This is a genomic window from Streptomyces sp. NPDC019531 (genome assembly GCF_044903305.1).
GTDB lineage: Bacteria > Actinomycetota > Actinomycetes > Streptomycetales > Streptomycetaceae > Streptomyces.
Map to the genome: position 1 here is coordinate 1 of NZ_JBJDQL010000031.1, position 112871 is coordinate 112871.

General features: G+C 70.6%; 103 protein-coding genes and 7 pseudogenes (1 of these 110 running past the window's edge). 58 read left to right on the plus strand and 52 right to left on the minus strand.

Annotated elements, in window-relative coordinates; all coding sequences use genetic code 11:
- Positions 1 to 566: 566 nt before the first annotated feature.
- Positions 567 to 761: a helix-turn-helix domain-containing protein gene (locus ACI2L1_RS29800; protein ID WP_404742489.1), complete on the plus strand. Its 195-nt coding sequence runs from the start codon at positions 567 to 569 to the stop codon at positions 759 to 761.
- Here the strand turns inward: ACI2L1_RS29800 and ACI2L1_RS29805 are convergent.
- Positions 668 to 1501 (minus strand): hemerythrin domain-containing protein, encoded by an 834-nt coding sequence (locus ACI2L1_RS29805; protein WP_404742490.1) that lies wholly within the window; start codon positions 1499 to 1501, stop codon positions 668 to 670. The genes ACI2L1_RS29800 and ACI2L1_RS29805 overlap by 94 nt on opposite strands.
- A gap of 404 nt (positions 1502 to 1905) precedes the next feature.
- On the opposite strand from ACI2L1_RS29805, the gene ACI2L1_RS29810 reads away from it, so the two are divergent.
- The 10 genes from ACI2L1_RS29810 to ACI2L1_RS29855 all read left to right on the plus strand — a co-directional run bounded on the left by ACI2L1_RS29810 (position 1906) and on the right by ACI2L1_RS29855 (position 10992).
- A complete protein-coding gene (locus tag ACI2L1_RS29810) occupies positions 1906 to 5604 on the plus strand; it encodes a nitrate reductase subunit alpha (protein WP_404742491.1) in 3699 nt (1232 codons plus the stop codon).
- A gap of 1 nt (position 5605) precedes the next feature.
- Positions 5606 to 7129, plus strand: coding sequence for a nitrate reductase subunit beta (gene narH, locus ACI2L1_RS29815; RefSeq protein ID WP_404742492.1), 1524 nt, complete (start codon positions 5606 to 5608; stop codon positions 7127 to 7129).
- Positions 7126 to 7917, plus strand: a complete 792-nt coding sequence (gene narJ / locus ACI2L1_RS29820) for a nitrate reductase molybdenum cofactor assembly chaperone (RefSeq protein WP_404742493.1) — start codon at positions 7126 to 7128, stop codon at positions 7915 to 7917. Before narH ends, narJ begins: the two co-directional genes overlap by 4 nt.
- Complete coding sequence (gene narI, locus ACI2L1_RS29825; RefSeq protein ID WP_404742494.1) at positions 7914 to 8684, plus strand: respiratory nitrate reductase subunit gamma; 771 nt, start codon at positions 7914 to 7916, stop codon at positions 8682 to 8684. Before narJ ends, narI begins: the two co-directional genes overlap by 4 nt.
- On the plus strand, positions 8681 to 9316 hold the full coding sequence (locus ACI2L1_RS29830) for a vitamin K epoxide reductase family protein (protein ID WP_404742495.1): 636 nt from the start codon (positions 8681 to 8683) through the stop codon (positions 9314 to 9316). Before narI ends, ACI2L1_RS29830 begins: the two co-directional genes overlap by 4 nt.
- Before the next feature lie 280 nt (positions 9317 to 9596).
- Positions 9597 to 9785 (plus strand): hypothetical protein, encoded by a 189-nt coding sequence (locus ACI2L1_RS29835; RefSeq protein ID WP_404742496.1) that lies wholly within the window; start codon positions 9597 to 9599, stop codon positions 9783 to 9785.
- A 5-nt stretch (positions 9786 to 9790) separates the two neighbouring features.
- The gene (locus tag ACI2L1_RS29840) at positions 9791 to 10129 is read left to right on the plus strand and encodes an ArsR/SmtB family transcription factor (protein ID WP_404742497.1); all 339 of its coding nucleotides are present in this window, start codon (positions 9791 to 9793) and stop codon (positions 10127 to 10129) included.
- Positions 10126 to 10605 carry an ATP-binding protein gene (locus ACI2L1_RS29845; protein ID WP_404742498.1) on the plus strand — a complete coding sequence of 160 codons (480 nt, stop codon included), beginning with the start codon at positions 10126 to 10128 and terminating at the stop codon, positions 10603 to 10605. The genes ACI2L1_RS29840 and ACI2L1_RS29845 overlap by 4 nt, the downstream gene beginning before the upstream one ends.
- A 40-nt stretch (positions 10606 to 10645) precedes the next feature.
- The gene (locus ACI2L1_RS29850; protein ID WP_404742499.1) at positions 10646 to 10792 is read left to right on the plus strand and encodes a DUF6126 family protein; all 147 of its coding nucleotides are present in this window, start codon (positions 10646 to 10648) and stop codon (positions 10790 to 10792) included.
- A 38-nt stretch (positions 10793 to 10830) separates the two neighbouring features.
- Positions 10831 to 10992, plus strand: a complete 162-nt coding sequence (locus ACI2L1_RS29855; protein WP_404742500.1) for a GNAT family N-acetyltransferase — start codon at positions 10831 to 10833, stop codon at positions 10990 to 10992.
- Positions 10993 to 11019: 27 nt separating this feature from the next.
- Here ACI2L1_RS29855 and ACI2L1_RS29860 read toward each other — a convergent pair whose 3' ends face one another.
- The 8 genes from ACI2L1_RS29860 to ACI2L1_RS29895 form a co-directional block, all read right to left on the minus strand.
- Positions 11020 to 12501: an NADH-quinone oxidoreductase subunit C gene (locus tag ACI2L1_RS29860; RefSeq protein ID WP_404742501.1), complete on the minus strand. Its 1482-nt coding sequence runs from the start codon at positions 12499 to 12501 to the stop codon at positions 11020 to 11022.
- Positions 12502 to 12505: 4 nt separating this feature from the next.
- A complete protein-coding gene (locus tag ACI2L1_RS29865; RefSeq protein ID WP_404742502.1) occupies positions 12506 to 13651 on the minus strand; it encodes a proton-conducting transporter membrane subunit in 1146 nt (381 codons plus the stop codon).
- On the minus strand, positions 13612 to 14112 hold the full coding sequence (locus ACI2L1_RS29870) for a hypothetical protein (RefSeq protein ID WP_404742503.1): 501 nt from the start codon (positions 14110 to 14112) through the stop codon (positions 13612 to 13614). The genes ACI2L1_RS29865 and ACI2L1_RS29870 overlap by 40 nt, the downstream gene beginning before the upstream one ends.
- Positions 14112 to 14804: a hypothetical protein gene (locus ACI2L1_RS29875; protein ID WP_404742504.1), complete on the minus strand. Its 693-nt coding sequence runs from the start codon at positions 14802 to 14804 to the stop codon at positions 14112 to 14114. Before ACI2L1_RS29875 ends, ACI2L1_RS29870 begins: the two co-directional genes overlap by 1 nt.
- On the minus strand, positions 14801 to 15757 hold the full coding sequence (locus ACI2L1_RS29880; protein WP_404742505.1) for a respiratory chain complex I subunit 1 family protein: 957 nt from the start codon (positions 15755 to 15757) through the stop codon (positions 14801 to 14803). The genes ACI2L1_RS29875 and ACI2L1_RS29880 overlap by 4 nt, the downstream gene beginning before the upstream one ends.
- 10 nt (positions 15758 to 15767) lie before the next feature.
- Positions 15768 to 17372, minus strand: a complete 1605-nt coding sequence (locus tag ACI2L1_RS29885; RefSeq protein WP_404742506.1) for a proton-conducting transporter membrane subunit — start codon at positions 17370 to 17372, stop codon at positions 15768 to 15770.
- A 405-nt stretch (positions 17373 to 17777) separates the two neighbouring features.
- Positions 17778 to 18260, minus strand: coding sequence for an NADH-quinone oxidoreductase subunit B family protein (locus ACI2L1_RS29890; RefSeq protein WP_404742507.1), 483 nt, complete (start codon positions 18258 to 18260; stop codon positions 17778 to 17780).
- A gap of 187 nt (positions 18261 to 18447) precedes the next feature.
- Positions 18448 to 18798 carry an ArsR/SmtB family transcription factor gene (locus tag ACI2L1_RS29895; RefSeq protein WP_404742508.1) on the minus strand — a complete coding sequence of 117 codons (351 nt, stop codon included), beginning with the start codon at positions 18796 to 18798 and terminating at the stop codon, positions 18448 to 18450.
- Between the two features lie 239 nt (positions 18799 to 19037).
- Between ACI2L1_RS29895 and ACI2L1_RS29900 the strand changes: the two genes are divergently transcribed.
- The gene (locus ACI2L1_RS29900; RefSeq protein ID WP_404742509.1) at positions 19038 to 19223 is read left to right on the plus strand and encodes a hypothetical protein; all 186 of its coding nucleotides are present in this window, start codon (positions 19038 to 19040) and stop codon (positions 19221 to 19223) included.
- A gap of 101 nt (positions 19224 to 19324) precedes the next feature.
- Positions 19325 to 19681, plus strand: a complete 357-nt coding sequence (locus ACI2L1_RS29905) for a hypothetical protein (protein ID WP_404742510.1) — start codon at positions 19325 to 19327, stop codon at positions 19679 to 19681.
- A gap of 199 nt (positions 19682 to 19880) precedes the next feature.
- Here ACI2L1_RS29905 and ACI2L1_RS29910 read toward each other — a convergent pair whose 3' ends face one another.
- The 6 genes from ACI2L1_RS29910 to ACI2L1_RS29935 form a co-directional block, all read right to left on the minus strand.
- On the minus strand, positions 19881 to 20249 hold the full coding sequence (locus ACI2L1_RS29910) for an anti-sigma factor antagonist (RefSeq protein WP_404742511.1): 369 nt from the start codon (positions 20247 to 20249) through the stop codon (positions 19881 to 19883).
- A 38-nt stretch (positions 20250 to 20287) separates the two neighbouring features.
- Positions 20288 to 20713 carry an ATP-binding protein gene (locus ACI2L1_RS29915; RefSeq protein WP_404742512.1) on the minus strand — a complete coding sequence of 142 codons (426 nt, stop codon included), beginning with the start codon at positions 20711 to 20713 and terminating at the stop codon, positions 20288 to 20290.
- Complete coding sequence (locus tag ACI2L1_RS29920; protein WP_404742513.1) at positions 20713 to 21120, minus strand: pyridoxamine 5'-phosphate oxidase family protein; 408 nt, start codon at positions 21118 to 21120, stop codon at positions 20713 to 20715. Before ACI2L1_RS29920 ends, ACI2L1_RS29915 begins: the two co-directional genes overlap by 1 nt.
- Positions 21117 to 22841, minus strand: a complete 1725-nt coding sequence (locus tag ACI2L1_RS29925) for a SulP family inorganic anion transporter (RefSeq protein WP_404742514.1) — start codon at positions 22839 to 22841, stop codon at positions 21117 to 21119. The genes ACI2L1_RS29920 and ACI2L1_RS29925 overlap by 4 nt, the downstream gene beginning before the upstream one ends.
- Positions 22838 to 23179, minus strand: a complete 342-nt coding sequence (locus ACI2L1_RS29930) for an ArsR/SmtB family transcription factor (RefSeq protein WP_404742515.1) — start codon at positions 23177 to 23179, stop codon at positions 22838 to 22840. The genes ACI2L1_RS29925 and ACI2L1_RS29930 overlap by 4 nt, the downstream gene beginning before the upstream one ends.
- A gap of 161 nt (positions 23180 to 23340) precedes the next feature.
- Positions 23341 to 23700 (minus strand): zinc ribbon domain-containing protein YjdM, encoded by a 360-nt coding sequence (locus ACI2L1_RS29935; protein ID WP_404742516.1) that lies wholly within the window; start codon positions 23698 to 23700, stop codon positions 23341 to 23343.
- Positions 23701 to 23922: 222 nt separating this feature from the next.
- Between ACI2L1_RS29935 and ACI2L1_RS29940 the strand changes: the two genes are divergently transcribed.
- The 4 genes from ACI2L1_RS29940 (at position 23923) to ACI2L1_RS29955 (ending at position 25847) form a co-directional block, all read left to right on the plus strand.
- The gene (locus ACI2L1_RS29940) at positions 23923 to 24225 is read left to right on the plus strand and encodes a hypothetical protein (RefSeq protein ID WP_404742517.1); all 303 of its coding nucleotides are present in this window, start codon (positions 23923 to 23925) and stop codon (positions 24223 to 24225) included.
- A gap of 5 nt (positions 24226 to 24230) precedes the next feature.
- On the plus strand, positions 24231 to 24476 hold the full coding sequence (locus ACI2L1_RS29945) for a hypothetical protein (protein WP_404742518.1): 246 nt from the start codon (positions 24231 to 24233) through the stop codon (positions 24474 to 24476).
- A gap of 161 nt (positions 24477 to 24637) precedes the next feature.
- Positions 24638 to 25483 (plus strand): class I SAM-dependent methyltransferase, encoded by an 846-nt coding sequence (locus ACI2L1_RS29950; protein WP_404742519.1) that lies wholly within the window; start codon positions 24638 to 24640, stop codon positions 25481 to 25483.
- A 13-nt stretch (positions 25484 to 25496) separates the two neighbouring features.
- Entirely contained in the window at positions 25497 to 25847 is a 351-nt protein-coding gene (locus ACI2L1_RS29955; protein WP_404742520.1) for a cupin domain-containing protein, read from the plus strand.
- 70 nt (positions 25848 to 25917) lie between these two features.
- Here ACI2L1_RS29955 and ACI2L1_RS29960 read toward each other — a convergent pair whose 3' ends face one another.
- From ACI2L1_RS29960 to ACI2L1_RS29975, 4 genes are all read right to left on the minus strand, one after another.
- Positions 25918 to 26427 (minus strand): hypothetical protein, encoded by a 510-nt coding sequence (locus ACI2L1_RS29960; protein WP_404742521.1) that lies wholly within the window; start codon positions 26425 to 26427, stop codon positions 25918 to 25920.
- A gap of 257 nt (positions 26428 to 26684) precedes the next feature.
- Positions 26685 to 27674 carry an Acg family FMN-binding oxidoreductase gene (locus ACI2L1_RS29965; protein ID WP_404742522.1) on the minus strand — a complete coding sequence of 330 codons (990 nt, stop codon included), beginning with the start codon at positions 27672 to 27674 and terminating at the stop codon, positions 26685 to 26687.
- Between the two features lie 292 nt (positions 27675 to 27966).
- Entirely contained in the window at positions 27967 to 28995 is a 1029-nt protein-coding gene (gene gap / locus ACI2L1_RS29970; RefSeq protein WP_404742523.1) for a type I glyceraldehyde-3-phosphate dehydrogenase, read from the minus strand.
- Positions 28996 to 29122: 127 nt separating this feature from the next.
- The gene (locus ACI2L1_RS29975) at positions 29123 to 29815 is read right to left on the minus strand and encodes a response regulator (RefSeq protein ID WP_404742524.1); all 693 of its coding nucleotides are present in this window, start codon (positions 29813 to 29815) and stop codon (positions 29123 to 29125) included.
- Positions 29816 to 30168: 353 nt separating this feature from the next.
- Between ACI2L1_RS29975 and ACI2L1_RS29980 the strand changes: the two genes are divergently transcribed.
- The 4 genes and pseudogenes from ACI2L1_RS29980 (at position 30169) to ACI2L1_RS29995 (ending at position 36702) form a co-directional block, all read left to right on the plus strand.
- Positions 30169 to 31041 (plus strand): universal stress protein, encoded by an 873-nt coding sequence (locus tag ACI2L1_RS29980; RefSeq protein WP_404742525.1) that lies wholly within the window; start codon positions 30169 to 30171, stop codon positions 31039 to 31041.
- A 125-nt stretch (positions 31042 to 31166) separates the two neighbouring features.
- Entirely contained in the window at positions 31167 to 32177 is a 1011-nt protein-coding gene (gene adhP, locus ACI2L1_RS29985; protein WP_404742526.1) for an alcohol dehydrogenase AdhP, read from the plus strand.
- A gap of 105 nt (positions 32178 to 32282) precedes the next feature.
- Positions 32283 to 34967, plus strand: coding sequence for a pyruvate, phosphate dikinase (ppdK, locus tag ACI2L1_RS29990; RefSeq protein ID WP_404742527.1), 2685 nt, complete (start codon positions 32283 to 32285; stop codon positions 34965 to 34967).
- 114 nt (positions 34968 to 35081) lie between these two features.
- A pseudogene (locus tag ACI2L1_RS29995) lies at positions 35082 to 36702 on the plus strand (phosphoenolpyruvate--protein phosphotransferase).
- A gap of 206 nt (positions 36703 to 36908) precedes the next feature.
- On the opposite strand, the gene ACI2L1_RS30000 reads toward ACI2L1_RS29995, so the two are convergent.
- Entirely contained in the window at positions 36909 to 37607 is a 699-nt protein-coding gene (locus ACI2L1_RS30000) for an NADPH-dependent F420 reductase (RefSeq protein WP_404742528.1), read from the minus strand.
- Positions 37608 to 38309: 702 nt separating this feature from the next.
- On the opposite strand from ACI2L1_RS30000, the gene ACI2L1_RS30005 reads away from it, so the two are divergent.
- The gene (locus ACI2L1_RS30005) at positions 38310 to 38975 is read left to right on the plus strand and encodes a DUF4389 domain-containing protein (RefSeq protein ID WP_404742529.1); all 666 of its coding nucleotides are present in this window, start codon (positions 38310 to 38312) and stop codon (positions 38973 to 38975) included.
- Complete coding sequence (locus ACI2L1_RS30010; protein ID WP_404742530.1) at positions 38972 to 39352, plus strand: hypothetical protein; 381 nt, start codon at positions 38972 to 38974, stop codon at positions 39350 to 39352. The genes ACI2L1_RS30005 and ACI2L1_RS30010 overlap by 4 nt, the downstream gene beginning before the upstream one ends.
- Positions 39353 to 39539: 187 nt before the next feature.
- Here ACI2L1_RS30010 and pflA read toward each other — a convergent pair whose 3' ends face one another.
- The 6 genes from pflA to ACI2L1_RS30040 form a co-directional block, all read right to left on the minus strand.
- Positions 39540 to 40286: a pyruvate formate-lyase-activating protein gene (gene pflA / locus ACI2L1_RS30015; RefSeq protein WP_404742531.1), complete on the minus strand. Its 747-nt coding sequence runs from the start codon at positions 40284 to 40286 to the stop codon at positions 39540 to 39542.
- On the minus strand, positions 40283 to 42544 hold the full coding sequence (gene pflB / locus ACI2L1_RS30020) for a formate C-acetyltransferase (protein WP_404742532.1): 2262 nt from the start codon (positions 42542 to 42544) through the stop codon (positions 40283 to 40285). The genes pflA and pflB overlap by 4 nt, the downstream gene beginning before the upstream one ends.
- Positions 42545 to 42778: 234 nt before the next feature.
- Positions 42779 to 43402 carry a hypothetical protein gene (locus ACI2L1_RS30025; protein WP_404742533.1) on the minus strand — a complete coding sequence of 208 codons (624 nt, stop codon included), beginning with the start codon at positions 43400 to 43402 and terminating at the stop codon, positions 42779 to 42781.
- 152 nt (positions 43403 to 43554) lie between these two features.
- On the minus strand, positions 43555 to 45978 hold the full coding sequence (locus tag ACI2L1_RS30030) for a phosphoketolase (protein ID WP_404742534.1): 2424 nt from the start codon (positions 45976 to 45978) through the stop codon (positions 43555 to 43557).
- Positions 45979 to 46105: 127 nt separating this feature from the next.
- Entirely contained in the window at positions 46106 to 46936 is an 831-nt protein-coding gene (locus ACI2L1_RS30035) for a universal stress protein (protein ID WP_404742535.1), read from the minus strand.
- Positions 46937 to 47183: 247 nt separating this feature from the next.
- On the minus strand, positions 47184 to 47624 hold the full coding sequence (locus ACI2L1_RS30040) for a pyridoxamine 5'-phosphate oxidase family protein (RefSeq protein WP_404742536.1): 441 nt from the start codon (positions 47622 to 47624) through the stop codon (positions 47184 to 47186).
- A 290-nt stretch (positions 47625 to 47914) separates the two neighbouring features.
- Here ACI2L1_RS30040 and ACI2L1_RS30045 point away from each other — a divergent pair, with 290 nt between their 5' ends.
- The gene (locus ACI2L1_RS30045) at positions 47915 to 48307 is read left to right on the plus strand and encodes an STAS domain-containing protein (RefSeq protein ID WP_404742537.1); all 393 of its coding nucleotides are present in this window, start codon (positions 47915 to 47917) and stop codon (positions 48305 to 48307) included.
- A 16-nt stretch (positions 48308 to 48323) separates the two neighbouring features.
- Here ACI2L1_RS30045 and ACI2L1_RS30050 read toward each other — a convergent pair whose 3' ends face one another.
- Positions 48324 to 49325, minus strand: a complete 1002-nt coding sequence (locus ACI2L1_RS30050) for an Acg family FMN-binding oxidoreductase (RefSeq protein ID WP_404742538.1) — start codon at positions 49323 to 49325, stop codon at positions 48324 to 48326.
- Between the two features lie 315 nt (positions 49326 to 49640).
- Between ACI2L1_RS30050 and ACI2L1_RS30055 the strand changes: the two genes are divergently transcribed.
- Complete coding sequence (locus tag ACI2L1_RS30055; protein ID WP_404742594.1) at positions 49641 to 50222, plus strand: hypothetical protein; 582 nt, start codon at positions 49641 to 49643, stop codon at positions 50220 to 50222.
- A gap of 98 nt (positions 50223 to 50320) precedes the next feature.
- Here the strand turns inward: ACI2L1_RS30055 and ACI2L1_RS30060 are convergent.
- A pseudogene (locus ACI2L1_RS30060) lies at positions 50321 to 51273 on the minus strand (RNA-guided endonuclease InsQ/TnpB family protein).
- 270 nt (positions 51274 to 51543) lie between these two features.
- Positions 51544 to 51744: a hypothetical protein gene (locus tag ACI2L1_RS30065; RefSeq protein WP_404742539.1), complete on the minus strand. Its 201-nt coding sequence runs from the start codon at positions 51742 to 51744 to the stop codon at positions 51544 to 51546.
- Between the two features lie 193 nt (positions 51745 to 51937).
- On the opposite strand from ACI2L1_RS30065, the gene ACI2L1_RS30070 reads away from it, so the two are divergent.
- The 3 genes from ACI2L1_RS30070 to ACI2L1_RS30080 all read left to right on the plus strand — a co-directional run bounded on the left by ACI2L1_RS30070 (position 51938) and on the right by ACI2L1_RS30080 (position 54152).
- The gene (locus ACI2L1_RS30070; RefSeq protein ID WP_404742540.1) at positions 51938 to 52402 is read left to right on the plus strand and encodes a cyclic nucleotide-binding domain-containing protein; all 465 of its coding nucleotides are present in this window, start codon (positions 51938 to 51940) and stop codon (positions 52400 to 52402) included.
- Between the two features lie 41 nt (positions 52403 to 52443).
- Complete coding sequence (locus ACI2L1_RS30075) at positions 52444 to 53148, plus strand: CBS domain-containing protein (protein WP_404742541.1); 705 nt, start codon at positions 52444 to 52446, stop codon at positions 53146 to 53148.
- 323 nt (positions 53149 to 53471) lie between these two features.
- The gene (locus tag ACI2L1_RS30080) at positions 53472 to 54152 is read left to right on the plus strand and encodes a universal stress protein (protein WP_404742542.1); all 681 of its coding nucleotides are present in this window, start codon (positions 53472 to 53474) and stop codon (positions 54150 to 54152) included.
- Positions 54153 to 54224: 72 nt separating this feature from the next.
- Here the strand turns inward: ACI2L1_RS30080 and ACI2L1_RS30085 are convergent, their stop codons facing one another.
- Genes ACI2L1_RS30085 through ACI2L1_RS30095 form a run of 3 tightly spaced genes read right to left on the minus strand, consistent with a single transcriptional unit; the run spans position 54225 to position 58180 of the window.
- The gene (locus ACI2L1_RS30085; RefSeq protein WP_404742543.1) at positions 54225 to 54722 is read right to left on the minus strand and encodes a flavodoxin domain-containing protein; all 498 of its coding nucleotides are present in this window, start codon (positions 54720 to 54722) and stop codon (positions 54225 to 54227) included.
- Positions 54723 to 54738: 16 nt separating this feature from the next.
- The gene (locus ACI2L1_RS30090) at positions 54739 to 55473 is read right to left on the minus strand and encodes a CBS domain-containing protein (protein ID WP_404742544.1); all 735 of its coding nucleotides are present in this window, start codon (positions 55471 to 55473) and stop codon (positions 54739 to 54741) included.
- A 13-nt stretch (positions 55474 to 55486) separates the two neighbouring features.
- The gene (locus ACI2L1_RS30095) at positions 55487 to 58180 is read right to left on the minus strand and encodes a GNAT family N-acetyltransferase (protein ID WP_404742545.1); all 2694 of its coding nucleotides are present in this window, start codon (positions 58178 to 58180) and stop codon (positions 55487 to 55489) included.
- A 276-nt stretch (positions 58181 to 58456) separates the two neighbouring features.
- Between ACI2L1_RS30095 and ppk2 the strand changes: the two genes are divergently transcribed.
- The gene (ppk2, locus tag ACI2L1_RS30100) at positions 58457 to 59260 is read left to right on the plus strand and encodes a polyphosphate kinase 2 (protein WP_404742546.1); all 804 of its coding nucleotides are present in this window, start codon (positions 58457 to 58459) and stop codon (positions 59258 to 59260) included.
- A 16-nt stretch (positions 59261 to 59276) separates the two neighbouring features.
- Here ppk2 and ACI2L1_RS30105 read toward each other — a convergent pair whose 3' ends face one another.
- Positions 59277 to 60173, minus strand: a complete 897-nt coding sequence (locus ACI2L1_RS30105) for a universal stress protein (RefSeq protein ID WP_404742547.1) — start codon at positions 60171 to 60173, stop codon at positions 59277 to 59279.
- A 26-nt stretch (positions 60174 to 60199) separates the two neighbouring features.
- Positions 60200 to 61104: pseudogene (locus ACI2L1_RS30110) on the minus strand (universal stress protein).
- Between the two features lie 365 nt (positions 61105 to 61469).
- On the opposite strand from ACI2L1_RS30110, the gene ACI2L1_RS30115 reads away from it, so the two are divergent.
- From ACI2L1_RS30115 to ACI2L1_RS30130, 4 genes are all read left to right on the plus strand, one after another.
- Complete coding sequence (locus tag ACI2L1_RS30115; protein ID WP_404742548.1) at positions 61470 to 63182, plus strand: SulP family inorganic anion transporter; 1713 nt, start codon at positions 61470 to 61472, stop codon at positions 63180 to 63182.
- Between the two features lie 306 nt (positions 63183 to 63488).
- Positions 63489 to 64694, plus strand: a complete 1206-nt coding sequence (locus ACI2L1_RS30120) for a globin domain-containing protein (RefSeq protein WP_404742549.1) — start codon at positions 63489 to 63491, stop codon at positions 64692 to 64694.
- Between the two features lie 44 nt (positions 64695 to 64738).
- Complete coding sequence (locus ACI2L1_RS30125; protein ID WP_404742550.1) at positions 64739 to 65161, plus strand: hypothetical protein; 423 nt, start codon at positions 64739 to 64741, stop codon at positions 65159 to 65161.
- 111 nt (positions 65162 to 65272) lie between these two features.
- Positions 65273 to 66865 (plus strand): oleate hydratase, encoded by a 1593-nt coding sequence (locus tag ACI2L1_RS30130; protein ID WP_404742551.1) that lies wholly within the window; start codon positions 65273 to 65275, stop codon positions 66863 to 66865.
- A 245-nt stretch (positions 66866 to 67110) separates the two neighbouring features.
- Here ACI2L1_RS30130 and ACI2L1_RS30135 read toward each other — a convergent pair whose 3' ends face one another.
- The 6 genes from ACI2L1_RS30135 to ACI2L1_RS30160 all read right to left on the minus strand — a co-directional run bounded on the left by ACI2L1_RS30135 (position 67111) and on the right by ACI2L1_RS30160 (position 73318).
- The gene (locus ACI2L1_RS30135; protein ID WP_404742552.1) at positions 67111 to 67866 is read right to left on the minus strand and encodes a major capsid protein; all 756 of its coding nucleotides are present in this window, start codon (positions 67864 to 67866) and stop codon (positions 67111 to 67113) included.
- A 12-nt stretch (positions 67867 to 67878) separates the two neighbouring features.
- Entirely contained in the window at positions 67879 to 68292 is a 414-nt protein-coding gene (locus tag ACI2L1_RS30140) for a head decoration protein (RefSeq protein WP_404742553.1), read from the minus strand.
- A 355-nt stretch (positions 68293 to 68647) separates the two neighbouring features.
- Complete coding sequence (locus ACI2L1_RS30145) at positions 68648 to 69259, minus strand: DUF3375 family protein (RefSeq protein WP_404742554.1); 612 nt, start codon at positions 69257 to 69259, stop codon at positions 68648 to 68650.
- A gap of 681 nt (positions 69260 to 69940) precedes the next feature.
- Positions 69941 to 70642 carry a CBS domain-containing protein gene (locus ACI2L1_RS30150; protein ID WP_404742555.1) on the minus strand — a complete coding sequence of 234 codons (702 nt, stop codon included), beginning with the start codon at positions 70640 to 70642 and terminating at the stop codon, positions 69941 to 69943.
- A 133-nt stretch (positions 70643 to 70775) separates the two neighbouring features.
- Positions 70776 to 72398 (minus strand): ABC transporter permease, encoded by a 1623-nt coding sequence (locus ACI2L1_RS30155; RefSeq protein WP_404742556.1) that lies wholly within the window; start codon positions 72396 to 72398, stop codon positions 70776 to 70778.
- Positions 72395 to 73318, minus strand: coding sequence for an ATP-binding cassette domain-containing protein (locus ACI2L1_RS30160; protein WP_404742557.1), 924 nt, complete (start codon positions 73316 to 73318; stop codon positions 72395 to 72397). The genes ACI2L1_RS30155 and ACI2L1_RS30160 overlap by 4 nt, the downstream gene beginning before the upstream one ends.
- 271 nt (positions 73319 to 73589) lie before the next feature.
- On the opposite strand from ACI2L1_RS30160, the gene ACI2L1_RS30165 reads away from it, so the two are divergent.
- The 9 genes and pseudogenes from ACI2L1_RS30165 (at position 73590) to ACI2L1_RS30205 (ending at position 83429) form a co-directional block, all read left to right on the plus strand.
- A complete protein-coding gene (locus ACI2L1_RS30165) occupies positions 73590 to 75380 on the plus strand; it encodes a GAF domain-containing protein (RefSeq protein ID WP_404742558.1) in 1791 nt (596 codons plus the stop codon).
- Positions 75381 to 75456: 76 nt separating this feature from the next.
- Positions 75457 to 75858 (plus strand): universal stress protein, encoded by a 402-nt coding sequence (locus tag ACI2L1_RS30170; protein WP_404742559.1) that lies wholly within the window; start codon positions 75457 to 75459, stop codon positions 75856 to 75858.
- A gap of 300 nt (positions 75859 to 76158) precedes the next feature.
- Positions 76159 to 77499 carry a transcriptional regulator gene (locus ACI2L1_RS30175; RefSeq protein WP_404742560.1) on the plus strand — a complete coding sequence of 447 codons (1341 nt, stop codon included), beginning with the start codon at positions 76159 to 76161 and terminating at the stop codon, positions 77497 to 77499.
- A gap of 38 nt (positions 77500 to 77537) precedes the next feature.
- The gene (locus ACI2L1_RS30180) at positions 77538 to 79061 is read left to right on the plus strand and encodes an aldehyde dehydrogenase family protein (protein WP_404742595.1); all 1524 of its coding nucleotides are present in this window, start codon (positions 77538 to 77540) and stop codon (positions 79059 to 79061) included.
- 41 nt (positions 79062 to 79102) lie between these two features.
- A pseudogene (locus ACI2L1_RS30185) lies at positions 79103 to 79432 on the plus strand (DUF779 domain-containing protein); the annotation flags it as partial.
- Positions 79433 to 79498: 66 nt separating this feature from the next.
- The gene (locus ACI2L1_RS30190) at positions 79499 to 80512 is read left to right on the plus strand and encodes a zinc-dependent alcohol dehydrogenase (protein WP_404742596.1); all 1014 of its coding nucleotides are present in this window, start codon (positions 79499 to 79501) and stop codon (positions 80510 to 80512) included.
- 48 nt (positions 80513 to 80560) lie between these two features.
- Complete coding sequence (locus tag ACI2L1_RS30195; RefSeq protein WP_404742561.1) at positions 80561 to 81676, plus strand: NAD(P) transhydrogenase subunit alpha; 1116 nt, start codon at positions 80561 to 80563, stop codon at positions 81674 to 81676.
- A complete protein-coding gene (locus tag ACI2L1_RS30200; protein WP_404742562.1) occupies positions 81673 to 82005 on the plus strand; it encodes an NAD(P) transhydrogenase subunit alpha in 333 nt (110 codons plus the stop codon). Before ACI2L1_RS30195 ends, ACI2L1_RS30200 begins: the two co-directional genes overlap by 4 nt.
- Before the next feature lie 5 nt (positions 82006 to 82010).
- Complete coding sequence (locus ACI2L1_RS30205) at positions 82011 to 83429, plus strand: NAD(P)(+) transhydrogenase (Re/Si-specific) subunit beta (RefSeq protein WP_404742563.1); 1419 nt, start codon at positions 82011 to 82013, stop codon at positions 83427 to 83429.
- Positions 83430 to 83736: 307 nt separating this feature from the next.
- Here the strand turns inward: ACI2L1_RS30205 and ACI2L1_RS30210 are convergent, their stop codons facing one another.
- On the minus strand, positions 83737 to 84855 hold the full coding sequence (locus ACI2L1_RS30210; protein WP_404742564.1) for an ABC transporter ATP-binding protein: 1119 nt from the start codon (positions 84853 to 84855) through the stop codon (positions 83737 to 83739).
- Positions 84856 to 85271: 416 nt separating this feature from the next.
- Between ACI2L1_RS30210 and ACI2L1_RS30215 the strand changes: the two genes are divergently transcribed.
- The 4 genes from ACI2L1_RS30215 (at position 85272) to ACI2L1_RS30230 (ending at position 88482) form a co-directional block, all read left to right on the plus strand.
- Complete coding sequence (locus ACI2L1_RS30215; RefSeq protein ID WP_404742597.1) at positions 85272 to 86549, plus strand: MBL fold metallo-hydrolase; 1278 nt, start codon at positions 85272 to 85274, stop codon at positions 86547 to 86549.
- Entirely contained in the window at positions 86539 to 86646 is a 108-nt protein-coding gene (locus tag ACI2L1_RS30220; RefSeq protein ID WP_404742565.1) for an MBL fold metallo-hydrolase RNA specificity domain-containing protein, read from the plus strand. The genes ACI2L1_RS30215 and ACI2L1_RS30220 overlap by 11 nt, the downstream gene beginning before the upstream one ends.
- A gap of 225 nt (positions 86647 to 86871) precedes the next feature.
- Positions 86872 to 87069, plus strand: coding sequence for a hypothetical protein (locus ACI2L1_RS30225; protein ID WP_404742566.1), 198 nt, complete (start codon positions 86872 to 86874; stop codon positions 87067 to 87069).
- A gap of 504 nt (positions 87070 to 87573) precedes the next feature.
- Positions 87574 to 88482 carry a 2-oxo acid dehydrogenase subunit E2 gene (locus tag ACI2L1_RS30230; protein ID WP_404742567.1) on the plus strand — a complete coding sequence of 303 codons (909 nt, stop codon included), beginning with the start codon at positions 87574 to 87576 and terminating at the stop codon, positions 88480 to 88482.
- Positions 88483 to 88504: 22 nt separating this feature from the next.
- Here the strand turns inward: ACI2L1_RS30230 and ACI2L1_RS30235 are convergent, their stop codons facing one another.
- The 3 genes and pseudogenes from ACI2L1_RS30235 to ACI2L1_RS30245 form a co-directional block, all read right to left on the minus strand.
- Positions 88505 to 89014, minus strand: coding sequence for a flavodoxin domain-containing protein (locus tag ACI2L1_RS30235; RefSeq protein WP_404742568.1), 510 nt, complete (start codon positions 89012 to 89014; stop codon positions 88505 to 88507).
- An 84-nt stretch (positions 89015 to 89098) separates the two neighbouring features.
- Entirely contained in the window at positions 89099 to 89467 is a 369-nt protein-coding gene (locus ACI2L1_RS30240; protein WP_404742569.1) for a universal stress protein, read from the minus strand.
- A 41-nt stretch (positions 89468 to 89508) separates the two neighbouring features.
- Positions 89509 to 89682 (minus strand): annotated as a pseudogene (locus tag ACI2L1_RS30245) (universal stress protein); the annotation flags it as partial.
- A 520-nt stretch (positions 89683 to 90202) separates the two neighbouring features.
- Between ACI2L1_RS30245 and ACI2L1_RS30250 the strand changes: the two are divergent.
- From ACI2L1_RS30250 to ACI2L1_RS30275, 6 genes are all read left to right on the plus strand, one after another.
- Positions 90203 to 91078, plus strand: coding sequence for a universal stress protein (locus ACI2L1_RS30250; RefSeq protein ID WP_404742570.1), 876 nt, complete (start codon positions 90203 to 90205; stop codon positions 91076 to 91078).
- A gap of 205 nt (positions 91079 to 91283) precedes the next feature.
- Positions 91284 to 92009 carry an HAD family hydrolase gene (locus tag ACI2L1_RS30255; protein WP_404742571.1) on the plus strand — a complete coding sequence of 242 codons (726 nt, stop codon included), beginning with the start codon at positions 91284 to 91286 and terminating at the stop codon, positions 92007 to 92009.
- Positions 92006 to 94375, plus strand: coding sequence for a glycoside hydrolase family 65 protein (locus tag ACI2L1_RS30260; RefSeq protein WP_404742572.1), 2370 nt, complete (start codon positions 92006 to 92008; stop codon positions 94373 to 94375). Before ACI2L1_RS30255 ends, ACI2L1_RS30260 begins: the two co-directional genes overlap by 4 nt.
- A gap of 217 nt (positions 94376 to 94592) precedes the next feature.
- Positions 94593 to 95528, plus strand: coding sequence for a universal stress protein (locus ACI2L1_RS30265; protein WP_404742573.1), 936 nt, complete (start codon positions 94593 to 94595; stop codon positions 95526 to 95528).
- 20 nt (positions 95529 to 95548) lie between these two features.
- Positions 95549 to 96445: a universal stress protein gene (locus ACI2L1_RS30270; RefSeq protein WP_404742574.1), complete on the plus strand. Its 897-nt coding sequence runs from the start codon at positions 95549 to 95551 to the stop codon at positions 96443 to 96445.
- A 292-nt stretch (positions 96446 to 96737) separates the two neighbouring features.
- Positions 96738 to 97619 carry a universal stress protein gene (locus tag ACI2L1_RS30275; protein ID WP_404742575.1) on the plus strand — a complete coding sequence of 294 codons (882 nt, stop codon included), beginning with the start codon at positions 96738 to 96740 and terminating at the stop codon, positions 97617 to 97619.
- Between the two features lie 195 nt (positions 97620 to 97814).
- Here ACI2L1_RS30275 and ACI2L1_RS30280 read toward each other — a convergent pair whose 3' ends face one another.
- Complete coding sequence (locus ACI2L1_RS30280; protein ID WP_404742576.1) at positions 97815 to 98723, minus strand: universal stress protein; 909 nt, start codon at positions 98721 to 98723, stop codon at positions 97815 to 97817.
- Positions 98724 to 99321: 598 nt separating this feature from the next.
- On the opposite strand from ACI2L1_RS30280, the gene ACI2L1_RS30285 reads away from it, so the two are divergent.
- The 3 genes from ACI2L1_RS30285 to ACI2L1_RS30295 all read left to right on the plus strand — a co-directional run bounded on the left by ACI2L1_RS30285 (position 99322) and on the right by ACI2L1_RS30295 (position 103736).
- On the plus strand, positions 99322 to 100047 hold the full coding sequence (locus ACI2L1_RS30285) for a CBS domain-containing protein (RefSeq protein WP_404742577.1): 726 nt from the start codon (positions 99322 to 99324) through the stop codon (positions 100045 to 100047).
- Between the two features lie 275 nt (positions 100048 to 100322).
- Positions 100323 to 102992 (plus strand): bifunctional acetaldehyde-CoA/alcohol dehydrogenase, encoded by a 2670-nt coding sequence (gene adhE / locus ACI2L1_RS30290; protein WP_404742578.1) that lies wholly within the window; start codon positions 100323 to 100325, stop codon positions 102990 to 102992.
- 570 nt (positions 102993 to 103562) lie between these two features.
- Positions 103563 to 103736: a universal stress protein gene (locus tag ACI2L1_RS30295; protein WP_404742579.1), complete on the plus strand. Its 174-nt coding sequence runs from the start codon at positions 103563 to 103565 to the stop codon at positions 103734 to 103736.
- A 235-nt stretch (positions 103737 to 103971) separates the two neighbouring features.
- Here ACI2L1_RS30295 and ACI2L1_RS30300 read toward each other — a convergent pair whose 3' ends face one another.
- Positions 103972 to 104469: a DsrE/DsrF/DrsH-like family protein gene (locus tag ACI2L1_RS30300; protein ID WP_404742580.1), complete on the minus strand. Its 498-nt coding sequence runs from the start codon at positions 104467 to 104469 to the stop codon at positions 103972 to 103974.
- A gap of 129 nt (positions 104470 to 104598) precedes the next feature.
- A complete protein-coding gene (locus ACI2L1_RS30305) occupies positions 104599 to 105021 on the minus strand; it encodes an Hsp20/alpha crystallin family protein (RefSeq protein WP_404742581.1) in 423 nt (140 codons plus the stop codon).
- Positions 105022 to 105680: 659 nt separating this feature from the next.
- Between ACI2L1_RS30305 and ACI2L1_RS30310 the strand changes: the two genes are divergently transcribed.
- Complete coding sequence (locus ACI2L1_RS30310) at positions 105681 to 105902, plus strand: hypothetical protein (RefSeq protein ID WP_404742582.1); 222 nt, start codon at positions 105681 to 105683, stop codon at positions 105900 to 105902.
- A gap of 432 nt (positions 105903 to 106334) precedes the next feature.
- Here ACI2L1_RS30310 and ACI2L1_RS30315 read toward each other — a convergent pair whose 3' ends face one another.
- Both ACI2L1_RS30315 and ACI2L1_RS30320 read right to left on the minus strand, forming a co-directional pair.
- Positions 106335 to 106925: a hypothetical protein gene (locus ACI2L1_RS30315; RefSeq protein ID WP_404742583.1), complete on the minus strand. Its 591-nt coding sequence runs from the start codon at positions 106923 to 106925 to the stop codon at positions 106335 to 106337.
- 152 nt (positions 106926 to 107077) lie between these two features.
- Positions 107078 to 108109: an Acg family FMN-binding oxidoreductase gene (locus ACI2L1_RS30320; protein WP_404742584.1), complete on the minus strand. Its 1032-nt coding sequence runs from the start codon at positions 108107 to 108109 to the stop codon at positions 107078 to 107080.
- Positions 108110 to 108282: 173 nt separating this feature from the next.
- Here ACI2L1_RS30320 and ACI2L1_RS30325 point away from each other — a divergent pair.
- Positions 108283 to 110568: pseudogene (locus ACI2L1_RS30325) on the plus strand (heavy metal translocating P-type ATPase).
- A 341-nt stretch (positions 110569 to 110909) separates the two neighbouring features.
- Here the strand turns inward: ACI2L1_RS30325 and ACI2L1_RS30330 are convergent.
- The 3 genes from ACI2L1_RS30330 to ACI2L1_RS30340 form a co-directional block, all read right to left on the minus strand.
- The gene (locus ACI2L1_RS30330) at positions 110910 to 111173 is read right to left on the minus strand and encodes a hypothetical protein (protein ID WP_404742585.1); all 264 of its coding nucleotides are present in this window, start codon (positions 111171 to 111173) and stop codon (positions 110910 to 110912) included.
- 36 nt (positions 111174 to 111209) lie between these two features.
- Complete coding sequence (locus tag ACI2L1_RS30335) at positions 111210 to 111455, minus strand: hypothetical protein (protein ID WP_404742586.1); 246 nt, start codon at positions 111453 to 111455, stop codon at positions 111210 to 111212.
- Positions 111456 to 111562: 107 nt separating this feature from the next.
- Positions 111563 to 112492, minus strand: a complete 930-nt coding sequence (locus tag ACI2L1_RS30340; protein WP_404742587.1) for a pyridoxamine 5'-phosphate oxidase family protein — start codon at positions 112490 to 112492, stop codon at positions 111563 to 111565.
- A gap of 198 nt (positions 112493 to 112690) precedes the next feature.
- Between ACI2L1_RS30340 and ACI2L1_RS30345 the strand changes: the two are divergent.
- Positions 112691 to 112871, plus strand: a pseudogene (locus ACI2L1_RS30345) (universal stress protein); its annotated part runs 457 nt beyond the window's last position; the annotation flags it as partial.

Consider the following 112871-nt stretch of genomic DNA (forward strand, 5'->3'; position numbering starts at 1 on the left):
GCGGCCGGTCTGGAGGGCCGGCACCGCAGACGACGGCACTTGACCACGATTCCTGATCCACGAGCCGCCCTCCGGCCCGACCTCGTGGTCCGCAAAACTGACTGTTTTCGGTTTGCCGATTCCTCCTGCTTCTGGTGTGAGCGCAGCCATATGGTGCATGGCCATGCCCCAGGTAGCGAATGAGCTCTGTCCTTTTCCGGAGTTCGCGAGGTAACGAGCCTGCCAGCGGATTCCTCGTCCCCGGTCAGCGGTCAGATATAGAGGTCGGAAGCTCGTACCGCAGGGGCGCGGGAGGTCACCTCGCTCGGTTTCAGATATCTCTTGTGCCAGCGGTCGAAAGGGACGAGTCCGTCGGGCACATATTTCCTCACGCTTCATCGGGGGGCTGTTGTCGGTCTGTCCTGGTGGCTTCATGGGTACCGCGTGCAGGGCTTCCACGGGCAACTCTTTCCACCGCGGAATGTGATTATGCACAGCTGTTCATGGCGCTTTGATCGGACAGCAAGTGGTCTCACACTGTGCAAGACCGTGACACGACACCTGACCCCCGCCTCCTGTCTCTCGGCATGCAGATCCGCAGAATCAGAGAAGAACGCGGCTACAGCCTCGAACAGCTCGCCGAAAGAAGCGACCTGAGCTTTCGCGGTCTCATCTACATCGAGCACGGTCAGCGAAACCCCAGCATCCTCACCGTGGTTGACATTGCGAAGGCCCTCGATGTCACGCCGAGCGAACTCGCTGACCACCTGGCGGCCGAATAGGCAGGCAGCCCGCAGGCCGCGCTGATGGCCTGACGGCCTCGTCGACTGCCGCGGCTGCGACCATGAGGGCCGGCCGACGATTGCGGTGATGCCGCGTCTGACTCTTCATCCCGTGTGCGGTGAGCCAAGGAAGGCTTTCGGCCGTCGACAGTGGTGCTGTGCAGAGCGCTTAAGTCACTTTGCCGCAGCAGTTCGTCCTGCACGTCCTGTCCTTCCTCGTTGTCCTGGGGTCCGTCGACGGCCCTGGTAGGTGTGATGTTGGCGAGCCGGTGATGCATGTCCGCCTGCAACTCCGCGAGGGAGATCTCGGGTGTCATGGCGAGCAGGGGCAGCACGAGGCCGTTCTCCTTGGCCAGGTGCTCCTCAAAGAGCACCTGCAGGGCCCGGGCATCGGCCGCTGCATCCGCTGAGGTGGGCTCGACGCGCAGGGCGTCGATGAGCGCGGTGAGGCAGCGGTGTTCGCCGATCAGGCTCTCGATGAGCAGGCGGGCCTCGTGCATGCCGTGCGCGGCGGGGTAGAGCGCGGCCTCCTTGGCGGCGGCCTGCGGCAGAAGCGAACGGTCGCAGAAGCCCACGAGACCGGCGCGGATCTTCTCCGCGGCGCTCGGGTCAGTGCGCGCGGCGGTGACCAGCATCGTCACCCGTCCGGCCAGCTCCCCTGCCAGGCGGGCATGGTGCGCCTCGACGACTTCAAGGGCCGCAGCGTCCTCGGGGTCCGAGGCGAGGGTGAGCACGCTCATGACGGTGTCTCCAGCAGATCGGGCCGACTCGGTCGGCCGATGCGGGTGTGTATGCCATTCCGGGGCGTTGGCACCGGGGAGGAGGATGCTGCGTCCGGCCGCTCTGGGCGGCCGGACGCCTGACCGAACCGGGCGCCACGCACCGTACGCGCTACACCTGCGGCAGCCAGGGACGGGGGAATTGGCCGCCTGGCAGGAACGGAATGCGGTCGTACAGATGGGCATCTGCGGTTCGATCAATGCCCAGCATGCAACGCTGGCCACACCCGCCTCCCCGGCCGACCGGGCCCGACCACCGGGACCATTGGGCCCTATTGCGAGCAGCCATATTGGGCCGGAAGGCCAGCCCCCAGGGACCGCCAGCCCCAGGTGGGGACACGGTGCGCCGCCTAGCGTTCCGGGCCATGGAGAACGATCAGAAAGCACGGCGTGAGGCGCCGAGCGCCGGTGAAGGCTGGCCGCTGGCGGCCCGTCGACTGCTCACGCGCAGCGAGGTGTCGGCCGACGGACGCGCCGTGTTCGGCACGGGCGATCCGAAGTGGGAGGGCTTCTACCGGGACCGCTGGGCACACGACAAGGTGGTGCGCTCCACGCACGGCGTGAACTGCACCGGTTCCTGCTCCTGGATGGTGTACGTCAAGGACGGCATCATCACCTGGGAGCACCAGGCCACCGACTACCCGTCGATCGGCGCGGACTGCCCCGAGTACGAGCCGCGAGGGTGCCCGCGTGGGGCATCGTTCTCCTGGTACACGTACTCGCCCAGCCGGGTCCGCTACCCGTATGTGCGGGGTGCGCTGCTGAAGCTGTGGCGCGAGGCCCGTAAGCGGCTCGGCGATCCGGTGGCGGCCTGGGCCGAGATCACCGGCGACCCGGCGAAGGCCCGCGCGTACAAGCGGGCCCGCGGCAAGGGCGGCCTGGTGCGCGCCGACTGGGACGAGGTGAGCGAGCTGATCGCCGCCGCCCAGGTCCACACCGTCAAGGCGTACGGTCCCGACCGCGTCGCGGGCTTCTCGCCCATCCCGGCGATGTCGATGGCGTCCTTCGCGGCCGGTGCCCGGTTCCACTCGCTGATCGGCGGCACGCTGCTGTCGTTCTACGACTGGTACGCGGACCTTCCGATCGCCTCGCCGCAGGTCTTCGGCGACCAGACGGACGTGCCGGAGGCGGCGGACTGGTGGAACGCCGGCTATCTGATCATGTGGGGTTCCAACATCCCGGTGACCCGCACACCCGACGCGCACTTCCTGACCGAGACCCGTTACAACGGCACCAAGGTCGTCGCGGTCAGCCCCGACTACGCCGACAACGTCAAGCACGCCGACGAGTGGCTCGCCCCGCACCCCGGCACCGACGGGGCGCTGGCGATGGCCATGGGGCACGTGATCCTGCGCGAGTTCCTGATCGACCGTGAAGTGCCGTACTTCCAGGACTACCTTCGCAAGTTCACCGACGCGCCGTTCCTGGTGACCCTGCGCGAGCACGACCACGGACTCGTCCCCGACGGGTTCCTGACCGCCGCCGATCTCGGCCATGAGGACGAGCATGCCGAGTTCAAGACGGTCCTCCTGGACGGGGCCACCGGCGAACCGGTGGTCCCCGGCGGCTCGCTCGGCTTCCGGTGGGGGGAGGCCGGGCGAGGCCGCTGGAATCTCGAACTGGGCGATGTGGTACCGGAGTTGAGCCTGCTGGAGAGGGCCGAGGACGCCGTCGAGATCGCGCTGCCCCGGTTCGACGAGGGCGGCACCGAGGGCGGTTCGTTCATGGTCCGGGGCGTTCCGGTCCGCAGGATCAGCGGACGGCTCGTCACCACGGTCTTCGATCTGATGCTCGCCCAGTACGGGGTGAAGCGGCCGGGTCTGCCGGGCAACTGGCCGTCGTCGTACGAGGACGCGTCCGAGCCCTACACCCCGGCCTGGCAGGAGACGATCACCTCCGTGCCTGCCGAGCAGGCGGCCCGGATCGCCCGGGAGTTCGCGCGCAACGCCGAGCGCACCAACGGCCGGTCCATGATCGCACTTGGTGCCGGCACCAACCACTGGTTCCACTCCGACACCATCTACCGGGCCTTCCTGGCCCTCACCACCATGACCGGCTGCCAGGGCGTCAACGGCGGCGGCTGGGCACACTACGTCGGCCAGGAGAAGGTCCGCCCGGTCACCGGGCAGCAGCACCTGTCGTTCGCCTTCGACTGGCAGCGGCCCACCCGGCACATGGCGGGCACCTCGTACTGGTACCTGAACTCCGACCAGTGGCGCTACGAGGCGTTCGGCCCGCAGGAGTTGGCTTCCCCGCTCGGGGATGGGCGATTCGCGGGCAAGGGGTTCGCGGACTGCCTGGCGCAGGCGGTGCGGCTGGGCTGGACGCCCGGTCACCCCGGCTTCAACCGCAACCCGCTCGACCTGACGGACGAGGCGAGGTCCCAGGGCAAGGAGGTCGCCGAGCACATCGTCGACGAGCTGAAGTCGGGGCGGCTGCGGTTCGCCGCCGAGGACCCCGACGACCCGGCCAACTTCCCCCGCGTACTGACCGTATGGAGGGCCAACCTGCTGGGCTCCTCCGGCAAGGGCAACGAGTACTTCCTGCGCCACCTGCTGGGCACCGACGCGGCGGTCCGTTCCGAGGAGACCCCGCCCGAGCACCGACCGAAGGACGTGGTGTGGCGGGACGAGGCACCCGAGGGCAAGCTCGACCTGCTGGTCACCATGGACTTCCGGATGACCTCCACCGGCCTTCTCGCCGACGTCGTCCTGCCGGCCGCCACCTGGTACGAGAAGGACGACCTGTCCAGCACGGACATGCACCCCTTCGTGCACGCCTTCACCCCGGCCATCGCCCCACCCTGGCAGGCCCGCACCGACTACGACACCTTCCTGACCATCGCCGACAACTTCAGCGAACTCGCCGCCGAGCACCTGGGTACCCGTACCGACGTCCTCGCGGTGCCGCTGCTGCACGACACCCCCGACGAACTCGCCCAGCCGGGCGGCGTCGTGCGGGACTGGAAGACCGGGGAGTGCGAGCCGATCCCGGGGCGGACCATGCCCAAGCTGGTCGTCATCGAGCGGGACTATGCCGCGATCGCGCAGAAGATGCGTGCCGTCGGCCCGCTGCTCGACACCCTCGGCACCACCACCAAGGGCGTCACCGTCCACCCGAACCAGGAGATCGACGAGCTGCGGCGCCGCAACGGCACCGTACGCGACGGGGTCGCCGCCGGACGGCCCTCGCTCGCCACCGCCTCCGACATGTGCGAGGCGATCCTCGCCCTGTCCGGCACCACCAACGGCCGCCTGGCCACCGAAGGCTTCCGTGAGCTGGAGCGGCAGACCGGCAGCGAGGGGCTCGTCGAGCTCGCCTCCGAGCGGGAGGCCGAGCGGATCACCTTCGCCGACACCCGCACCCAGCCCCGCTCCGTGATGACCTCCTACGAGTGGTCGGGCTCGGAGACGGGCGGGCGCCGCTACTCGCCGTTCGTCATCAACACCGAGCACAAGAAGCCCTGGCACACCCTCACCGGCCGCCAGCACTTCTTCGTCCAGCACGACTGGATGACTGAACTCGGCGAGCAACTGCCCGTCTACCGGCCGCCGTTGAACACGCCCCGGCACTACGGCGACGAGCAACTGCACGACAAGGACCGGGCGGAGGTCACCGTCCGCTATCTGACCCCGCACTCCAAGTGGTCCATCCACTCGAACTACCAGGACAACAAGTACATGCTCGACCTGTCCCGTGGCGGACCCACGATCTGGATGTCCTTGGAGGACGCCGAAAAGATCGGCGTCAAGGACAACGAGTGGATCGAGGCGTACAACCGCAACGGTGTCGTCGCCGCCCGGGCCGTGGTCACCCACCGCATGCCCGAGGGAACCGTGTACATGTACCACGCCCAGGACCGCAACGTGAACGTGCCGAAGACCGAGGTCAGCGGCAAGCGCGGCGGCATCCACAACTCCCTGACCCGGCTCCTGCTCAAGCCCACCCATCTCGCCGGCGGCTACGCCCAGTTCACCTACGCCTTCAACTACTACGGCCCGACCGGCAACCAGCGCGACGAGGTCACCGTCATCCGCCGCCGCTCACAGGACGTGGAGTACTGACATGCGCGTCATGGCCCAGATCGCGATGGTGATGAACCTCGACAAGTGCATCGGCTGCCACACCTGCTCGGTCACCTGCAAGCAGACGTGGACCAACCGCACGGGCGTCGAGTACGCCTGGTTCAACAACGTCGAGACCAAGCCCGGCGTCGGCTACCCCCGCCGCTACGAGGACCAGGAACAGTGGAAGGGCGGCTGGATGCTCGACAAGCGCGGACGTCTCGTCCTGCGCTCCGGCGGCCGGATCAAGCGGCTCCTGTCCCTCTTCTCCAACCCCGACCTGCCGAGCATCGAGGACTACTACGAGCCGGTCACCTACGACTACGACAACCTCGTCAACGCCCCGGCCGGCAAGGACATCCCGGTCGCCCGCCCCCGCTCGGTCCTCACCGGCAAACCCACCGCCATCACCTGGGGCGCCAACTGGGAGGACGGCCTCGGCGGCGCCCCCGAGAACGCCGGCGGCGACCCGAACCTGAGCGGTGAGTGGGCGGAGAAGGTCAAGTTCGAGTTCGAGCAGACCTTCCTCTTCCACCTGCCCCGCCTGTGCGAGCACTGCCTCAACCCGGCCTGTGTCTCTGCCTGCCCGTCGGGCGCGATGTACAAGCGAGTCGAGGACGGCATCGTCCTGGTCGACCAGGACCGCTGCCGCGGCTGGCGCATGTGCGTGACGGCATGCCCGTACAAGAAGGTGTACGTCAACCACGCCACCGGCAAGGCGGAGAAGTGCACCTTCTGCTTCCCGCGCATCGAGGCCGGCCAGCCGACGGTGTGCTCCGAGACCTGCGTGGGACGACTGCGCTACCTGGGTCTGCTGCTGTACGACGCCGACCGCGTCGGCGAGGCGGCGGCCACCCCGGACGGGCAGGACCTCCTCGACGCCCAGCGCGGTGTCTTCCTCGACCCGAACGACGCCGAAGTGATCGCGGCGGCCCGGCAGTCGGGCATCCCCGAGGACTGGCTGGAGGCGGCCCGCCGCTCCCCCGTGTACGACCTGGTCATGCGCTACAAGGTGGCGCTGCCGCTGCACCCGGAGTACCGGACGATGCCGATGGTCTGGTACGTGCCCCCGCTCTCGCCCGTCCTGGACGCCGTCGACGCGGCGGGCGGCAACCAGGACGACCCCGACCACGTCTTCGCGGCCGTCACCCGGCTGCGCATCCCGCTGGAGTACCTGGCGGAACTCTTCACAGCCGGAGACACCCACGTCGTCGCCGGCGTGCTCATGAAGCTCACCGCCCTGCGCTCGTACATGCGCGAACGCACCCTCGGTGAGGACGGCGACGAGGCCACGCTCAAGGCGGTGGGTCTCACCGCACGTGAGGCGGAGGATCTGCACCGCCTCCTCGCCGTGGCCAAGTACCAGGACCGGTACGTCGTTCCCGCCGCGCACAAGGAGGACGCCGCCGCGCTGACCGCGATGGAGAACCGCTGCCCGGTGGAGTCCGCAGGTGAACCGTCCGACCGCAAGGTGATGCTCGGCATCCCCACCCTGCGCCGCAGCACCACTGGAGGCCGTTCGTGAGCCCGCTTCCCACCACCATGCCCGCCATCGTCCGCACCCGCGTCCGCGCGGCCGTACGCCGCCTGGCCCGCCTCACCCCCGAGGAGGCCGAGGCACGCACCCTGCTGCTGCGGCTGTGCTCGCTGCTCCTGCAGTACCCAGACGCCGAACTGGCCACCGCCCGCCCGGTGTTGACCGCGACCATCGAGGCACTGCCGCCCTCGCCCGCCGCCGAGCACCTGGCCGCCTTCACCTCCTGGTTCGCCGGCCAGGAACCGGAGGCTCTGGAGCGGCACTACGTTGAGATGTTCGACCTGCGCCGCAAGAGCAGCCTCTACCTCACCTACTACCTGCACGGCGACACCCGCCGCCGTGGCATGGCCCTGCTCACCCTCAGCCAGCGCTTCCGGGCCGCGGGGTGGGACACCGACGGCGGCGAACTGCCCGACCACCTCCCGGTCGTCCTGGAGTTCGCCGCACTCGCCGGCCCGGGCGGCGGCGAGGCACCTCTGCGCCAACACCGGCGCGGTCTTGAACTGATCCACCACGCACTGACCGACGCCGACTCCCCGTACCAGCACATCCTGGCCACGCTGCTCACCCTCCTGCCGCCGCCCACCGAGGCCGACCGCGCGGCGGTGGCCCAGCTCGTCGCCGAGGGCCCGCCGAACGAGGAAGTCGGCCTCGACCCCTACGGGACATACGGGGACGGAGAGTTCGCCCCGCCGGGCACCTTCGTACCGCCGATGCCCGCTCCACCGACCCATGTGCCGCCCGCCGCGCCCAGCCGTACGGAAGGACACCGATGAACACCTCGCTCTCCGCCTCGGCGAGCGGCGCCGATCTGCTCCTGTGGGTCGCCGTCCCCTACATCTGCCTCGCCGTGCTCGCCGTCGGGCACGTGTGGCGCTACCGGCAGGACCAGTTCGGCTGGACCACCCGCACCAGCCAACTCCTCGAACACCGCTGGCTGCGCTGGGGCAGCCCGTTGTTCCACCTCGGCACCTTCATGGTGATCGCCGGACATGTCGTGGGCCTCGCCATTCCCGACGCGCGGACCGAGGCCGTCGGCATCACCGAGCACACATACCACACAACTGCCGTATGGGCGGGCTCAGTTGCGGGCGTCGCCATGGTCGCAGGGCTCGGCATGCTGTGCGCCCGCCGACTGCTGACCCGCCAGATCCGGCTCGGCACCGACCGCAGCGACAAGTTCCTCTTCCCGCTGCTGTCCGCCACCGTCCTGCTCGGCATCACCGCCACCGCCGCCCACAACGTCTTCGGCGCCGGCTACGACTACCGCTCCACCGTTTCCGTCTGGTTCCGCGGCCTGTTCGTCCTCCAGCCCAAGCCCGAGGCCATCGCCGGAGCCCCGCTGCTGTTCCAACTGCACGCCCTGACCGCCTTCCTGCTCTTCGCGGCCTGGCCGTTCACCCGACTGGTCCACGTGTGGAGCGCCCCCATCGGTTACCTGGCCCGCCCGTATCTCGTCTACCGGCGGCGGGCCACACCGGCAGCAGCGCCGAAGGCAGGCGGCCGGACCCGGCCGGCCTCCGGCTCCCGGCGAGCCGCATGACTCACGGACCCGCCCTCGCACCGGGCACCGCGGCCACTCGGCGCCCGCACACGGTGGCCGCGGGTCCTCGAACCGGATGGGTGCTGGTCCCCGCCGGGATCGCCGGCTGGCTCGCCTCCTTCCAGCTCACCGTGGACGACTGGCGGCTGTTGCGCGACCCCGCCTACCAACCGCCCTGCAACATCAGCCCCGTCGTGAGCTGTGGCAGCGTCATGTCCAGTCCGCAGGGCAGCCTGTTCGGCTTCCCCAACATGCTGCTCGGCTTGGGTGCCTTCGCCGCCGTGACCGCCCTGGGCATCGCCGCGCTCTCCGGGGCGCGCCTGCATCGTCGGCTGTGGCTCACGCTGGACGCCGGGGCGCTGGTGGGTGTGGTGTTCGTCCACTGGTTGATCGGCCAGTCGCTCTACGAGCTCAACAAGCTCTGCCCCTACTGCGCCATCGTCTGGGTCGTCACCATCGCCCTGTTCTGGTACATCACTGTGCACTGCCTGGAAGGCGGGATCATCCCGGTACCCCAGGGCGTCCTGTACATCGTCCGAGACACCCACTGGATGCTCCTCGGCGCCTGGTACGGGGTGATCGGGCTGCTCGTCCTCACCCGCTTCTGGCCGTACTGGAGCAGCCTGCTGTAACCACCGACGCACTCCGCACAGGCCACTCGCAGGTCACACAAACGAGAGAACGACGATCATGGACGACGTAGGTGGTTGGAGGAGACATGCCTGGGGGTGCACCGGGCCATGGTGAGAACGAGTGCCGGTCACCGGCCTTCGCTGAGAATCGATCAACCTTCGCTGCGAGAGGTCAACGGTCGTTGTGAGTGGATCCGCGGCACCTCAGGGTGGACTAGGCTTGAAGAGTTCTTCAATTCACTAGTTGCCGTGAAGTACGGCCGTCGGGGAGGAGGCCCGGATGGGCGGGTCCGTGTTCGCCGAGGCACTGCTGGAGCGGGTGCGCCAGGCGCGGGCGGTTCTCGAAGTGGCGCTGGAGGCCGGGGACGCCTATTCCGTGGCGGTGGCCCAGGACGAGCTGGATGACGCGGTGCGGGTGGCGCGGCGGCACGGGGTCGAGGTCGGCGCCGTCGAGGTGGAAGGGGAGTGATCCGGGTGCCTGTTCCCCTGTATGAGGCGAAGGCGGAGTTCTTCCGGATGCTGGGACACCCCGTGCGCATCCGGGTACTGGAACTGCTGCAGGACGGGCCGAAGCCGGTCCGTGATCTGCTCGCGGCGATCGAGGTCGAGCCGTCGAACCTGTCGCAGCAGCTGGCCGTGCTGCGCCGCTCCGGCATCGTGACCGCGACGCGTACCGGGTCGACGGTGGTCTACGAGCTGGCCGGCGGAGACGTCGCCGAGTTGCTGGCCGCGGCACGCCGGATCCTGTCCGTGCTGTTGGCCGGCCAGCAGGATCTGCTCGACGAACTGCGCCGGACGGAGACCACACAGTGACGGGCGGAGACTCCCATCGGTTCCGGCTCCCCTGGCATCGCGGCAGGCCCACGGCGGCCGTCGAGCACCTCCGGCCACCCGTGCGGCGGCACGTCACCTCGGTGCGCGTGGGGCCCGATGCGGTGCGCGAGGCCCGGGAAGCGGTGGCCGGCCACCTGGGCGAGGCCGGTGTCGCCCCTGAGTCCGCCTTCGCCGACACCGTGCTGCTGGTGGTCAGTGAGCTGGTCACCAACGTGCTGCGGCATGCCCCGGGCTCGCCGCTGGCGGAGGTGGGGATAGCGGTCGCCGGTGACCAGTTGGTCGTCAGCGTCGCTGATGCCGAGCCGCGTATGCCGGATCTCACGCTGGAGGGCACGGGGGCGGGGTTGCGGATGGTGGCCGAGCTGGCCGCCGACTACGACGGCGACCTGAGCGCCGAGCCGGCCGTCGATCACGACGGCAAGGTCGTCCTCGTACGGTTCGAGATCCCCTCCTGAGCACACGGGACAGGCCACGACGACGAAGGGCATGGACACGGTGAGCGACGTTCGCAAGGGCCGGGACGCGGAGGATCAGAAGGAGCGCGGTGTCGCACTGCGCGCCTTCTTCTACATCTTCGGCACACACCTGATCGCGGGATTCATCATGCTGCTGTTCTACCTGGGCGAGCACGCCCCCAAGTGACCCGCCATGTCAGCCGGCGGGCCCTTCGGGATCTGGGCTTGCACCGTCTGCGGCTGTGCCACTCGACCGCGAACCTGGCGTCCTGCCTGGTGGCGGCCAAGGCCGGTTACGCGTTCGAGGGCACGATGCGCAGCGCACTGCTGCACGAGGACGGCCGGCACGACGAGCACCTGCACTCCCTCGTCCAAGGGGACCTCTAGCGGCATCCGGCGGTTGGCCGGGGCCCGCTACAGGTCGTTGCCCGCGTAGGAGAGGTTGAAGCTCTTGTTGGTCAGCGGGAAGTCCGGGACGATCGTGTCCGCCAACGCTACGGGCAGGGCGGGCCAGTTGAAGAAGGACGGGTCGACCGGCTTCACCCGGGCCAGGGTTCCGTCTGTAGTGAGTTCGACGCGGGTGGCGATGGTGCCTCGCCAGCCCTCCACGAGCCCCACGCCGGTGCGAGGGCCAGCGCCTGGTCCCGGCGAGGTCCCCAGGACGGCCCCGGGGGCAGCGAGGCCGTCGGCGAACTGCTCGATCAGGGCAAGGGAAGTGTCGATCTCCTCGGCGCGGACCAGGAAGCGGGCCAGGACGTCGCCGCTGTCGTGGACGGGGACGTCGAGCCCGGTGTCGTACGGCGTGAAAGGGTGCGCGATGCGGGCGTCGCCGTGCAGGCCGCTGGCGCGGGCGACGTAGCCGAGGCAGCCGATCTCCCGGGCGGCGTCGGTGTTGAGGACGGCGGTGCCGGTGAAGCGGTCGCGGACGGTGGAGTGGCCGAGGGCGAGGTCGGTGATCTCGCGGATGTCGGTGCCGATCGCGTTCAGTTGGGCGGGGTCGGGCAGCGCGTGCAGGGCCGTGCCGCCGGGGACGACTCCGCCGCGCAGCAGGCGGTGGCCGGTGATCTGGCGGTTGAGGCGCAGGAGTTGTTCGCGGATGCGCTGGGCGTGGGCGTTGAGGATGCCGTGGCCGACGTCGTTGCAGAGCAGGCCGAGGTCGGCGATGTGGTTGTGGATCCGTTCCAGTTCGAGGAGCATCGCCCGGGCACGCTGGGCCTCGGGCGGGACCTCGGTGCCGGTGGCCTCCTCGACGGCCAGGCAGTAGGCGAGGGCGTGGCCGACCGCCGTGTCGCCGCTGATGCGCTCGGCGAGCGGGATGCCGGCGGCGATCGACAGTCCTTGGAACAGCTTTTCCACACCCCTGTGGACGAACCAGAGGCGCGCCTTGAGTTTGAGGATGGTCTCGCCGACGACGGAGAAGCGGAAGTGGCCTGGTTCGATGAGCCCGGCGTGCACCGGGCCGACCGGGATCTCGTAGACGCCGTCGCCCTCCACTTCCAGGAAGGGGTAGGGGCCTTCCTGTTCGCCGAAGGCGGGTGGTGGGCCTGCGTCGGGGAGCATCGGGTACCAGCCGCGGGGCCAGTGGAAGTGGCGTACGAGGCGGCGTGGGAGGGGGTGGTCGAGGGGGACGATGCCGAACAGGTCGCGCATCTCGCGTTCGAACCGGCCTGCGGGGAAGGAGAGGTGGGCGAGGGAGGGGACCTCGGGGTGGTCGGGGTTGAGGCGGACGTGGAGTTCGGTTCGGGTGTCGGGCGGGCCAGCCACGAACAGGTACACCACGCGCGGGCCGGTGCCGTCGATGTGGGCGGCGACCAGGGCGAGTCGGTGGCCTTGGGCGAGGAGGTCCTCGGCGTGCTGGGGCAGTGCGGCAGGGCTGACCTGGTATGTCGTGCGCATCGCTTCAGTGGCCTCCGATCGCCTGGGCGGCGGCGTACAGCAGGTCGGTGAGCGGTCCGGTGGCCACGCCCAGGGCGGCGCAGGCGGCCAGGCCCAGGACGAGGGGCCACACGCCCGACCCCTCGGCTCCCTCGGCTCCTGCGGGTCCCGTCGGGGCGGGGCCGAGCAGCATCCGGGCGGTGCGGGCGGCGAGCGCGGCGAAGGCGATCAGGACGAGCAGCAGGGCCGCCGCCGTGGCCCAGGCGAGGCCGCCGCCCGCGGCGAACCCGGTCCGGGCGATGCCGAGTTCGGAGGCGAAGAGGCTGAAGGGCGGGAACGCCAGCAGCGCCACGCCCGAGAGGGCGAACGCCCCGGCTGGCACGGGAGCCCGGGCCAGCAGTCCGCGGACCCGTCCGATCCGCGTCGTGCCGGTGATCTGGAGGATGCGGCCGGAGGCGCAGAAGGCGACGGACTTGGCGAGTCCGTGCCCGGCGATGTGCAGGAGCGCGGCGGACAGGGCGAGCCGGCTGCCGATGGTCGTGGCCAGGGCGATCAGGCTCATGTGCTCCATGGACGAGTAGGCGAGCATCCGCTTGTAGTCGCGCTGGGCGAGCAGCAGCCCGGCCGCAAGCGCGAGGGTGAGCAGGGCGATCCCGGCCAGCAGCACGCGGGTGAAGTCCGGGCCGAGGGCCGCGTCCGCGATGACCCGGTAGCGCAGGACCGCGGCGAAGGCGACGGACAGCAGCACGCCCGACATCAGCGCGGAGACCGGCGCGGGCGCCTGGCTGTGGGCATCGGGGAGCCAGGCGTGCAACGGGACGAGACCGGCCTTGGCGCCGAAGCCGAGGATCACGAGCGTGATGCCGAGCCGGGTGACCGCTGGGTCGAGGCGGTCGGCGCGGGCGACGAGGGTGGGCCAGTCGAGCGCCCACGCCTCGGCGATGCCCGCCTGCCGGGCCGCGTAGTAGATCAGGACGGTGCCGAGGAAGGCGAGCGCGATGCCGGCCGAGCAGATCACGACGTACTTCCAGGCCGCCTCCACCGACGTACGGGTGTGGCGGTGGCCGACGAGGAAAGCGGTGACGATGGTGGTGGCCTCGACCGCCACCCACAGCACGCCCAGGTTGGCGGTCACCACCGCCAGGCACATCGCGGCCAGGAACGCCTGCACCAGAAAGTGATAGCGCCACACGGTACGGTCGTCCGCCCGCCCGGCGCCCGTTCGCCCGCCAGGTACGCCGGGGCCGACCCGCAGGCGATCAACGCGACGGCACCGACCACCAGCAGCATCCATGCGGTGAGCGCGTCCGCGCGCAGCAGCCCGGAGTACGCCCGCCGTGGTCCGTCGGCGAGGACGGACACGGCGAGCAGGCTCCCGCAGGTGAGGATCACGGCGGGTGAGAGGAGACCTGCCCAGTCGGCGGCGTGCAGCCGCGCTACGGGTTCGGGCCCCGGCTCGGGTTCGGGGCGCTCCGCCACCACGACGGGCGCCTTCCCCGCGGGCACGGGCTGTCGGGCTCTGGGCAGCACGGTGGTGGCCGGGCGGCGGGTGCGCAGTCCGGTCAGCCCGTACGCGCCCGCGACGACCAGCGGCACGGCGGCGGGCGCGGTCAGCAGAGCTGTGTCGTTCATCAGTCGTGCAGCTCCCGCAGGTCGTCGATGTCGGTCGTGCCGAACGCCGCCCGCATCCGGGTGGTGAGGATCTGCAGCACGAGCACCGCGAGCAGCACGTCGAAGGAAACGCCGAGTTCGACGATCAGCGGCACACCGGAGGTGGCGAGGAATGCGGTGGCGGTGATGCCGTTGTCGAGCAGCAGGAAGCCGACCACCTGGGCGAGCGCCCGCCTGCGGGTCACCAGGACGAAGAAGCCGATCAGCACGACGGCCAGGCCGACGGGCAGGGCGCGGGTGGCCGGCGTCGGGTTCAGCTCGGTCAGGGGGCGGGCCACTACGTAGGCGAGCAGCGTCAGCAGGGCCGCGGTCAGCAGCGAGGCGGCGATGTTGACGAGCGGCTGCGTTTCCCGGGTCTCGGATCCGCCGGTGCCGTAGCGCTGCCGGTCCTCGGTGAGTGCGGCCAGGGCACGGCGCATGAGATACGGCAGCACGCCCGCCCTGAGCAGTCCGATGCCGATCCCGACGCCGACCAGGTCCCAGCGCTGTTCGTGCGCGCCGAGCAGGACGGCGACGGCGGTCAGGGCCATGCCCTGCAGGGCGAAGATCCGGACGATCGCGGTGAGTTCGCGCCGCCACAGTACGACGACGGCAGCCAGCAGGAAGGCGCCGCAGGCCAGGTCGAGGAGCTGGATGTAGAGGCCCTCACTCATGACACTCCGTTCAGGAAGTACGAGGCGGTCACCGCGAGCAGCGCCAACAAGAAGGACCCGGCGAGCAGTTCCGGCACCCGGAACAGCCGGACCTTGGCCCAGAACACCTCGGCCGCCGCGAGCATCGCGCCCAGCAGCACGACCTTCACCGCGAACAGCGCCAGCGCCACCACCACGCCCGCCCAGGAGGCGCTGGTCGCGATGCCCCACGGCACGAACAGCGAGGACAGCAGCCCGAGCAGCAGGGTGAGCCGCATCTGGGCGCCGAGTTCGACCAGTGCCAGGTCGGGTCCCGCGTACTCCAGCACCATCGCCTCGTGGATCATGGTGAGTTCGAGGTGGGTGGAGGGGTTGTCGACCGGGATCCGTCCGGTCTCCGCGAGCACCGCCACCGCCAGCGCGGCCGTGGCCAGCAGTCCGGCCGGTGAGGCGAGGCGGGCCGGCTCGTCCACGGCGCCGTTGACGATGGCCGGGATGTTGGTCGTCCCGGCCGGTATCGACAGGGCGAACACCGACAGCAGGATGGTCGGCTCCACCAGCGCGGCGACCGTCATCTCCCGGGAGGCGCCCATCCCGCCGAACGCGGTGCCGGTGTCCAGCCCGGCCAGGGCGAGAGCGAGGGTGCCGAGCGCGATCAGTGCGACCACCAGAATGAGGTCCGCGTGGGAGCTGACCGGGGTGTCGGTGGACAGCACCGGCACCAGGGCTGTGGCCACGACGGTGGTGGCGACCAGCAGGGCGGGCGCGGCGCGGAAGGTGGGCCCGGTCCCCACCGGGGTGATGGGCTCCTTGCGCAGCAGCTTGCGCGTGTCCCGCCAGGGCTGGAGCACCCCGGCCCCGGCGCGCCCTTCGAGGCGGGCCCGGACCTGCCGCATCCATCCGGTCAGCAGGGGCGCCCCGGCGCCGACGACGACGATCTGGCCGACCATGGCCGCGTATCCGACAGTACTCATCTGTTCACTCTCACCAGCCCACCGCCAACACCAAGAGCAGCACGACCAGGCCGGCGAAGCCGTAGCCGAGATAGAGGTGGACGCTGCCGCCCGCCAGTCGCCGCGCGGCCCGCCCGGCCCCCGACAGGGCGGCCAGCACCGGTTCGTACAGCCGGGGTTCGATCCGGTCGGGCACCCGCCGCTGGAAGCGCACCCGCTCCACCAGATACGCCGACTCGCGCACCGGGGTGACGTCCACGTCCTGCTCCGGCGCGAGGACGTCGTCGAAGACCCGCTGCAAGGGCTCGGCGAACGAGGTCGCCGTATACGCCATGCGCGGGGTCGGTGCGCCGCCTCCGCAGTCCCACAGCCGGGCGTTCACACGGCGCCGCCGGCGCCCGTACAGCCGGGGCAGCCCGGCGGCCAGCGTCAGCGCGGCGGCGAGCGCGGCCACCACCCACAGCGGCGACAGCAACGCGGACACATCAGCGAGCCGCACCTTCAGCCCACCACCCGACACCGCCTCGCCGCCGGGCAGCCCGGTCGCGCCCACGGCCCGGTCCAGGCCGTCACCCAGCAGCCCGGGCACCAACGCCAGGGCCGCGCACCACACCCCGAGCAGCCCCATCCCTACGAGCATGAGCGGTGGTGCCTCCTTCGCCGAGGCGGCCGGTTCACTGCGGGGCCGGGCGAAGAACCCCACGCCGAGGGCCTTCACAAAGGCGGCCGCGGCGATCCCCGCGGACAACGCGATCAGCGCCACCGACAGCGGCAGCACGACGGCCACCGCGCCCCCCGGCACCTGGAGTCCGTGGATCAGGGACTGCAGCAGCAGCCACTCGCTGATGAACCCGTTGCCCGGCGGCAGCGCCACCGCGCCGAGCGCGGCCAGCGCGAACAGCCCTGCCGTGGCCGGCATCTTGGAGCGCAGCCCGCCCAGCCGGTCCAGGTCCCGCAGGCCGGTCGCCCGCAGCACCGAGCCGGCCGCGCAGAACAACAGGGCCTTGAACGCGGCATGGTTGACCACATGCAGCAGCGCGGCCGCCAGGGCCAGTGCCGCGAGCTGCCGGTCACCGTAGGCGGCGAACAGCCCGGACGCCCCGACCCCGATCAGCACCAGACCCATGTTCTCGCTCGTCGAGTACGCCAGCAGCCGCTTCAGATCGGCGGCCATCGCCGCCTGCAGGATCCCGAACACCGCGCTGGCGCCGCCCGCCGCTATCAACCCCAGCCACCACCAGGCCGGGCCACCGCCAAGCAGGTCGAGGCCGGTACGGACGAGGCCGTAGACGCCGAGGTTGACCATGGCCGCGCTCATCAACGCCGAGACCGGGCTGGGCGCTTCGGGATGCGCGCGCGGCAGCCAGACGTGCAGCGGCACCGCACCTGCCTTCGACGCGAACGCCGCCGCGACCAGCACGAACACCAGCCCCCGCACCGTCGGCGACACGTCCTGCACGCCCGCCCGCAGCGCGGCGAAGGTCTCCCCGCCCGCCTGCGCGGCGAACAGGGCGAAACCGGCCAGCAGCAGCACCAGCCCGAGGTGCGTCATCACCGCGTACCAGACGCCCGCCTGCCGGACCGAGGCGCGCTCCCTGTGCTCGGCGAGCACCAGCAGCAGCGACGCGAGCGCCATCAGCTCCCACCGACGCCGCGACCGGCACCAGGACCAGAGTGAGCGCGAACAACGGCAGCACCGCCTGCGCCGTACGGGACGCGAGCCCGTGCGGGCCATGCCCGCCGGCGTAGCCGATGCCGTACACCGCCACAGCGGCTACGACGGCCCCCGCGACCGCCATGAACAGCCCCGCCAGCGCATCCACCGCCACCTGCGCCCCGGCCAGCGGCAACACCTGGGGGAAAGCGGCCGACCAGTCGCTGCCTCCCATTGCAGCCACCCCCGCCGCGCCACCGCTCATCCCCACACCTGCCGTCAGCACTCCCACAACCGCGACGCGCAGCCGGGGCGGCAGCACGTACCCGGCCAGCGCGCCCGCGCCGCCCAATGCGCTGGCCGTCGCGAGGGCGGCCGGGATCAGACTCACCGTCCGGTCACCCTCCGCAGCGCCGCCACGATCTCCGTCGGCTCCGGCGGGCACCCGGGCACCGCCAAGTCCACCGGTACGACATCGGATACGGCGCCCTCGACGCCGTACCCGCCGGCGAACTCCCCGCAGTTGATCGCGCAGTCCCCCACCGCGACCACCAGCCGGGGCTCGCCCATCGCGGCGACCGTGCGCCGCAGCGGCTCGGCCATGTTGCGGGTCACCGGCCCGGTCACCAGCGCCACGTCCGCATGCCTGGGCGAGGCCACCAGCCGGGCCCCGTACCGCTCGGCGTCGTACACCGGATTGAAGGCCGCCGCGATCTCAATCTCGCAGCCGTTGCAGGACCCTGCATCTACGCACCGCACCTGCACCGAGCCGCCCAACTCGCCCGCACCCGGAGGGGCATCGCCCTCCGGTCGTGGCGGAGCGGGCTCGGCCACCCGACCGGTCTCGCGGATCTTGCGCAGCAGGCCCATGAACCCTCCCTGATCCGGTGAGGACATCTCCGCAGTTCACCAACGGGGTGATCTGCAGTTGGAGTTACGGCACTTTCCTTGCGCTTTGCCGATATCGGCGAGGCTTTACGGGGTTGGAGCGGCCGTCTCCCGTCGCCATGGAGTGCTGTCAAACCCCAGGGAGACGGCCGCCGTTTCGGGGCCGTCGCTAGGACGGCGGTTTCGCCTCCTGCTGGGCCGCCTGGAGATCGGCGAGCAGTTCGGCCTGCCCGGCCAGCACCCCGGACAGAATGGTGCGGGCCACCCGCAACAGTTCCGCGATGTGCGGGCTGGTCAGCGAGTAGTACACGGTCGAGCCCTCCTTGCGGGTCACCACCAGGTTCGCCCGGCGCAGTACCGCCAGCTGCTGAGAGAGGTGTGCGGGCTCGATGCCGACCTCGGGCAGCATCTCGGCGACCGCGTGCTCGCGCTCGCTCAGCAGCTCCAGGACCCGGATACGGGCCGGGTGCCCGAGCGTCTTGAAGAACTCGGCCTTCAACTGGTACAGCGGCGCGGTCACTGTGCCGCCCCCTCCCCGGCACAGGACCGTGCCGGTATCCGTCCTGCCTGCCCCACCATCGCGCATCGTGTCCACTCACCTGTCACACACATGCGGCCCATCCTCGCTTGCGACACCGGCCGGGCCGAAACCGCACAACAGGAGGGAGCCAGGCCGCCCGGATCCGACAACGAGACCAGTGACAACCTTCAGGAATTGCTAAGATTAGCAAGTCCATATGTGATGTGAGGGAGGCATCGGTGAGAATCACCCCGCTGCGCGGCCTGGGAGTCACCTGGCTCAAGTGCCCGGCCTGCCGCCTCAAGTGCCGCCCCACCGCGGTCGGCCCGGACGGCATCTGCCCGCGCTGCGGCAACGCGCGCATGCTCAAGCTGTCCTTCGGCCGCCCACTCACGCACCCCGGTCCGGACGCCGACGGCGGCTGAAGGGGTAAGTGATGGGTGACTGGGCCGACCAGTCCGGCAGCGGAATCCGCTTCGAGTAGGGACCCGCCGGGGCGGGATGTCTGGCCGCAGCCTCGGCCGCTGTGGTCGTGGTCGACGTGCTGTCGTTCACGACGGCGGTCGGCGTCGCTGTCCAGCAGGGCACCCGGATCCTTCCGTTCTGGTTGCCGGACGGCCCCGCGGGCAGTGCCAGGCGGGACGCGGCCGAGAAGGCCGCCGCCGTGTACGCCACGCGGTCCGGTGCGCGGCTCGCTGTCCATCGCCGCGCCGTCACACCCGCCAACCCGTGGTCCCTCTCCCCGGCCCACCTGCGCCGCGCGCCCTATGTGGTCCGCCTGGTGCTGCCCTCCCCGAACGGCGCAGCAATCGCGGCGGCTACACCGCCCCGATTCCGGCTGGTCGCCGCCTGCCTGCGCAACGTCACCGCCGTCAGCAGCTGACTCACCGACCGCGGCTACGACACCCCCGAGCATCCCGTCGCCGTGATCGCCGCCGGCGAACTGTGGCCGGACGGCAGCCCGCGCCCCGCCCTGGAGGACCTGCTCGGTGCCGGAGCCCTCGTCTCCGAGCTGCATGCCCAGACAGCGGGCCCGCTCTCCGCCGAGGCGGCAGCCGCGAAGCCGGCCCGTGGTGCGCCACTCATGGCGGCCCCTCCGCCTGCTCCCCACGCCCCATGCTGTGCGCGGCGAGGGCGGCGGCCAGGTCGGAGTGGACCGGGATGTCCGGACCGTCGCCCGCCGGGACGAGGGAGCCGTCGGCGGGGATCGCGGCCAGTTCCAGGCTGCGGCCCGCGTCGGCGAGACGGCGGGCGGCCTCGGTGATCGCCAGCTGCCCCTCGGCCGACCAGCCGCGCAGCTCGCTCAGGTGCACGATGACCGGGCCGGTGCCGCGGGCCAGGGCCCAGCCGACCGCGCCGGAGAAGCGGTGGACCGCCTCCGGGCCCAGGTATCCGGCAACGGAGAGGATGCCGAGGTTCTCCTCGACGGTGTAGCGCCAGTCGATGGTCATGCGGGGAACTTCCTTGCGCGGGTGCGGTGCCGGTCGGGTCAGAGGGGCAGGGTGATCCAGATGCTCTTGCCCTGGCCGTCGGCGTCGCCGCGGACGGCCGCGGTGCCGCCCAGGGCGAGGGTGAGCTCCATGACGGTGGCCAGCCCGCCGGTGCCGTTGCTGGTCACCGCGCCGTACAGCGGGGGCTGGTAGGGGTGGCGGTCGTGCACCGCGAAGGCCAGGCAGTCCGCTCCCGCCGCGTAGATCACGGTGAGCTTCGGGGAGAGCACGGCGGCGTGCCTGACGGTGTTGGTGACCAGCTCGCTGAGGATCAGCAGGGCCGGGTCCACCGTGGGGTGCCGTAGTCCGATCCGCCACTCGACCAGGGCCTGCTCGGCCGTCTCGCGGGCTATCCGTACGGCGGACGGCTCGGTGGGCAGCGTGACCACGTGCCGGTAGGGCAGGGCTTCGAGCCGCGTGGCCATCACGCCTCCGCGCGGGCGAGGCGGAAGCCGGTCACCGTCTGGGGGTGGATCCGCAGGACCGTGTCGTGCGGCCCGTACGTCCAGCCGGACAGGGTGCGCCGGTAATGGGCGGCCTCGTCGCGGTCGGTGATCACCTCGGCCCGTCCGGAAGCGGTGACGGTCCAGCCGGTGCCGTGCACGGCACGGATCTCGTCCACGTGGTACGTCGCCGTCGCGGGGACCGCGGTGGCCGGGGCCGGCGTACGGACGACCAGGCGGCCGTACTCCCACACGTGGCGGGCGGGCCGGATCACGGTCACGTCGCGCGGTACGTACACCAGCCGGCCCAGGCTGCTGCCCTCCAGCAGCCACAGGGCCTCCGCACCGGAAACCTCGACCATACGAAGAGGGGCAGGGGACGTACTCATCGAAGGACTTCCTCGTCAGCGGTTCGCGGCTTCGGCACGGGACCGGCCGGCAGAAGCCCGGCGCACTCCAGATGGCTCCGGGCGCCCCGGATCGCCTCAGGGGTGGTGGCGTACTCCCGGCCCTCGTGCCGCAGCAGCTCCAGCGCGCCGACGGAGTCGAGGACCTGGCGCTGCCCCGGGCGGATGCCGGAGGCCAGGACGAGGATGCCGCGCCTCCTCAGCTTCTCCACCGCGTCCTTCAGGACGAGGGCGCCGGTGGCGTCCATGGTCGACACCCGCGACATGCGCAGGATCACCACCCGGACATCGGCCACCTCGGTCAGCTCCAGCAGGAAGCGGTGGGCGGCGGCGAAGAACAGCGGACCGTCGATGCGATAGGCGACGATGTGCTCAGCCAGCAGCGCGTGCTCCTCGGCACTGTGGTCCCCCCGGTCGAGCGGCACCTGGTCGAAGCGGGCCTGCTTGGCCACGGCACGCAGGGCGAGGGCGCCGGCCACGACCAGACCGATGATGACGGCGTAGACCAGGTCCAGGGCCAGCGTCGCGACCGCCGTCAGGACGAGGATCACCGCGTCGGACCGGGTGGCCTTCGCCATCGCCCGCAGCGAGCCGACCTCGACCATGCGGATCGCCGTGGCCAGCAGCACACCGGCGAGAGCGGCGAGCGGGATCTTCGACACGAGGGGCGCCGCCGCGAAGACGATCACCGCGAGGATGGCGGCGTGCGTGAGCGCGGCGAGACGGGAGCTCGCGCCGGTACGGACATTGACCGCGGTGCGGGCGATCGCGCCCGTCGCCGGGACCCCGCCGAACAGCGGGGCGGCGATGTTGGCCAGGCCCTGCCCGAACAGCTCGCGGTCGGGGTCGTGCTGCTGCCCGACGGTCATGCCGTCCGCCACCGAGGCGGACAGCAACGACTCCAGGGCAGCCAGCGCGGCGACCGCGACCGCCGGGGCGAGCAGGGAGCCCAGCGCTCCGAGGTCGAGGAAGGAAAGCGAAGGTGCGGGCAGCCCGGACGGCAGGTCGCCGATCGGCTCGGCCGCGTCCAGACCGGCGGCCTGCGCCACAACGGTGGCGGCGATCACCGCGACAATGGAGAACGGGACGGTCGGCCGCCACCGGGCGCCGACGAGCATGACCGCGGCCACCGCGACCGCGAAGGCGACCGCGGTCCAGTTCGGGGACTTCGCGAACTCCTCGAAGGCCCGCCAGGTGACTACCAGGACGCGGTCGCCCTCGGGTTTGGGCACGCCGAGCGCGTTCGGGATCTGCTGAAGTCCGATCACGCAGGCGATGCCGAGGGTGAAGCCCTCGACCACCGGCGCGGGCACGTACTGCATGTAGCGTCCGGCCTTCACCGCTGCCAGCGTGACGAGCATGACGCCCGCCATCAGCCCGACCGCGAGCACACCGGTCGGCCCGTACTGGCCGACGATCGGCACCAGGACAACGGTCATCGCGCCGGTCGGCCCGGACACCTGCAGATTCGACCCGCCGAAGACGGCGGCGAGCGCGCCCGCGACCACCGCGGTAGCCAGCCCCGCCTCCGCACCCAGCCCGGACGAAACGCCGAAGCCCAGCGCGAGGGGCAGCGCGACAATGGCGACGGTCAGCCCGGCGAGCAGGTCACGGCGCGGATCCCGTCCCATCTCCGCCAGATCGGCGCGAGCGGGCAGCAGCAGAGCGATCCGGGCCCACGCCCGGCCGAGGAATGCGCTCATCGGGCGGTGACCTCGGATTCCCGCAGCTCGGCCAGCAGCTCGTTCTGCCCGGCCAGCATCTCGGTCAGGATCCGCCGCGCGGCCGTCAGCAGGTCGGCCACGTCTCCGCCGGCCAGCGCGTAGACGACTGTCGAGCCCTCGCGAGTCGAGGTGAGGATGCCCGAGCGGCGCAACACCGCCAGCTGCTGCGACAGGCTGGACGACTCCACCTCGATCGCGGCCAGCAGGTCCCGCACGGGCATCGGCCCGTCCTGCAGCAGCTCCAGGACCCGTATCCGCACGGGATGCCCCAGCATCCGGAAGAACTCGGCCTTGGCCTGGTACAGCGGAACAGACACGACGGGCCCCTCTTTCCCCGGACGACACCCCACCCCGGGGCAGGCAACGTAAGGCTGTGCCCGCGGCTACCTGCGGACACAGCCAACACAGCATCTAACCAATTGCGAAATTTTGCAATTCCGCATCAGGGTGCTGCCCCGCGAACCCTGCGAGGCGCGGATCAGGCCTTCTTGACCACGCTGGACTTGAGCTGCATCGCCCCGAAGCCCTCGATCTTGCAGTCGATGTCGTGACCGTCGACCCCGTCGACCAGCCGGATGCCTCGCACCTTGGTACCCGCCTTGATCCCCGAGGGACTCCCCTTGACCTTGAGCGCCTTGACCACGACCACGGTGTCCCCGTCGCTCAGCACATTGCCGACAGCGTCCTTGATGACAGGCTCTCCGGCAGGGGAGCCGCCCTCGGCACCGGTCTCGGCGGGAACCCATTCGTGGCCGCACTCGGGACACACCACGAGGGCGTTCATTTCGTAGGTGTACTCACAGGAGCACTTCGGACAGGGAGGAAGATTCTCGATCACCCGGCCAGGGTATCCGGGCTCGGCCGCCGCCCTGACGTGACGGGACGGCGACCGCAGGTGGCCTTCCCGTGTCGGAATCACTGACATTTCCGTGGCGGCCCCAACAGTCCTGCTGTCGTGGGGACAGCGGGGTTGGGGGCAGGTGCGGTGCGGCGGGTTCCGGGTGTGAGAAATGGGGACGCCTCGAATCCAGAGGAGGCAGCAAGCACGAGGGGTCCGGCCATGACCAGATGGTCGTTGCCCCGGATCAGGCCGGAGTGTCCGGGTGAGGAGTTCGCGGAGCCGGTCCACTGCGGGGAGGTCGCCGAGTCTGCAGGACAAGCTCTGCGATTGTCCGGGCTGGGCGAGCGGATCGACTCCATCGACCAGCGGAGTCGGCAATCCGTGTATGCCGAGGCGCTCGGCTTCGTGTGCGTCCGTGACCTCACGCCAGGTCACCGTGATGTCGTCACGTCCCCGCAGGACGAGGTCCAGCCGCTCGCTCCGGCGCGGCGCTGGGTCATGCGGGTACGACCAGCACAGTGAGTTCCATGACGGTCTCCTCGCGGCGGGCTGCCGGGGCTATCCGGCTTCGTCCCCTTCAGACGCGCCGGGTCCAGGAGGGTGATAGGGCCCCGGGTCAGGCGCAGCAGGCCGCGGTCGGCGAACTCGTGCAGGACCTTCACGCGGCCACCACCCTCGCCCACCACCCGCAGCACGAGGGCGCCCTGATCGTCGTCGTCCTGCCCGACACCGGCGAGCGCTACCTCTGCACCGACCTGTTCCACGACGGGTAGGGGCACCACGGAGCTGGAGCGTGCTTCCGGCCGCGCTGAAGCCGCCTGCTGTGACGGGCCCACTGGGCCTTTCAATCGGGACGTTCGGCCCACGCCCCCGCCACCACGCCAAGTTAGGTTGACCTAAGTAGTACCGATGCAGGCAGAGACGAGGCACGAACATGGCATCGACGGACCATTGGGCCCTGCAGAAGAACATCTCGCTTCCCGGCGACGGCCTGGACGCCGCCCGCATGCCCGGCCACTGGCTGCTGGCCCGCCTGGGCAAACGCGTGCTGCGCCCCGGCGGTGTGGAGCTGACCCGGTGGATGCTGGACGCCCTGGGCGTGGACCCACAGGACCGGGTGGTGGAGTTGGCCGCCGGGCTCGGGGCCACCGCCCGGCTGACCCTCGCCCGCCGCCCGGCCGCCTACACCGCCGTCGACCGCGACGCCACCGCCGTGGCCACGCTGAGCGTTCTCGTCGGCCCCGGCGCGACCGAGGTGCGTGCCGTGCGGTCGGACGCCGCAGACACCGGGCTGCCGGACGGCGCGGCCACCGTCGTGTACGGCGAGGCGATGCTCACCATGCAGCCCGAACCCGCCAAGCGGCGCATCGTACGAGAGGCCCGGCGCCTCCTCGACGACTCCACCGGCCGGTACGCCATCCACGAACTGTGCCTGCTGCCCGACGATCTCGACCCGGCACTCGCCGAACGAATCACCCATGATCTGCACGGGGCCATCCACGTCGGCGCCCGTCCCCTGACGCCCAGCGGCTGGACTGAACTCCTCGCCGACGAGGGCTTCACCGTCACCGCCCACAAAACGGCGCCGATGGCGCTGCTCGAACCGCGTCGGCTCGTCGCCGACGAAGGGCTGATCCCCGCCCTGCGCATCGCCGGCCGGGCGCTGCGGAACCCAGCCGCCCTGCGCCGTGTACTGCACATGCGCCGCGTCTTCCGACGCCACAGCGCCCACCTGGGCGCGATCAGTCTGCTCGCCGTCCCCACCCCGTCCCAGCACTGAGGAGGAACCCCGGATGACCGCCACCGTGATCACCGACCTGGTCGCCGAACTGACCGTGCCCGAGGACGGCACGCTCAGCCGTGTCCTGTACCGCGACGACCGCCTGCGCGTGGTCGGCTTCGCCTTCGCCGCCGGCCAGGAACTAACCGAGCACACGTCCGCCCTGCCCGTGGTCATCCAGGTCGTCCAGGGCCGACTCGACCTCGTCCTGGGCGACGAGAAGACCGAGGCGAAGACCGGGAGTTGGATCCATCTGCCCGCACGGCTGCCGCACACCGTGCACGCCACCGAGCCCAGCGTCATGCTGCTGACCATGCTGCCCGCCCCGGAGCCGACCGAATCCGGGCTGCCTTCCGCGGCATGACCGACGCCCCGCCGCGCCCTGCTGCCCTGATCAGCGCACCAGCACCGCTGCCACCATGGGCGGCAGCACGTCACATAGGTCGGTGACCCGGACATGACCGGCCTGGCGCCGGGTGAACTCCGCGACGGAGACGTCCAGGGAACCCGAAAGACTCCTCGAACACGCGGCGCGCGTGCGGGGTCCGGTCCAGAGCCCAGGCCGCCGTCGCCCTGGACGTGTGCAGGAAGCGGCCGGGTTCGGCCCCGACGACGAACAACTCGGCGCGCCGACCGGTGCGGTCGGCGGCAAGCATGACCAGGTCCTTGAACGTCTGCCGCTGGCGCATGGCGTCCGCGCCGCGCCGCCGCGCCAGTTTGAACTCCGCCACACGCCGGTCCGTCTCCAGGTCGAACGGCCGATGCGGGTCGTTGCCGGCGGCCGGCGAAGGACGTGCGGCGATCTCCTCCCCGTCTTCCAGAAGATGAGGAAGGGCCAGGACGATCCCGGCCGCGTGGATGACGTCGTTCAGCCGACCGAGGCTCTCCCACACAGTCAGGGCTGCCACCATCAGTTCGGGACTGAACCCCCGGGCGGCCGCCATGTCACCGACCTCCCTCGCGGGCGTACCCGTCAGGTCCCGCTCCAGTGAGGCAATGGCCGCGGCCAACGGCTCAACGCCCAGGAAGTCACGCCACCAGCTCGACGGCCTCGCCTAGTTGAGGAGTATCTGCGCCATCAACCGCTTCGTCTGCCATGAACGGCATTGTGCCCGGCGACGCTTCGGCAACCCGGGCCCGGCCTGCTTTCCCGAACAGGGCCGACCGGCCCTCACAAGATGACCAGGGCCCGCGGCCCTGGTCACACAATGTCGAGCACATCTGCCACGGGGCGGCGGGGCGTAGCCGGGCCCCTTGGCCCGTAGCCGAGCCGCAGCACCATCTGGACCTGGCCTGTGCCCGTTCCCGGGTCGCGTGCCAGCAGACGCAGCTCGCGATCCTCCAGGGCGTGGGAGGTCAGGGAGGTGGCGAGGTCTGCCAGGGTGGCCTCCAGCAGGACGCGTTCCAGGGCCTGGCCGGCGCGCAGCCAGTCGGTGGGGCCGTCGCCGAGGGTGCTGAGCAGGGCCAGGTGCGGCGTGCGCTCGAAGGTGGTGGCGCCGCGATCTGCGACCGGCCTGCGCCCGGCGAAGTCCCGTACGGGAGCTTTGCCGTCCCGTTTGCGCGGGCCGAAGGCGTACTCGGGAACGCCGTCGACGGCGGTGTCCGCCTCCGCCCCGAGCCGGGTCCAGCGGACCAGGTCCTCGTTGGCCTCGGGGTCCATGACGTCGCGGCTTTCCGCGTCGCGCACCAGGTCGATCACGGACTCGGCATGCCAGAGGCCCGGGAACAGCAGCTCGGCTCCCTCCCGCCCGGCCGCATCCCGCAACATGGCCCGCACGTCCTCAGGCACGTCCTTGTCCGCGAAAGGGTGGCGGCTGGTGTGCCGCTGCCGGATCACCGGGTGCAGCCGCACCAGGTCGTCGTCCCGCGGACGCCCGGCCGGTTCGGCCAGGTGCACGGCGGCGAGCAACAGCCGGTCGTGCGGCTCGGGCAGCAGTCGCGTCTCCGGGACGAGGTCCGCGTGCGCGGCGGCGACGCGCAGATTGAACAGCGCCGCGCCGCAGCCGATGTGCAACGCCCGGTTGTCCGGATCCGCGCGGGCCATGGCCCGCTCCGGGTCGGCGTACAGCAGCAGACGGCGCTCGCCGGTCACGAAGCGGAAACGCCACGGCTGCGCGTTGTGCATGGACGGGGCCGCCGTGGCTTCCGCCACCAGCTTCGCCACCGTCCTCTCCTCGAGTCGCGTTGCCATGGCGCCCTCCTAGCTCCGGATGCGACGGGTCCCCTCCAGCGGGTACCCCAACGGGCGGAGGGCGGTACCTGCGGGAACCACCGCGATGGCGGGCCACTGCCGCCGCCGTCCGCCGGCACCCTTGGGTCGCGGAAATCCACCGCACTGTGCGGTGCGCCCGACCGCCAGACTCCACGGCCGCACTCGGCCGACAAAGGCCAAGTCGTCCCGCCGTCCGGGGCCGCCGAAGCAGGCGCTGTCGTACCCGAGCCGACGGGCCGCGTGCCACTCTCGGTCCAGCGACCCGGGTTCGTCAGTTCCTCGGGAGCCGGGCGGCGACGTACTCGGTCAGGTCGAGCAGCCGGTTGGTGTAGCCCCACTCATTGTCGTACCAGCCGAAGACCTTGACCAGTTCGCCGTGCGCCTGGGTCAGCGGCGCGTCCAGGACGCAGGATGCGGGGTCGCCGATGACGTCGCGGGAGACGATGGGGGCGTCGGAGACCCGCAGGATGCCCTTCAGCGGACCGTCGGCGGCCTCCCGGAAGGCGGCGTTGACCTCGTCCGCCGTCACGGGCCTCTCCAGGACCACGCTCAGGTCAGTCAGGGAGCCGTCCTCGACGGGGACGCGTACAGCGATGCCGTCGAGGGTTCCGGCCAGTTCCGGCAGGACGAGGCCGACCGCGCGGGCCGCGCCAGTGGACGTGGGGATGATGTTGACGGCGGCGCTGCGGCCGCGGCGCAGGTCCTTGTGCGGGCCGTCGAGGACGACCTGGTCGTTGGTGTAGCCGTGGATGGTGGTCATCAGGCCCTTGACCAGGCCGAAGTGCTCGTCGAGCACCTTCACCATGGGCGCGACGCAGTTGGTGGTGCACGAGGCGTTGGAGACCACGTGGTCCCGCTCCGGGTCGTAGGTGCTCTCGTTGATGCCCATCACGACGGTGGCGTCAACGTCCTTGCCCGGCACGGACAGCAGCACCTTGCGCGCTCCGGCCGCCAGGTGCAGGCCGGCCTGCTCGCGGGTGCGGAAGCGGCCCGTGGACTCGATGACGATGTCCACTCCGAGGTCGCCCCAGGCCAGCGCGGCCGGGCCGCGTTCGGCGGTGACGGCGATGCGGTGTCCGTCGATGGTGATCGAGTCGTCGTCGTGCTCCACGGTGCGGCCGATGCGGCCGTACGTGGAGTCGTACGCCAGCAGGTGGGCCAGTGCGGTCGGCGAGGTGATGTCATTGATCGCCACGACCTCGACCGATGTGCCCGCCGATGTCTCAGCGCGCTCCAACACCAAGCGCAGGTAGTTGCGTCCGATGCGGCCGAAGCCGTTGATTCCCACGCGCACGCTCATGTTCGTCGCCCTCCCGATCGATCCGCGTCTGTGTGCGCTGCCAGCCTTCCGGCCGGGAATGCGATCGGGCTTGGGCCGTATGGGGGCGAGCCGGGGGACGTTCGGCCCCAGGGCCCACCGTGCTGCGTCAGTGTCCTTCTTGCTTGCGCCGGTCCTGGGCCTGGGTGGCGATGACGGCGGCCTGGATACGCCGCTCCACACCGAGCTTGGCCAGCAGGCGGGAGATGTGGTTCTTCACCGTCTTCTCCGCGAGGTAGAGCCGCTGGCCGATCTGGCGGTTGGTGAGCCCTTCGCCGATCAGGGCCAGGATCTCCCGCTCCCGCTCGGTCAGTCCCGGCAGGGCGTCGGGCTCGGGCTCCGGCTCCTGGCCCTGGCGCAGGCGGGCCATCAGCTTGGCGGTGGCGCTGGGGTCGAGCAGGGACTGGCCGCGGGCCACGGTGCGCACGGCCGATACCAGGTCCGAGCCCTGGATCTGCTTCAGGACATATCCCGAGGCACCCGCCATGATCGAGTCCAGCAGGGCCTCCTCGTCGTCGAAGGAGGTGAGCATCAGGCAGGCCAGCTCCGGCATCTGCGAGCGCAGCTCCCGGCACACGGTCACACCGTCGCCGTCGGGCAGACGTACGTCGAGCACGGCCACCTGCGGGCGCAGCGCGGGGACGCGGACCAGTGCCTGCTCCACGTTCGCGGCCTCGCCGATCACGGTGATGTCCGGTTCGTCGTTCAGCAGGTCGTGCACCCCGCGCCGTACCACCTCGTGGTCGTCCAGCAGGAAGACCCGGATCGGGTTGTCGGGTCCGGGTCGCTCGCTGTCCGCCATCGACGGCTCCTGTCCTGTGTCGTCTGTCTCTGGCACCGGAAACCGCCAGATGGGCGGGACCGGTCCCTCCCTGTCGCAGATCCTGCGCGATTCCGGGCCGAACGGCCAGGGCCGGTCGGCCCTTTTCGCTCCGGCGTTCCCGCCTTCCCATGGAGTACCGCTGTCTTTCGCCTGCCCGGTGCCGGCCGGTGCCGAACGCCGGGCATACCGGGCGGACCTTCGCCGTGAGGACCAGGCCGTTCGAGTCGGGACCATCGGCCCCTGGAACCACGGCCGCCATGTCGTGAGGCTCGGGACGAGGGCCGGCTCAGTCGTCCACGGCCCGCTGGTCCCGTATCCGGAGGTCCCTTCCCATGATTCGCCCCATCACCGTCGGCATAGACGGCTCCCCCGAAAGCCTGGCTGCCGCCGACTGGGCCGCCCGCGACGCACAGCACCGCACCCTGCCGCTGCATCTGGTGCATGCCTGGATATGGCGGCCACACGATGTGCCCGTCGCGCAGGATCTGGACACGCAGAAGCAGTGGGCTCTGCACATGCTGCGGGAGGCCGAGGAGGAGCTGCGCGGGAGGCATCCGGAACTGACGGTCAGCACCGAGCAGGTGTCAGATTCCGCGGCCGAGGTGCTGCTGGGCCAGGCGGAGAAGGCTCGGATGCTGGTGCTGGGCTCCACCGGTCACGGCGCCCTTGCCGGGTTCCTGCTCGGTTCCGTCGGGCAGCAGGTGCTCGCCCGGGCGAACAGCCCGGTGGTCATGGTGCGGGCGAACGCCCGCTCGGCAGCCAAGCACGATGGTGGGGAGGTCGTGGTAGGGCTCGACGACCTGGGCGACCCGGCCACTGCGCTGCTGGAATTCGCCTTCGACGCGGCCGCCGCCCGCAGGACCGCGCTGCGCATCGCGCACGCGCCGAACCTGCCACCGCTGTACGGATATGGCCCGGTTGTGGGGCGGCTGGCCAGCCAGGAAGGCGGTATCACGGGGCAGGCGGAGAAGGCACTGTCTGACGCTCTCACGCCATGGCGGGAGAAGTACCCGCAGGTCCCCGTCGCCCACACGGTCGATCTCGCCCGCCCCTCCGGAGTCGTACTGAAGGCCGCCGCGCGGGCCGGACTCGTGGTGGTCGGCCGCCGGGTGCACCGTCCGGCGCTCGGTATGCGCATCGGGCCGGTGGCCCACGCCGTGCTGCACCATGCCGCCGCCCCGGTCGCCGTCGTGCCTCACGACTGAGGGCCGGATTCCGCTCGGCTTGAGGCCGGGTGGCCCCACCGCCGGGGACGTCCGGTACCTGCCGCAGCAGCGCGGCCCGTTCGACCCTGGAACCGCACCGACCAGACAGACCTGAGGAGCACCACATGAAGGCAGCAGTCGTCCGGTCCTTCGGCGAGCCGCTGGTGATCGAGGAGCGGCCCGATCCGGAGCCCGGCCCCGGCCAGGTCCGCGTCCGCCTTGAGGCGTCCGGGCTGTGCCACACCGACATCCACGCGGCGCACGGCGACTGGCCGGTCAAGCCGACCCCGCCGTTCGTCCCCGGTCACGAGGGTGTCGGCATCGTCGAGGCGCTCGGCGAAGGGGTGACGCACCTGGCGGTCGGGCAGCGGGTGGCGGTGCCCTGGCTGGGCTGGGCCTGCGGGCGGTGCGAGCACTGTCTGTCCGGCTGGGAGACGCTGTGCGAGCAGCAGCAGAACACCGGCTACAGCGTGGACGGCGGATACGCCGAGAAGATGCTCGCCCCCGCTGACTTCGCCGCCGTGGTCCCCGACGGCATCGACCCGCGCGACGCCGCCCCGCTGACCTGCGCAGGCGTGACCACGTACAAGGCCCTCAAGGTCGCCGGAGTACGCCCGACCCAACTGGTGGCGATCTCCGGGGTCGGCGGTCTCGGCCACCTCGCCGTGCAGTACGCGAAGATCGCTGGAGCCACGGTCGCCGCGATCGACGTCACCGACGACAAGCTCGACCTCGCCCGCAAGCTCGGCGCGGACATCCTCATCGACGCCCGCAGAGAGGACCCCGCCGAGGTACTCAAGCAGCACGGCGGCGCCCACGCGGCGATCGCGCTGGCCGTCAGCGAGCAGGCTTTCGCCTCCGTCTACGGCGGTCTGCGGCGCGGCGGCAAGTTGGTCATGGTCGCCCTGCCCGCCGGCGGAACCATCCAGGTGCCGATCTTCGACACCGTCCTGAACGGCACCTCGGTCATCGGCTCGATCGTCGGCACCCGCCAGGACCTGGACGAGGTGTTCCAGCTGCACGCCTCCGGCCGCACCAAGGTGATCTACGAGACCCGGCCCCTGGACACCGTCAACGAGTCCATCACCGAAGTCCTCAACGGGCAGGTCAAGGCACGCATCGTCTTCGAGATGTGACCCGTCAACGCCTGGCTGCTGCACCTCGCGCGCCGACCGAGGTGCAGCTCCGCGAGTAGCCGAGGCGCACCCTCCCTCTGGGAAGCAGGAAGGAAGAACACCGTCATGGACCGTTACGTGTACGCGTTCACCGAGGGCGGCCGTGACATGGCCGACCTGCTCGGCGGCAAGGGCGCCAACCTGGCCGAGATGACCCGCATGGGCCTGCCGGTGCCGCCCGGCTTCACCGTCACCACCGAGGTCTGCCGTGCCTTCCTGGCCACCGGCACCGAGCCGGACGGCCTGGCCCGCGAGATCTCCGACCAACTGACCACCCTGGAGCAGGCCGCCGGGCGTCAGCTCGGGCAGCCGGACGACCCGCTGCTGCTTTCCGTCCGCTCCGGAGCCCGCTTCTCCATGCCCGGCATGATGGAGACGATCCTCGACATCGGCCTCAACGACGATTCCGTTCTCGGCCTGGCGAAGACCTCAGGTAACGAACGCTTCGCCTGGGACTCCTACCGCCGACTTGTGCAGATGTTCGGCAGCACCGTCATGGGCGTCGACAGTGCACTGTTCGAGACCGTGATGGCCCGCCTCAAGGAGGCCCGCGGCGCGGTGGATGATCTGGGCCTGGACACGGCCGATCTGGCCGGGCTCGTCGAGGCGTACAAGGAGCTGATCCGTCAGGAGACGGGCGAATACTTCCCGCAGTCCCCCGCCGAGCAGCTGCGCCGGGCGGTCCTGGCCGTCTTCGAGTCCTGGAACGGTGAGCGCGCCCGCCTCTACCGCCGCCGCGAGCACATCCCCGACGACCTGGGCACCGCGGTCAACGTGCAGACCATGGTCTTCGGGAATCTCGGTCCCGAGTCCGGCAGCGGCGTCGCCTTCACCCGCGACCCGGCCACCGGCGCCCGAGGCGTGTACGGCGACTATCTGCCCAACGCCCAGGGCGAGGACGTCGTCGCGGGCATCCGCAACACCGTCCCCCTGGACGAACTGGGCCGTCTGAACCCCGAGGCGTTCACCCAACTGCGCGAGCACATGCGGACGTTGGAGACCCACTACCGGGACCTGTGCGACATCGAGTTCACCATCGAGCGCAGCCGACTTTGGATGCTGCAGACCCGGGTCGGCAAGCGCACCGCCGAGGCCGCTTTCACCATCGCCGCCGAACTGGTCGACGAGGGACTCATTACCTCCGACCAGGGTCTGGCGCGCGTCAGTGGCGACGGTCTCGCCCGCCTGATGTTCCCCCGCTTCGACACCTTCGCTGTCGGTGACGCGCTCGCGCACGGCATCCCGGCCTCGCCGGGCGCCGCAGTGGGCGCTGCGGTGTTCGACTCCGCCGAGGCGGTCCGGCGCGCCGCCACCGGGGAGAAGGTCGTCCTGGTACGGCAGGAGACCACCCCCGACGACCTGCCCGGCATGGTCGCGGCCCAGGCCGTGCTGACCAGCCGGGGCGGCAAGACCAGCCATGCGGCGGTCGTCGCCCGGGGCATGGGCAAGGTCTGCGTCTGCGGTGCCGAAGAGATCGCCGTCGACCCGCAGGAGCGCCGCTTCACCGTGGGCGACACCACCGTCGAGGAGGGCACGGTCGTCTCCGTCGATGGCTCGGAAGGCGCCGTGTACGCCGGCGCGGCTCCGCTGGTGGACTCAGCGGTGATGCGGTACTTCGAGACCGGCGAAGCCTCGGCCGGGCTGGTCGACGCTGTGGACGGCGCCATGCGACAGGCCGACGGAGTGCGGCGGTTGGGGGTCCGGGCCAACGCGGACACCCCCGAGGACGCGGCACGTGCCCGCCGGTTCGGAGCTGAGGGCATCGGCCTGTGCCGCACCGAGCACATGTTCCTCGGAGACCGGCGGCAGCTGGTCGAGGCGATGATCCTCGCCCGTACCGACGCCGAACGCGAACGTGCCCTCGACGCGCTGCTGCCGCTGCAACGGCAGGACTTCATCGGCATCCTGGAGGCGATGGACGGCCTGCCGGTCACCATCCGCCTCCTCGACCCGCCGCTGCACGAGTTCCTGCCCGACCGCACCCAACTCGCCGTACGCCTCGCCGCCGCCGAGGCCCACGGCACCCCGCCCAGCGCGCACGACGCCGAACTGCTGGACGCCGTGAACCGCATGCACGAGGAGAACCCGATGCTCGGCCTGCGCGGCGTACGCCTGGGCCTGGTGGCGCCGGGCCTGGTCGCCATGCAGGTACGGGCCATCGCCGAGGCGGTCGTCGAGCGCAAGCGAGCAGGTGGCGACCCGCGAGCGGAGATCATGGTGCCTCTGATCGACACGGTGGAGGAACTGCGACTCGTGCGCGAGGAGGTGGAACAGGTACTGGCCGAGGTCAGCACCCATTCCGGCGTCCCCGTGGAGTGCCCGATCGGCACGATGATCGAACTACCGCGGGCCGCCCTCACCGCGGGCCGGATCGCCGAGGAGGCGCGGTTCTTCTCCTTCGGCACGAACGACCTGACCCAGACCACGTGGGGCTTCTCCCGCGATGACGTCGAGGCGGCGTTCTTCTCCACCTACCTCGACAAGGGCATCTTCAAGGTCTCCCCGTTCGAGACGATCGACCGCGACGGCGTGGGCCGACTGGTCCAGATCGCGGTCGCCGAGGGCCGCGCCGCACGCCCAGGGCTGAAGATCGGCGTCTGCGGCGAGCATGGAGGAGACCCGGACTCGGTGCACTACTTCCACGCCGTAGGGCTCGACTACGTCTCCTGCTCGCCGTTCCGTGTCCCGGTCGCCCGTCTGGAGGCCGGACGGGCCGCACTACCCGAGACCGAGGCCAGCGACAGCCGGTGACACACGAGGCCGGGGATGAAGGTCCGGCGTCGGTCCTGTGGGCCGCCGGCTGCCATGTGAGACGACGACGATGTGCGGCGGTGCGCCGCCGCACCTATTCGGAGAACAGGCACGATGGAGACAACGTTTCGAGGCGTCGGTGGCAGCCAGGGTGTGGTGATCGGCACGGTACGCCACATGGGGACCGCGGTCCTACAGCCGCCCGACCGACGGATCCCGCCCGAGGCCGTGCGGGGTGAACAGGGCCGCGCCCGGCGGGCGGCCGACGCGGTTGCCGCGGATCTCACGGCGCGCGGTGCTCTGGCCGGCGGTGAGGCACAAGCGGTCCTTGAGGCCCAGGCCCTGATGGCACAGGACCCCGAACTGATGGCGGAGGTCGAGCGGCGTATCGCCGGGGGGCAGCGGCGCCGAGCGCGCGGTCTTCGACGCCTTCGCCGCCTACCGGGCGCTGCTGGCAAAGGCGGGCGAGTACCTCGCGGGCCGGGTCGCCGATCTGGACGACGTACGCGACCGCATCATCGCCCGGCTGCTCGGAGTGCCCATGCCGGGCCTGCCTGACAGCAAGGAACCCTACGTGCTGCTCGCGCGCGACCTGGCCACGGCGGACACCGCGCTGTTGTACCCGGACCTGGTCTTGGGCTTCGTGACCGAGCAGGGCGGGCCGACCAGCCACAGTGCCATCCTCGCCCGCGCCCTGGGCGTACCGGCCGTCGTGGCGCTGCCCGGCGCCACCGGGGTGGCCGAGGGCACCGTCGTCGCGGTGGACGGCAGTACCGGCGAGGAGTTCCTGGAGCCGGATGCCCGCAAGCGGGCCGAACTGGAGCGTCTGGCCGCCGCCCACGAGGCGGCCCTGGCCTCCGCCTCCGGTCCCGGGGGCACCGCGGACGTACCGGCCGCCTTCGCGGCGGGCGCCGAGGGCGTCGGCCTGTTCCGCACCGAGTTCCTCTTCCTCGACGGCAGCGGGCAGGCGCCCTCCGAGGAACGCCAAGTGGAGGCGTACCGCCAGGTGTTCGAGGCATTTCCCGAGGCCCGGGTGGTGGTGCGGGTGCTGGACGCGGGCGCGGACAAACCGCTGGACTTCCTCACACCGGGCGACGAGCCGAACCCGGCGCTGGGCGTGCGGGGGCTGCGCACGCTGCTCGACCACCCCGATGTACTGCACTCGCAGCTGCGGGCACTGGCCACGGCGGCCGCGAGCCTGCCGGTACAGCTGGAGGTGATGGCGCCGATGGTCGCGGACCGCGCGGACGCCAAGGCTTTCGTCGACGCCTGCCGCCAGACGGGCCTGCGGGCGAAGACCGGCGCGATGGTCGAGATTCCCTCCGCCGCGTTGCGCGCCCGGTCCATCCTCCAGGAGGTCGGGTTCCTGTCGCTGGGCACCAACGACCTCGCGCAGTACACCTTCGCAGCCGACCGACAGGTAGGCGCGCTCGCCCGGCTGCAGGACCCGTGGCAGCCCGCCCTCCTCGACCTCGTCGCCGCGGCCGCCGGCGCCGCGAACGCCGAGGGCAAGAGCTGCGGCGTGTGCGGCGAGGCCGCCGCCGACCCACTGCTCGCCTGCGTCCTCGCCGGACTCGGCGTCACCAGCCTGTCCATGGGCGCAGCCTCACTGCCGTACGTCCGCGCCGAACTGGCCCGGCACACCCTCGCCCAGTGCCGGCGAGCAGCCGCCGCGGCCCGCACCGCCATTTCCGGCACGGACGAACGCGTCCGTGCGGCTGCCGGACGCCGCTGACCACCCCTCGCCCCCTGTCGCATCCGCCACCACTCGGAACCGGAACGTACGGCCGGCCACCGTCTCCGACAGCAGCGGGACGCGCACGTCGTCCACAGACGCAAGAGCTCCGCCCGCAGACACGCAGACCAGGCGGTGGTCCGGGGCCGAGGCGATGAAGGCTGCCAGTAGCGCCTCCGCGGTGCACGGCCCGTCCAGTCAAGGAATCAGGCGCTGTGGTGGGCGTCCTGGATGTGGAAGTTGAAGTCCGCGTTGCCGAGGGCGCCATACAGGCGCAGCCAGATGGGCAGCAGCATCTCGGCGCCACGGGCAGTGGTGATGTCGCCCAGGTCGATGATGTCGCTGGCCGGCCAGCCGAAGGAGACGAGCAGTTCGGTGACGGCCTCCTTGGCCTCGGCGTCATCGCCGGAGACGAACACGGTGTGCGCGCCCGGCACACGCGCCGGGGCCACCATGATCTGGGCGTTCATGGTGTTGAGGGTCTTGACGACCTTCGCGTCGGGGAAGGCACGCTGAATCTGCTCGCCGAGGCTGTCAGTGTTGACCGGGTCCAGCAACGGGGGCATGCCCCGGGAGAAGTCCAGGGGGTTGGCGATGTCGATGACCACTTTGCCGGCCAGGTTCGCGGCACCGGCGGAGTGGAGGGCCTCCAGGCTGCTGAGACCCGCGGTGGTGTTGACCACCACCTCGCAGTGGGCCGCGGCGTCGGCGAAGGTCTCCAGCCGGACCTGCGGATGCTCGGCCTGCCACTGCGAGTACGGCGGGTTGCCGTAGCCGTCGGGCGCGGTGCGGGCGAGGGTGGCCTGCGGGGCGCGGGTGCCGATGGCAGCCTGATGGCCGAGAGAGGTCAGTTTGCCGGCGATCGTCCGGCCGACGACGCCGGTGCCGAGAACTGCGTAACGCATGAGTACGAGTCCTTTCCACAGGTGCGGACGCCCCGGTGTGACCGCATGGCGCCAGGACAAAACGAACATCCTTACCCCACCATCACCCCGAGGCGTCGACAGCGCCCACAGGCGCTGCCGAATGCCCGCCCCGGTACTCGGTCCGGAACACCCTCGCTGTCAGGGCCGACCGGCCCCGGCGCCTCGGGCCCGTTCGGGCCCTGGCTGGGACCTTTGACGCCTGGGTGGCGGCTCCCGCCTGCGAGACCGTGGCAGTGGGAGCGGTACCGATCCCCCGCGGTGCCGCTCGCCCACGTCATCCGCTACAACGGCACGGTCCCGACCAAGCTCATGGGCCGGCCCAAGTACGAGAACTACCGCGCCCCGACGCTTCCAGGACATCGCAGGCGCCCTCGGCCGACCTGCCCTCCGCCATGCCGGCCGAGGGCGTCGAGTCGCTCGCCCATGCTCGACGGCATGCAGGACATCATGCGGGCGGCCTACTGCGGACCGGCCGAGGCGACCGGCGCATGGGCCCCATCGGACGGCATCGGCATCCGCACCGGGCGGGTGCCGATCCGCTGCGTGCCAGTCGCGGGAAGCCGGGACGGATGGCCCCCGGAACGGCTCCGGACGGCCCTCCCCGCGGTGCCCTCTCAGTGGCCACGCTGGTCATGGGCCCGACTAGCAGCTCTCGCTCTGGGCCCGAAGGAGTTGATCGCCATGACAACCCTGGCCGGAACCCCGGACCGTCCGGTCCGGGTGAACGCGGTGCTGGATGCGCCGCTGTCCCGGTGGCTGTGGCTGGTGAAGTGGATCCTGGTCATTCCCCACTACGTGGTTCTTTTCTTCCTGTGGATCGCCTTCACGGTGGTGAGCGTGATCGCGTTCTTCAGCATCCTGTTCACCGAGCGCTACCCACGCGCGCTGTTCGACTTCAACCTGGGTGTGCTGCGCTGGAGTTGGCGGGTTGCGTACTACTCGTACGGCGCCCTGGGCACCGACCGGTATCCGCCGTTCAGCCTTGGTGAGGAGCCCGACTACCCGGCGCGGCTGGACATCGCCTACCCCGAGCGCCTCTCGCGCGGTCTGGTACTGGTGAAGTGGTGGCTGCTGGCCATCCCGCACTACATCGTCGTCGGCTTCTTCCTCGGCGGCTGGCACCTCGGCTGGTGGGACGGCGGGCTCGTCGCCGTCCTGGCAGTGATCGCCGCCGTGGCCCTGGCCTTCACCGAGAAGTACCCGAAGAGCCTGTTCGACCTGATCCTCGGCCTCAACCGGTGGGTGCTGCGGGTCGCCGCCTACGCCGCCCTGATGACCGACACCTATCCGCCGTTCCGACTCGACATGGGCGGCACCGAACCCAGCGAACCGGAGGAGCTACCGTGACCACCTTTCTGGTAGCGGCGTTCCTGATCGCGCACGGGCTGCTGCACCCGGGCGTCTGGACGACGCCCCAGCAGCCCGCCAAACCGGCCCCGTTCAACCCCGGACACTCGTGGGCCCTGGCCGCCGCCCACGTCCCGCCCGCGCCGGCCAGGGCCGTGGCGCTGGCGCTCGCCTGGTACACGGCCCTCGTGTACGTCGTTGCCGGCGCCGGGGTGCTCGCGGGCAGCGGGTGGTGGCCGACGGCCGCTTTGGTCGCGGCCGCAAGCGGGCTTGCCCTCAAGGCCATCTGGTTCGACCCGTGGCTCAGCGTCGGCGTGCTCCTCGACGTGGGCGTCATCGTGGCCGTGGCCTGCACTTGGCCCGCCTCCGTCTACTGAGGACGAGCAGGCCCTTCGATTCACCCTGTCACGGCTCGTGCGGCCAACGACTCCCAGCCCTGCCTCGCCCAAAGTGTCCTGGGGAGAAGCTCTCAACGCAGCAGCAGCCCAGAACCCCGGCCGGATCAGTCCGGCAGGGGTTCTCGGTCGGGCTTGTGCATCTCACTCAACCGTGACAGGCACTCGTTCAAAGCGCCCGCAGCCCGTGCTCCCGGAACTGCTCGCGTACCCGCTCCGTCAGCTCCGGGTCCGGGGTGGGCGTGTCGCATAGGAGGAACGGGATGCCCAGAGCGTCGTACTTGTGAGCGCCGAGCTTGTGGAACGGCAGGACGTCCACCCGGTCGACGTTGCCGAGTCCGGCTAGGAACGCGCCGAGGCTGTCGACGGCCGCCGGGTCGTCGGTCCAGCCGGGCAGGAGGACGTAGCGGATCCACACCGGGACGCTGAGGCGGTCCAGGCGGGTGGCGAAGTTGAGGGTCGGGGCGAGGTCGCCGCCGGTCAGCTTCCGGTAGGTGCGGACGTCGAAGGACTTGATGTCCAGCAGGACCAGGTCGGTGTCGGCGAGAAGCTCGTCGGTGGCGCGGGCACCGAGGAAGCCGGAGGTGTCCAGGGCGGTGCGCAGGCCGAGTTCCTTGCAGCGGCGGAAGATCTCGGCCGTGAAGGCGGGCTGCAGCAGGGCCTCGCCGCCGGTGAGCGTCACTCCCCCGCCGGCCGTGGTGATGAAGGCCCGGTACTTCTCGATCTCGGCCATCACCTCGTCGACGGTGGTGTGCTTGCCGTCGCGCATGTGCCAGGTGTCCGGGTTGGCGCAGTACAGACAACGCAGTGGGCAGCCGCTGAGGAACAGCACGAACCGGGTCCCGGGGCCGTCCACTCCCGTGGACAGGTCCCAGGAGTGGATACGGCCCGTCACCGGCTCGACCGTGGTGCTCACAGTGATCCGTGGAAGGTACGGCTGATCACATCGAGTTGCTGCTCACGCGTCAGGCGGACGAAGTTGACCGCGTACCCGGAGACCCGGACCGTCAACTCGGGGTACCTCTCCGGGTGTTCCATGGCGTCCTCGAGCGTCGCCCGGTCCAGGACATTGACGTTCATGTGGAAGCCGCCGGAGGCCATGTACGCATCGAGGATGCCGGCCAAGTTGCCCGCACGCTCGGCCGGGTCGTGTCCCAGTCCTTCGGGGGTGATCGTCGTGGTGAGCGAGATGCCGTCGCGGGCCTGCTCGTACGGGAGCTTGGCCACCGAGAGGGCCGAGGCAGCCACTCCGTGCCGGTCGCGGCCGTTCATCGGGTTGGCGCCCGGTGCGAACGGGGCTCCCGCGCGGCGGCCGTCGGGGGTGTTGCCGGTGTGCTTTCCGTAGACGACGTTCGAGGTGATGGTCAGCACCGACTGGGTGTGCTCGGCGTTGCGGTACGTGGGGTGGCGGCGCACTTTCGCCATGAACGACTGGACCAGGTCGGCGGCCAGCGCGTCCGCGCGGTCGTCGTTGTTGCCGTACGCCGGGAACTCGCCCTCGACGTCGTAGTCGACGGCCAGCCCGGTGGCATCCCGGAGGACCTTCACGCGCGCGTGCTTGACGGCCGAGAGGCTGTCTGCCGCCACCGAGAGGCCAGCGATGCCGCACGCCATGAAGCGGTGCACGGGGTGGTCGTGCAGCGCCATCTCGATGCGCTCGTAGGCGTACTTGTCATGCATGTAGTGGATGACGTTGAGCGCGTTGACGTACGTGGCCGCCAGCCAGTCCAGCATGCGGTCGTACGCCGTCGACAGCTCCTCGTAGTTCAGGTACTCGCCGGTCAACGCCGGCGCCTCGGGGGCGATCTGCTCACCGGTGATCTCGTCCCGGCCACCGTTGATGGCGTACAGCAGCGCCTTGGCCAGGTTGACGCGGGCGCCGAAGAACTGCATCTGCTTCCCGACCGCCATCGCGGAAACGCAGCACGCGATCGCGCTGTCGTCGCCGGTGCGCGGGCGCATCAGATCGTCGGACTCGTACTGGATGGCGCTGGTGTCGATGGAGACCTGCGCGCAGTACCGCTTGAAGCCCTCGGGCAGCCGGGGCGACCACAGGACGGTGAGGTTGGGCTCGGGGGCCGGGCCGAGGTTGTACAGCGTCTGCAGGAAGCGGAAGGAGGTGCGGGTGACCAGCGGGCGTCCGTCGGTGCCGATGCCGCCGATGGACTCCGTGACCCAGGTCGGGTCGCCGGAGAACAGGGCGTCGTACTCGGGGGTGCGCAGGAACCGTACGATCCGCAGCTTGATCACGAAGTCGTCGATCAGTTCCTGGGCGCGGGTCTCGTCGATGGTGCCCTCGTCCAGGTCGCGCTGGACGTAGACGTCCAGGAAGGTCGAGGTGCGGCCGAGCGACATCGCGGCGCCGTTCTGCTCCTTCACCGCCGCCAGGAAACCGAGGTAGAGCCACTGCACGGCCTCGTGGGCGGTGGCGGCAGGACGCGAGACGTCGCAACCGTACGAGGCTGCCATCCCGGTCAGCTCGCCCAACGCCCGTATCTGCTCGGCCAGTTCCTCGCGGTCGCGGATGACGTCCGGGCCGGAGGGCTGCGCGTCCAGCAGGGCACGCTCGGCCCGCTTGGCCTCGATCAGCCGGTCGGTGCCGTACAGGGCGACGCGCCGGTAGTCGCCGATAATCCGGCCACGGCCGTACGCGTCCGGCAGACCGGTGATGATCCCGGCCTTGCGGGCGGCCCGCATCTCGGGGGTGTAGGCGTCGAAGACGCCGTCGTTGTGGGTCTTGCGGTAGGTCCCGAAGACGCGCGTCACGAAGGGGTCGGCCTTGTAGCCGTACGCCTTAAGCCCGTTCTCCACCATCCGCAGACCGCCATTGGGCATGATGGCCCGCCGCAGCGGGGCATCCGTCTGCAAGCCCACGATCAGCTCGCAGTCGCGGTCGATGAAGCCCGGCCGATGCGAGGTGATGGAGGACGGGGTGCCCGTGTCGACGTCGAGGATGCCCCGGCGCCGCTCCTCGGGGAACAGCCGCGCGACCTTGCCCCAGACGACGAGCGTGCGCTCGGTCGGCCCGGCCAGGAACGTCGAATCGCCGTCGTACGGCGTGTAGTTGGCCTGGATGAAGTCGCGCACGTCCACCCGGTCCCGCCAACGCGTGCCGACGAAGCCCCGCCATGCCTCGGTTGCCACCCGGGCTCCAGCTGTCACCGTTACCGTCATCGCCGGTCTCTCCCTCACTCTGCACGCAGGATCTCTGCGCTTTCGATGCTCGTCGACCCCGAGACCTGCGAGGAGGGCCTGTCGGAGTACCTGGGGCGTGCCATCGGTCCCTCGCCTGCCGGGCCGGTTGGGCCTGGCAGGCCGAGCCCGGCATCGCCCGGCCGCCGGCGCACGAGCGACCGGGGCACCTCCGCCGACGAGCGGAGGTGCCCCGGTCCGACGAGTCCGCGGTCCTCAGAGCAGCCAGCGGTTGCGGCTTACGAACGGCAGCCGCGCCCACGCCTTGCCCAGTCCCCAGGTGGCGCCGGCGCCCGCGGCCGCGAGGGCGATGAGGATGATGGCGTAGATGAGGTGGTAGTCGGCGAAGGGGTTGGTCGACATGCTCGCCGAGCCGTCGGACAGGTGCTTGGCCGGCGGCCATTCGGCGATCCACATCAGTGCCATCATGACCGTGCCCGCGACCGCCGCGAGCCGCAGGCCGATGCCCGCGATCAGGGCGAGGCCGATGCCGAGCAGGCCGAGCATGAACAGCCAGTCGGCCCAGGCGTCCCCGGCCCAGTCGTGGAAGGTTGACTCCATCGGGCCGACGGCGACGCCGCCGAGGAAGCCCTTGGTGGGCGAGCCGCCGTCGACCCAGCCGTTGCCGGACTGGGTCACGTAGCCGAACCCGAAGGTCTTGTCGAGGAAGGCCCACAGGAAGACGAACCCGGTCAGGAGACGGAGCCCGGCGAACACGTACGCCCGGGTCTCCGTCGCGGCGGCGGTCGTCTCGTCGGCGGAAGCGGTAGCCGTCCCCGCCCTGCGCGGGGACGGGAAGCGGAATCCCAGGTGCCGGTGGGGGTGGTCGTGCACTGCCATGATGCCCATCCCTTTCGAGGGGTGCGATGCGCAGGTTGTTGGACGACTCTCGTTGCGCCTTCAATGTCCCGCGTCGTCGACGCCCGTCCGAGGGGCTGCAGGGCCCGGAAGGCGGGCCGAACGGCCCTCTGTCCGGGCCCCATTGGCATCGGTCAGCCGTCCCAGGACCAGTCGGCGACCTCCGGCAGGTCGGTGCCGTGGACGCGGATCCACTCGTGGTGGCGCAGCCGGGCGTCCTCCATCCGCTGCCGTACGGCCGCGGCGCGCACCGCGAGACCGGGGACGCGGTCGATGACGTCCATGACCAGGCGGTAGCGGTCCAGGTCGTTGCGGACGACCATGTCGAAGGGTGTGGTCGTGGTACCGATCTCCTTGTAGCCGCGTACGTGCAGGTTCTTGTGGCCGGTGCGGCGGTAGGCGAGCCGGTGGATGAGCCACGGGTAGCCGTGATAGGCGAAGATCACCGGCTTCTCGGTGGTGAACAGGCCGTCGTACTCGAAGTCGCTCATCCCGTGCGGGTGTTCCTCGGCGGGCAGGAGCCGCGCGATGTCGACCACGTTCACGACCCGCACCGTCAGCTCCGGGAGATGGGTGCGCAGCAGCTGGGCGGCGGCCAGCACCTCCTGGGTGGGAACGTCGCCGGCCGCGGCGAGCACCACGTCGGGCTCCCGCTCGCCGTTCTCCGTGCCGGCCCACGCCCAGATGCCGGCGCCCCGCGCACAGTGGACCTTCGCCTGCTCCATCGTCAGCCAGTCGAAGCAGGGCTGCTTGCCGGCCACGATCACGTTCACGTAGTCGCGGCTGCGCAGCGCGTGGTCCGCCACCGACAGGAGGGTGTTGGCGTCCGGTGGCAGGTAGACCCGTACGACCTCAGGGCTCTTGTTGAGGACGTGGTCGACGAAGCCGGGGTCCTGGTGGGAGAAGCCGTTGTGGTCCTGGCGCCAGACGTGCGAGGTGAGCAGGTAGTTGAGGGAGGCGATGGGGGCACGCCAGGGCAGGCGGCGGGTGACGCGCAGCCATTTGATGTGCTGGTTGACCATGGAGTCGACGATGTGGACGAACGCCTCGTAACAGGAGAACAGTCCGTGCCGCCCGGTCAGGAGGTAGCCCTCGAGCCAGCCCTGGCAAGTGTGTTCGGAGAGGATCTCCATCACCCGGCCATGCCGGTCCAAGTGCTCGTCCACCGTCAGCGTCTGCGCCTGCCACGCCTTGCCGCTCGCGTCGAAGACGGCCTGCAGACGGTTCGAGGCGGTCTCGTCCGGGCCCACGATCCGGAAGTCACGGCTCCCGCGGGTGGCGTGCATGACGTGTTCCAGCACGTCACCGAGAACGCGGGTGGGTTCGTGCAGGGTCGCGCCGGGCTTGTCGACGGGGACGGCGTACCGTTCCAGCGGCGGCAGGGGCAGCTCGCGCAGCAGGAGCCCACCGTTGGCGTGCGGGTTGGCGCCCAGGCGGCGGGGGCCTTCGGGGACGCAGGCCAGCACCTGCTCGCGGGGGCCACCGTGCTCGTCGAAGAGTTCTTCGGGCTTGTACGAGCGCAGCCATGTCTCCAACTGCCGCAGGTGCTCGGGGTTGTCCCGCACAGCGGACAGCGGGACCTGGTGGGCGCGCCAGGTGCCCTCCACCGGGAGGCCGTCGACCTCGGCTGGGCCGGTCCAGCCCTTCGGGGTGCGCAGCACGATCATCGGCCAGTGCGACCGCTCGGACACACCGTCCTCGCGCGCGCTGCGCTGGAGGAGCGCGATGCGGTCCAGCGCGTCGTCCATGGCGGCGGCCATCGCCCGGTGAACGCTCATCGGGTCGTCGCCGGTGACGTGGATCGGGGAGTGGCCGTATCCCCGCAGCAGGGCGTCGAGTTCGGACTCGGGGAGCCGGGCCAGCACCGTCGGGTTGGCGATCTTGTAGCCGTTCAGGTGCAGGATCGGCAGTACGGCCCCGTCGTGCACGGGGTCGAGGAACTTGTTGGAGTGCCAGGACGCGGCCAGTGGCCCGGTCTCCGCCTCGCCGTCGCCGATCACGCAGGCGACCAGTAGGTCCGGGTTGTCGAGAGCGGCTCCGTAGGCGTGCGAGAGGGAGTAGCCGAGTTCGCCGCCTTCGTGGATCGAGCCGGGTGTCTCGGGTGCGACGTGGCTGGGGACGCCGCCGGGGAAGGAGAACTGCCGGAACAGCCTCTCCATGCCGGCCGCATCGCGCGAGACGTCGGGATAGGTCTCGCTGTAGCTCCCCTCCAGCCAGGCATTTGCGAGCACCGCGGGGCCGCCGTGCCCAGGGCCCCAAATGCACAGGGCGTCCTGGCCGCGGGCCTTGATGACACGGTTGAGGTGGGTGTGCACCAGGTTCAGCCCGGGCGAAGTGCCCCAGTGGCCGAGCAGCCGCGGTTTGACGTGCTCGGGGCGCAGCGGCTCGGTCAGCAGGGGGTTCGCCATGAGGTAGATCTGTCCGACGGACAGGTAATTCGCGGCGCGCCAGTGGGCGTCCAGCGTCCTCAGCTCGTCGTCGGCGAGCGGAGCGAGATGGGGGTCCCCCCTGCCGGAGGCTGGGGGAGGAGCGGACGTCTGCTGCGTGTCGACGGACATCATGGGTCCCTTCCGGGTCGGGGTTCAGTCGGAGGTGCGTGCGGGTCCGTACCTCCTCACCCTCCCCCCGTCCACCGGATCCCTGACAGGGCCGACCGGGCCATACGCGTTACCGCTGTGCTCGTCTTCAGGTCGTCGGCACCAGCACCACAGGGCAGTGGGAGTGGTGCAACAGGACATGGGCGACCGGGCCGACCGGTGGACCGATCCGTCCCGCGCGCCTGCACGTGCCGATGACCACGACGCCGGCCTCGTGGGTACCCGCCAGCAGGGCGTGGGCCGGGCCGGTGCGGACCGTGCGGCTGTCGACCTCGACCTCGGGGTACTCCTCCCGCAGCCCGGCGATGCTGAACCGCGGCACGGCTTCTTCCGCCCGGTCGCTTTGGGCCTGGCGCTCCTGGCCGGGGCTCGTCGCGGCCAGGAGCGAGGGCAGTTCGGGCGTGGTGTGCCGGTGCGTCGTGGAGTGCACGACACGCAGCCGGGTCCCACGCCGGGACGCCTCCTGAAAGGCATAAGCGGCTGCGGCCTCATCGGCGTCGCCCTCCAGGCCGAGCAGCACCGCGCGCTCCCCGTCGCGAGGGTGATCCCCACGGGCGACCAGCAGCGGACCGTGCACGTGCGCGGCCAGGCGCCAGCTCACCGAGCCGGCCAGCAGACCGGACACACCGCCGAACCCCCGGGTGCCCACGACGGTGAGCACCGCGCCCTCGCTCTCCCCTGCCAGCACCCGCACAGCGCCGCCCTCCACGGCCCTGGTCTCCACCGGCAGACCGGGATGACGCTCGTGGACACGCGAGGCGGCCGATGCCAGAACCGGCCCCGCCTCGTCACGGTCGGCCACGGCGTACACGATGCGCAACGCGGCGCCGCGGCCCACCGCCTCCTCGGCGGCCCAGTCCAAGGCCCGTACGGCGACCAGTGAACCGTCCACTCCAACGACCACATGAAGGTCGGTCATTGTCCTGCTCCCTTCTGTCATCTGTTCTGTGCTCGGGGAGTTCACCCCCTGGGGCGCCGAGGGCGGTGACAAGATCGACCCCGGCCAGCTGGGTGTCGATCCCGCTGCGGCTCCACGGAGATGCTCGTCGTCCGGCGACGCCGCGGGCAGAGGCCGACGGAACCCGTCGGCACGCCGTACGGCCCGTGCCGACGGGGCCGTACGGCCCCGGACCCGGAGAAGGAACGGAAAGAAGGAGGAAGGACCTTCAGACGGAGAGGTCCACCCCGTACAAGGTGCGTCCGCCGACGAGCTCACGCCCGGTGACCAGCTCGGGCTCGATGCGGACGAAGACCTCCTGCGGCGCGGGCACCCAGGAGACCGGGCCGGTGCGGGCCAGGCGCTCGCGTTCGGCGGGGTCGGTCACCACGGTGGCCGACCCCGTGACGACAACACTCCAGCCGGAGTGCCGCACCGCGTCGACCTCGTCCACCTCGAAGGCGACCACCGCGCCGTCGATCGCGCGGACCAGCTCTGAAGCCGCCGAGGTGCGCAGCAGGACAGCGCCGTCGCCGTCCAGGCCGAAGTTCACCGGCAGTACGGCGGGCAGGGCACGGCGCGTGTAGACGATGCGGCCGACGGGCACCTTGGCCAGCAGCCGCAGGCACTCCTGCCGCCCGAGTTCGCGGAAACCGTCATTGGGGTACATCAGCCAGCCCGTCCTTCGCCTGGTACAGCAGCACTGCGTCCTTTCACTCTGGGCCGGACAAGGCCCAGAGTATGAGGGCCCATGGGCCCCGGCCGAGCCGGAGAACGACCCGTTGTCGCACCCCTGATCGGTAGGCCGCGAGGCCCGCCCGCCTGTCCGGGATGTTGCGGTGATCCTCGGACCGGTCGGCAGCTTCGCCCCCGACGGACAGGCCCGCCGGATCCGTCGAAACCGGGCGGTAGGGCCGATCGGCCCTATCCGCACCTCGCCTTGCCCTGTTTCCTCAGACCATGTCCGAGAACGACCCCAGCTCCGCGCCTCACCACACGGAACACACCGTCGGTGAAACCATCGTCGTGGAGCTGCGCGGCGAGATCGACATCTTCACCGCGCCGTCCCTCGCGGCCCGGCTGGAGGCCCTCACCGCCGACCCGCACCCCGATCTGGTCCTGGACCTCCGTACCGCGGCCTTCATCGACTGCACGGGCCTCGGCGTCCTGTGCCGGGCGCGGAACCGAGCCGAGGCCGCGCACGGGCGGTTGCGGCTGGTCACCGACAGCGTGCGCTTCCGGCGGATCCTTCGCGCCGTCGGCCTGGCAGGTGTCTTCGAGCTGCACCCCAGCCTGGACTCGGCCCTGGCCCGTGCACCGCAGGCCGTGACCGCGCCCGCCGCCGCGGGTTGATGACCAGGCGGACGGGCTAGCGACTCGCCGGCACATCGTCGAGCGCCATGCGCGGGGTGCGCCGTGGGCTCGCAGCGCCTTCGGGGCCGTATCCGAGACGGATGAGCATCTGCACATGATCGGTCCGCCCTGGCGTCGGGCTGAGGGAACTGCGCAGGTCCTGCCATTCCAGTGCCTGGTGCAGCAGGGAGGCGCGCAGACCATGTGCCGTGGCGAGGAGCCACACGTGCTGGAGCGCTTGTCCGGCCCGCAGCCAGTCGGTGCGGCGGTCGTGTTCGGTGATCAGCACAGCAACGGTGGGTGTCGCCTCAAACGGTCGGGCGACCAGCCGCTCGGCGTGCCGCTGCGCGGTGAAGTCCCGCAGGGGAAGGTGTTCGCGCGCGTCCTGGGGGCCGAGCGCCTCCCGCGGCATGCCCACGTCGGGACCCGGCTCCCGGTCTCGGTGCACCCAGCGGCTGCTCTCCGTAGCGCGGTCGGTGGCGATGCGGTTACGGCCCTCGGCCTCTGCGGTCAGGCGGAGCAGCCGCTCCGTCTCGACGGCATCCGGGAACCAGAGCCGCGCGCCTTCCACACGGGCGGCTTCACAGAGTTCGTTGCGCAGATACGGCGGCAGCGGCCGCCCGGAGAACGGGAGGCGGCTGCTGTGCCTGCGCCAGATCGCCTCGTACAGGTCGGCCCGGTGCTCCGTTGGGCGCCGGGCAACGGACCCTGCCAGGCGGACAATGGCGAGCAGTCCGGGGTCCTCCGGGGAGGGCAACAGGCGCCTGACCGGCGACCATCCGGAGTGCGCGATCGCGACCCGGAGATTCAAGAGGCACGCCCCCACCGAGAGATGCAGGGCGCGACCGGTCGGGTCCGTGTGCCGCAGGCCGCGTTCAGGGGCGGCGCGCACCTGGAACGTGGCCGACCCGGGATCCAGGCGGAAGCACCATGGCTGGGTGTTGTGGATCGAGGGCGCGGCGACCGCGGCCGACACACAGGTTTCCGGAAAGACGGCGTCCAGGGATGTGCTGTGCAAGATGCCCTCCTCACGCGTCGGCGTCGGACAGCGGATGCTGTTCTCCGAGCCTGGGCGCCCGGCCACGGCCCGGTGAGGGGCCGATGGTCCCGCCTCGGGGACCGGACGGGCCACACCTCACCGCGTGGGCGGCGTACGGGAACGCAGCCGTGACGTCCCGTCCTGCAGTTCCACGCCGGTATGGGCTGAACGGCCCAACATCAGCTGCGAGTTGGCCCCCGATCGACCCTCCCGCACTGCCTGGTCGGCCCCTGTCAGGGCTCGCTCCCGACTGTCACCTTCGTGAACGTCACCACGAGGACGAAGGGCAGACCGATGGACCGCAGCAGGCATATGAAGAAGCGGCTCTGGCGATGGCGTAACAATCCGCTCCGACGGCACCACGACATCCTCGAGGCCTGGATCATGCTGGCCGTGTGGGCGGTCACAGCGGTGGGCGGTACCGTCGCCGGTCTGGTGACGGCCCACGCAGCCGACGAGGTGTTCGCCCGGCAGCGCGCCGAGCGGCATTTCGTGCGGGCTGTCCTCCTCAACGACGTCCCCCGGAACGTCGCGGGGGATGGAGCCACAGGCGACAAGATCTCCGCACGAGTCCGCTGGACAGACCCCAACGGCTCCGCCCACACGGACACGACCCTGGTGGACACCGGGCTGAACGCCGGATCCAGGATCGTCGTCTGGACGGACGGCCGGGGCGGGATCACCGCCGAACCGCCGACTCCCACGGAAGCGGCCGTCGAAGCCGGCGCCCTGGCCACCGCGGCCGCGCTCGCCTTCGCCGGCCTCGCTTTCGGCGCCGGAACCCTCGCACGGTGGAGGCTCGACCGGCGGCGCATCGACCAGTGGGGCAGGGAGTGGGACCTGGTCGGCCCGCAGTGGGGCCACAAGACCGGGTGATCCATACCTTGCTGCGGGAAGCGCAGCCAAGCCGTATTGACATGCTCCTCGCTCTGAAGGGCGAGAATTCTGGCCTTCCTTGACTGGTTGCTCTGCCGCTACGCGGCACGGTTTCCGGTCCGGAATCCGTGGCTTCCTGTTTCTTCGCGCTGTGCCAGAACGGATTCTGGTCTTACTGGCGCTCCGCAGGCTGATACCGCCAGTCCGGCGGCCGTCTTGACGTTGAGTGCGGCGTTGGCGTCCCGGTCGTGGAGGGTGCCGCAGGCAGTGCAGGTCCATTCCCGGATGTTGAGGGGTTTGGGTCCGTCCAACCCGCATCATGGACGGACTTGGCCAGCTTGGTGCGGGCCAGCGCCTTCACCGACAGGCCCTCCACGGCGATCCCTTGGTTCTCGGAGATCAGCTTGGCGGAGAGCTGGTGGTGGAACTCGCGGCGTGCGTCGGTGACCTGGGCGTAGGCTCGGGCGACCTTGAGGCGGGCCTTGGCGCGGTTCTCGCTTCCCTTCCGCTTGCGGGACAGCTCCCGCTGGGCCTTCTTCAGCTTCTTCTCCGCGCGCCGCAAAAAGCGCGGGCAGTCGATCTTCGTGCCGTCGGACAAGACCGCGAGGTGAGTGAGGCTGAGATCGATACCGATGGTGCGGTCGGTTTCGGGCATCCGCGCCTGGTCGGCGGCGGGGTCGGTGTCGATGACGAAGGAGGCGAAGAATCTGCCCGCCGCGTCCTTGACAGTGACGGAAGTGGGGGTGGCGGGCAGCGTGCGGGACCACTTCACCTTCACCGCGCCGATCTTCGGCAGGTCCAGACGGCCACCATCGGTGATCTTCCAGCGTGCGTTGGCGGTGAACCGGATCGACTGCCGCTTGTCCTTGCGGGACTTGAACCGGGGTGCGCCCAGTTTCGGGCCCTTGCGCGTGCCCTTGAGGGAGGCGAAGAAGTTCCGGTAGGCGGCCTCCGCATCCCTCAGGGAGTGTTGGAGGACGACCGCGGAGACCTCGCCCAGCCAGGACCGCCCGGCTGTCCTCTTGGCCTCGGTGATCAGGCGCGTGGACAGCTGACCGGCCGTCGGGAACGGCTGCCCGTCCTTGCGGGTGCATGACGATCACACAGGGCAAGTCGAACCCATGTCGTCACCAGGAACCTGCGAGCGACGCGTCACCGTCACGAGCAGGGTCCGCTCCGCCGGAACGCCACCGCGACGCTCCGCGTCGCGACCCCAGGATTCGCTTCACCCCGGCCTGAAGGCCGGAGCGCTGCGAATGATTCCCGTTGGCCGTCAGCGTCCTGCCGTTGACCTGGTACGGCAGCTCCAGGCTCCCCCGGCTCACTGATGTACCAGAATTCGATCCGGTCGGCGGGGCGCCTCGGCCGTCCCCACGTCGGCCTGCCGACGTTCGGCACGACGCCGCTGCGTCCGTAGTGCCAGTGCGTCGAACACTGCACTGAGCACGAAGCCGACCGCCATGGAGACCACCAGGAGAACCGCGAACAGCTTCCAGAACTCCGAGGTCAGTGACGTAGCCACACTGCACACCCCCTTCCACCTAGTCGTCTTTCGTCCTCATCGAACGTCCGGGACCGTTCCGGCACAGGGTGCCGAAGGACCCGGACGCGGTGCCGGGTGGCCCAGCCATGGGGCCGGGTGACCCATCGCCCGGCTCGGGGCGCGGGAGCACGCTGGACGTGGCAGGTTCGTACGCCCTGACTGGAGGCACATCATGAACGCTCCCGCCACGGCCGGCATGCTGCAGGCGTTGCCGACCGAGCACCGCCATCGTCTGATGCGCTTCGCCCGTGAGGTGTCGTTCCCGCAGGGCACCCGCCTCTTCGAAGAAGGTGGCAAGGCGGATCGGTTCTGGATCATCCGTACCGGCTCCGTCGCCCTCGACATGCACGTGCCCGGCCGCCGCGCTGCCGTCATCGAGACCCTCCGCCACAACGAACTCATCGGCTGGTCCTGGCTGTTCGCCCCGCACACCTGGCACCTGGGCGCCGAGGCGACCAGCCCGGTACGCGCCTACGAGTTCGACGCCACGGCGATCCGCTCGATGTGCCAGGACGACCCCGCGCTCGGCGCGAGCGTCTCCCGGTGGGTGGGCGACGTCCTCGCTCACCGCCTGCGCTCGACCCGCACCCGGCTGCTGGACCTCTACACCCCCTACGGCAGCGGCAGCCTCCTGTGACCGGGCCGACGAGTCGAAATGACAGCGCCGAAAGAGGCATCATGCACGGCACCCCGCACATCGTCAGCGACGTGATGACCCACACCGTCGCCGCCATCGGCCGTGGCGCCTCCTTCAAGGAGATCGTGCGGATGATGCAGGACTGGAAGGTCAGCGCGCTGCCCGTGCTGGAAGGCGAGGGCCGGGTGGTCGGGGTCGTGTCCGAAGCCGACCTGCTGCCCAAGGAGGAGTTCCGCGACAGCGACCCCGACCGGTACACCCAGCTGCGCCGCCTGTCCGACCTGGCCAAGGCCGGGGCAGTGAACGCTGGGGAGCTGATGACCTCGCCGGCCCTCACCGTCTACGCGAACGCAACGCTCGCCCTGGCCGCGCGGACCATGGCACGCGCCAAGGTCAAGCGCCTGCCCGTCGTCGACGACGTGGGCATGCTGCAGGGCATCGTCAGCCGCGCCGACCTGCTGAAGGTGTTCCTCCGCGAGGACGAGGACATCGCGGAGGAGGTACGCCGGGAGGTGGTGTCGTACCTCTTCCCCGCGTCGACGTCAGCCGCCGGTGTGGCGGTGCGGGACGGGGTCGTGACACTCAGCGGCCGTATCCGGGACACGTCCCTGGTCCCCGTGGCGGCACGGCTGATCCGAGCCGTTGAGGGGGTAGTGGACGTGGAGTTCGACGTCTCCGAGCACGGCCGTTCCTCGGAGACGACCCCTGACCCATCGAGTCACAGCGAGAATGCCTCACCGCCGTGAACCGCCCCGAGTGAACGTTGAATCATCGCGGCAAAGACCTTGCAGCGTCGCGCACGTTCCCTTCCAGCGCGCACCGTCCGTGCGGCGACCACCGCCGCTCCGCGTTGCTGCCTCAGGAGCTGAGTGCCGGCAGGCCGAGTGGGCAGCGCGGGGTCGAGTACTGCACGGTGCACCACACGCTTCGGCAACTTCCGGGAATCCCTGTCGAGTTCGGCTGCCCCTCCTACCGCGGGGTTATGGTTCAAGGCCGTTCGGCCCCTGCGCACGCCCGCAGGCACGCGCCCGGCGGGTGGCGTCCCGTTGGGGTGGAAAGGCGGACTGCCATGGAACAAGTGATTCTTGCCTCCAGCGACCCATCGGCGCCCAGCCGGACCGCGGCCGATTGGGCCGCGCAGGAGGCACGGCTACACGGTCTGCCGCTTCGCGTGGTCTACGGCTCACCTCAGGAGGTGAGCGAGGCCAAGGTGGTTGTGTGCGGCCTGCGCCGGGAGGATGTCGCTGACCCTCAAACGGCCGGCTCGCCCCTTCCTGCGAACGTCGAAGCCGCGGCCCGGCCTCTCGTGTTCGTCCCGGACAACCTCTGCGGCCCTCTCCACTCCGAGGAGGTCACGCTCGGAGTGGACGCCCGGAACCCCGCGGCCGCCGCGATCGACTTCGCCTTCGACAGCGCCCGGATACGAGGCTCAGGCCTGCACGTTGTCAACGCCTGGTCGCTTCCCGCCAGTGCCGCCGAACTGCCCTTCGCCATACCGGAGGAGGACCGGGCCGCCTGGGAGAACCAGGAGGTGCAGCAGCTCGCCGATACGCTGCAGCCGTGGCGTGAGAAACATCCGGAGGTACCAGTGCTCCAGGACGTCGTCCTGTTCACGCCGGCGTACGCCCTGCTCCACTGTTCCGCAGGCGCCGCGCTGGTCGTGGTGGGCAGGAGACCCGGCGCCGAGTGGGGGTACATGCTTCGGTCCCTTTTGCGAGAGGCCGCGTGCCCCGTAGCCGTGGTGCCGTAGCAGGCGCGGCCATGCGGCGACCCCGGTGCCGGGCACCGGGGTCTGGGCGGAGCGGAGCGTTCCGGCGCGCCTTTATGTATACGTCAGCTCGTCGGCGACATGAGCCGCCCACGTCTCGATCGCTGTGAAGTCGCGGAAGTCGCCGCCCTTTCCGTTGCGGAGGATCATCCGTGCGACCCATCCCTTCGCACCCTCTTCCAGGCAGCCCCCGAAGGTGACGTGTTCCTTGGCGTCGAGCACGACCATGGCCTTCTTCACGCCGGGTACCGGCGGGATGTCCCGCTCCGAGGCCGATGCGTCGAGCGGGCCGCTGCTGAACAGCCACAGTGGGCGTTCGGCCAAGTCGTGGCGGTGCCGACGGAGGAACCGGCGGGCGTGCTTCTGCCAGCGTCCGGCGTACAGCCCGCCACCGACCACAACGGCGTCGTACGACGCCACACTCGTGACGGACTGGGCCGGAAGGGCTTCTACCGTCAGCCCGTCCTTACGCAGGACGTCGGCGATGGTCTCGGCGATCTGCGCTGTCGATCCGTTCGTGCTTCCGTAGGTGACCAACACGGTGCCGGTCATGGCGGTACGCCTCCTTTCACAATCGGCGCAGCCAGTCGTCGGCCACGCCGTGCAGAGCGTGCTCCTGGGTGCGCAGGCGCGCGTCATCCAGCCGGTACGTGAGCCTGTCGACCACGCCGACCACGCCATCGATCCGTGCGGTCATCGACAGGGCGATCTCCGTCTCGCTCTTGCGTTCCATGTGGCCGGTGAGGGTGACGACGCCCTGCACCACGGACACGTCGATGCTGCGGGGCGGCAGCCACAGGGTGCGCCCCAGTACGTCCTCGATCACCTCGTCGCGGATCTCCTTGTCCGGCCGCAGGAAGACCTGGAGCAGGTCGCGGCGGGTGACGATGCCGACCAGCCGGTCCGCCTCGTCGAGCACCGGCAGCCGTTCCACCTGGTGCTGGGCCATGGTGCGGGCGGCCTCGACGATGGTGTCGTCGGCGTGCGCGGTGACGGGCGGCGCGGTCATCAGTCGGCCGGCGGTGCGGGCATGCGCCTTCGCCGCCTGCCGGCGGGCACCGCGCGTCAGCCCGGACAGGAACGCGAAGCGACGGCGCGGCTCGTACGGTTCGGGGGTGGCCGCCTGGCGTGCCAACAGGTCCGTTTCAGAGATGACGCCGATGACCTTGTCGTCCTCGTCGACCACCGGCAGCCCGCTGATCCGGTGGGCCGCGAGCAGTCGGGCGACCTCCTTGAACGGGGTGCCGTACGCGGCACGGACGACGTCCGTGGTCATCACGGAGCCGACCTTCTGGTTCTTCATGTCCGTTCCCTCCTCAGCGAAGCCGGCGCAGATAGGGGTCCTGGGGCCTGCACGGCACCAGGCGGATCCGCGCGTCCAGCACGGTGACGCCCCCTCGTGTCGCGAGCACCGGGTTGAAGTCGGTCTCAGCGAGCTGCGGCAGGTCCGCCGCCATGCGGGACAACCGCAGCAACAGCTGCTCCAGCTCCTCAAGGTCGACGGGTCCGTTGCCGTGGGCGCCGAACAGGAGCGGGGCGCAGCGCGGGGAGGTGATCAGGTCGTGCACGTCGTGGTCCGTGAGCGGGGCGAGCCGGGCGGCGTGGTCGGCCAGTACCTCCGTGGCCGTACCGCCGAGCCCGAACAGGACGAGCGGGCCGAAGACCTGGTCCTGGACGACGCCGGCGAACAGCTCGGTGCCTCGGTCGGCGAGCGGCTGCAGCACGACGCCGGTCATCAGCCCGGCGAATCGGGTCTCAAGGTCGCGGAAGGCAGCCCGGATCTGGGCATCGCCGCGCAGGTCGAGGTGGACGGCGTGCTGCGCACTCTTGTGCACCAGGCCGGGCCAGTGGGCCTTCATGACCACCCGGCCATCGCTGCCGCGCAGCCGGTCGGCGGCCAGGACGGCGTCGTCCTCGGTCTCGGCCCAGGCCCACGGGATCTGCGGGAGGCCATAGCAGGCCAGCAGGTCGGCGCAGGTGCGCGGGTCCAGCCAGCCGCCGTCGGGGTGTGCGGCGAGGTAGGTCTCGACGACCGTGCGAGCTCGCTCCGTCTCGACGCCGTCGAGATAGGGGATGGCCCTGGCGGGACGGGCGAGCCAGGCCGCGCGGTGTGCGGCGTGGGCCAACGCCCGTGCCGCCGCCTGGGGTTCGGCGTACGACGGGATGGTGCTGTCATCCGCAGCGGGCAACAGCTCGACGGGCAGGCCCTGTTCGAGCCGTACCGCGGCGATCGGCTTCGCCCTCCGGCCGGAGGCTCGGGTGAGGGCCCGGACGAGGTCGTCGCCGGTCGCCGCGGCGACCGCCGTGGGGACCAGAGCGACGAGGACGGCGTCGACGCCGCCGTACCGCATGATCCGGTTCACGCAGTCCGTGAGCTGTTCCTCCGTGACGGCGGCTGTGGCGTCGACCGGGTTGCCCACCGCGGCCCCGTCCGGCAGTACGGCAAGCAGGTCGTCGATCAGTTCCGGTGTGGGGTCCGGGAGCGACAGTCCTGCTTCGGCGCAGGCATCGGCCGCGAGGACCCCGGCCCCGCCTGCGTTGGTGACGATCGCCACCCGGCTGCCTGCCGGCAGTGGCTGCGAGTGCAACAGCGCGGCGGTCTCAAGGAGTTCACCGATCGACCGGGTGGCGGTGATGCCGGCCTGGGTGAAGAGCGCGCCGCGGGTCATGGTGCGCGTGGCGGCAGCCGCGGTGTGCGAGGCGGCGGCGCGGCGGCCCGCGTCGGTGCGGCCGGCGTCGACGGTCAGGACCGGCATCCGGCGGGTGACGCGCCGGGCGGTGCGGGAGAACGCCCGCGGGCTGCCGAAGGACTCCAGGTGCAGCAGGGCGAGGTCGGTGGTGCCGTCGCTCTCCCACCACTGGAGCATGTCGTTGCCGCTGACATCGTACTTGTCGCCGAGAGAGGCGAAGGAAGAGACGCCGATACCGAGCCGGGACATCCCGTCGAGCAGGGCGATGCCGACACCGCCGGACTGGACGGCGACGCCCGCGGTGCCGGGCCGTGGATGGCCGGCGGCGAAGGTGGCGTCGAGACTGAGCTCCGGGTCGGTGTTGGAGATGCCGAGGCAGTTCGGGCCGACGAGGCGCATGCCGAACGAACGGCAGGCCGCAAGCAGAGCGTGCGCCTGGTCGGCGTCCAGGCCCGCGGTGACGACGAGGAGGGCCCGTACGCCCGCCCTGCCGCACTCCTCGGCCGTCGCCGGGATCGCGGCGGCAGGTACGGCAAGCACCGCGAGGTCGGGTGTCTTGGGCAGGGCGCTGACCGACGAGTAGGACGGCACGCCGAAAATCGAGTGCGCGGCGGGGTTCACCGCCAACAGGCGCCCGGTGTAGCCGCCCGCGTGCAGCTGGTGCAGGATCGCCCGGCCCACCGAACCCGGCTTGCGCCCGGCTCCGACGACGGCGACCGTCTTGGGCCGCAGCAGCGGCTTCAAACTGGCGACGTCGGCGGCACGCCCCCGTTCCTCGACGGCTGTGAGATAGGTGTCGCTCTGGTCGAGGGTGATGGTGCAGCGCACCTCCGGGCCCTCGAAGCGGCGCTCCGTGCGTAGACCGAGGTCGGCGAACAGCTTCAGCACCTCGTGGTTCTCACTGAGCGCGTCGGCCGTGAAGGTCGTGATGCCCTCGGCGCGGGCGGCAGAGACCAGGTGCTCGACGAGCAGGGTTCCCACGCCCTGGTGGTGTAGCCCGTCGGCGACGGCGATGGACACTTCGGCCGCGTCCTTCTCGTCCCCTGTGTCGTACTCGGCAAGACCGATCACCCGGCCCTGCGTCTCGGCCAGCAGCGCCCGGTAGCCGATGCGGGCCGGAGCGCAGGCCCGGTCGGCGGCCAGACGGGCCGAGCGGTGGCTCGCGGCGAAGAACCTCAGGCGCAGGTTCTCTGGGGACATCTCCTCGTACAGCCCCTCCAACTGGTCGTGATCACTCGGCACCACGGGACGGATGCACATGGTGGTGCCGTCCGTGAGCAGGGCGTGGACGGGGGGTCGTTCGGTCACGTCGTGCGTCATCGCGGGACTCCTCCAAGCCTCTTGTCACTTCGAGCATCCGGCGGATCGGGGGGTGGTCCCATGGGCTGTCTGGGGGCGATGCGAGGGCCGGTAGGCCCAAGTTTTCGCCAGCCGTCCCTCCCCGGCACGGACGTGGGAGGCGTGCCTGACGGTGCACGTGCATGTTCAGGGTGCGCCGCTCCTTGCCGGTCAGTGCGGTGCTATCCCGGTCTTCGGCCTGGGCACCAATGATTACGTTGAAGTCATCGACGTAGGCCATCAAGCGATGGAGGCGGCATGCCCGGCAAGAAGACGGCGAAGGTGCCGCGCGCGGCATACGAACGGGAACTGCTGCGCCTGCAGACGGAGCTGGTGAAACTGCAGGAATGGGTGCGCGCCGAGGGCGCCCGGCTGGTCGTGGTCTTCGAGGGCCGGGACGCGGCCGGCAAGGGCGGCACCATCAAGCGAGTCGCCGAACACCTCAACCCGCGTGTCGCGCGCATCGCGGCACTGCCCAAGCCGACCGAACGCGAGCGCACCCAGTGGTACTTCCAGCGCTACGTAGAGCATCTGCCGGCCGCCGGGGAGATCGTGCTGTTCGACCGGTCCTGGTACAACCGGGCGGGCGTCGAGCACGTCATGGGCTTCTGCTCGAAGGAGGAGTACCAGCTCTTCCTTCGGCAGTGCCCGATCTTCGAGCGGATGCTGGTGGAGGCCGGGGTCCTGCTGCGCAAGTACTGGTTCTCGGTGAGCGACACCGAGCAGCAGGAGAGGTTCCGCAAACGGCTGGAGGATCCGCTGCGGCGCTGGAAGCTCTCGCCGATGGACCTGGAGTCGCTCACGCGCTGGGAGGCGTACTCACGGGCCAAGGACGAGATGCTGGTGCACACCGACATCGCCGAGGCGCCGTGGTACGTCGTCGAGAGCGACGACAAGCGCCGCGCCCGACTGAACATGATCGCCCACTTGCTGGGCTCCGTGCCGTACCACGAGGTGCCGCTGCCAGTGCTTCAGCTGCCGAAACGGCCGCCGTCCACCGGCTATGTGCGCCCGCCGCGCGATCTGCAGACCTACGTCCCGGACCACGCGGCGGGCATGTGACCCGCTCCTGCTCGGATCACACCTGGTGCGGTACGACGGCGACCGGGCAGGCGGAGTGGTGCAGTGCCGCGTGGGCGACCCGACCGAGTTGGAGCCCGAGGTGTCCCTGACGGCGCCGGACGCCGACGACCAGCAGGTCGGCTTCGTGGGAGGCGTCCAAGAGCACCCGGCGGGCATGGCCCTCGACGGTGCGCCGACGCACATCGATGTCCGCCGGGACGTCCTGCAGCGCCGCTTCCAGTTCCTCGACCGCCCGCTCCTCATGCAGGCGGGCGGGCTCACCAGCCAGCAGCGGGTGGTCAGTGGTCTCGTGCGCGGGGCACCGCCAGGCTCGTACGGCCTCCAGCTGCACGCCGCGGCGCCGTGCCTCCTCGGCGGCGAACCGCACGGCCGCTGACTCCTTCGCGTCCTCGCCGACGCCCACGACGACACGGCCGCGTACCGGGGGGGTCGCCTGGTTGTCGTGGCTGCCGCGCAGCACGATCACGGGGCAGTCGGCGTTGGCGGCCACGGCCAGACTGACGGAACCGAGCAGCATCTCGGCGATGCCGCTGCGGCCGTGCGTGCCCACGACCAGCGCGGAGGCGTGCCGTCCCTCGCGCACGAGGGCGTACTCCGGCTCCTCGAAAACCACGTCGGCGGTCACCCTCAGGTCGGGGTGCCGAGCACGTGCCCGCTGAGCAGGGGCGCCGACGACGTCCTGGGCCAACGGCAGCGCAGTCGGCTTGCCGAGGTCCCGGGCGAGCGCGGCACCCTCGTACCGCTCCCACAGGCAGGCATACACCACCCGCAGCGGCACCCCGCGGAGCACGGCTTCGTCGGCCGCCCAGTCGGCGGCACACAGGCTCGGCTCGGAACCGTCCACGCCCACGACCAAGGGCTCGCCGAGGGCTCGTTCCACCGCTGCGTTCATGATCTCCACTCCTCCAGAGAATGCGTTCAGTCGTGCGTTACGACGGCGACAGGGGCGGTTGCGTGGTGCAGTACCGCGTGCGTGACAGGTCCGATGTGGGCACCGGTCGGGCTGCGGCGCGTCCGACGACCGACGACGACCAGCGATGCCTCGCGGGAGGCGTCGATGACGTGGTTGGCGGGGCTGCCGCAGCGGGACACCTCGACGACCTCGATCTCCGGGTACTTCTGCCGCCAGGGGAGCAGCACCCCCGCCAGCGCGGCAGCCTCCTGTCGGCCCAGTGCGGCGTTGAGCTCGGGGTCGGCGGGGAGGCCGTAGGCGAAGTAGGGCGGAAGGTTCCAGCCGTGTACGACCCTCAGCGCGGTGTGGCGACGGGCGGCCTCCTCGAAGGCGAAAGCGATCACCGCGCCATCGGGGTGGCGGCGGACGGGATGCCCACCGGATCCGCCTCGTGCTCGTCGGCGGCCTGCTCCCCGGCCCGCACCAGAATGACAGGGGTCTCCGTGTGCACGATCACTGCCATGCCGACGGACCCGACGAGGAATCCCCCGATCCCACTCAGCCCGCGCGAGCCGAGGACCAGCAGCTCGGCGTCCTTCGCCGCCTCGGCCAACGCATCCGTCGGCCTGCCGGAAATCTGCTCCATCTCCACGTGCACGCCGGGGTGGCGCAGACGGAGGCCCGCGGCGGCTTCTCGTGGAATCCTCCCCCAGCCTTCGGCCGGGGGCGCCCCCATCTCGCTTCGTTCGCTCCAGTGCGCCTGCGTCTCGGCGCCCAGGAGCGGGGCCTGCGCCATGGGCTCCGGGACGGGCTCCCAGACATGCACCAGCCGCAGCGGCAGCCCGCGCAACTTCGCCTCACGGGCCGCCCACTCGGCGGCGGCACGGCTCTCGGGCGAGCCGTCGAGGCCCACGATGACGTTGCGGGACATGTCGTCCACCTCCTGGTCGGGGTTCTGACTCCAGGGTGGCGACGAGGAGAGACGCAGTGCAGAGCCCGCAGGTCCCCGGTCTGGGACCGATAGACCCCATCGGCCGAGATGTCCCCGCCAACGCAGGGCCCGCGACGCCGGCCGCGACAGAGCGGTACGTGCGAGCAAAGCGAGTCCGGTGTCGAGCGGGCCGAGGGTCACCAACCCGATCCGCCGAGAGTCGTGCGCTCCCCGAACCTCGTCCGAGAACACCTACAGAAGCAAGGATCCGGTCCACAGGAGCAGCGGCACCCGCAGGCCGTTCGGCATCTCGCGGCCGACCAGGGTCCCGGAGGATCATGAGGTCCTTCGGCTCAAGGAGGATCATGTCCCAGAGCTCGGTCGGCCGTGCTCCAAGGTGGCGCCGTCTGGTGCCAGGGCTCGGTGCGCTGTTCGGCTATCGGCGCTCATGGCTGCGGGGCGACGTCCTGGCCGGGGTGACGGTGGCCGCGTATCTCGTGCCCCAGGTGATGGCGTACGCGGGGGTGGCCGGCCTGCCGCCGGTCGCCGGACTGTGGGCGATCCTGCCGGCGCTTGCCCTGTACGCCCTGCTGGGCTCCTCCCGCCTGCTCTCCGTCGGCCCGGAGTCGACGACCGCGCTGATGACGGCGACGGTGGTCGGGCCGCTCGCCGCCGGAGATCCGGCCCGATACACAACACTGGCGGCCACCCTCGCGATCGCGGTCGGCCTGTTGTGCGTGCTGGCATGGGCGGCACGGCTCGGCTTCATCGCTGACCTGCTGTCCCGGCCGGTGCTGATCGGGTATCTGGCGGGCGTGGCACTGATCATGATCGTGGACCAGCTTCCCAAACTGACCGGTGTCCGAACGACAGGCTCGGCCTTCTTCTCCCAACTGTGGTCCTTCGTAGGGCACTTGCCGCGGCTCCACCTGGCCACGGTGTTGTTCGCCGTCGCGGCGCTCGGAGTCCTCTTCGCAGTGGCCCACTTCTTCCGCACCGTGCCCGGTCCCCTGCTGGCCGTCGTGTTCGGCACGGCCGCCGTGTCCGTCTTCGACCTCGACGACCGATACGGCATCAAGGTGATCGGCGACGTCCCCTCGGGCCTGCCCACCGTGGCTCTGCCGGACCTGGCGGAACTGCCGCACCTGGTGCTCCCCGCCTTGGGCATCCTCCTGGTCGGCTACACGGACTTCATCCTCACCGCGCGGGCCTTCACCAAGCGCGACCACGAGGGCCCCGGGCTCGACCCCAACCAGGAGTTCCTCGCGCTGGGCGCCGCCAACCTCGGCGCGGGCACACTGCACGGCTTCCCGGTCAGCAGCAGCGCCAGCCGCACCGCGCTGGCCTCCTCAGCCGGCGGGCACAGCCAGGCGTACTCCCTGGTGGCCGGCGCGGCCGTCCTCTCGGTCCTGCTCTTCCTGAGCCCCCTGCTCTCCCGCACACCCACGGCGGTCCTCGGCGCGCTCGTCGTCTACGCGGCCGTCCGCATGATCGACCTGACAGGCTTCCGACGGCTGGCGTCCTTCCGCCGCCGCGAACTGCTACTGGCGCTCGGCTGCCTGACCGGGGTTCTCGCCCTCGACATCCTGTACGGCGTGCTGGTCGCCGTCGGTCTGTCCGTGGCCGAACTGCTCACTCGGGTGGCCCGCCCGCACGACGCCATCGAGGGCCTGGTGCCCGGTGTGGCGGGCATGCACGACGTCGACGACTACCCGCAGGCCCGCACCATCCCCGGCCTGCTTGTCTACCGCTACGACTCCCCGCTGTTCTTCGCCAACGCCGAGGACTTCCGCCGCCGTGCCCTGGCCGCCGTCGACGAACAGACCGAACCGGTCCGCTGGTTCGTCCTCAACACCGAGGCCAACGTAGAGGTCGACATCACCGCCCTGGACGCGGTCGACGAACTCCGCCGCGAGCTCGCCCACCGCCGCATCGTCTTCGCCCTCGCCCGCGTCAAGCAAGACCTACTGGACGACCTGAGGGCGTACGGCCTGGTGGACACCGTCGGCAGCGAGCGGATCTTTCCGACACTGCCGACGGCCGTAGCCGCATACAGGAAGTGGCACCGCGATCAGTAGTCCGCCCCGGGAATTGCCCTCCGAACCGCAATGTTTGCGACGCGCCTGGCAAGGTGGTCGCTGTCGTCATTGGCTCAGGACGGTTGCGGCGGACAGGGCCGACGGGAAGTCGTCCCGGCGCCGTGCGGCCCTACGCCAAGGTGGGTTGTGGGGCCGATGCGCCTGAATCACTTGGGCCCTTCGGCCCCTCTTCGCCCAACGCCGTGAAACAGCGCCGAAACACGGTCGGGGGCCTGCTACACAGAAGATGCCGCTCGATGCGATGCGGCTGTCCTTCCCACCTCATCCCCCTGCCCGGGAGGCTTCATGCTGTCCGCAGAATCCGCCGCCGTGGTACGTGCCACCCTGCCCGCCGTGGCCGGCGCACTCGACGAGATCACGACGCGCTTCTACGGCGCGATGTTCCGCGACCGGCCGGAACTCCTCGACGGGATGTTCAACCGCGGCAACCAGGCCAGCGGAGCCCAGCGCCGCGCCCTGGCCGGCTCGATCGCCGGGTTCGCAACCGCGCTGCTCGACGATCCGGACATCCGACCGGACACCCTCCTGGACCGGATCGCGCATAAACACGCCGCGGTCGGGGTCACCGACGACCAGTACACGATCGTGCACAAGTACCTGTTCGGCGCGATAGCCGAGGTCCTCGGCGACGCCGTAACCCCGGAGGTCGCGACCGCCTGGGACGAGGTGTACTGGCTGATGGCCGGTGCCCTGATCGGCCGTGAGGCCCGTCTGTACCAGGACGCGGGCGTGGCGCCCGGCGAGGTGTGGCGGCAGTGGACGGTCGTCGAGCGCCGTACCGAGACGCCGGACGTGGTGTCCTTCGTCCTCCGCCCGACCGACGACGAACCGTCTCCGCGGGCACGGGCAGGCCAGTACGTGAGCGTACGGGTCCTGATGGCCGACGAGGTCCACCAGTTGCGCCAGTACAGCCTGTCCTCCGACCCGGGCGGGGAGCTGCGGCGCATCACCGTCAAGCGGGTCGCCGGCACGGCCGACGCGCCGGGCGGCGAGGTCTCCAACCTGCTGCACGACCAGGTCCAGGAGGGCGACGAACTGACGCTCTCCGCTCCCTTCGGCGACGTCTTCCTTGACGACCCCACCACTCCGCTCGTACTGGTCTCCGCGGGCATCGGCGGCACCCCGATGACCAGCATCTTGGCTCATCTCACCGCCCTCGGCTCGACCCACCCGGTGCTGGTCCTGCACGCCGACCGCTCCCCCGCCGACCACGCCCTGCGCACCGAGACGGGCGAGCTGGTCGGGCAACTGCCGGGCGCCCGCGCAGTCTTCTGGTACGAGCGCCCCGATCCGGAGGAACCCGACGCCCGCGAGGGCCTGATGAACCTCGACGGGATCGAACTGCCCGAGAACGCCACGGTGTTCCTGTGCGGCCCGCTGCCGTTCATGCGCGATGTCCGCGCACAGCTGCTGGGCGCCGGGGTTCCGGCACAGCGCATCCGCTACGAGGTCTTCGGCCCCGACCTGTGGCTGCCAGGCCCGGCGACCTGAACGACGCCGGACGTCCCGCCGCACCTTCCAGGAGAGGAACCGACATGACCAGCAATGACACCCAGACCACCGCTCCGACCGTGCTGCTGCGTTCGGACGGCGAGGTGGACGAGGAGACCTTGGAGTACGCCCGCACGAAGATCGACGCCGTCATAGGCCGTCCGGGACTGCCGGCCGTTACCGGCGAGGTGCGCATCACGAGAGCCTCCGCCCACCACGCGGACCGTCCTTGGTCGGCAACGGCAGCCCTGCACATCGGACGATGTGCAGTAGTCGTGCTCGCCGAGGAAGCCACCGGCCGCGAACTCGTCGACCAGCTCCAGGACCGGATACGCCGCCAGACCGACAAGGCCGCCCGCACCGCACACAACGACCATCGGGCGCCGACTCCGCCGTGGCGCGGTGGTTCCGGTACGCCACGTCCTGCCGAAGGCAGCGGCAGCGCGGCGGACTCTCACCCGGCGTGAGTCCGCGGTGAGCCCCCTCCCGGGCCGTTCGAACCAGACGAGTGACCAACGGCCCGCTGACAGCGCTCGCAGGCGCAGCAACCCTGGTGCTGTGCGGTTCCCGATCGACCGGTGAGAACGAGGAGTTGTGTGATGGCGAAGGCGTATCTGGTGGGCAGCGGGATCGCGGCGCTCGCCGCAGCCACCTTCCTGATCCGCGACGGCGGATTCGACGGAGCAGACATCCACCTCTTCGAGGAGCAGCGCACCGTCGGCGGCAGCCTCGACGCGGGCGGCACGGCCGACGTCGGCTACACCATGCGCGGCGGGCGGATGTTCGAGGCAGAGTTCCGCTGCACCTACGACTTGCTGTCCGGCATTCCCACCCTCGATGACCCCTCGGTCTCGGTGACACAGGAAATCCTGGTCGGACACGAGGACTTCGCTTGGGACGACATCGCACGCCTCATCGACGGCGATGGAAAGGTCGTAGACGTCCGCTCGATGGGCTTCTCCGAGCGCGACCGGCTGGAACTGGTCCGCTGTCTGGCGACGCCCGAGGCCCACCTGGACGGCAAGCGGATCACCGACTGCTTCGGCGAGCACTTCTTCACCACCAACTTCTGGTTCATGTGGTGCACCACGTTCGCCTTCCAGCCCTGGCACAGCGCCATCGAGTTCCGCCGCTACCTCCAGCGCTTCATCCACCTCTTCCCCGAGTTCGCCTCCATGTCAGGCATCCACCGCACCCGCTACAACCAGTACGACTCCATCGTGCGCCCCCTGACCGCCTGGCTGCGCGAACGCAGCGTCACCCTCCACACCGGCTGTCACGTCACCGACCTCGGGTTCGCACCGGGCCGCAGGAGTACGAGGGTTGAGCGCATCTACCTGTCCCGCAGCGGCAGTGACGAGCAGATCGAGGTAGCCCCTGAAGACCTGGTCCTGGTCACCAACGGCTCCATGACCGACGCCTCCAGCCTCGGCTCGCACCACGCCGCACCGCCACCGCCTCTCCGCAGCTCGGACGCCTGGCTGCTCTGGCACCGACTGGCCCGGGGACGCGACGACTTCGGCAACCCGGACACCTTCGACAAGCACGTCAAGGAGTCCCGCTGGGAGTCGTTCACTGTCACCACGAAGGATCCTGCCTTCCTCAAGGCGCTGGAGGAGTTCAGCGGCCGCGAGACCGGCAAGGGCGGCTTGATGACGTTCACCGACTCCAACTGGCTGCTCACCATCCTCGCGGGCCGCCAACCCGTCTACCGCGACCAACCCGAGGACGTCTCCGTCTGGTGGGGCTACGCCCTGTTCCCCGGCCGCGAGGGCAACCACACACCCAAGCCGATGACGATGTGCTCCGGCCGGGAGATCCTCGAAGAGGTCCTGCGCCACTTGCCGTTCGACAAAGCTGTGGTGGCCCGGGTCCTGGAGACCTCCACCGTAGTGCCCTGCCTGATGCCGTACATCACCAGCCAGTTCCTGGCCCGCCGCCGCGATGACCGGCCCAACGTCGTACCCCAGGGGTCGGTGAACCTTGCCTTTATCGGACAGTTCGCCGAGGTGCCCGACGACGTCGTCTTCACCGTCGAGTACTCCGTACGCACCGCCTGGACGGCCGTGGCCCAGCTCCTCCAGCTCGACCAGTTGCCGCCCGCGGTCTACAAGGGCCACCACGATCCCCACGTACTGGCCGCAGCCCTGGAGACGATGCACCGCCGGTAACCCGGAGAGCGATCAACCAACGCGTTCCCGACCGCAGCACGGACTCAGGCTCACCGCCTTCGAGGCCGAAGTTGGTTTCACGTCAGCTGTCGGCCGATTCCCCGAAAGTGCACGTTTCCCCTCGCAGTTGCTCCGGTAATTTCCCAAGGCAAGTCGACAGCTGACGGCGCAGGGGGACTCGTGAGCAACGACCGCGACAGCCAAGGACGGCCGCACAGGATGCGTCAGGGTTCCCTGCCTGCACGTCATACGTGGTCACGGGCGGCAGGTTGTACTTGGCCCGGACCTTGTTGACCTCCTCCGGCGCGAGCATCCCGGTCGGGATCTGCTCGGTCGACGGCGAGTTGTGGAACGCGGCCCGATACTCCGACGTGCACCCGAGCAGCGACAGCGCCTTCTCCGAGCCTTTTGACCCGCTCCGGACGCGGGGCACCGATGCTCTTCAGGTACTGGATCCACGCCAGCTCGTCCGTGATCGGGGTGGCCGCCTCCGATCGGGACCACGGCACCGCCACCATCGGCCGGTTGGCGGCCGGCACCTTCCAGTCGACGTCGAGGGCGACTCCGAGCAGGGACACCACACCGGCAGACAGCATCTGTCCCGCAGCGATCTCCATGGCGGCCTTCGTGGCCTCCACGTGCTGTTCGAGGTCGTCGTACAGCAGGTCGAGGAACTCGCTGGTGTCCTGGCCGCGATTGACGGCAGCCAGAATGATCTGGAGTTCGGAGAAGGGCAGTTCCTGGCCGACCCAGGGCAGCATGCCTTCGTTGATGACCTGCTCGGCACGCCGCCTGGCGAGGGTCGGCGCAGCTTCCCACGCGCGGAACTTCGCCGCGTTGACGCGCCGCTTGCTGCTCTTCGTACGGAACTTGACGTTGTCGATGTTCCCTTCGGCGAACACCTCGCGGGTGAGGAGGTAGCCCTCCGGCGTGGTGATCGCTCGGATGAACGCCTGGATGTCTTCCGGGACGATCGCCTCAAGAAGCTTCTCACGTGCCATGGGGCTGCCTCCCTACCGGTAGTGGATGAACGCGGTCGTGTTCGCGGCGGCGGGGGGCGCGAAGGCGCCGGGCAGCTTCGACGCGTACACCTCGCCGCGCCACAGCAGTGCGCCCGCGGTCTTCGTAGAGCCGGGAGTGAAGGCAGTCTCGGCAATCAGGAGTCCTGCGAGGACCTGAGTGCCGTCACTTGCTGCGGCGTTGCAGGGCGCGTACAGACCAGATGCGGCGATCTTGCCGAGCGGGATGCCGGACTTGATGATGTGGCGGGGCTGGTTCTGCGTGCCCGCCGTGTAGTGGGTGCCTGCCGTCAGCTTGCTGGTGTCGACGGGGATCGTCTGGGCTTCGTGGACACCGTCCAGCGAAGCGAGCCACGTCCGGTCGTCGGTGACCGTCGTGACCGTGGTGAGAACCTGGTAGTCACTCACGGAGCCTCCCTCGTGGGTGCGGATCGGATTCCTCCCGCACCCGGCGCGAGCGGCAAGGGGCGGTGCCCACGAAATGACGACGGCCGAGCCGTGCCAGGGCGTGGTCCCTGATCAGCCCGACCGGGTTCCGGTAGGGCGTCCACGATTTGAGGGGCGCGGTCCCACGGCCATGTCTCGTTGGCCTGGTCAGTCGCTGATGAGCCCTCGCCGCCGGGCCATTTCCAGCCCCGCCGCTCCCCGCCGGGATGGAATGCCTCCGCGCTTCGGCGGGCCGCTGGCAGGAGATCCGCCCGGAGCGGGCGGCACGACCTCCCGGACGGGGCCGAACAACTCGGGCCGCCGCTGCTTCAGTTGCTCAGCGGCAGCGGCGACAGCCGCCTCGTCGGCGTCGGGCTGATCGTGCAAGGTGCTGGTAGCGGTCCCGTAGCGCCGCGCTGTCCAGGACGTCCACCTCGCCGGCCTCAACACGCTCGCTTTCCTGGTCGATTTCATGCCGTCGCCGGGTGAGCTTCGCCAGTCGCGCCTCGGGGTCGGTTTCGGTGCCGAACGTCATCTGCCGCAGCAGATCGAAGATCGTATTCAGGCGCGACTCCGTACCGACGAACGAACGCCCTTCCAGCGACCGGACCGACGTGATCGCCTTCTCGACCGCGGCCGTGGCGTCGTAGTGCGCGTCAGAATCCGCCGGGTAATGCTTGCGCAGCCAGCCGTTCCCCGGTGCCGACCAGACATCCAGATACGCCTTCGCTGACTCGGGAAACGTGCCCTGTCCGAGCCGGTCATTGAGGGCGAACAACTCGCCGTCCAGCCGTTCGACAAGCTCCGCACCGGCAATCGAGCGCGCTCCCTGCTCGACGAACACCTTGTTGAAGAAGCTCAGTATCACTGCCGCATTGTCGGCCTTCAGCAGCCGCCAAGCAGCGCTCTGCTTCCGCGCAGCGACCAGGCGGTCGTAGTCCAACTCCATACATCCTGCCCTCTCACTGCCCCAGCAAGTACGACCGCATTTCCCGACAACAACGAAAATGCACGCCCCACTCGGTCGGCACTCATGCCCGCGCAACCGTGCAGAGGCACTCCGCGCCGGCCACAAGGAACCGTAGAGGCCACCACTGACAACGGACCTCGGCCAGAGCCGACGACGGGATGGGCCAGGCTGCCTCGGGGAAGGAAAAAGGCAGGCAAGGGGCCGGATACATCCGGATTCTGGATCGCTCCGATTCCTCGCCCTTGCGGCCATTCATTTCGAGTCCCGGCCGGGGATTTTGGCTCGCCTACCGGTCCGCTGTGCCCTGCCCCATCCGGACGAACGCGAGGCCGTGCCATCGCATCTTGATCGCGCCCGGTGAGAGCTGGGTCGGTTGCCGTCGACAGATCGGGCCACCGGAAAGCATGACAGATTACCCCAAGATCAGAAGAGTCCATGATCCGGTTGGGTTTTCTGTCGGAATTCCAGTCGTGGGGCGGGTCGGAGGGCGGCATTCGACAGGTGGTGCTCCTGGGGCGAGGCCTCAGCGAGGAAGCCGAGCAGCATCAGGTACCGGCTGCCGGTACAACAAGGCGGTTGCCACACGAGGCTCGACACACGCGTGTCGAGGACGGCGGCTGTTCCGTCCGGTCTCGATGGGCCCTCTCCCAGGGGACCCGCTCAGGGCGCCAGCTGAGCGCGGCGTGACGCTCCCGTCTCCGGCATCGCGGAGGTGTCGTCCAGCCGGTAGTCCAGTTCGGTAGAGACGTCGACCACTCCGTCCACGCCCCGGCAGAGGCGGACCACGACCGGGATCAGAGACTTGCGCTCGACGGAGCCCGTCAGTGAGACCCGGCCGTCGACCACGTGCACGGTGATCGCGGAGGGCGCGATGCCGAGCGTGCGGACGAGGACGTCCCGGGAGATCTCCTCACGGATGGCGCGGTCACCACGCAGGAAGACGCGGAGCAGATCGGCCCGGCTGATCACACCAACCAGCCGCCCGGCCTCGTCGACGACCGGCAGCCGCTTGACCCGGTGGCGCTCCATGACCTGGGCGGCCTCCACCACCGTCCACTGTGGCCTGGCACTCACGGCCGGGCTGTTCATCAGCCCCTCGGCCGTCGATGCCTCCGCCTTCGCACGGGCGGCAGGCTTCGGGTGCAGGACCGGCAGCAGACCGGCCGGGTCCAGTCGTGCCGCCTCCTTACGCAGCAGGTCCGCCTCCGAGACCACGCCCATGGGACGCTCGTCGTCGTCCACGACCGGTACGGCCGTGATGTCGTGCTCGGCGAGCAGCTGGGCGATCTCCTTGAAGCCGGTGTCCCGGCGTACCGATACGACCGATGTCGTCATAAGGTCGCTCACCATCCGGTGCCGCATGGCTCCCGCCTCCTGAAGTCGGGTTGTGGTGCTCGTTCCAGTGTCCGCCGCGGTGGGGCACCGCTCCATGGGCCGTCAGGTCCCCGACCGTGGCCCGACCGGACCGAACGGCCCCCGTGGAGCCAAGGAGTAGTCATGCTGGCAGGACGAGACTCCGACGGCGGAACGACAGGGTGCCCGCCGCGACGAGGGCCAGGGAGATCACGGTCAGAACGCCGATCGGGGCGGCCGTGACCTCCGCCGCCGGCGCCCTGGCCCCGTGGGTGAACACGGAGAGGTTCTGCGCCCACTGCGGCATGTTCAGGGTCGGGCCGAACAGTGGGCCCAGCAGGATGGAGGCGAGGAGCACCGACCAGGAGACCGGGACCGACCACCTCGGCAGCACTCCGACGGCGGCCGTCACGCAGCCGCTGATGACCATGGTCCCCGGCAGCTGCGCCAGGACCGCTCCGGTCAGGCCACGAAGCTGTCCGGCGGTGTCGCCCAGCACCTGCCCGGCGGTCAGACCCATGCCCAGCGCGAAGAGCAGGAGGAGGCCCGTCGCTGTGAGCCAGGTGCTCAGGACCTGGCTCAGAGCCCAGCGTGGCCTGCTCACCGCCGTGGCGAGGACGGATTCCAGCATGCCCTCGGGCTCCTCGGCGCGCACCCGCAGGAGAAGCTGGACAGTGCAGGCCGCGATGGCCATGGCGGCCATCGAGACGATCGACGTGAGGTAGGCGTCGGCGATCTCGTCCGTGCCGCCCATGCGCCGGTACCACTCCAGGGCGGAGCCCTCGAGGTCGTCGACCGAGCCGCTGACGGCGCCGAAGACCAGTCCGAACCCGAGCATGCCGATCGCCCAGCCCCACACCGCACCGCGCTGCAGACGCCGGATCAGCCCGAGGGGGCTGAGAAGTCCGGGGCGGGCGTCAGCGGGCCCCGGCTGCTCCCGGAGCATGCCTCGGCCGAAGTCCCGCCTCGCGGCGAGCGCGCCCGCGATGCCCATCATGACGATGAAGGATGCCGCGAACAGAATGAGCGGCCACCAGTGGTCGCCGCCGAAGGGACGCATCTGCTGTCCCCAACCGATTGGCGAGAGCCAGGCAGGCCACGCGCTGACCACTCGTAGCCCGCTCGTGTCCACGCTGCCGAGCATGTTCCCGACTGCGCTGAGCGGGAAGGCGAGTCCCAGGACCGCCACAGCCGTTCCGTTCGCGCCGCGGGAGCTCGAAGAGAGCTGAGAGGTGACCGCCGCCACACCGGTGAAGACCAGGCCGACGCCAGCGATCGAGGCGCCCGCGACGAACGAACCTTCCACAGGCTGCCCGTTCACGATCAGCGCCAGACCGAGTGCCACCGCGAGCACAGCATTCGCGGCCACCGCGACGACGACGGCCGACGCCAGGCTGCCGTACCGTCCGACGCCGGCTGAACCGACCAACTCGCTGCGGCCGGTGGCCTCGCTCTGCCGTGTGTGCCTCACCACGGCGAAGACGCTCATCAACGCGGCGAGGATCGCCAGCGTGACCTGGCTGCGGAGCATCGCGTACCCGCCGACCGTGGCACCCGAGGCCAGTCCGAGCATCCGCAGCGCGGGGTTGCCCGCCATGAACTCCGTCTCGTGGATCACATCCTGCTGCGTCGTCAGGGCGCCGACGGTCATGGCGGCGAAGGCGGCCATCAGCGCGGGTAGACCAGTGATCCAGGCGGGCAGAGCGACCCGATCGCGCCGGAACGCGAGCCGGGTGAGCGCAGCCGTTCCGGTCAGCGCACTCATCGCAGGCCACCGGAGCCCGGTGTGGCCTGCGCCGCGGCGACGCCTTCGTAGTGGCGCACGAACAGCTCTTCGAGTGTTGGCGGGGAGCTGGTCAGTGAGCTCACGTCGAACGCGACCAAGTGGCGCAGGACCCTGCCCAATTCGTCCGGGTCGACGCTGAAGCGCGCCCGGGTGCCGTCCACGTGGACGTCGTGTATCCCGGGCAGCTCCCGCAGGGTGCCCAGTGGCTTGCGGGTCTCCACGGCGACAGTCGTACGGGACAGGTGGCGCAGTTCGTCGAATGTCCCCGACTCTGCGGTCCGGCCCGCCCGGATGATGGTGACGCGGTCGCACAGCGTCTCCACCTCGGCGAGGATGTGGCTCGACAACAGCACCGTGCGGCCGGCGTCCCGCAGCTCCTGGACAACGTCCTGGAAGACCGCCTCCATCAGGGGGTCGAGACCAGAGGTCGGCTCGTCCAGGAGATACAGCTCGACGTCGGACGCCAGCGCGGCCACCAGGGCCACCTTCTGCCGGTTGCCCTTGGAGTAGGCACGGCACTTCTTGGCCGGGTCGAGCTGGAACCGCTCCAGCAGGACGGTACGGCTTTTCAGATCGAGACCACCGCGCAGGGCGCCCAGAAGGTCGATCACCTCGCCCCCGGTGAGGTTGGGCCACAGGTTCACCTCGCCTGGTACGTAGGCCAGACGACGGTGCAGGTTGACGGCCCCCCGCCACGGATCCCCGCCCAGCAGGCGCACCGAGCCGCCGTCCGCGCGCAGCAGCCCCAGCACGATCCGGAGTGTGGTCGTCTTGCCGGCCCCGTTCGGCCCCAGGAAACCGTGTACCTCCCCGGCCCGGACGGTCAGGTCGAGACCGTCCAGCGCCCGGGTCGTGCCGAACTGCTTGACCAGGCCGGACACGGAGATCGCCGTGGTCATGCCGCTTCACCTCATCACCAGTGCCGTACGGCGGGGCGGTCGCGACACGCCCCCTTTGCCCCTTCCCAGCACATCCCGCGGCGGTGAATCGGGGCAGGGGCCGAGCGGGCATCCGGCCCCGGGACCAATGGACCGGATCCGGGACCTGTGGCCGATCACCACTGCTGTCGCCGCCTACCGGCGTCGCGGCCCAGGCCGCCGTCCTGATCCCGTACCGTCCCCTGACGTGGACCGATACGGTGGCGCATGACCGGATCGGTCAGCGGTGGGTATGCCGAGGGGACCTGGAGGATCGCCGGTGGGAAGCCCCAGGGGAAGCGGGAGGGCCCGCGTACGGTTGCCCCAGCTGAGGCTGGACGAGCTGCTGGAGGAGCTCCAGGCACGCCTGGACGCGGCCCGCGGTACCCGTGACCGGGTGCACAGCCTGCTGGAGGCGGTGCTCTCGGTCGGCCGTGAGCTGGACCTGGAGCAGGCGCTGCGCAGCATCGTGCAGGCGGCGGCCGTGCTGGTGGACGCCGAGTACGCCGCCCTGGGCGTGATCGGACCAAACGGCAAGCGGCTGTCAGAATTTCTCACGGTCGGGGTCAGTGAGGAGCAGATCGCCCGGATCGGCCCCTTCCCCGAGGGTCACGGCATCCTAGGGGAGCTGATCCGGCACCCCGAGCCGTTGCGGTTGCCGAAGCTCTCGGAGCATCCCTCCTCGTATGGATTCCCGCCCCATCACCCGCCGATGAACACCTTCCTCGGCGTCCCGATCCGGGTGCGGGATCAGGTCTTCGGCAACCTGTATCTGACCGAGAAACGGGGTGGGGCGCAGTTCGACGACGACGACGAGTCGGTGCTGTCGACCCTGGCCGTGGCAGCCGGTGTGGCGATCGACAACGCCCGTCTGTACGAAGAGTCCCGGCTACGAGAACGCTGGCTTCAGGCGAGCGCGGAGATCACCCACAGACTGATGTCCGGCAGCGAACGCGGCGAGGTGCTCGGGCTGATCGCCGAACGGGCCAGGGCGATCACGGGCGCCGCCCTCGCGGTGGTCGCCGTACCGATGGAGGGCACCGACTCGCTCACGGTGGAACTGGCCATCGGGCAGGAAGCATGGGCGCACCGCGGGCTGGTCCTGCCCGTCGACGACAGCCTGATCGGCCGGGCCTTCTCGAACGCTGCACCGGTCACCAGTGCGAACGTCTCCCGCGGCGAGCACGGCGAGACGGGGGTGCCCTCGGCCGCAGGCGGGAAGAGGGTCTCGTCGGGTCCGCCGCGCTTCACCGGCCTCGGCCCGGCCGTGGCCGTCCCCGTCGGCAGCTCAGACGGCGTACGAGGCGTCGTCCTGCTCGTCCGTGAGACCGGCCAGACGGTGTTCACCGAGAAGGAAACCGAGCCGCTGCAGGGCTTCGCCGCCCAGGCCGCGGTCGCGATGGAACTGGCGGAACATCGCAGGGACGCCGAGCGGATCGCGCTACTGCAGGACCGTGACCGGATCGCCCGCGACCTGCACGACCTGGCGATCCAGCGGCTGTTCGCCACCGGAATGACGCTGCAGAGCGCGGGGCGCTTCATCGAGCATCCGCAGGCATCGGAGCGGGTGCTGCAAGCCGTGGACGACCTGGACGAGACCATCAAGATCATCAGGTCGACGATCTTCGGGCTGCGCTCGCGCGAGGACGCCGTGGGCCAGGGCCTGCGAGCCCGGATCGTCCGCGCGGCCGGGGAGGCCGCCCCAGTACTGGGCTTCGCACCCAGCCTGCGCATGGAAGGGCTGCTGGACACCCACGTCCCCCAGGAGACCGCCGAGCATGTGATGGCCGTCCTCACCGAGGCCCTGACCAACATCGCCCGGCACGCACACGCCGACCGGGCCGAGATCGCAGTGGAGACCGACGGCGACGAGCTGCGCCTCACCGTCTCCGACAACGGCGTCGGTATCCCGTCCCAGGGGCGCCGCAGTGGCCTGCGCAACATGGCCGACCGAGCTGAGCAGTTGGACGGCACGCTGGAGGTGTCCAGTCCTCAGGACGGCGGCGCGTGGCTGACGTGGCGGGTGCCGGTGGGCGAGGGGTAGGGAGCTCTTCGCCCCTCCCTGGTCACCTGCCGCCGGATGCCTGGCGCATGGCCAGGAACTGCGGGCGCGGCAACCGATGTGGTCACACCGGCGACGACCGCACCTACCGCTGCATCTGTACGCGGAGGGGCTCTCGGCACACGGCCGGGGCCGGGGCCGGCGGCACCATCGCCGTCCGCGTCGAACTCGCCCCGGACGGCCCCCACCCCCGTGTCGAGCCGGTCATTCGTCGTTCTTCAGCTGGCCCGCCCTGTCGATTGCGTTGGCGGACAAGGCGGCCGACGACGGTGTCGAGGTGACCGAGGAGGCTGTGATCGGCCAAGCCGGTCCGCATCTGGCGGACGCCTCTCGTAACGCCTCGCTGGTCGTCGTCGGCCGCAAGAACCGCCACGCCTCACTGGGCCCACACATCGGCCCAGTCGCCCACGAGGTGCTCCACCACGCCTCCGCACCGGTCGTGGTGGTACCGCACGACTGAGACGTCGGGGCGCGGAGGCGCTGAGCGCTCGGCCGTCGAAGGCATCCGCCGGTCAAGGAGTGTCGTCACCCAAGAGGGGCGTGTCGCCTGAGGGTACGGCCTTGTGCCCCCTTGGGTCCTGCCGCGAGTCCTGCTCGCACGCACATCGGTGGCGGCCGTCGCGCCCCCGTCTCCCGGCCATGACCTCGCGGCAGGACCCAAGAGACCCCGCCGCAAGGGCCGTTCGGCCTCTGCAGACCCTCCTGACATACGGGTGAGGCTGGTGCGACCCAACCGGGACGAAGGCACATGGGAGGTGCCATGGCTGCTTCCACCACCCCTACCACCGCCGCCTCCGCACTGCGTGCCGCGCACGAACGGTTCGTGACCGGCTCCGGCACGCTGCCGGAGGTGCGGAGCCTGGTGGCCGACTCGTGGCGGCGCTGCGCGGCGTGCGGCGTACGTCCTGACGGCAGCCTTCTGCCGCCCCTGCGCAGCACATCCGGAGAGCTGGCCGCGTACCGGCGCAACCATCCGCTGGCCGCAGTGCTGCCTTTGTTCCGGGAGCTGCTGGGGGCCGGTGCCGCGGACGACGGTCACGTCTTCGCGGTCGGCGACGCCGACGGGACCCTGCTCTGGGTCGAGGGCGACTCCGCGGCCGTGCGCCGGGCCGAGCGGATGCACTTCGTCGAGGGGGCCGTGTGGTCCGAGGCTCAGGCCGGTACGAACGCCCCGGGCCTCGTGCTGGAGGTGGGGCACCCCGTCCAGATCGTGGCCGGCGAGCACTACAGCTCCGCCGTGCACGACTGGTCGTGCGCCGCGGCACCCGTCCGTGACCCCGCTTCCGGCCGGGCTCTGGGTGTGGTCGACCTCTCCGGCGGCGACACCATCGCCACACCGCCCGCCCTGGCCGCAGTGCGCGGGGCCGCGCTGGCGGCAGAGGCGGAGCTGGTCTGCACACGGTTCGCTCCGAGGGCTCTGCTCGGCCCCGACGGACGGGTTTTGTCCGTGTCTGCCGCCGGAGGCGACCGTGGCATACGACTTGCGGCGCTGGGCCGGGACAGTGTCCTCCTGGAAGTCGCCGGAGAGGTCCACCGGCTGAGCCCGCGGCACAGCGAGATCGTGGTGGCGCTCGTTCTGGAGGGCCGTGGCGTGCCGGGGAACCGGCTCGCGGTGGACCTGTCGGAGCGGGAAGTGCCCGCCTCGACGCTGCGCGCCGAGATGACCCGGCTGCGCGCGGTTCTCGGGCCCGATCTGCTCGGATCACGACCGTACGGGCTGATGTTGCCAGTGCGCACCGACTTCGGGGAGGTGGCTGCACTGCTCACCGAAGGCCGGGTGGCCGAGGCGCTGGAACTCTACTCCGGTCCGCTGCTGCCGCGTTCCGAGGCGCCTGTTGTCGTGGAACACCGGCGGGCGCTGGAGCAGCAGATACGCGGTGCCGTTCTCGGTGGCGGTGAAGTCCTGCTGCTGCGCCGCTGGGTGAACACGGCCTGGGGAGCCGACGACGCCACGGCGTGGCAGGCCCTCGCCCGAGGACTGCCGTCCGGTTCCCCCCAGCGGGCCGCCGCAGCGGCCCGCGCCCGCGCACTCGACGTCGCCGTTGCTGTCCCGTCGCAGGTCCGGCGGCATGCAGCGGTATTGCAGCCTTCCCATTCCTAGCGTGCAGAACATCACCACAACCCTTGCGAAAGGTGACGATCATGCGGTACGAGCCTCCGGGCAGACCCGGCAGTCCAGTGGATGTCGCGCCCCGGTACGAGAACTTCATCGGCGGCAAGTGGGAGGCACCCACGACAGGTGAGTACTCCACCAACCTGTGCCCCGCCACCGCCAAGGCGATCTGCGAGGTCCCGAAGTCGGGACCCGAGGACATCGAACTCGCCCTGGACGCCGCCCACTCCGCCAAGGACAAGTGGGGCGAGGCGTCCACCACGCAGCGGGCCGCGGTGCTGAACGCCGTCGCCGACGCCATCGACGCGCACCGCGAGGAACTCGCCGTCGCCGAGAGCTGGGACAACGGCAAGCCGGTCCGCGAGACCCTCGCCGCCGACATCCCCCTGGCGGCCGACCACTTCCGCTACTTCGCGGCCGCGATCCGCGCCGAGGAGAGCTCGATCACCGAGATCGACAAGGAGACCATCGCCTACCACTTCCACGAGCCACTGGGCGTGGTCGGACAGATCATCCCGTTCAACTTCCCGCTGCTGATGGCCGCGTGGAAGCTCGCCCCTGCCCTCGCCGCGGGGAACGCCACGGTGATCAAGCCGGCGTCGCCGACCCCGTGGTCGATCCTGAAGCTGATGGAGGTCATCGGCGACCGCCTGCCGCCCGGAGTCCTCAACGTCGTCAACGGCCCCGGCGCCGAGATCGGCAAGGCGCTGGCCACCAACAAGCGCATCGCCAAGGTCGCCTTCACCGGTGAGACCACCACCGGCCGCCTGATCATGCAGTACGCGGCGCAGAACATCATCCCGGTCACCCTGGAGCTGGGCGGCAAGTCGCCGAACATCTTCTTCAACGACGTGACCGCGGCCGACGACGACTTCCTGGACAAGGCGGTCGAGGGACTCGTCCTGTACGCGTTCAACAAGGGCGAGGTCTGCACTGCCCCCTCACGCGCACTCATCCAGGAGGACATCTACGAGGAGTTCATGGGCCGCTGCCTGGAGCGCATCCGCGCCATCAAGCAGGGTGACCCGCTCGACACCGCGACCATGATCGGCCCGCAGGTGTCGAAGCAGCAGGTCGAGAAGATCGCCTCGTACGTCGAGATCGGGCTCAAGGAAGGCGCCGAACTGCTCGTCGGAGGTCACCGGCCCACGCTCGGCGCGGAGTTCGAGAACGGCTACTTCTACGAGCCGACCGTCCTCAAGGGCCACAACAAGATGCGGGTCTTCCAGGAGGAGATCTTCGGACCCGTTCTCGCGGTCACCACCTTCAGGAACGAGGCCGAGGCACTCGAGATCGCCAACGACACGCTGTACGGCCTCGGGGCCGGCGTGTGGAGCCGCGACACCAACCGCACCTACCGGATGGGCCGCGCCATCAAGGCCGGCCGCGTCTGGACGAACTGCTACCACCAGTACCCCGCGGGTGCTGCGTTCGGTGGCTACAAGGTCTCCGGCATCGGCCGCGAGACGCACAAGATGATGCTCGAGCACTACAGCCAGACCAAGAACCTCCTGGTCAGCTACGGCACCAAGCCGCTCGGGCTGTTCTAGCCGTACCAGCGATCCCAGTGGATCCGAAGGGGTGCACCGACATGCCCGCGACGCTAGAGAACGGCAACGCCGGGCGCGTCACCGCCACCCGGGCGGCGCACCGGGCCATCAGGGCCCTGCGCGCCGCCCACGGCCGGCCGGTGATGTTCGTCCAGTCCGGCGGCTGCTGCGACGGCAGCGACCCGATGTGCTTCCCGGGCGGCGAATTCGCCCTCGGCGAGGGCGACATGCTGCTCGGCGTCCTGGACGGCGGCACCTTCCACATCGACGCCGACCTGTACGAGGCACTCGGCCGCCCGCGCCTCGTCCTGGACGTCGAGGAGGGAACACCGGGCGGTTTCTCCCTCGCAGCAGGGGACGGGCTGCGTTTCGTCACACGGATCGAGGAACCGGCAGAGAGCCGGCTTCCGGCATACAGCCCAGTTGAGGAGCTGATCATGAAGGCAGCAGTCGTCACCGACCTCGGGAAGCCTCTGGAGATCCAGGAACTCCCCGTCCCCGAACCCGCCCCCGGCCAGGTACTCGTCCGTATGGAGGCCTCCGGCCTCTGCCACACCGACATCCACGCCGCCCACGGCGACTGGCCGGTCAAGCCACAGCCGCCGTTCACCCCCGGCCACGAGGGCGTCGGCCCCGTGCAAGCCGTCGGCGAGGGCGTCAGCGCCGACCTGGTCGGCAAGCGCGTCGCCATCCCGTGGCTCGGCTCGTCCTGCGGCACCTGCCGCTACTGCGTCTCCGGCTGGGAGACGCTCTGCGAGAGCCAGGTCAACTCAGGCTACTCCGTGGACGGTTGCTACGCGGAGTACGCCGTAGCCGACGCGGGCGCCGTGGTCCCGGTACCCGAGGGCGTGTCGTCCTTCGACGCGGCCCCGCTGACCTGCGCCGGCGTCACCACGTACAAGGCGATCAAGGTCGCGCACGTGGTGCCCGCCGAGCGGGTCGCCGTCTTCGGCGTCGGCGGCCTTGGCCACCTGGCTGTGCAGTATGCCCGTCTCGTGGGCGGCTTCGTCACCGCCGTCGACCTCGAACCCGACAAGCTGGGCCTGGCCCACCGGCTCGGCGCCGACCAGATCGTCAACGCCCGTTCGCACGACCCGGTCGAGGAGATCAAGAAGGCCGGCGGCGCGGACGTGGCCGTCGTGCTGGCCGCCTCGCCCAAGGCGTTCGAGCAGGCCTACCGGTCCCTCAACCGGGGCGGCCGTCTGGTCATGGTCGGCCTGCCCGCCGACAACGCCGCGATCAACGTCCCGATCTTCGAAACCGTGCTCAGCGGGATCTCCGTCATCGGCTCCATCGTCGGCACCCGCCAGGACCTGGCCGAGGTGTTCGCGCTGCACGCCGCCGGACGCACCCAGGTCATCGCCGAACCACGGCGCCTGGACCAGGTCAACGAGTCCTTCGACGAGGTCCTCGGCGGACGGGCCGAGGCAAGACTCGTCTTCCAGTTCTGAGAGTGCTGCGGCCCGGCACCACCGGGTCACAGGGAGAGGCAGCAGATCATGGCAACCCTCACCATCGGTGCCGTACGGGAGCGGGCGCCCGGCGAACGCCGCGTCGCCCTCGTCCCCGAGGCCGTAACCCTCCTGCGCCGGGCGGGACTTGACGTGCTGATCGAGAGCGGTGCCGGCTGCGGTGCCTGGTTCACCGACGCCGAGTACACCGACGTCGGCGCAACCGTCGTACCCCCGGACGAGCTGTACGCGCGCGCGGACGCCGTCCTGTGCGTCGGCCCGCCGGACCCGGAGACGGCTCAGTCCCTGCGCGCCGGGCAGACCCTGTTCGGCCTGCTCGAACCACTGCGCCACCCCACCCTGGTCGCGGAGCTGACCGGGCGCGGGGTGCGCACGGTGAGCCTGGATCTGCTGCCGCGCACCCTCAGCCGCGCCCAGTCGATGGACGCGCTGACGTCCCAGGCCAGTGTCGCCGGCTACAAGGCGGCACTGGTGGCGGCCCACTCGTACGACCGGTTCTTCCCGATGCTGACCACCGCGGCGGGCACCATGCGCCCGGCACAGGTCCTCGTCCTCGGCGCCGGAGTGGCCGGGCTGCAGGCGATCGCCACGGCCCGCCGCCTCGGTGCCGTCGTCACGGCCTACGACGTACGCCCCGCGTCACGAGGGGAGGTGGAGTCGCTCGGCGCCCGGTTCCTCGACATCCAGAGCCCGCCGAACGGGGAACCGGGGGCCGGACAGGGCGGCTACGCACGGGAGTTGACCGAACAGGAACAGCGGGCCCAGCGGGAGGCGCTCGACGCGCACATCGCCCGCTCCGACATCGTCATCACCACGGCCCAAGTACCGGGCCGCAAGCCACCGTTGCTGGTGACCGCCGCCGCTGTCGAGCGGATGAAGCCCGGCTCGGTCGTCGTAGACCTGGCGGCGAGCGAACTTGGCGGCAATGTGAAGGACACCGAGCCCGACAAGACCACCGTCCTGGACAACGGGGTCACCCTGATCGGTGCCGGACGCCTGCCGTCCGCGATGGCGACCGCCGCGTCCACGGCGTACGCCCGCAACCTTGTCGCGCTACTGCGCCACCTGGTGCGCGACGGCAAACTGGTCCTCGATCCGGCCGACGAGATCACGGCCGCACTCATGGGAGGAGCGTCATCATGAACAACCTCGATCTCCTCACCGCGATCACCGTCTTCGTGCTGAGCGTCCTGGTCGGCATCGAGGTCATCAGCAAGGTCCCCGCGACCCTGCACACCCCGCTGATGTCCGGCTCCAACTCGGTGCACGGCATCGTCGTCATCGGCGCGATGCTGATCGCGGCCGAGTCGCACACCTGGCTCGGTTACGTCCTGGCCTTCGTGGCCATGGTATTCGGCGCCATGAACGTCGTCGGCGGTTACGTCGTCACCGACCGGATGCTGGAGATGTTCAAGGCCAGGCCGGCCACCGAGAAGACAGTTGCTGACACACTCGAGAAGGCGGAGGTGTGACCGCCATGGACACCGTGTCCAACGCCGTCCACTACATCTTCCTGGCCGCGGCCGCGTGCTTTGTGATGGGTTTGCACCTGATGAACCACCCGCGCACGGCCCGCCGAGGCAACACCCTCTCCGCCGGGGCCATGGCCCTCGCGATCGCCGCCACCGTGTGGCTGGTCATGGACGAGAACGTGATCAGCAGCACCGGCTGGCTCGTCCTGATCTCGGGAGGCGTCCTGGGCGCGGCGCTCGGCCTGTGGGCCGCGAGGGAAGTCCAGATGACGGCCATGCCGCAGCTGGTCAGTCTCTTCAACGCCGTGGGCGGCGGCGCGGCCGCGCTCATCGCGGTGGGCGACCTCCTCCAGGCCGACCACCCGGCCGCCCTGGGCGCACGGGTCTCGCTCCCCGGCGCCCTGGACATCGTCATCGGCGCCGTCACATTCTCCGGATCGCTGATCGCGGCGGGCAAGCTGCAGGGCGTCGTCTCCGGGGCGCCGGTCGTGTTCCCGGGGGCCCGGCTGCTCAACGTCCTGCTTCCGGCCTCCTTCGTCGCCGGCGCGGTCTGGCTGATGCTGGCGCCCGACAGCCAGGTCGCGCTGTACGGGCTCGTCGTCGTGGCGCTGCTCTTCGGCGTGACGATGGTGTTGCCGATCGGCGGCGCCGACATGCCCGTGGTCATCTCCCTGCTGAACGCCTTCACCGGGTCTGCTGTCGCGATGGCGGGCTTCGTGCTCGACGAGACCGCGCTCATCATCGCGGGCATGCTCGTCAGCGCGTCGGGCGGCATCCTCACCAAGCTGATGGCCCACGCCATGAACCGCTCCATCGCCAACATCATCGTCGGCGGCTTCGGCACCGGCGACAGCGCTCCGGCGACGGCCGACACAGGCGGAGCACCCGCCCAGGTACGGTCGGTCTCCGTGGACGACGTGGCGATCCAGCTGGCGTACGCGAGCAAGGTCATTTTCGTCCCGGGGTACGGACTGGCCGCCGCTCAGGCACAGCACGAACTCGGTGACCTGGCCAAGACGCTGACGGACCACGGCGTCGACGTCAGCTACGCCGTTCACCCCGTCGCAGGGCGCATGCCGGGACACATGAACGTCCTCCTGGCGGAGGCCAACGTGCCCTACACCCAGCTGAAGGAGATGGACGACGTCAACCCCGAGTTCCCACAGGCCGATGTCGCCCTCGTCATCGGCGCCAACGACGTCACCAACCCGATCGCCCGCCGCCCCGGCAACGCGATCTCCGGCATGCCGATCCTCGACGTCGACAAGGCCAAGAGCATCGTCGTCATCAAGCGCTCGATGGGCCACGGCTACGCGGGCGTCGACAACGAGCTCTACACCGACCCGAAGACCGGGATGTTCTTCACCGACGCGAAGAAGGGACTATCCCAACTGAAGGCAGCCGTCGGAGAGTTCGTCCGCTGACCGCCGCGACGGCAGCGCTCCCGCGGCAACAGCGGATCCCACTGATCGTCGCGAAACGTCGTCAGGTCACGTCATGCGGCGAACCGTCCACGCAAGGCGCTCGGCCGGGAGACCCGGCCGAGCGCCTTGCGTGGACGGCCGTCGAGTCCGGCGGCGACGGCGGCCCAGGGCCGTGGACCGGGAGGTCGGTGCCCCAGGGGAAGTGTTTCGCAGCGGTCCGTTGGTGTCGGTCAGTTCAGGCACGCAGGCAGCGTCGTGACGGTGCCCGCGAGCGTGTCGCGCGCGGGCACCGTGGTGTGGCCATGCTTCAGGTGGAGGCTTCTTCGGTCGGCAGCCGGAGCTCCGTCTTCGCCGAGAACAGATGCACGGCCGTCGGGTTGACGGCGACGCGCAACTCCTCCCCCTTGTCGTACGACTGCCGTCCCGGGGCACGGACGACCACCTGTGCGGCATCCGTGCCGACCTTCGCGGTCGTGTGGAGATACGTGACGGCGCCGGTGTCCTCGACCGCGTCGACCACGACATCCAGTCCGGGCGTCTCGCAGTCCTCCCGGGAAACGATGGCGAACTGCTCGGGCCGGACACCGAGGACGACCTCCGTTGAGCCCTCCTCATATGCGGCCCGCAATGCCGACCGGGGCAACGGCAGGACCAGCCCGCCCCGTTCGATCCCGTTCGCGGTGAGCGGGAGACGGAAGAGATTCATCGCGGGCGAGCCGATGAACCCGCCGACGAACGCGTTCGCGGGGCGCTGGAACACCTCCCTGGGCGTGCCAACCTGCTGCAGCACGCCGTCCTTCATGACGGCCACACGGTCCCCCATGGTCAGAGCCTCGACCTGGTCGTGGGTGACGTAAACCGTGGTGGTGCCGAGTCGTCGTTGCAGCGAGGCGATCTGCGTTCGGGTCTGGACCCGCAGCTTCGCGTCCAGGTTGGACAGCGGCTCATCCATGAGGAAGACCTGCGGTTCGCGGACGATGGCCCGCCCCATCGCGACCCTCTGGCGCTGGCCACCGGAGAGAGACTTGGGCTTGCGGCCGAGGTAGTCGTCGAGGCCGAGGATGCCTGCGGCCTCGGCGACGCGGCGCCGCACATCGTCCTTGCGCACCTTCGCGATCTTCAGGGCGAAGCCCAGGTTGTCCGCCGTCGTCATGTGCGGGTAGAGCGCGTAGTTCTGGAACACCATGGCGATGTCACGGTCCTTGGGCGGGAGATGGGTGACGTCCCGGTCGCCGATGCGGATCGTCCCGGAGTCGACGTCCTCCAGCCCGGCGAGCATGCGCAACGTAGTGGACTTGCCGCAGCCCGACGGGCCCACAAGGACCATGAACTCGCCGTCGCCGATCTCCAGATCGAGCGCGTCGACGGCCGGATGGCTCATCTTCGGGAACAGCCGCGTTGCCTTGTCGAAGGTGACGGACGCCATGATTTTCCCCTCCCTGACGGCCCCCTCAGTGGCGCAGCGGGAAGATCCGGCACGGAGCGAGGGGGCCTCCTGCGCCTGACGGTGTTACGCCCTCAGGTTCGAACGGCGCCCACTGGCGCGGCAGGTCCTCGACGTCCCCACCTATGGGCCGGTAGGCCCTGTCGGCGTGCGGCAGGAAGCACAAGCTCTGCGGTCCCACGGTCAGCGGCCCACAGGGATACGCGCAAGGGCAGGAAAGGCCGCCCAGACCCGTCCAGGGACCCATCGGCCCATGGCACGGCACCCATGTCCTCGCAAGCTGGGGAACCACCAAGGCCGTTCGGCCCCGACTCCGAGGAGACCGACGTCATGACCACTGTGGTACCTCACCCGACGGTTCGCACCACCGGCCCGCGCTGCTCACGTTCCTGGGTGGCATAGGAACGGTCACCGGCAGCAAGTTCCTCGTCGAGAGCGACCACGCCCGTGTACTCGTCGACTGCGGGCTCTTCCAGGGCCTCGCCGACCTGCGCAGGCGCAACTGGCGTGGCCTGCCCTGCGACGCCGCGGACATCGAGGCCGTGGTCGTCACCCACGCCCACCTCGACCACTGCGGATATCTGCCCCGACTCGTCCGTCACGGCTTCCAGGGACGGATCGTGACGACGGAGTCCAGCGCTCGCCTCATGGAGATCGTGCTGCGGGACAGCGCCAAGCTGCAGACAGAGACCGCCCGGCATGCCAACGAGCACAGCTGGTCCAAACACCGGCCGGCACAGCCGCTGTACGACGACTCAGACGTTGACCGCACCCTCGAACTCGTCGCCCCGGTACCGACCTGCACATCGACCGACATCGCCGCCGGAACCAGGCGCACGCTGCACCCCGCCGACCACATCCTCGGATCGGCCTGGGCCCGGCTGACCTTCGAGGACGGAGATACGCTGGCCGTCAGCGCGACCTGGGCCGCCCCGGCCATCCTCCCCCAGGGGGGGGACCCCCTGCTGCGCCCTCCGGAGCCGTTCTCCGGAGCGGATGTACTGCTCATGGAGTCGACGTACGGCAACCGTCGCCACGAAGACGAGGCGGGACGGACACACTTCGCCGACGTGCTGAGCCGTACCCTCGCCCGCGGCGGCACCGTCGTCATCCCGGCCTTCGCCCTCGACCGCACCGAGGTCGTCCTGCACGAACTCGCCGAACTCCGCCGGGCGGGCCGGATCCCGGCAGCCGTTCCCGTGTACATCGACAGCCTGATGGCTCTCGCCGCCCTCGATGTCTACCGGGACGCCATCCTCACCCGGGATCCCGAGTTGCGCCCGGAGGTGACGGCGGCGGGCACGGCCGCGCGGAGTCCCGAGCCGTTCCTCGCCGTGCGGTCGATCCAGCAGTCCCTCGACATCAGCCGCGGGGGCGGACCCGCCATCATCGTGTCGGCGTCCGGCATGGCCACTGGCCGCGTCCTGCACCACCTCCGACGTCTGCTGCCCGACCCGCGCAACGCCGTCGTCGTGGTGGGCTTCGCCGCTCAGGGCACGCGTGCCCGGGATTTGGTCGACGGCGCCAAGGCGCTCAAGATGATCGGTGAGTGCGTGCCGGTGCGCGCTCAGGTCGCCGGCGTACCGCGCTTCTCGGCCCACGCCGACGCCACCCGGATCATCGACTGGCTGCGCGGCGCCCCCCACCCCGCGCACCACCTACCTGGTGCACGGTGAGCCCGACGCAGCCGACGCCCTGCGTGACCGCATCGACCGGACTCTGGGCTGGGCCGCCGTCGTACCGCGCTCCGGGGAGCGCGTACTCGTCCGGTGACAGTGAGGGCCCACCGGCTCCTCGACGAGCCGCCCGGTCGGCGTGGAGAGCTTCGTCCGTGTTCCGCCGCACGGCGATGAGCCAGCGGTCACGGACCGGCCCGCACGGCCCGGCACAGGGGCCACTCGCGGCCTCTTCCCGGGCCTATCGGCCCATGTGCCGGAATCCGTATCGGAGTTGGCTGGGAGTGAGAAGAACGACGCCGATCCGAAAGGAGCCAGGACAGTGGGTACGAGTCTGACACCGGAGTTCTGGGAGCGGTTCGCCGTTCTGCTGGTCGTGTCGATCGGTGTGACATGTGTCCTCACCGCAGCGTTCGACGCGCTGGCGGTTCGGCTCCTGCGTCGTCGTGTCCGCAGCCAGTCGGAGCAGGGCGGGGCGGCGTCGACGGTCGCGGACCACCGCACTTCCGTCCGCGCCTGAGGGGCACGGCCGTGGTCGCCGACCTTGACAGGATCCCCAAGCCGATCGTCGCAGGACCGGAAATGAAAGCGCTGGCCCGCTTCTGCCGGGCTCATGACGTGGACCGGCATCGTGGAAGCGGACGGCATGGGTCCCAAGCCACCAGCGATGATCGCCCGTGGCTCGGGCAGGCACGAGCGCATCCAGGACGGCCGCTGGATCCCGCACGCTGACGTGGCAACTGCACTGGGTCGTCGGCTGAGACCCGGCGTCTGGCGTCTGGTGTCTACCGGGCGACGTTCGCGGACTGCTACGGCCGCTGCGGCGTCATGCGCGGGCGCATCGACGGGGATAGGCTCAACTCGAGACGGTCGGTGAGCCGACGGTCCGGCTGCGCCTGGTGTGGGACGCGACGGATCCGCTGGACATGCTGTGGCGGAACGAGACGTCGGTGGACGGCGACCCCTGGACGCTGGTCGAGGCGTATGACGAATGTGTAGCACACCCGGTGACGGGAGGAACGTCATGCGCAGGTATGGCGAGAGGATCAACGAGCGCGGCTCGCCGCCCACCGGCGACGCCTTTCCACCGACCGCGACGACCGCCTCGGGCCCCCGGGGTCGACCGCGCCGCATCGACACCGAACCGTTTCCGTCCAGCCGGCGGCTGGTGGTCGCCGCGGAGCGTGCCGGACGGCGTATGGCTCCCATGCACAGCCTCATCGAACTCGACGTCACGACGGCGCGGAACCTGCTCGCCGTCGCCGACGGGCCGGTCTCCTTCACCGCGTTCGTGGTGGCGTCCGTCGCCCGGGCCGCGGCAGCGCACCCCGACACGCACGCCTACCGGAACTGGCGCGGCCGCCTCGTCCGCCATCAGCACGTCGACGTGACCACCCTGGTGGAAGTCGAGACGGGCCAGGGTCCCTTCGCCCTCCCGCACGTCCTGCGGGACGCCGACGCGCGGGACGTCCGGGACCTCACAGCAGAGCTCCGCGCGGTCAAGGCCGATCACTCGGTGACGGGCACAGGACGGATGCTCGATCGCTTCGGTCCCGCCGTGACCCGGGTGCCAGGCCTGGTGCCGGCCATGTACATGATGCTGGCCCGGTCCGTGCGCCTACGGCAGCTGACCGGAACCGTCGCGGTCACTGCGGTCGGCATGTTCGGCGCCGGCGGCGGCTTCGGTATCGCCCCGCCCACGCTGATGCCCCTCCAGGTGGTCATCGGAGGGATGACCCGGCGGCCCCACGTCGTGGACGGGCAGATCGAGGCCCGTGACGTGCTGGACCTGACCATCACCTTCGACCACAACGTGATCGACGGCGCACCCGCCGCCCGGTTCGTGGCGGATCTCCGCCTCCTCATCGAGCACGCGGAGCCCCTGCGCACGGACGATGACGAACAGGGGCAGGGCTCCAGCGGACCCGGGTGAGCCCTGCCGTCGCCGTCCTGCCTCATCCGCGGGCCATCCCGTCGGCGATCCCGGAGGCCCAGGCGTCGATGGCGTCCCAGTCTCGGTAGTCGCCGAACCGGCCGCCCAACAGGTGGAACAGGATGCGTCCGGTGACGGGCAGCTGGTCCCGTACCACGACACCGGAGAACAGCCGATGGTCCCGGTACGACAGGTCACCGGGCAGACTCTCGACGATCACCGGGATCTCCTTGTCCGCCATGCGCCTCCAGGGTCCGCGCAGAGCGCCTGGCATGCCGACGCTGAAGATCCATACCGGCCGGGAGCCCAGTATGTCGAGGTTCTGACGTACGAAGTCCTTGGCCGGGTCCAGCCAGGTCTGTCCGTGGACGGCGCTGCCCAGGACGAACGCGTTGTACGCGTCGGCGTCGTCCACCGCCTCCATGGACCGCGCCTCGGCTTTGAGTCCCGCTTCGCTCAGCTTGGTGGCCAGTCGCTCGGCGATCTCGCGCGTCGAGCCGTGCGCGGTCGCGTAGCCCACCAGGATGTCCATGACGTCACCTCGACTTTCCTCGACTTAGGCGAGCTCCGGGGGCCGAGTCCGCGGTGCCCGAGGGCACGACCCGCTTCACCGCGGCTACGCGGCACCGCTTCGGGCGAGAGAGGGTGCCGCGACGGCCCCGAGCGGCGTCGCGACCCGCTCCGTGGCAGGCACCGCCACCACAGGGACCGCCGCGTTCCGCAGGCAGGCACGGCCGACCGCACCGATCGCGGGCTGTCCGTACTGTCCGTGTGCCCTGCGCCCGAGGGCGAGCAACAGGGCGCCGCTCGCCAGTTGCACCAGTACCCGCCCGGGCGGGCCCCCCACCAGGACGGCGCGTACGGCACCGGCACCGTGGACCTGCGGGCCGAAAACCTTCCGCACCGTCGCGGCGAGCACTTCCGCGTCCTGGACCCGCTCATCGGCGGGGATCGGACACGCTGACGCGGGTGCACAGGAGGCCATGCTGCGCCCCGCCGGTACCCAGGCGTGTAGGCGACGACGTCCGCACCCAAAGCTCCGGCCTGCTCGAAGGCCCAGCGCAGCGCGGCCATGGACGCCTCGGACCCGTCGACGCCCACCACGATGCTGTTGCCGTGAGCGAGTTCGGTCATGGCAGTCTCCTCGATGGTCTCTTGTCTCGACGGTGACCCGAACCGGGTAGGCAAGGCGTGGGCCATGGGGCTCCGTCCAGGTGCCGAACGGTCCCTTGTCGGCGGTGGTCGCAGGCGACTCGGTACGGCGACGCCGGCTTTGCGTGCGCGGCGGCGTGCGCCACGGCGAGCTCGGCGTCCTCCCACGGGCCGACCGGCCGACACGGGACGCAGTGGTGTGTCTCAAGGGCGGCGCCGGGCGGAAGGGGCGCTCCCCCGTTCGAACGGAGGTGACGGCCTGGGGAGGTACGGCGGATCGCGCGATCCTTCAGTCGTGTGAACACGACCCTGCCCACGCCGCCGCCTTCGTCGTGACGGAACTCGTCTCCGACACCGGTGACCACGACCAAGGAGAGCAGCCATGCTCCCGCTCCCCTGCTTCGGGCCCGTGACCGTCCCGCGCCGCCTGCGGAGTACGGCGGCATGGGCCGAAGGTCCCGCGCAAGCACCCGAAACGCCCCTGTTGCCGCCCGGCCCGGGGTGCGACGGTGATGACGGAACGCTCTGCTGCGCGATCTCCGCAGCCCGGCGAAAGGTGGTGAGGGAGATGGCTCTGCCCCTGGTCGTGGGCGTCGACGGATCGGATGCGAGTCTGCTGGCGGTGGACTGGGCGGTGGACGAAGCTGCCCGGCTCGGCCTGCCACTGCGCCTGCTGTACGCCTCGCTGTGGGAACGCTACGAAGGTGCTGTCTCTCCGGACAGCCCGGAGGACCCGTCCGAGGAGGTGATGGGGGAGAACATCGTCGGATCCGCGGCGGAGCGCGCCGGACGGCGCAACGCGGACGTGAAGGTCTCCTCCGAGATGGTGCCCGAAGAGGCGGTGGACGGCCTTCTGCGCGCAAGCCACAACGCCTTTGCCCTCGTGACGGGAGCACGCGGCCGCGGCGCGCTGAAGGAACTACTCCTCGGCTCGGTCAGCCTGACGGTGGCGGCCCGCGCCCACTGCCCGGTGATCGTGGTCCGGGGTGACAAGGCCGGCTTGGACGGTACCCACGAGCGGATCCTGCTCGGTGCGGGGGAGCCCTCGTCGTGCCGTGAAGCGGTGCGCTTCGCTTTCGACGAGGCCGAAGCGCGCAAGTGCACCCTGGATGTCGTACGAGCCTGGCGCTGCCCCGCGCACGAGACGGCCGACCATCCCCTGCTGGTCGGGGAGCCCGCGCATTACCACGAAGAGCAGGCGTCCACCCTGCTGGACGCTCTTCTTCACGACGTCGTCGTGGACCATCCGAGTGTCCGGGTGCGCCGTACCACGGTCGAAGGACCGGCCCGCAAGGTGCTGCTGAACCGCTCCGCCGCCGCAGACCTCCTGATCATCGGTGCCCGGCGCAGGCACGGTCACTTCGGCCTCCAGCTGGGCCGGGTGGGGCACACACTGCTCCATTACGCGGACTGCCCGGTGGCGATCGTGCCGCAACGGGACTGACCGTGAACCACACCTCCTCGTCCGGCTCGGCCCTACTCGCCAGGGAGTAACGTATGACGGTCCCCGTCGCGATCGACGGCCTCGGCCGGCACGGCGACGAGTGCGGCTCCGGCAAGCGGCTGCCCGTCCTCACCGCCCACACGGCAGGGCAGCGGCCGTGAACGCCCCGGTCGCCGGGCCCCCATCCCGCGCCGCACTCGCGCCCTTGCTCCGGGACGTCCGAGCCGTCGTCCTCGACACCGACGGTGTGATCACGGACTCGGCCCGGGTACACGCTGCGGCGTGGAAGACCGCATTCGACGCCTTCCTACGCGAGCACCCGCCCGAGAACCCCGACCTGCGGCGCCCGTTCGATCCGCAGGACGACTACCTGCGGTATGTGGACGGCAGGTCACGCGTCGACGGCGCCGCCGCCTTCCTAGCCTCACGAGGCTTCGCGTCGTCGGCCGAGATGGTGCAGGCCGTCGCCGCGGACAAGGAACGGCTGTTCACGGAGCGGCTGCGCGAGCCCGGCGTCGACGCGTATCCCGGCACGGTACAGCTGGTGCGCGCCCTGCGCCGGGCCGGGGTGCCCGTGGCCGCCGCGTCCGCTTCCCGCCATGCCCGTGAACTCCTCGGCCACGCCGGGGTGCTGGACCTCTTCGACACGCTCGTCGACGGAGGTGAGGCGGCCCGGCTGGGACTGCCGGGCAAGCCTCAACCCGACCTCTTTCTGGAGGCGGCCCGCCGCCTCGGTGTCCCCGCCGGCCGTGCCGCGGTCGTCGAGGACGCGCTGGCGGGCGTCGAGGCGGGACGGCGCGGTGGGTTCGCCCTCGTGGTCGGCGTGGACCGGACCGCCGGCCCGGACACCACTGAGAGGCTGCTGCGACACGGCGCCGACATCGTCGTACGGGATCTCGGAGAACTGCTCGCGGGAGGGACACCGACGTGACGGGCTGGACCTGGGAGTACGAGGGCTACGATCCCGCGGACGAACGTCTGCGGGAGTCGCTCTGCACGCTGGGCAACGGCTACTTCGCCACGCGGGGGGTGCTCCCCGAGTGCGCCGCGGACGCGGTGCACTACCCGGGCACCTACGCGGCCGGCTGCTACAACCGGCTCACCTCCGACGTGGCGGGACGCCGGGTCGAGAACGAGGACATGGTCAACCTCCCGAACTGGCTACCGCTGCGCTTCCGGCTCGCTGACGGACAGTGGCTCACGCCGGACACCGCGACGGTGCTCGATCACCGTCAGGTGCTGCATCTGGCCTCGGGTCTGCTGGAGCGCCGGACGCGGTACGACCTCGGCGACGGACGCGCGCTGTCCGTACGTCAGCAGCGTCTCGTACACATGGCCGACCCCCATCTCGTCGCCCTGCGCACGGAGTTCACGGCGGACCGGTTCTCCGGCGAACTCGAGGTCGAGGCCTTCCTCGACGGCGGCGTGAACAACGCCGGCGTGCCGCGCTACCGGGACTTGGACGGCCGCCATCTGACCCACGTGCACACCGGCACCGCCGCGCCCGACACGGTGTGGCTGCGCTGCCGTACCCGTACCTCGGACGTCCGCATCGGCATGGCCGCCCGGCTCACCGCCGACACTCCCGTCACCACGCGCCACGCATTCCCGCGCGCCGTCCAGCGGGTTCGACTGCGGCTGTCCCCCGGCCGCACCGCCACCGTTGACAAGACCGTGGCCCTGCACACCTCACGTGACCCGGCGATCAGTGATCCCTTGTACGCCGCGATCGACCGTGTCGGCGGGGCGGGGGGCTTCGACGAGTTGCTCGAAACGCACCTCACGGCCTGGGACCAGCTCTGGCGCCGGGCCGGCCTCGACATCGACGGGGAGGTGGGCGGCATCCTGCGGCTGCACCTGTTCCACGTGCTGCAGACGCTGTCGCCGCACACCGCCGATCTCGATGTGGGGGTCCCGGCCCGGGGACTGCACGGCGAGGCGTACCGCGGTCACGTCTTCTGGGACGAGCTGTTCGTGCTGCCGTACCTCAACCTGCACTTCCCTGAGGTGTCCCGGGCTCTGCTGCGCTACCGCCACCGGCGCCTGGACCGGGCCTGTTCCGCGGCCCGCGCGGTCGGTCGACGGGGCGCCCTGTTTCCGTGGCAGAGCGGCAGCGACGGCCGCGAGGAGACGCAGCAACTGCACCTCAACCCGCGCTCGGGGCGCTGGCTGCCCGACCACTCCCGGCTCCAGCACCACGTCGGGTCGGCGATCGCGTACAACGTGTGGCAGTACTGCGAGGCGAGCGGCGACGCCGAGTTCCTGCACACCAAGGGCGCCGAGATGCTGCTGCAGGTCGCCCGCTTCTGGGCGGACTCGGCGACCTACGACGAGAGCCTCGGGCGGCACCGCATCCACGGCGTGGTAGGTCCCGACGAGTACCACGACGCCTACCCGGAGGCGCAGCAACCCGGCCTCGACGACAACACGTACACAAACGTCACGGCCGCGTGGGTGCTCACCCGCACCCTGGAGGTGCTGCGCACCCTGCCCGAGCCCCGTCGCCGCGAACTCGTCGAGCGCACCGGCCTGGACGGCGGCGAACTCGAACAGTGGGAGGACGTCTCCCGCAGCCTCCATGTGCCCTTCCACGACGGCGTCATCAGCCAGTTCGCCGGATACGGCGACCTCGCCGAACTCGACTGGGGCAGCTACCGGAAGCGCTACGACGACATCCGACGGCTCGACCGGATCCTGGAGGCGGAGTCAGACACCGTCAACCGCTACCGGGCATCCAAGCAGGCCGACGTGCTGATGCTCGGCTACCTCTTCTCGCCGACCGAACTCCAGGGCCTCTTCAGCAGGTTGGGCTACCGGCTCGACGAGGACACCTGGCAACGCACCGTCGACTACTACCTGGCCCGCACCAGCCACGGCTCCACCCTCAGCGGTCTGGTCCACGGCTGGGTCCTGGCCCGGGCCCGGCGCGCCGAAGCCTGGAAATTCTGTCTGGAGGCTCTGAAGGGCGACATCGCCGACGTCCAGGGTGGCACCACGGGCGAGGGCATCCACCTGGGCGCCATGGCCGGCACGCTCGACCTGGTGCAGCGCGGGCTGACCGGGCTGGAGACCAGGGGCGGGGCATTGTGGCTCGACCCCGTGCCGCTGCCGGAGCTGTCGTCGTACGGGTTCGCCCTCCGCTACCAGGGCCACTGGGGTGTACGGCTGCGACTGGAACGCGGTCGGCTGGAGATCGCCGTGCCCGCCTCCGACGAGGCTCCGATCGACGTACGGCTGCCCGATCGCACGGTCTGCGTCCAGCCCGGGGAGACCTGCCGATTGGTGCTCCAGGACTGACGTCCGTTACGCCGGGGCGACGACAAGCGGGGACTTCGGGCACTGGTGTGCCGCACGACGTCGTACGGCTTCCCCCCGCCCGATGAACAGTAGCTGAGGATGGGCCGGATGGCCCTGGGCGAGGCCCCGGACAGCCCCTCCCGGCCCGGCCGCCGTGGCGTGACGCTGGTCATGAGGAACAGACCGAGAATGACCGAGAGCGTCGGAGGCGCGCGTCATGCTTCAGCCCGTGATCACCGGAGTCGACGGAACCGCCGAGTCCCTGGCCGCAGCCATGGGGGCACCTCCCACGCCCTTGAGGCAGTGGGGGAGGGCCGCCCGCGAGGCCGAACGGCGCGACCGACCGCTGCGGCTGGTGCATGCCTGGAACTGGCACCCCCGCCAGAGCGATGGCGTACCCGCCAACGCCGCCCAGCGGTATCTGGCCGGGCGCTCCCTGCGCCAGGCGGAGGAGCGGATCCGCAGTGCCGTCCCCGGCGTGCGCCTGTACGACGAGCAGGTCGTGGGACCCGCCGCCGTGGCCCTGGTGAAGGCGGCTGAGCAGGCCGACCTGCTGGTGCTGGGCTCGCGTGGGCTGAGCGGCCTCGCCGGTTTCGTCGTGGGCTCGGTCGCGCAGGACGTGGTGGCGAGGGCCACGCGTCCCGTCGTCCTCGTACGCTCGGGGGAGGAGGCGGCGGACGAGCATCTTCCCGCGGACGACGGGAGCGCCTCCACCCGGACCGGATACCGGGACGTGGTGCTGGGCCTCGACCTCGCAGACCGGTGCGACGAGGTGATCGAGTTCGCCTTCGCCGCGGCCCGGCTGCGTCGCGCCAGGCTGCGGGTCGTCCACGCCTGGCACGCGCCTTCCCCGCTCAGCCTGGGGCCCGGGGACATCGGCCTGGTGGGTGACCCGACGCGCGAGGAGGAGTGGCAGGGCTTCCTGTCCGCCGTGCTCCAGATATGGCGCGACAAGTACCCCGACGTCGAGGTTGTGGAGTCGGTGTCGAAGGGCAAGGCTCCGACCGCGCTGATCCGGGCCGCTTCCGGAGCGAGCCTCCTCGTCGTCGGCCACCGGCTGGCCGAACGGCCGGTGGGTCCACGCACCGGACCCGTCACCCACGCCGTCATCCAGCACGTCGGCTGCCCCGTGGCCGTCGTACCCCATGAGTGAGGACGGAGGAGGTGACAGCCGTGCTCAATCCAGTCGTGGCCGGTCTGGACGGTTCGCGCGAGAGCCTCGCGGCAGCTGGCTGGGCCGCCAGGGAAGCCCTGCGGCGAGGGCTGCCGCTACGTCTGGTGCACGCCCGTGAAGGCCTCCCCGAGGAGGAGACGGAGGCAACCCTGCCGGAACTGAGGGCGCCACAGGACGAGGCACGCCGGGTGCTGCGCGGCGCCGGCGACCGCCTCAACGAGTGCTACCCGCAGGTGCATATCGCCGCCGAACAGGTGCGCCTGCCACCGGGCCCGGCGCTGCTCGCTGAGAGCGACAACGCCGAGCTCCTCGTGATCGGCAGCCAGGGCCTGGGCCGCGTCGAAGGGCTCCTCGCAGGCTCGGTGGCCATGGCGACCGTGGCACACGCCGCAGGACCGGTCGTCCTCGTACGCGCCGATGACACAGCCGAGCGCGAACACGTGCCGGACGGGTCCGGGAAGCCCTCGGCCCGCACCCCGTACCGCGACGTCGCGGTCGCGGTCGACGTGGGTCGTCCGTGCGATGCCGTGCTGGAATTCGCTTTCCGCGCCGCGCAGTTGCGAGGGGCTCCCCTGCGCGTCGTGCACGTCTGGCACGTGCCGTTCGGACGCGGCATCCCCGACGCCGAGGAGCGCGGGCTGATCAGGGAGAACGCGGAAAGGGAGTTCGCGGTGCTGCTTGTCCCCTGGCGCGACAAGTTTCCCGGTGTCTTCGTGCGCGACGCCCTGTATGAGGGGCGCGCGGCCCAGGTGCTCGTGAAGGCAGCAGGCGGAGCGGGTCTGCTGGTGGCGGGCCGCCGCAGGCGCCGAGCCGCCGTCGGTTCCCACACCGGCCCGGTGGCCCACGCACTGATCCACCACGTGACCTGCCCCATCGCCGTGATCCCGCACGACTGACCCGACAGAGCGCCTCGTGCGTGACGGCGGCCCTCGGCGTGCCAGCGGCCGGGTGTCGACGCAGCCTCGATCTGAGGGCCGAGTGGCCGTGACGAGGGCCCAGCGGCCCCTGGGCACGCAGGACGTGCCCCGCAAGGATGAGTCACGAGGGGGCTGCGGCGTGCTCCGGCAGGTCACGCGGAACCGATGAGGCCCTGCCTGGATGCCGTGGACCTCCTCAAGGCCGGGCGCGTGCGCCGACGGCCTTCCCATCAGGCACGACTAGACACGACCGGACACGGAGGTACCTCCCATGCTTTCCCCTATCCTCGTCGGCCTCGACGGTTCCCCCGAGAGCCGCGCCGCCGCCGACTGGGCCGCCCGCGAGGCTCGGCGCCGCGGCTTGCCGTTGAGCCTGGTCACCGCCTGGATCTGGCGGCCGGTGGACGTTCCTTCGGCCCAGGAATCGGAAGCCCAGAAGCAGTGGGCGCAGCAGCTGCTGAACGAGGCCAGGCAGGACCTCGTGGCGAAGTATCCGGATCTGCCGGTCACCGTCGAGCATGTGTCCGGTCTGGTGACCAGGGCGCTGCTGGAGCGGGCGAAGGGCGCCGAGATGCTGGTGCTGGGCTCGCGTGGGCACGGCGCGATCGCCGGCTTCCTCCTCGGCTCTGTCGGGCAGCACGTCCTCGCCCGGGTGAACGTCCCCGTGGTGCTCGTGCGGGCACAGGACCGCTCGGCCGCCGACGACGTGGAGCCGGACGCCGCCGAGGTGGTCGTCGGGATCCAGGACCGCGACGAGCCCTCCGACGAACTGCTCGAGTTCGCCTTCTCCACCGCGGCCGCTCGCGGTGCCACGCTTCATGCCGTGCACGCCTGGAGCCGTCCGCCGGTGTTCGCGTACAACCCGGCAGCCGTGCGCATGGGCGACGAGGACGGCGGCATGGAGGCCCGGGTCGAGAGGGAACTCTCGGATTCCCTCAGGCCCTGGCAGAGGCGGTATCCCCAGGTGAAGGTCGTCCAGACGATCCATCTCGCGTGGGCCGTGGAAGTCGTGCTCGAGGCCGCCCGCAACGCCGGTCTTGTGGTGGTCGGGCGCGAGACGCACCGCCCGGCCCTCGGCATGCGCATCGGCCCGGTCACTCACGGGGTGATCCACCACGCCGCCGCGCCCGTCGCCGTCGTGCCGCACGGCTGAGGCCGGGTGGTCCACATGCCGGGGACGTCCGGGACGCGATCGAGGCAGCATCAACTGACCTGCTCTGTTGCCCGGAACGCCGGCGCGACGGAGCGCATTTCCCACCGCTGGTCGGTTGCTCCGTCGTGCCAGGTCGCGGCAGCGGCGTCGTCCGCCCCGTTCGCGAGGTGGACGACTGGCGGTTTCGGGCACGGTTCAGACGTGGGGGACGACAGCGACGGGGCGGTCGGCATGGTGCAGCACCGCGTGGGTGACCGGGCCGGTGTGGGGACCAAGGCGGCTGTCCCGGATCCGGCGTCCCACGACGACGAGAGCCGATCCGGAAGCGGCGCGGGTCAGTTCGGCGGCCGCGCGGCCTTCGACGACCGTCTTGGTGACGGCGACCTCGGGGAACTTCTCACACCACGGGCGCAGCATCGCGACCATGGCGTGTTCGTGCTCCGCGAGCAGTTCCGGGCCCGGCGGCAGTACGACCCGGTCTGCGGTGGCGTATCCCGGCGGGACCGTGAAGGTGTGGATCACGCGCAGCGCGGCACCACGGCATCGGGCGGCCTCGAAAGCGAACTCGATGAGATCGTCGCAGGGTTGGCCGGTGTCGAGGCCGAGGACGACATCGCGGTACGGAATCTCGGGGATCTCGTCCGGAGAGACCCCGCCGGGAACCGGGAAATGTTCGTCAGCGACGCTCTCACCCGCGCGAACCAGCGCCACGGCTCGCGGCGACCTGGCGACGACCCGCGCGGACACCGAGCCGAGCAGGAAGCCCGCGACACCGCTGAGCCCGCGGGACCCGAGCACCAGCAGCTCAGCCCGCTCCCCCGCCTCCAGCAGGGCAGCGGCCGGTGAGGCCTGCATCTGCTGCTCGACGACTTCGAGCCCGGGGTGCGCGGCGCGGACGCTGTCCGATGCCTCCTTGAGGATCTGCCGTGCCCAGCTTCGCTCGGTCATGTCCATGGGCACGTTGGCAGTGGGACGCGGGTGCAGTTGCCACGCGTGCAGTAGCCGCAGCCTCATGCCTCGGCGCAGGGCTTCCCGGGCCGCCCAGTGAGCGGCGGCGCGGCTCTCGGGAGAAGCGTCGATCCCCGCGACTACGTATCGATCCATGACCTGTGCCTCCTCGGATCCATATGTCCACCATCAAGCCTGTGACGAACACCGGGCTGTGGGCAGAGGCCGGACGGGCCCTGCCCTTGGGCTCCCTGGCCCACTTGCGCAAGTCGCGGGCCCCGGCGCGGCGTTCGCGCGGCTGCGGCGCCGCACGTCCGCAGGTGCTTCCGTCGTGAGCGCGGTCGGCAGCGGCCCTTCCGTCCTGCGCCGGCCTGCGATTGCACCCTCACCACCGCCCCAGGGGCCACGGCGAGCCGGGCCGCCCGCTCTTCGGATCTTCGGCGTTGTCGGCCCACCAGCCCCACCCGGACCGGCCGATGAGCGGACGGTTCGGCCCGGGAGCCCGGGCCGGTCGGCCCCTCCCCCTGCACACCGTGGAAAGCGAGGCTGAAGTGGCATCGGAGATGCCGACTAGCCGGGAGTCCGAAGGGACGGCAACGGCCGAACCGGCCGCTCGAACCCGCGAGTTCCGGCCCGCCGATGCAGACCGCCGGGGCACGACCCCCGGCGGCATCCGGGTAGGCCCGCGGGCGCCGTACGCACCACAGACCGGTCGCGCTCCGCTTGAAGCAGTGAAGGAGAGGGGGAGACGGCCATGAAGACCCGCAAGGTCGGCGAGGTGATGACCAGTGAGGTCATCGGCGCCCGCCGGGAGACACCGTTCAAGGATGTGGCGCGGCTGCTGGACCGGCATCGGATCAGCGGCCTGCCGGTGGTGGACGCCGACGACAAGGTCGTGGGCGTGATCTCCGAGACCGACCTGGTACGCCGACAGGCGGCTCAGGCCGAAGGGGACCAGGGACGCCGCTTCCCACTCTCCGCCCTGCGCCGGAGGGTACGGCGCAGGGCCGCCGAAGCCCATGCCACGACTGCGGGGCAGTTGATGTCGACGCCCGCAATCACGGTGCACCCGGAGCAACGCGTCGCGGACGCGGCGCGGGTGATGGAGCGTCACCACATCGAACGGCTGCCCGTGGTCGACGAGGAGGACCGTCTCATCGGCATCGCCACCCGCCGTGACCTGCTGAGGGTCTTCCTGCGTACCGACGAGGAGATCCGCCAGGAGATCATCGACGAGATCCTGACCCGCGCCATGTGCTTGCCGCCGCACACTGTCATCGTGTCCGTCCGCGATGGCGTGGCCACGCTGGAAGGTCGCCTGGAGCACCGCGGCGACATCCCGCTGGTGGTCCGGCTGGTCTGGAAGGTGGACGGCGTCGTGGGCGTGATGAGCGGCCTCACCTTCCGTATCGACGACACCCACCCGCCCGAGACACACCCCTCGCGCCGGATCGCCCATCACTGGCTCCCGGAGCGGTGATCCCGACGTCGCTTCGGCGGCGTACCGCCGGGACAGCCGCGGCCGTCCCGGCCCCTGAGCCCTGGCGTCCCGTCTGTTGCCCTTCGGAACCGAGGACGGTCCGGTCCACCAAACGGGGGCCGATCGGGACCCCAGCGGGGACCTTCGGCATCGCAGCGGCGGGCATGCCAGGAGCGACATTGGTGAGGGGAGCGGTCCCGATCCCTCGCGGTGTCGCTCCCGGTACGAGGGCCGGAGCCCGGCTTCGGCAATTCCGACCAAGGAGGCGTAGTTCCATGGGCCGTAAGGACGACCGCAACCGGACCGCTGCCCCGAAGGACTCCCAGGGCGGGCCCTCCGACCCCGCGATCGCCGTGGACCGGCTGGTCACGAACGGGCTGAAGGCACTCGCCGACTACGAGGCCCTCGACCAGGGACAGGTCGACCACATCGTCAAGAAGGCCTCCGTCGCCGCCCTGGACCGGCACACCGAACTCGCCCTGCTCGCCGTGGAGGAGACCGGCCGCGGCGTCTTCGAGGACAAGGCAGCGAAGAACATGTTCGCGTGCGAGCACGTCACGCACAGCATGGGGAAGATGAAGACCGTCGGGGTCGTCGCCCGCGACGACATCGAGGACATGGTCGAGATCGCGGAACCGGTGGGTGTGGTCTGCGCGATCACGCCGGTCACCAATCCGACCTCCACCACGATCTTCAAGGCCCTCATGGCGCTGAAGACCCGCAACCCGGTCGTCTTCGCCTTCCACCCCTCCGCCCAGCGCTGCAGCGCCGAGGCGGCCCGGATCGTGCGGGACGCGGCCGTCGCCGCGGGCGCGCCCGAGCAGTGCATCCAGTGGATCGAGACGCCCTCGGTCGAGGCGACCGGCACACTCATGCGCCACCCGGGTGTCTCGCTGATCCTCGCCACCGGCGGCAACGCCATGGTCAAGGCCGCCTACTCGGCCGGCAAGCCCGCCCTCGGCGTCGGCGCCGGGAACGTCCCTGCCTACGTCCACAAGAGCGCCAAGCTGCGCCGCGCCGTCAACGACCTGGTGCTGTCGAAGTCGTTCGACAACGGCATGATCTGCGCCTCCGAACAGGCCGTCATCCTCGACAACGAGATCTACGACGAGGCGCTGGCCGAGTTCCGCACCCTGCATGCCCACCTGGCGACCCCCGAGGAGAAGCGCAAGCTGGAGGCGTACCTCTTCCCGGCGGACAAGTCCAACAGCGGCTGCGAGCCCAAGGTCAACGCGGCGGCCGTGGGACAGAGCTCCGCATGGATCGCCGAGCAGGCCGGCTTCACCGTGCCCGGCGGCACCTCCCTCATCCTGGTCGAGGCCGAACGCGTCGGCCCGGACGAGCCGCTGACCCGCGAGAAGCTCTGCCCCGTGCTCACCGTGCTGCGGGCCGGCACCGAGGAGCAGGGCTTCGACCTGGCCGCCGACATGGTCGCCCTCCACGGCCAGGGCCACAGCGCCGTCATCCACACCGAGGACCGCGCACTCGCCGAGGCGTACGGCAAGCGCATCAAGACCGTACGGATCATCGTCAACGCACCCTCCTCACAGGGCGCCATCGGCGGCATCTACAACAGCCTCCTGCCGTCCCTCACCCTGGGCTGCGGCTCCTGGGGCAGCACGTCGGTGTCCAACAACGTCTCCGCCGCCCAGCTCCTGAACGTCAAGCGGGTCGGCACGCGGCGCAACAACCTGCAGTGGTTCAAGGTCCCGCCGAAGATCTACTTCGAGCCGCAGGCCATCCGCTACCTGCAATCCATGCCGGACGTCCACCGCGTCACGATCGTCACCGACGCCACCATGACCCGCCTGGGCTTCGTCGACCGCATCGACCGCGTGCTCCAACGCCGTCCCGACCCCGTGACGCTGCAGATCATCGACAACGTCGAACCGGAACCCAGCATCGACTCCGTGCAGCGCGGTGCCCAGCTCATGCGGGACTTCCGCCCGGACACGATCATCGCGCTCGGCGGCGGCTCGCCCATGGACGCGGCGAAGGTGATGTGGCTGCTCTACGAACACCCGGACATCGACTTCGCCGACATGCGGCACAAGTTCTCCGACATCCGCAAGCGCGCCTTCCGCTTCCCCACGCTGGGCAGCCGGGCCCGCCTGGTGTGCGTCCCCACCACCTCGGGCACTGGCGCCGAGGTCACCCCGTTCGCGGTCATCTCCGATCCGGCCACCGGCAAGAAGTACCCGCTCGCCGACTACGCGCTCACCCCTAGCGTCGCCATCATCGACCCCCTCCTCACCACCGCCCTGCCCCCGGCCCTGGCCGCCGACAGCGGCTTCGACGCCCTCACCCACGCCATCGAGGCGTACGTCTCCGTCTACGCCAACGACTTCACCGACGGCCTCGCCCTGCACGCGATCCGCCTGATCTTCGACCACCTCGAAGCGGCGGTGAGCAACCGCGAGGACTCAGCCGAGGCCCGGGAGAAGATGCACAACGCTGGCACCATCGCGGGCATGGCCTTCGGCAACGCCTTCCTCGGCATCGTCCACGCCATGTCCCACACTCTCGGTGCCACCTTCCACATCGCCCATGGCCGGACCAACGCGGTCCTGCTGCCGCACGTCATCCACTACAACGGCACCGTCCCGACGAAGCTGACGGGCTGGCCTAAGTACGAGAACTACCGCGCTCCCCAACGTTTCCAGGACATCGCCCGCACCCTGGGCCTGCCCGCCGCTACCCCTGCGGAGGGTGTCGAATCCCTGGCCAGCGCCGTGGAACGCCTCCGCGACGCTGTCGCCATCGAGCCCACCTTCGAGTCCCTCGGCATTGATGAGAAGACCTTCCTGGACGCCCTGCCCCGGCAGGCCCTCAACGCCTACGAGGACCAGTGCGCACCCGCGAACCCGCGGATGCCCATGCTCGACGACATGCAAGAGATCATGCGCACCGCTTACTACGGCCGCGTGAACACCCCCGGCACGTAGGGCCCACCGGACGTATGCCAGGGCCGTTCGGCCCTGGCATACGTAACTCCAGCACTGTTCCGCCGGTCTGATCGGGCCTGCCCGCAGCCCCCGCCTGAACCGGGTGCCGAGGGCAGGAGGCCACCCACGTCTTGAGGGAACGACGCACGTGCCGTTCCGGCACGCGGGCCGTGCCCCCGGCGGCGGCCCGCGTGGCAGCCTCCCTGCGTTGGCCGGAGACACACAGGCCTGCACGTCCTGGGACTGGCGCAGTGCCCGGCCGTCACCGTCCGGGCCGGCGATCCCGCCGTCGAGGCCGGCTGGGAGCATCCGGCTACGGCGGCCCGGGACGAGATCGTGGTCGGCCTCCGGGAGCCTGGAGCCACCTCCGACCCTCTGCTGGAGTTCGCCTTCACCACCGCCGAGGCGCAGGGAGCACGTGTACGCACGGTGGGGGCCGTGGCTTCTGCGACTCTGATCGCCCACCCGACGTCCGCCGGGCACGCCGACGGCTCCCACGAGGCGGAGGAACGCGCACGCCTCGCCGCCGCGCCGGCGCCGTGGCGTACGTAGTTCCCCGGAGTCTCCGTTGTGGAACAGGTCACCACCGGTCCGGCCGCGCAGGTGCTCATGTCCGCCGCCGCGCGCAGCCGGCTCACCGTCGTGGGACGGCACCCGTCCCACCTCACCTGGAAAGTCGGGCCCGTCGCACACGCGGCGCTGCACCACCTTCCCTGCCCCGTCGCGATCGTCCCGCATGGCTGAGAAGCCAAGAGGCCCTGGTACTCCCATTGTTCGTGGCGGCCCCTCGAACCGACCGTACGTGGGTCGCCGGCCGCTCCCCGTGAGCATGCCGTTCCCCGGCGGCACGCCCCCGCGGGCCTCCACCCTCACGGAAGGGCGGGTGGAGGCCCGGTTCGCACGGCTCCTCATCAGGACGGTCGACCACCGCCGAATCACGGCGTACCGCGTCAGGCAGCCGTCGCCCGTCACGCGCCCGTCATGTGTAGATGATCTGCCCGCCGGCGGCGACGTCGTAGAACTCGCCGACCGTGATGCCCTGGACCTGCTCGATGAGGTCGTCCTTGTCGAGTTCGAAGCGGTCCACCGCCGCCTTGCAGGCGTAGATGCCCGCACCAGTGTCGGAGATCATCTCGATGAACTCCGGTATGGGCGGGATGTCGAGCTTCTCCATCTTGCGTCCCGTGTACCGGGTGATCAGGCCCGGTACGCCCGGCAGGCCGCCGAGCACGGTGGGCAGGTGCAGCCCGGGGTTGCCGACGGTGGCGAGCCTGATGTGTTCGTACCGCTTCTTCGTGATGGCGTCGAGGCCGGAGAAGGTGAAGACCAGGTCGGCCTGGAAGTACCAGTCGGCGAGGAAGGCGAACTCCAAGGGCGCGACAGGGCACTTGACCGGCGGGTCGGTGCCGGCCGTAGCCGGGGCCGACAGTCGCGCCATCAGGCCGAAGGCCGCGCGCCGGACTCCTGAGCCTCTCACTGCGCCCCACCCCGCACGCCAGTCGCATCCCGGCACAGGGAGAACCCGCGTGGAGAACCACAGACGTGTGCGCGGCCGGCACGCCCTCCCGGCTGCGCACACGTGGTGCGGCTCGGCCAAGCCCTGCCCTCAGCCGTGCCGCACGGGGATGGTCCTGGTGCCCGCCTTCGCCTCGGGCACCGGGACCGTGATGGTCAGGACGCCGTCCTTGTACTCCGCGATCGCTTCGTCGCCCTTGGCTCCGGCCGGGAGCCGCACGGAGCGGGCGAGGACTCCGTAGCGGAATTCGGTCCGGTGCTTCTGTGTGGTCTCCTCGCTGCGCTCGGCCCGCAGGGTGAGGACGCCTTCCGTGACGGTGATCTCGACGTCCTTGGAGGGGTCGATGCCCGGGAGTTCGGCCCGCAGCACGTACTTCTCATCCGCGAGGAGCTCTTCGATACGGATACCGTGCGCTCCCGGAACCATGTGCCCTCCCGGGAACCCCGACTCGACCCAGCCGAACAGGTCGGGCAGTGTCGGCCAGCCCGGCAGCCGCTCCACCATGCCGCTCATCTGTTTCCCTCCTCCGTCCCCTTCCTTGTTCTTCGCCATGTCCAGAGTCCCGCATATGAAGCCCTGACTGCGTGGGCCGATCGGCCCCGTACGGGACCCGGTCGGCCCTGTTCCGGGCCCGTCCGCCAGGAACCCGGCGAGGGCTGGTCGCGGTCCCTCACGGGGCACCCACAGCTCAGGGCTGTGAGTCACAGCATCATCCGGCGAGCCCGGGCCGTTGCCGGGACGGCAATGCCCGCCCCCGCGCAGCCCTGAGTCCGTGGCCAGGCCAGGGTGGCTCCTCAAGGGCCTCTCTCGTTGCGCGGCCGCCTGAAGCGCGGTCGACGGCGTACAGCTTTCCGGAGCAGCCGAGCCGCTGTGCCGTCACAGCGCTTGAACCCGAAGACGGAGGTGGGACTGCCCCGGCGCGCCGAGTGATCCGTCGCCATCATGCCGTCGCTACCGGCGTTCACGACCGAGCTGCGGAAGGGCGAGCCAATCCTCGCGGAAGGACGTCCGGCCCGCCTCAGGGGACCGGTCGACCTCTGGGCACGGACGCACGGGCGTCCGAGGCTGGAGGCGAAGAGCCGATTGAGGCAACCGGCGGACGGCACACGGGTGGTGTCCGCCTCGGAGGCTCTGTCGTCCGGGACAACCCCGGCCTGGCGCAGGAGGCAGCCATGGTTCCGCTCATCCTGATCGGCGCGGCCGTACTGGGCGCGTGCCTGGTGTTCGGCTACAGCTCGTTCGTCGTCGGCTTCGTCCTGATGGCCGCCGGAGCCCTCGGGCTGATCACGTTCATGGCCACGCCGGGCATGGTCCGGCGCCCCGGCGAGCGGGAGGTTGTCATCGACGAGAGGCACTACATCGGCGACCACGACGACCACCGGCACTACCGCTAAGCGCTCCGCTGGAAGTACCGCGATATGCCGTCGCTCATCTGCGGCGCCAACGTGGCTGGTCGCGCGGTTCCCCGCCCGCCGGCTCCGTGGCCACACCCTCGTGCGCCAGGGCATCGACGAGCTGCCGCCTGCCGACGGCGTGGGCGGGTGACGCTGCGGACCCTGTTGGGCTCCCGGCGGATCGTGGAGATGCCGCTGGGTGAGCAGCTGCCGTGGATCCGCTGACCGTTGTTCGAGCGAAGGGGACGGGCCCCGAGCCGCCGGCCGAGGCGAGCGGCAGATTCCGGCCGTCCGACCGTCCGCCATCCCCGGCGCCTCGGGAACGGCCGCGCAGGGGCTGAGAGTAATCGGCGAAGTACGGTGCGACCAGCCGCGGACGGCCCCGCGGTTCTCGTAGGTCTCGTACCGTACTTCCCGCGGAGCGCCTGGCCGTCAGCCGGTCCTGCGCCCCCACCGCTGACCGAACTGGGCCCAGTCCCTGTCCCACTGCTCCATGCGCCGCCGGTCGAGGCGTCCGCGCACCGCCCATCCGACGGACAGTACAGCCGCGCCGGCGCCCACAGCGGTCGTCGTGCCGAGCGCTACGGCCTGAAACTCGGCTTCCGCACTGGGCACCGGCGCTGGCACCAGCTTGCCGTTTCGGTCCAGCCACACCTGCGTCCTGGCTCCGGTCCTCTCGCCGGGGTCGACCCGGGCCAGGCTGATCCGGATGGAACCGTCCGCCGATGTCCAGCGCACCTTGGCCCACACCTGGTCGCCGGCTCCGGCCGCCTCGGACGTGGCCAAGGGAGCGTCCTGGGTGAGCACGGCCGGGACGGCGTACCGCTCGGCTCTTCGGCTGTCCAGGTTCTGCTCCACCGCGTGGGCGGTCCCGGTGCCCGCGGCGGCGCCGGCGGCGGCCGCGAGGCACCATGCCCCGAGCAGCAGCCAGGCCTCGACGACATCGGTAGGGCGCCTGAGCGGGTTGCGCCGCCAACGCCACAGCCGTGTCTTCGTCGCCTTCCCGCGACGTGTCCGCGCCATCGTTCGGCACCCCCTCTGCTCTCACCGTGGCACACTCGGCCTGAACACCTTCCGCTTCGAAACTGTCAGCCCGGCCATGGAGGCGGGATGGGCCGACCGGGCTCCCTCAGTGGGACCTCCGGGCCCGTTCTCCCGCATCCCGCGGGCCCCGTTCAGCGTCCTGCGAGTGCCGCAGTCGTCACCGCCCGGCCGGGACGGCTCCTGAGGAGCACGGCGGCAGGCGGGCGACGCGGCGTGGTCCAGGTGTGCGTGGGGTGGCCGAGGCGCAGGATCATCTGCGGGAAGTGGTCTCCGGTGAGCCTCGCCTGCAACTCCACGCGCAGCTCGGGCAGTTCGAGGGGCTGGGTGTGGAAGGCCGCCATGACCCGATGGGCCGCCGCGTACAACAGCACCCGCTGGAGCGCCTGTCCGGCCCGCAGCCAGTCCAGCCGGGTGTCGTGCGCAGTCGTCAGTACGGCGACGGTGCCCGTCCTCGGAGACCAGCGCCGAGGTCGGGAGTCGCACCCTTCTGCGAGGCCCGTGTAGTCGCGTCCGGCGAGAAGCTCGCGGACCGGCCGGCGGCGGCACGCCTCGGCCGGCACCCGCTCCAGCCACGATCGCCGGGCGGGCCCCGAGTAGCCGGTCACCTCCGCGACATGACCGGCATCGGCACGGTGCACGGCCTCCGCCACCCGCACCGTCTCCGCGAGCAGTCTCAGCTGCTCCGGATGGTCGACGATGTGCAGCAGGGCGCCCTCCGCCATGGCGTGGTCGCGGAGCCCGTCGATCAGCGACGGCGGCACGGGATCGGTCTCGAACTGCCCGCGGTGCGTGTGCCGATGGGCCATGACGTGTTCCATCAGCATCACCTCGGGGGTGGCCGCGAGGAACGCTCCCCAACCGACGCGGGCCAGGAACGCCGGGTTCCCGGGGTTGGGAAGCAGGGACACGGTCGGCCGGAAGCCGAGATGCCGCACCGCGACCCGGGTGTTGAACAGCGCGGCCCCGCAGCTGATCACCATCTCCCGGCCGCCCGGATCGGTCAGCGGCAGCCGTCGCCCGGCGTCGGCGTGCACCTCGAATCCGAAGCTCTCGTCATCGGCGACGAACAACCAGGGCTGGATGTTGTGCAGCGAGGGCGCAAAGGCGGCGGCGCGGGCGAGGTGGAAGGCCGCGTGGCTGGGACTCTCGTACGACACGGACATGGTGTTCCGCCTTTCGTGAACCATCTGCCCCCCAGCGTCCGTGGCCCGCAGGACCCCGAGGTAGGGGTCGACCGGCCCCCGCTCTGGTCTGCGCGGCCCCAGTGCCGGGCACCATGCGCGCGTGCGTGCTGGCCCTACGGCGGACCGGCTTCGAGTGAGGCCCAGGAGGCAGGATGAGTGCGCGTCTCGTGCGGAGCAGGACGGACTCCCTGCTGCTCCTGGTGACCGCGGCGGCACTCGCCGCCGGTTCACTGGCCTGGCTGGCGGATGCCCCTGGCGTGGCGGACCTGTGCTGGGCATCGGGGACGGTGGCGGCCGTGGCACCGGCACTGGTCTGGATACTGCGCGCCCTGCACCGCGGCCACGCGGGCGTCGACGTGATCGCCGTACTGGCTCTGGGCGGCACACTCGCCTACAGGAGTACCTGGCCGGCTCCCTGATCGCCCTGATGCTCGCCACCGGTCGGACCCTGGAGGCGGCCGCACAGCGCCTGGCCTCGCGCGATCTGAGCGCACTCCTGCGGCACGCGCCGAGGTCGGCCCGCCGACGCACCGGTCCGACGTGCGCACGGTACCCCTGGCCGAGATCTCCGTGGACGACCTGCTGGTGGTCGGGCCGGGTGAGGTGGTTCCGGCGGTCGGCCGGGTCGGCACGGATACGGCTCTCCTGGACGAATCGGCGCTCACCGGTGAGTCGCTCCCCGTCGAACATGTTCATGGCGAACTGGTGCGCAGCGGTGCTGTCAACGCGGGCGGCGCCTTCGAACTCCGGGCCACCGCCACCGAGGAGGACAGCGCGTACGCGGAGATCGTCCGGCTCGCCCTGCAGGCCGGCGCCGAGACCGCCCCCGTGGTGCGCCTCGCCGATCGCTACGCGGCCTGGTTCGTGCCCCTGTCACTGGTCGTGGCAGGTCTCGCCTGGCTGGTCGGCGGCTCGGCAACGTCCGCCGTCGCGGTCCTGGTGGTCGCCACGCCCTGCCCACTGCTGCTCGCCGCTCCGGTGGCGATCGTCTCCGGGCTCTCGCGGGCGGCCCGCCGCGGCGTGGTGATCCGCGACGGCGGCGCCCTGGAGACACTTGGCCGGGCGCGCACCCTCGTGCTGGACAAGACGGGCACGCTCACGACGGGCCGCCCGCGCGTCGTCGACGTGACCGCCGCGCCGGGCCGCGAGACGGCGGAGGTACTGCGGCAGGCCGCCTCCCTCGACCAGCTCTCCCCGCACGTCCTGGCCCAGGCACTCGCCGACGAAGCCCACCGGCGTGGTCTGGAGCTGTCCCTGTCGGCGGACGTGCGCGAGGAGCCCGGACACGGCGCCACGGGAACCGTGGAGAACCACCGGCTCTCGGTCGGCCGTATGCGCGTCGAACCGGACAGCCCCGCGTGGGTCCGCGCGGTCGACAACCGGGCGGTCCTGGACGGCGCGTCCGTCGTCTGGGTGACCACCGACGGCACGGTCACCGGCGCCGTCCTGCTGCGCGACCCGCTGCAACCCGACGCCCCAGGACACTGCGGCGCCTGCGCTCGGCCGGCATCGAGAGGCTCCTGATGGTCACCGGGGACCGCGCCGAACCCGCTCGGGAGGTCGCCGCCGTCCTCGGCCTTGACGCCGTGGAAACCGGGCAGAGCCCCGCCGACAAGGTCGCGGCGGTGCGTGCCGAGCGCGCCAATGCCGTCACCGTCATGATCGGCGACGGCGTGAACGACGCCCCGGCGCTCGCCACCGCCGACATCGGCGTTGCCATGGGCGCCCGCGGCTCAACCGCCTCCTCGGAGGCCGCCGACATCGTGCTCACCACGGACCGCGTGGACCGCCTGGCCGACGCGATGGGCATCGCCGCACGATCCCGGCACATCGCCGTCCAGAGCCCGCTGGGCGGCATGCTGATGTCCCTGGCCGCGATGGTGGCGGCGGCGTTCGGACTGCTGCCTCCGGCGGCCGGAGCTCTGCTCCAAGAAGGCATCGATGTCACCGTCATGCTCAACGCCCTGCGCGCCCTGCTCACCGACCGCGCCACCCGGCCGGTGCTCACGCCCACCGTGGAGGACCTCGTCCACCGGTTCGCCGCCGAGCACGACGACCTCCGTGAGGTCGTGGAGGCGGTGCGCACGGCCGCCGACCGGCTCTCCGGTGCGCCGGAGGAACAGGCGAGGGCGGCCGTCGAGCACGTGCACCGTCTGTTGACCGACCGGCTGCTGCCCCACGAGCACGCCGAGGAGCATCAGCTCTATCCCGGGCTCCCGACTCCCTCGGCGGACCCGAGACGACAGCCACGATGAGCAGAGCCCAGCCCGAGATCGACCGCCTCCCGCATCGCCACCCACCTCACCCTCACCGACGCCGAAGGCCGCCTACGGCCGGAGAACCTCGACGACCTGCGGGCCTGTCTGTACGGGCTGTACAGCGTCCTGCGCCTGCACTTCACGCAGGAGGAGGAGAACTACTTCTCGCTGGCGCCATGAGGCGATGTACCGGCCTTCACGGTGAACACGGGTGAACCGCATACGAACCGAATGCGGGCGAACCGCGCACACAGCGCGGCGAGCGGTTTCCCGCCCGCCGCATCCCTCTCCTCCGCGTCTCCGCGTCTCCTCGCCTCCCCGTCAGTCCGTCTCCCCCGGCGCGCCCGGAAGCTCGACCCGCTCGGGCGCCGGCCTGCTCACGGCGTACTGGGACTCGCCTGAGGACGGCCGGGCGGTGATCGCGGACACGGTGCCGCCGACCGTCAGGCGCTGACAGCGACCCGCACATGACGGTGGGGCCTCCTCTGAAGAGCGGAGGCCCCACCGTCATGTGCGGGCGGTCAGGGCGCCGCCGCGCCGCCCAGATCCCGGCGGCGGAATCCGAGCATCCCGACCGCGGTCAGGGCGACGGCGATCCCCGCAATGAGCGCCAGCGGGGAGATGGTCACGTCGTGCGCCGGGAGCAGGGGCGTGTGCTGGAACGGGGAGAGGTCGCCGAGCCGGGCCGGGACGTCGAGGACCTCGCCGAGCACCCCGATCACGAGGCAGAACGCGAGGACCGCCCAGGCGGCGACGACGCCGCGCGGTACGAGCCCGAACAGCACGGTGGCGAGCCCCGCCAGCAGCCAGAGCGCCGGTGTCTAGACGAGCGCGGCGCCGAGCAGCCGGGGCACCTGACCCAGGTCGTCGCCGACGATCCCGTGCGCGAGCCCGGCGCCCAGGCGCCCGGCAGCGAGCACGATCACGCTTCCGGCCATCGCGACCGCCAGGTGACTGGCGGCCACCACCAGCAGCGCGGCGGTGGCGGGCGCTCGGGCCCGTCGAGCCGGCCGACAGGTCACGATGTCTCCGGCCGGTCGTCCTGTCCTGGCGATGACGGTGCCCATGGGTTCGGACTGGTGGGCTACGTTTAGCGGGCCCTGGCAAAGAGCCTGTGGAACGGTCGTGGAGAGTTAGTAGAGCAGGACCACCTTGCGGAGCAGTCCGCGGCCACTCACTGATCGCGCGGACTGATCCGCCGGCCCGTGAGGCGCGTTGGCTGGACAGAAACCCACATCTCCCGTTCGCCGCCTGCCCACGGTGTGGTGTGGACGTGCCGGGCCAGCCTTCGCACCTCGTCAGGATCAGTGACCACCCGTGCGGGGCCTACGGCGAGCACGCTCCAGCCCTGGCTCATGGCCTCGTCCACATGATCGACCTCGAAGGCTACCTCCGTCCCCACGGCCGACGCGGGGACCGAGTCCGGCGCGGTCCGAAAGGCGATCGCATCGTCGACAACCTCGTAGTTCACCGGGATGACCGCCGGGCCATCCGGTGTTGACACCGCCACACGCCCCACTCCGTGGGTGGAAAGCCGGGCTCGGCATTCGTCAGGGCCGAGGTCCCGCAGCTGAGGGTGGAGAAGCGCGTGGCCCTGCCCGGGCGGCAGATCGATACCACCACCGCGCAGGGATGCGACGCTGGTGCCCAGAGCATCGGCGAGCCGAATGAGAGTCGCCAGGCTCGGGTCGGCCGGCTGTTCTTCGAGGTACGCCAGGTAGTCCGGCGCCATTCCGGCGCGGCGGGCTGTTTCCTCCCTGGCCAGTCCCTGTCGTTCGCGTTCGGCGGCCACACGCCGGCCGATGTCGCCAGGGTTGGGGGCCCCATGCCGCGGGGCTGTGCCCGACACGCCACCGGTCTGCTCACCTGCCTCACCCACGATCGGCCGAGGCCGCTCGTGAGGTCTTCCCGGCCCATGCTCGACGTGACGGACATGCGCGTCAGGCCCGGGGAACACAAGCGTCACCTCGTCCGTATCCGACCAGCGCACGTCGTAGGGAGGGGTCCCGTCCGCGTGGTGAAGACCGACAATTTCGCCGTCGCGCCGGGTGGCGCCGGTGGTAGGGCTTGCGACCACGAGTTGATCGCCGAGATGAGCTCGCATGATGCTCTTACCTCCTCCGCATGCCGGACTCCCCCGCCTTCGCGAGTCCTGCCATGCCCGGGTCCGCATGCGCCGCAGAGAGGTTTGGGGTACTCCTCGAAGGAGAAGGGACCGTGCTCGGCGTGCCGACGCAGTCCGGGACGGGCGGACTCGTTCACCGTTCTTCCTCCAGCTTCATACGAGACGGAGACAGTCGCCATGGCGCCAGTCATCACCGTGGGCCTCGACGGCTCACCCGAGAGCCTCGCCGCCGCCCATTAGGCCGCCGACGAAGCCGAGCGGCGCAAGCTCACACTGCGTCTGCTGCACGCGTGGCCGCTGCTGGTGCCGGAACCGACCGACATCCCCTCGGAGATCGATCAGAACTACTGGGCGAAGC

Excerpts from the sequence above, each read along its gene's own strand:
- ACI2L1_RS29800 (WP_404742489.1), top strand. The coding sequence starts at position 567 with ATGCAGATCCGCAGAATCAGAGAAGAACGCGGCTACAGCCTCGAACAG.
- ACI2L1_RS29805 (WP_404742490.1), bottom strand. The coding sequence starts at position 1,501 with ATGAGCGTGCTCACCCTCGCCTCGGACCCCGAGGACGCTGCGGCCCTT.
- ACI2L1_RS29810 (WP_404742491.1), top strand. The coding sequence starts at position 1,906 with ATGGAGAACGATCAGAAAGCACGGCGTGAGGCGCCGAGCGCCGGTGAA.
- narH (WP_404742492.1), top strand. The coding sequence starts at position 5,606 with ATGCGCGTCATGGCCCAGATCGCGATGGTGATGAACCTCGACAAGTGC.
- narI (WP_404742494.1), top strand. The coding sequence starts at position 7,914 with ATGAACACCTCGCTCTCCGCCTCGGCGAGCGGCGCCGATCTGCTCCTG.
- ACI2L1_RS29830 (WP_404742495.1), top strand. The coding sequence starts at position 8,681 with ATGACTCACGGACCCGCCCTCGCACCGGGCACCGCGGCCACTCGGCGC.
- ACI2L1_RS29835 (WP_404742496.1), top strand. The coding sequence starts at position 9,597 with ATGGGCGGGTCCGTGTTCGCCGAGGCACTGCTGGAGCGGGTGCGCCAG.
- ACI2L1_RS29860 (WP_404742501.1), bottom strand. The coding sequence starts at position 12,501 with ATGCGCACGACATACCAGGTCAGCCCTGCCGCACTGCCCCAGCACGCC.
- ACI2L1_RS29870 (WP_404742503.1), bottom strand. The coding sequence starts at position 14,112 with ATGAACGACACAGCTCTGCTGACCGCGCCCGCCGCCGTGCCGCTGGTC.
- ACI2L1_RS29875 (WP_404742504.1), bottom strand. The coding sequence starts at position 14,804 with ATGAGTGAGGGCCTCTACATCCAGCTCCTCGACCTGGCCTGCGGCGCC.
- ACI2L1_RS29880 (WP_404742505.1), bottom strand. The coding sequence starts at position 15,757 with ATGAGTACTGTCGGATACGCGGCCATGGTCGGCCAGATCGTCGTCGTC.
- ACI2L1_RS29885 (WP_404742506.1), bottom strand. The coding sequence starts at position 17,372 with ATGGCGCTCGCGTCGCTGCTGCTGGTGCTCGCCGAGCACAGGGAGCGC.
- ACI2L1_RS29890 (WP_404742507.1), bottom strand. The coding sequence starts at position 18,260 with ATGGGCCTGCTGCGCAAGATCCGCGAGACCGGTCGGGTGGCCGAGCCC.
- ACI2L1_RS29910 (WP_404742511.1), bottom strand. The coding sequence starts at position 20,249 with ATGACCATCGACTGGCGCTACACCGTCGAGGAGAACCTCGGCATCCTC.
- ACI2L1_RS29915 (WP_404742512.1), bottom strand. The coding sequence starts at position 20,713 with ATGGCCACGCGGCTCGAAGCCCTGCCCTACCGGCACGTGGTCACGCTG.
- ACI2L1_RS29920 (WP_404742513.1), bottom strand. The coding sequence starts at position 21,120 with ATGAGTACGTCCCCTGCCCCTCTTCGTATGGTCGAGGTTTCCGGTGCG.
- ACI2L1_RS29925 (WP_404742514.1), bottom strand. The coding sequence starts at position 22,841 with ATGAGCGCATTCCTCGGCCGGGCGTGGGCCCGGATCGCTCTGCTGCTG.
- ACI2L1_RS29940 (WP_404742517.1), top strand. The coding sequence starts at position 23,923 with ATGACCAGATGGTCGTTGCCCCGGATCAGGCCGGAGTGTCCGGGTGAG.
- ACI2L1_RS29945 (WP_404742518.1), top strand. The coding sequence starts at position 24,231 with ATGACGGTCTCCTCGCGGCGGGCTGCCGGGGCTATCCGGCTTCGTCCC.
- ACI2L1_RS29950 (WP_404742519.1), top strand. The coding sequence starts at position 24,638 with ATGGCATCGACGGACCATTGGGCCCTGCAGAAGAACATCTCGCTTCCC.
- ACI2L1_RS29955 (WP_404742520.1), top strand. The coding sequence starts at position 25,497 with ATGACCGCCACCGTGATCACCGACCTGGTCGCCGAACTGACCGTGCCC.
- ACI2L1_RS29960 (WP_404742521.1), bottom strand. The coding sequence starts at position 26,427 with ATGGCGGCCGCCCGGGGGTTCAGTCCCGAACTGATGGTGGCAGCCCTG.
- ACI2L1_RS29965 (WP_404742522.1), bottom strand. The coding sequence starts at position 27,674 with ATGGCAACGCGACTCGAGGAGAGGACGGTGGCGAAGCTGGTGGCGGAA.
- gap (WP_404742523.1), bottom strand. The coding sequence starts at position 28,995 with ATGAGCGTGCGCGTGGGAATCAACGGCTTCGGCCGCATCGGACGCAAC.
- ACI2L1_RS29975 (WP_404742524.1), bottom strand. The coding sequence starts at position 29,815 with ATGGCGGACAGCGAGCGACCCGGACCCGACAACCCGATCCGGGTCTTC.
- ACI2L1_RS29980 (WP_404742525.1), top strand. The coding sequence starts at position 30,169 with ATGATTCGCCCCATCACCGTCGGCATAGACGGCTCCCCCGAAAGCCTG.
- adhP (WP_404742526.1), top strand. The coding sequence starts at position 31,167 with ATGAAGGCAGCAGTCGTCCGGTCCTTCGGCGAGCCGCTGGTGATCGAG.
- ppdK (WP_404742527.1), top strand. The coding sequence starts at position 32,283 with ATGGACCGTTACGTGTACGCGTTCACCGAGGGCGGCCGTGACATGGCC.
- ACI2L1_RS30000 (WP_404742528.1), bottom strand. The coding sequence starts at position 37,607 with ATGCGTTACGCAGTTCTCGGCACCGGCGTCGTCGGCCGGACGATCGCC.
- ACI2L1_RS30005 (WP_404742529.1), top strand. The coding sequence starts at position 38,310 with ATGACAACCCTGGCCGGAACCCCGGACCGTCCGGTCCGGGTGAACGCG.
- pflB (WP_404742532.1), bottom strand. The coding sequence starts at position 42,544 with ATGACGGTAACGGTGACAGCTGGAGCCCGGGTGGCAACCGAGGCATGG.
- ACI2L1_RS30025 (WP_404742533.1), bottom strand. The coding sequence starts at position 43,402 with ATGGCAGTGCACGACCACCCCCACCGGCACCTGGGATTCCGCTTCCCG.
- ACI2L1_RS30030 (WP_404742534.1), bottom strand. The coding sequence starts at position 45,978 with ATGTCCGTCGACACGCAGCAGACGTCCGCTCCTCCCCCAGCCTCCGGC.
- ACI2L1_RS30035 (WP_404742535.1), bottom strand. The coding sequence starts at position 46,936 with ATGACCGACCTTCATGTGGTCGTTGGAGTGGACGGTTCACTGGTCGCC.
- ACI2L1_RS30040 (WP_404742536.1), bottom strand. The coding sequence starts at position 47,624 with ATGTACCCCAATGACGGTTTCCGCGAACTCGGGCGGCAGGAGTGCCTG.
- ACI2L1_RS30045 (WP_404742537.1), top strand. The coding sequence starts at position 47,915 with ATGTCCGAGAACGACCCCAGCTCCGCGCCTCACCACACGGAACACACC.
- ACI2L1_RS30055 (WP_404742594.1), top strand. The coding sequence starts at position 49,641 with ATGGACCGCAGCAGGCATATGAAGAAGCGGCTCTGGCGATGGCGTAAC.
- ACI2L1_RS30070 (WP_404742540.1), top strand. The coding sequence starts at position 51,938 with ATGAACGCTCCCGCCACGGCCGGCATGCTGCAGGCGTTGCCGACCGAG.
- ACI2L1_RS30075 (WP_404742541.1), top strand. The coding sequence starts at position 52,444 with ATGCACGGCACCCCGCACATCGTCAGCGACGTGATGACCCACACCGTC.
- ACI2L1_RS30080 (WP_404742542.1), top strand. The coding sequence starts at position 53,472 with ATGGAACAAGTGATTCTTGCCTCCAGCGACCCATCGGCGCCCAGCCGG.
- ACI2L1_RS30085 (WP_404742543.1), bottom strand. The coding sequence starts at position 54,722 with ATGACCGGCACCGTGTTGGTCACCTACGGAAGCACGAACGGATCGACA.
- ACI2L1_RS30090 (WP_404742544.1), bottom strand. The coding sequence starts at position 55,473 with ATGAAGAACCAGAAGGTCGGCTCCGTGATGACCACGGACGTCGTCCGT.
- ACI2L1_RS30095 (WP_404742545.1), bottom strand. The coding sequence starts at position 58,180 with ATGACGCACGACGTGACCGAACGACCCCCCGTCCACGCCCTGCTCACG.
- ppk2 (WP_404742546.1), top strand. The coding sequence starts at position 58,457 with ATGCCCGGCAAGAAGACGGCGAAGGTGCCGCGCGCGGCATACGAACGG.
- ACI2L1_RS30105 (WP_404742547.1), bottom strand. The coding sequence starts at position 60,173 with ATGAACGCAGCGGTGGAACGAGCCCTCGGCGAGCCCTTGGTCGTGGGC.
- ACI2L1_RS30115 (WP_404742548.1), top strand. The coding sequence starts at position 61,470 with ATGTCCCAGAGCTCGGTCGGCCGTGCTCCAAGGTGGCGCCGTCTGGTG.
- ACI2L1_RS30120 (WP_404742549.1), top strand. The coding sequence starts at position 63,489 with ATGCTGTCCGCAGAATCCGCCGCCGTGGTACGTGCCACCCTGCCCGCC.
- ACI2L1_RS30125 (WP_404742550.1), top strand. The coding sequence starts at position 64,739 with ATGACCAGCAATGACACCCAGACCACCGCTCCGACCGTGCTGCTGCGT.
- ACI2L1_RS30135 (WP_404742552.1), bottom strand. The coding sequence starts at position 67,866 with ATGGCACGTGAGAAGCTTCTTGAGGCGATCGTCCCGGAAGACATCCAG.
- ACI2L1_RS30145 (WP_404742554.1), bottom strand. The coding sequence starts at position 69,259 with ATGGAGTTGGACTACGACCGCCTGGTCGCTGCGCGGAAGCAGAGCGCT.
- ACI2L1_RS30150 (WP_404742555.1), bottom strand. The coding sequence starts at position 70,642 with ATGCGGCACCGGATGGTGAGCGACCTTATGACGACATCGGTCGTATCG.
- ACI2L1_RS30155 (WP_404742556.1), bottom strand. The coding sequence starts at position 72,398 with ATGAGTGCGCTGACCGGAACGGCTGCGCTCACCCGGCTCGCGTTCCGG.
- ACI2L1_RS30160 (WP_404742557.1), bottom strand. The coding sequence starts at position 73,318 with ATGACCACGGCGATCTCCGTGTCCGGCCTGGTCAAGCAGTTCGGCACG.
- ACI2L1_RS30165 (WP_404742558.1), top strand. The coding sequence starts at position 73,590 with ATGCCGAGGGGACCTGGAGGATCGCCGGTGGGAAGCCCCAGGGGAAGC.
- ACI2L1_RS30170 (WP_404742559.1), top strand. The coding sequence starts at position 75,457 with ATGTGGTCACACCGGCGACGACCGCACCTACCGCTGCATCTGTACGCG.
- ACI2L1_RS30175 (WP_404742560.1), top strand. The coding sequence starts at position 76,159 with ATGGCTGCTTCCACCACCCCTACCACCGCCGCCTCCGCACTGCGTGCC.
- ACI2L1_RS30190 (WP_404742596.1), top strand. The coding sequence starts at position 79,499 with ATGAAGGCAGCAGTCGTCACCGACCTCGGGAAGCCTCTGGAGATCCAG.
- ACI2L1_RS30195 (WP_404742561.1), top strand. The coding sequence starts at position 80,561 with ATGGCAACCCTCACCATCGGTGCCGTACGGGAGCGGGCGCCCGGCGAA.
- ACI2L1_RS30200 (WP_404742562.1), top strand. The coding sequence starts at position 81,673 with ATGAACAACCTCGATCTCCTCACCGCGATCACCGTCTTCGTGCTGAGC.
- ACI2L1_RS30205 (WP_404742563.1), top strand. The coding sequence starts at position 82,011 with ATGGACACCGTGTCCAACGCCGTCCACTACATCTTCCTGGCCGCGGCC.
- ACI2L1_RS30210 (WP_404742564.1), bottom strand. The coding sequence starts at position 84,855 with ATGGCGTCCGTCACCTTCGACAAGGCAACGCGGCTGTTCCCGAAGATG.
- ACI2L1_RS30230 (WP_404742567.1), top strand. The coding sequence starts at position 87,574 with ATGCGCAGGTATGGCGAGAGGATCAACGAGCGCGGCTCGCCGCCCACC.
- ACI2L1_RS30235 (WP_404742568.1), bottom strand. The coding sequence starts at position 89,014 with ATGGACATCCTGGTGGGCTACGCGACCGCGCACGGCTCGACGCGCGAG.
- ACI2L1_RS30240 (WP_404742569.1), bottom strand. The coding sequence starts at position 89,467 with ATGGCCTCCTGTGCACCCGCGTCAGCGTGTCCGATCCCCGCCGATGAG.
- ACI2L1_RS30250 (WP_404742570.1), top strand. The coding sequence starts at position 90,203 with ATGGCTCTGCCCCTGGTCGTGGGCGTCGACGGATCGGATGCGAGTCTG.
- ACI2L1_RS30265 (WP_404742573.1), top strand. The coding sequence starts at position 94,593 with ATGCTTCAGCCCGTGATCACCGGAGTCGACGGAACCGCCGAGTCCCTG.
- ACI2L1_RS30275 (WP_404742575.1), top strand. The coding sequence starts at position 96,738 with ATGCTTTCCCCTATCCTCGTCGGCCTCGACGGTTCCCCCGAGAGCCGC.
- ACI2L1_RS30280 (WP_404742576.1), bottom strand. The coding sequence starts at position 98,723 with ATGGATCGATACGTAGTCGCGGGGATCGACGCTTCTCCCGAGAGCCGC.
- ACI2L1_RS30285 (WP_404742577.1), top strand. The coding sequence starts at position 99,322 with ATGAAGACCCGCAAGGTCGGCGAGGTGATGACCAGTGAGGTCATCGGC.
- adhE (WP_404742578.1), top strand. The coding sequence starts at position 100,323 with ATGGGCCGTAAGGACGACCGCAACCGGACCGCTGCCCCGAAGGACTCC.
- ACI2L1_RS30305 (WP_404742581.1), bottom strand. The coding sequence starts at position 105,021 with ATGAGCGGCATGGTGGAGCGGCTGCCGGGCTGGCCGACACTGCCCGAC.
- ACI2L1_RS30310 (WP_404742582.1), top strand. The coding sequence starts at position 105,681 with ATGGTTCCGCTCATCCTGATCGGCGCGGCCGTACTGGGCGCGTGCCTG.
- ACI2L1_RS30315 (WP_404742583.1), bottom strand. The coding sequence starts at position 106,925 with ATGGCGCGGACACGTCGCGGGAAGGCGACGAAGACACGGCTGTGGCGT.
- ACI2L1_RS30320 (WP_404742584.1), bottom strand. The coding sequence starts at position 108,109 with ATGTCCGTGTCGTACGAGAGTCCCAGCCACGCGGCCTTCCACCTCGCC.
- ACI2L1_RS30335 (WP_404742586.1), bottom strand. The coding sequence starts at position 111,455 with ATGGGCACCGTCATCGCCAGGACAGGACGACCGGCCGGAGACATCGTG.
- ACI2L1_RS30340 (WP_404742587.1), bottom strand. The coding sequence starts at position 112,492 with ATGCGAGCTCATCTCGGCGATCAACTCGTGGTCGCAAGCCCTACCACC.